This is a genomic window from Hymenobacter seoulensis (genome assembly GCF_054780535.1).
Genome location: NZ_BAAGWD010000007.1, coordinates 1 through 111,616, shown reverse-complemented (window position 1 = coordinate 111,616; position 111,616 = coordinate 1). Strand labels below are relative to the sequence as shown.

The 111,616-nt window shown below is 62.5% G+C and carries 108 protein-coding genes and 1 pseudogene (1 of these 109 cut by a window edge); 39 read left to right on the top strand and 70 right to left on the bottom strand.

Annotation, left to right across the window (positions count from 1 at the left end; translation table 11 throughout):
- The 14 genes from ACYVHC_RS20110 to ACYVHC_RS20045 all read right to left on the bottom strand — a co-directional run.
- Positions 1-398, bottom strand: partial view of a family 1 glycosylhydrolase gene (locus ACYVHC_RS20110; RefSeq protein WP_196956744.1) — the 5' portion only. Its footprint begins 802 nt before the window's first position; only the first 398 of its 1,200 coding nucleotides appear in the window; it begins with the start codon at positions 396-398; its stop codon lies beyond the left edge, outside the window.
- Between the two features lie 43 nt (positions 399-441).
- Positions 442-1,188: an SDR family NAD(P)-dependent oxidoreductase gene (locus ACYVHC_RS20105; protein WP_231403224.1), complete on the bottom strand. Its 747-nt coding sequence runs from the start codon at positions 1,186-1,188 to the stop codon at positions 442-444.
- Positions 1,178-1,468, bottom strand: a complete 291-nt coding sequence (locus ACYVHC_RS20100; RefSeq protein WP_196956745.1) for a hypothetical protein — start codon at positions 1,466-1,468, stop codon at positions 1,178-1,180. The genes ACYVHC_RS20105 and ACYVHC_RS20100 overlap by 11 nt, the downstream gene beginning before the upstream one ends.
- A 24-nt stretch (positions 1,469-1,492) precedes the next feature.
- A complete protein-coding gene (locus ACYVHC_RS20095) occupies positions 1,493-2,323 on the bottom strand; it encodes a ZIP family metal transporter (protein WP_231403225.1) in 831 nt (276 codons plus the stop codon).
- 5 nt (positions 2,324-2,328) lie between these two features.
- On the bottom strand, positions 2,329-3,741 hold the full coding sequence (lpdA, locus tag ACYVHC_RS20090; RefSeq protein ID WP_196956746.1) for a dihydrolipoyl dehydrogenase: 1,413 nt from the start codon (positions 3,739-3,741) through the stop codon (positions 2,329-2,331).
- A gap of 56 nt (positions 3,742-3,797) precedes the next feature.
- The gene (locus ACYVHC_RS20085) at positions 3,798-4,697 is read right to left on the bottom strand and encodes a cation diffusion facilitator family transporter (protein ID WP_196956747.1); all 900 of its coding nucleotides are present in this window, start codon (positions 4,695-4,697) and stop codon (positions 3,798-3,800) included.
- 56 nt (positions 4,698-4,753) lie between these two features.
- A complete protein-coding gene (locus tag ACYVHC_RS20080; protein WP_196956748.1) occupies positions 4,754-5,650 on the bottom strand; it encodes a cation diffusion facilitator family transporter in 897 nt (298 codons plus the stop codon).
- Positions 5,647-7,914 (bottom strand): heavy metal translocating P-type ATPase, encoded by a 2,268-nt coding sequence (locus ACYVHC_RS20075; RefSeq protein WP_196956749.1) that lies wholly within the window; start codon positions 7,912-7,914, stop codon positions 5,647-5,649. Before ACYVHC_RS20075 ends, ACYVHC_RS20080 begins: the two co-directional genes overlap by 4 nt.
- 48 nt (positions 7,915-7,962) lie before the next feature.
- Positions 7,963-8,574 (bottom strand): hypothetical protein, encoded by a 612-nt coding sequence (locus ACYVHC_RS20070; protein WP_196956750.1) that lies wholly within the window; start codon positions 8,572-8,574, stop codon positions 7,963-7,965.
- Positions 8,575-8,583: 9 nt separating this feature from the next.
- On the bottom strand, positions 8,584-8,913 hold the full coding sequence (locus tag ACYVHC_RS20065) for a YnfA family protein (protein ID WP_196956751.1): 330 nt from the start codon (positions 8,911-8,913) through the stop codon (positions 8,584-8,586).
- Positions 8,914-8,950: 37 nt separating this feature from the next.
- Positions 8,951-10,168 carry an efflux RND transporter periplasmic adaptor subunit gene (locus ACYVHC_RS20060; protein ID WP_196956752.1) on the bottom strand — a complete coding sequence of 406 codons (1,218 nt, stop codon included), beginning with the start codon at positions 10,166-10,168 and terminating at the stop codon, positions 8,951-8,953.
- A 34-nt stretch (positions 10,169-10,202) separates the two neighbouring features.
- On the bottom strand, positions 10,203-14,681 hold the full coding sequence (locus ACYVHC_RS20055) for a CusA/CzcA family heavy metal efflux RND transporter (RefSeq protein ID WP_196956753.1): 4,479 nt from the start codon (positions 14,679-14,681) through the stop codon (positions 10,203-10,205).
- 165 nt (positions 14,682-14,846) lie between these two features.
- Positions 14,847-15,170, bottom strand: coding sequence for a DUF6660 family protein (locus ACYVHC_RS20050; RefSeq protein WP_196956754.1), 324 nt, complete (start codon positions 15,168-15,170; stop codon positions 14,847-14,849).
- 70 nt (positions 15,171-15,240) lie between these two features.
- Entirely contained in the window at positions 15,241-15,741 is a 501-nt protein-coding gene (locus ACYVHC_RS20045; protein WP_196956755.1) for a hypothetical protein, read from the bottom strand.
- Positions 15,742-15,878: 137 nt separating this feature from the next.
- Between ACYVHC_RS20045 and lpcA the strand changes: the two genes are divergently transcribed.
- On the top strand, positions 15,879-16,475 hold the full coding sequence (gene lpcA / locus ACYVHC_RS20040) for a D-sedoheptulose 7-phosphate isomerase (protein WP_196956756.1): 597 nt from the start codon (positions 15,879-15,881) through the stop codon (positions 16,473-16,475).
- On the opposite strand, the gene ACYVHC_RS20035 is transcribed toward lpcA, so the two are convergent.
- The 9 genes and pseudogenes from ACYVHC_RS20035 to ACYVHC_RS19995 all read right to left on the bottom strand — a co-directional run bounded on the left by ACYVHC_RS20035 (position 16,415) and on the right by ACYVHC_RS19995 (position 26,739).
- The gene (locus ACYVHC_RS20035; RefSeq protein WP_196956757.1) at positions 16,415-16,924 is read right to left on the bottom strand and encodes a hypothetical protein; all 510 of its coding nucleotides are present in this window, start codon (positions 16,922-16,924) and stop codon (positions 16,415-16,417) included. The two genes, lpcA and ACYVHC_RS20035, sit on opposite strands and share 61 nt — an antisense overlap.
- Before the next feature lie 34 nt (positions 16,925-16,958).
- Positions 16,959-17,843 carry a transporter gene (locus ACYVHC_RS20030; RefSeq protein ID WP_196956758.1) on the bottom strand — a complete coding sequence of 295 codons (885 nt, stop codon included), beginning with the start codon at positions 17,841-17,843 and terminating at the stop codon, positions 16,959-16,961.
- Between the two features lie 82 nt (positions 17,844-17,925).
- Positions 17,926-19,086: pseudogene (locus ACYVHC_RS20025) on the bottom strand (Nramp family divalent metal transporter); the annotation flags it as partial.
- A 278-nt stretch (positions 19,087-19,364) separates the two neighbouring features.
- Positions 19,365-20,294, bottom strand: coding sequence for a replication initiation protein (locus ACYVHC_RS20020; RefSeq protein WP_460615526.1), 930 nt, complete (start codon positions 20,292-20,294; stop codon positions 19,365-19,367).
- Between the two features lie 953 nt (positions 20,295-21,247).
- Positions 21,248-23,053 carry an SAVED domain-containing protein gene (locus ACYVHC_RS20015; protein ID WP_460615525.1) on the bottom strand — a complete coding sequence of 602 codons (1,806 nt, stop codon included), beginning with the start codon at positions 23,051-23,053 and terminating at the stop codon, positions 21,248-21,250.
- Positions 23,054-23,102: 49 nt separating this feature from the next.
- The gene (locus ACYVHC_RS20010; RefSeq protein WP_460615524.1) at positions 23,103-23,375 is read right to left on the bottom strand and encodes a hypothetical protein; all 273 of its coding nucleotides are present in this window, start codon (positions 23,373-23,375) and stop codon (positions 23,103-23,105) included.
- 63 nt (positions 23,376-23,438) lie between these two features.
- Entirely contained in the window at positions 23,439-23,942 is a 504-nt protein-coding gene (locus ACYVHC_RS20005) for an MPN domain-containing protein (protein WP_460615523.1), read from the bottom strand.
- The gene (locus ACYVHC_RS20000) at positions 23,935-25,662 is read right to left on the bottom strand and encodes a ThiF family adenylyltransferase (protein WP_460615522.1); all 1,728 of its coding nucleotides are present in this window, start codon (positions 25,660-25,662) and stop codon (positions 23,935-23,937) included. Before ACYVHC_RS20000 ends, ACYVHC_RS20005 begins: the two co-directional genes overlap by 8 nt.
- A gap of 3 nt (positions 25,663-25,665) precedes the next feature.
- Positions 25,666-26,739, bottom strand: coding sequence for a cyclic GMP-AMP synthase DncV-like nucleotidyltransferase (locus ACYVHC_RS19995; protein ID WP_460615521.1), 1,074 nt, complete (start codon positions 26,737-26,739; stop codon positions 25,666-25,668).
- Between the two features lie 194 nt (positions 26,740-26,933).
- On the opposite strand from ACYVHC_RS19995, the gene ACYVHC_RS19990 reads away from it, so the two are divergent.
- A complete protein-coding gene (locus tag ACYVHC_RS19990) occupies positions 26,934-27,485 on the top strand; it encodes a 2'-5' RNA ligase family protein (protein WP_460615520.1) in 552 nt (183 codons plus the stop codon).
- Here ACYVHC_RS19990 and ACYVHC_RS19985 read toward each other — a convergent pair whose 3' ends face one another.
- Together ACYVHC_RS19985 and ACYVHC_RS19980 are read right to left on the bottom strand one after the other, a co-directional pair.
- A complete protein-coding gene (locus tag ACYVHC_RS19985) occupies positions 27,486-28,445 on the bottom strand; it encodes a site-specific integrase (RefSeq protein WP_460615519.1) in 960 nt (319 codons plus the stop codon).
- 99 nt (positions 28,446-28,544) lie between these two features.
- Positions 28,545-29,225, bottom strand: coding sequence for a hypothetical protein (locus tag ACYVHC_RS19980; RefSeq protein ID WP_187317288.1), 681 nt, complete (start codon positions 29,223-29,225; stop codon positions 28,545-28,547).
- Between the two features lie 154 nt (positions 29,226-29,379).
- On the opposite strand from ACYVHC_RS19980, the gene ACYVHC_RS19975 reads away from it, so the two are divergent.
- Positions 29,380-30,306 carry a toxin-antitoxin system YwqK family antitoxin gene (locus ACYVHC_RS19975; RefSeq protein WP_187317287.1) on the top strand — a complete coding sequence of 309 codons (927 nt, stop codon included), beginning with the start codon at positions 29,380-29,382 and terminating at the stop codon, positions 30,304-30,306.
- Positions 30,307-30,321: 15 nt separating this feature from the next.
- Here ACYVHC_RS19975 and ACYVHC_RS19970 read toward each other — a convergent pair whose 3' ends face one another.
- The 18 genes from ACYVHC_RS19970 to ACYVHC_RS19885 form a co-directional block, all read right to left on the bottom strand.
- A complete protein-coding gene (locus tag ACYVHC_RS19970; RefSeq protein ID WP_187317286.1) occupies positions 30,322-32,757 on the bottom strand; it encodes a multicopper oxidase domain-containing protein in 2,436 nt (811 codons plus the stop codon).
- Positions 32,758-32,763: 6 nt separating this feature from the next.
- Positions 32,764-33,966: a DUF2231 domain-containing protein gene (locus ACYVHC_RS19965; protein ID WP_187317285.1), complete on the bottom strand. Its 1,203-nt coding sequence runs from the start codon at positions 33,964-33,966 to the stop codon at positions 32,764-32,766.
- A 318-nt stretch (positions 33,967-34,284) separates the two neighbouring features.
- Positions 34,285-34,482 (bottom strand): hypothetical protein, encoded by a 198-nt coding sequence (locus ACYVHC_RS19960; RefSeq protein WP_187317284.1) that lies wholly within the window; start codon positions 34,480-34,482, stop codon positions 34,285-34,287.
- A gap of 94 nt (positions 34,483-34,576) precedes the next feature.
- Complete coding sequence (locus ACYVHC_RS19955; RefSeq protein ID WP_187317283.1) at positions 34,577-34,783, bottom strand: heavy-metal-associated domain-containing protein; 207 nt, start codon at positions 34,781-34,783, stop codon at positions 34,577-34,579.
- A 161-nt stretch (positions 34,784-34,944) separates the two neighbouring features.
- Positions 34,945-35,589, bottom strand: a complete 645-nt coding sequence (locus tag ACYVHC_RS19950) for a hypothetical protein (protein WP_222840656.1) — start codon at positions 35,587-35,589, stop codon at positions 34,945-34,947.
- A 160-nt stretch (positions 35,590-35,749) separates the two neighbouring features.
- Positions 35,750-36,085, bottom strand: a complete 336-nt coding sequence (locus ACYVHC_RS19945; RefSeq protein WP_187317282.1) for a four-helix bundle copper-binding protein — start codon at positions 36,083-36,085, stop codon at positions 35,750-35,752.
- 86 nt (positions 36,086-36,171) lie between these two features.
- Positions 36,172-36,801 carry a helix-turn-helix domain-containing protein gene (locus tag ACYVHC_RS19940; protein ID WP_187317281.1) on the bottom strand — a complete coding sequence of 210 codons (630 nt, stop codon included), beginning with the start codon at positions 36,799-36,801 and terminating at the stop codon, positions 36,172-36,174.
- A 12-nt stretch (positions 36,802-36,813) separates the two neighbouring features.
- Positions 36,814-37,125: a DUF6122 family protein gene (locus tag ACYVHC_RS19935; RefSeq protein ID WP_187317280.1), complete on the bottom strand. Its 312-nt coding sequence runs from the start codon at positions 37,123-37,125 to the stop codon at positions 36,814-36,816.
- 3 nt (positions 37,126-37,128) lie between these two features.
- The gene (locus ACYVHC_RS19930; RefSeq protein WP_460615518.1) at positions 37,129-40,350 is read right to left on the bottom strand and encodes an efflux RND transporter permease subunit; all 3,222 of its coding nucleotides are present in this window, start codon (positions 40,348-40,350) and stop codon (positions 37,129-37,131) included.
- Between the two features lie 103 nt (positions 40,351-40,453).
- Positions 40,454-40,963, bottom strand: a complete 510-nt coding sequence (locus ACYVHC_RS19925) for a YybH family protein (protein WP_187317278.1) — start codon at positions 40,961-40,963, stop codon at positions 40,454-40,456.
- 34 nt (positions 40,964-40,997) lie between these two features.
- On the bottom strand, positions 40,998-42,143 hold the full coding sequence (locus ACYVHC_RS19920) for an efflux RND transporter periplasmic adaptor subunit (RefSeq protein WP_187317277.1): 1,146 nt from the start codon (positions 42,141-42,143) through the stop codon (positions 40,998-41,000).
- Between the two features lie 12 nt (positions 42,144-42,155).
- Positions 42,156-42,785, bottom strand: a complete 630-nt coding sequence (locus tag ACYVHC_RS19915; RefSeq protein ID WP_187317276.1) for a hypothetical protein — start codon at positions 42,783-42,785, stop codon at positions 42,156-42,158.
- Positions 42,786-42,797: 12 nt separating this feature from the next.
- Positions 42,798-44,045: a TolC family protein gene (locus ACYVHC_RS19910; protein WP_187317275.1), complete on the bottom strand. Its 1,248-nt coding sequence runs from the start codon at positions 44,043-44,045 to the stop codon at positions 42,798-42,800.
- Positions 44,046-44,149: 104 nt separating this feature from the next.
- Positions 44,150-44,707, bottom strand: a complete 558-nt coding sequence (locus tag ACYVHC_RS19905; protein ID WP_187317343.1) for a heavy metal-binding domain-containing protein — start codon at positions 44,705-44,707, stop codon at positions 44,150-44,152.
- An 88-nt stretch (positions 44,708-44,795) separates the two neighbouring features.
- A complete protein-coding gene (locus ACYVHC_RS19900; protein WP_187317274.1) occupies positions 44,796-45,524 on the bottom strand; it encodes a DUF305 domain-containing protein in 729 nt (242 codons plus the stop codon).
- Positions 45,525-45,587: 63 nt separating this feature from the next.
- Positions 45,588-46,535, bottom strand: a complete 948-nt coding sequence (locus ACYVHC_RS19895) for a heavy metal-binding domain-containing protein (RefSeq protein ID WP_187317273.1) — start codon at positions 46,533-46,535, stop codon at positions 45,588-45,590.
- A 68-nt stretch (positions 46,536-46,603) separates the two neighbouring features.
- Positions 46,604-46,735: a hypothetical protein gene (locus tag ACYVHC_RS19890; protein ID WP_261990102.1), complete on the bottom strand. Its 132-nt coding sequence runs from the start codon at positions 46,733-46,735 to the stop codon at positions 46,604-46,606.
- Positions 46,736-46,867: 132 nt separating this feature from the next.
- Positions 46,868-47,350: a hypothetical protein gene (locus tag ACYVHC_RS19885; RefSeq protein WP_187317272.1), complete on the bottom strand. Its 483-nt coding sequence runs from the start codon at positions 47,348-47,350 to the stop codon at positions 46,868-46,870.
- Between the two features lie 379 nt (positions 47,351-47,729).
- Here ACYVHC_RS19885 and ACYVHC_RS19880 point away from each other — a divergent pair, with 379 nt between their 5' ends.
- The 12 genes from ACYVHC_RS19880 (at position 47,730) to ACYVHC_RS19825 (ending at position 61,737) form a co-directional block, all read left to right on the top strand.
- Positions 47,730-50,003: a heavy metal translocating P-type ATPase gene (locus ACYVHC_RS19880; RefSeq protein WP_187317271.1), complete on the top strand. Its 2,274-nt coding sequence runs from the start codon at positions 47,730-47,732 to the stop codon at positions 50,001-50,003.
- Positions 50,004-50,006: 3 nt separating this feature from the next.
- Entirely contained in the window at positions 50,007-50,384 is a 378-nt protein-coding gene (locus ACYVHC_RS19875) for a cupredoxin domain-containing protein (RefSeq protein WP_187317270.1), read from the top strand.
- Between the two features lie 9 nt (positions 50,385-50,393).
- Positions 50,394-51,017, top strand: a complete 624-nt coding sequence (locus ACYVHC_RS19870; RefSeq protein WP_187317269.1) for a helix-turn-helix domain-containing protein — start codon at positions 50,394-50,396, stop codon at positions 51,015-51,017.
- Positions 51,018-51,116: 99 nt separating this feature from the next.
- On the top strand, positions 51,117-51,731 hold the full coding sequence (locus tag ACYVHC_RS19865; protein ID WP_460615517.1) for a DUF305 domain-containing protein: 615 nt from the start codon (positions 51,117-51,119) through the stop codon (positions 51,729-51,731).
- A gap of 349 nt (positions 51,732-52,080) precedes the next feature.
- Positions 52,081-52,617: a DUF6122 family protein gene (locus ACYVHC_RS19860; RefSeq protein ID WP_315984853.1), complete on the top strand. Its 537-nt coding sequence runs from the start codon at positions 52,081-52,083 to the stop codon at positions 52,615-52,617.
- 362 nt (positions 52,618-52,979) lie between these two features.
- Positions 52,980-54,131: a DUF4856 domain-containing protein gene (locus tag ACYVHC_RS19855; RefSeq protein WP_187317267.1), complete on the top strand. Its 1,152-nt coding sequence runs from the start codon at positions 52,980-52,982 to the stop codon at positions 54,129-54,131.
- A gap of 93 nt (positions 54,132-54,224) precedes the next feature.
- Positions 54,225-55,334 carry an imelysin family protein gene (locus tag ACYVHC_RS19850; RefSeq protein WP_187317266.1) on the top strand — a complete coding sequence of 370 codons (1,110 nt, stop codon included), beginning with the start codon at positions 54,225-54,227 and terminating at the stop codon, positions 55,332-55,334.
- Positions 55,334-56,701 (top strand): HTTM domain-containing protein, encoded by a 1,368-nt coding sequence (locus ACYVHC_RS19845; protein ID WP_187317265.1) that lies wholly within the window; start codon positions 55,334-55,336, stop codon positions 56,699-56,701. Before ACYVHC_RS19850 ends, ACYVHC_RS19845 begins: the two co-directional genes overlap by 1 nt.
- Complete coding sequence (locus tag ACYVHC_RS19840; protein WP_187317264.1) at positions 56,682-59,159, top strand: TonB-dependent receptor domain-containing protein; 2,478 nt, start codon at positions 56,682-56,684, stop codon at positions 59,157-59,159. The genes ACYVHC_RS19845 and ACYVHC_RS19840 overlap by 20 nt, the downstream gene beginning before the upstream one ends.
- Before the next feature lie 22 nt (positions 59,160-59,181).
- On the top strand, positions 59,182-59,922 hold the full coding sequence (locus tag ACYVHC_RS19835) for a DUF6577 family protein (protein ID WP_187317263.1): 741 nt from the start codon (positions 59,182-59,184) through the stop codon (positions 59,920-59,922).
- 123 nt (positions 59,923-60,045) lie between these two features.
- Positions 60,046-60,681, top strand: coding sequence for a DUF305 domain-containing protein (locus tag ACYVHC_RS19830; RefSeq protein WP_261990101.1), 636 nt, complete (start codon positions 60,046-60,048; stop codon positions 60,679-60,681).
- 72 nt (positions 60,682-60,753) lie between these two features.
- Entirely contained in the window at positions 60,754-61,737 is a 984-nt protein-coding gene (locus ACYVHC_RS19825; RefSeq protein WP_187317262.1) for a DUF4396 domain-containing protein, read from the top strand.
- Between the two features lie 86 nt (positions 61,738-61,823).
- On the opposite strand, the gene ACYVHC_RS19820 is transcribed toward ACYVHC_RS19825, so the two are convergent.
- A complete protein-coding gene (locus ACYVHC_RS19820) occupies positions 61,824-62,375 on the bottom strand; it encodes a heavy metal-binding domain-containing protein (protein WP_187317261.1) in 552 nt (183 codons plus the stop codon).
- A 342-nt stretch (positions 62,376-62,717) separates the two neighbouring features.
- On the opposite strand from ACYVHC_RS19820, the gene ACYVHC_RS19815 reads away from it, so the two are divergent.
- Together ACYVHC_RS19815 and ACYVHC_RS19810 are read left to right on the top strand one after the other, a co-directional pair.
- Positions 62,718-63,065: a helix-turn-helix domain-containing protein gene (locus tag ACYVHC_RS19815; RefSeq protein ID WP_187317260.1), complete on the top strand. Its 348-nt coding sequence runs from the start codon at positions 62,718-62,720 to the stop codon at positions 63,063-63,065.
- A complete protein-coding gene (locus ACYVHC_RS19810; RefSeq protein ID WP_187317259.1) occupies positions 63,062-64,399 on the top strand; it encodes a type II toxin-antitoxin system HipA family toxin in 1,338 nt (445 codons plus the stop codon). Before ACYVHC_RS19815 ends, ACYVHC_RS19810 begins: the two co-directional genes overlap by 4 nt.
- A 134-nt stretch (positions 64,400-64,533) precedes the next feature.
- On the opposite strand, the gene ACYVHC_RS19805 is transcribed toward ACYVHC_RS19810, so the two are convergent.
- From ACYVHC_RS19805 to ACYVHC_RS19750, 12 genes are all read right to left on the bottom strand, one after another.
- Positions 64,534-64,920 (bottom strand): hypothetical protein, encoded by a 387-nt coding sequence (locus ACYVHC_RS19805; protein ID WP_187317258.1) that lies wholly within the window; start codon positions 64,918-64,920, stop codon positions 64,534-64,536.
- A gap of 16 nt (positions 64,921-64,936) precedes the next feature.
- On the bottom strand, positions 64,937-65,476 hold the full coding sequence (locus ACYVHC_RS19800) for a hypothetical protein (protein ID WP_460615516.1): 540 nt from the start codon (positions 65,474-65,476) through the stop codon (positions 64,937-64,939).
- Positions 65,477-65,480: 4 nt separating this feature from the next.
- Positions 65,481-66,368 (bottom strand): hypothetical protein, encoded by an 888-nt coding sequence (locus ACYVHC_RS19795; protein WP_196956819.1) that lies wholly within the window; start codon positions 66,366-66,368, stop codon positions 65,481-65,483.
- 27 nt (positions 66,369-66,395) lie between these two features.
- The gene (gene traM, locus ACYVHC_RS19790; protein WP_460615515.1) at positions 66,396-67,811 is read right to left on the bottom strand and encodes a conjugative transposon protein TraM; all 1,416 of its coding nucleotides are present in this window, start codon (positions 67,809-67,811) and stop codon (positions 66,396-66,398) included.
- Between the two features lie 13 nt (positions 67,812-67,824).
- Positions 67,825-68,733 carry a DUF4138 domain-containing protein gene (locus tag ACYVHC_RS19785; RefSeq protein ID WP_187317254.1) on the bottom strand — a complete coding sequence of 303 codons (909 nt, stop codon included), beginning with the start codon at positions 68,731-68,733 and terminating at the stop codon, positions 67,825-67,827.
- Positions 68,734-68,760: 27 nt separating this feature from the next.
- Complete coding sequence (locus tag ACYVHC_RS19780) at positions 68,761-69,525, bottom strand: conjugal transfer protein TraK (protein WP_187317253.1); 765 nt, start codon at positions 69,523-69,525, stop codon at positions 68,761-68,763.
- Positions 69,526-69,590: 65 nt separating this feature from the next.
- Entirely contained in the window at positions 69,591-70,220 is a 630-nt protein-coding gene (locus ACYVHC_RS19775; RefSeq protein ID WP_187317252.1) for a hypothetical protein, read from the bottom strand.
- Positions 70,221-70,237: 17 nt separating this feature from the next.
- Entirely contained in the window at positions 70,238-71,341 is a 1,104-nt protein-coding gene (locus ACYVHC_RS19770) for a hypothetical protein (protein ID WP_460615514.1), read from the bottom strand.
- Entirely contained in the window at positions 71,338-73,953 is a 2,616-nt protein-coding gene (locus ACYVHC_RS19765) for a VirB4 family type IV secretion system protein (RefSeq protein WP_460615513.1), read from the bottom strand. Before ACYVHC_RS19765 ends, ACYVHC_RS19770 begins: the two co-directional genes overlap by 4 nt.
- A complete protein-coding gene (locus tag ACYVHC_RS19760; RefSeq protein ID WP_187317339.1) occupies positions 73,922-74,248 on the bottom strand; it encodes a hypothetical protein in 327 nt (108 codons plus the stop codon). The genes ACYVHC_RS19765 and ACYVHC_RS19760 overlap by 32 nt, the downstream gene beginning before the upstream one ends.
- 9 nt (positions 74,249-74,257) lie before the next feature.
- A complete protein-coding gene (locus tag ACYVHC_RS19755) occupies positions 74,258-74,671 on the bottom strand; it encodes a hypothetical protein (protein ID WP_196956827.1) in 414 nt (137 codons plus the stop codon).
- A gap of 53 nt (positions 74,672-74,724) precedes the next feature.
- On the bottom strand, positions 74,725-75,222 hold the full coding sequence (locus ACYVHC_RS19750) for a hypothetical protein (RefSeq protein ID WP_231403228.1): 498 nt from the start codon (positions 75,220-75,222) through the stop codon (positions 74,725-74,727).
- A gap of 211 nt (positions 75,223-75,433) precedes the next feature.
- Between ACYVHC_RS19750 and ACYVHC_RS19745 the strand changes: the two genes are divergently transcribed.
- The 8 genes from ACYVHC_RS19745 to ACYVHC_RS19710 all read left to right on the top strand — a co-directional run bounded on the left by ACYVHC_RS19745 (position 75,434) and on the right by ACYVHC_RS19710 (position 83,685).
- The gene (locus tag ACYVHC_RS19745; protein WP_196956829.1) at positions 75,434-75,853 is read left to right on the top strand and encodes a hypothetical protein; all 420 of its coding nucleotides are present in this window, start codon (positions 75,434-75,436) and stop codon (positions 75,851-75,853) included.
- Positions 75,854-75,898: 45 nt separating this feature from the next.
- The gene (locus tag ACYVHC_RS19740) at positions 75,899-76,297 is read left to right on the top strand and encodes a hypothetical protein (RefSeq protein WP_196956830.1); all 399 of its coding nucleotides are present in this window, start codon (positions 75,899-75,901) and stop codon (positions 76,295-76,297) included.
- A gap of 99 nt (positions 76,298-76,396) precedes the next feature.
- Positions 76,397-78,676, top strand: coding sequence for a toprim domain-containing protein (locus tag ACYVHC_RS19735; RefSeq protein ID WP_196956831.1), 2,280 nt, complete (start codon positions 76,397-76,399; stop codon positions 78,674-78,676).
- Positions 78,677-79,045: 369 nt separating this feature from the next.
- Positions 79,046-79,306 carry a hypothetical protein gene (locus ACYVHC_RS19730; protein WP_187317333.1) on the top strand — a complete coding sequence of 87 codons (261 nt, stop codon included), beginning with the start codon at positions 79,046-79,048 and terminating at the stop codon, positions 79,304-79,306.
- Positions 79,307-79,604: 298 nt separating this feature from the next.
- Complete coding sequence (locus ACYVHC_RS19725; protein ID WP_460615512.1) at positions 79,605-80,894, top strand: ArdC family protein; 1,290 nt, start codon at positions 79,605-79,607, stop codon at positions 80,892-80,894.
- Between the two features lie 79 nt (positions 80,895-80,973).
- A complete protein-coding gene (locus ACYVHC_RS19720) occupies positions 80,974-81,267 on the top strand; it encodes a hypothetical protein (RefSeq protein WP_196956834.1) in 294 nt (97 codons plus the stop codon).
- A gap of 70 nt (positions 81,268-81,337) precedes the next feature.
- Positions 81,338-82,063 (top strand): DUF6088 family protein, encoded by a 726-nt coding sequence (locus ACYVHC_RS19715; RefSeq protein ID WP_196956835.1) that lies wholly within the window; start codon positions 81,338-81,340, stop codon positions 82,061-82,063.
- Positions 82,064-82,215: 152 nt separating this feature from the next.
- Complete coding sequence (locus ACYVHC_RS19710) at positions 82,216-83,685, top strand: Fic family protein (protein ID WP_460615511.1); 1,470 nt, start codon at positions 82,216-82,218, stop codon at positions 83,683-83,685.
- A gap of 27 nt (positions 83,686-83,712) precedes the next feature.
- Here ACYVHC_RS19710 and ACYVHC_RS19705 read toward each other — a convergent pair whose 3' ends face one another.
- Together ACYVHC_RS19705 and ACYVHC_RS19700 are read right to left on the bottom strand one after the other, a co-directional pair.
- Positions 83,713-84,207, bottom strand: coding sequence for a hypothetical protein (locus tag ACYVHC_RS19705; RefSeq protein WP_196956837.1), 495 nt, complete (start codon positions 84,205-84,207; stop codon positions 83,713-83,715).
- Complete coding sequence (locus tag ACYVHC_RS19700; protein WP_196956838.1) at positions 84,207-84,935, bottom strand: ParA family protein; 729 nt, start codon at positions 84,933-84,935, stop codon at positions 84,207-84,209. The genes ACYVHC_RS19705 and ACYVHC_RS19700 overlap by 1 nt, the downstream gene beginning before the upstream one ends.
- Before the next feature lie 706 nt (positions 84,936-85,641).
- On the opposite strand from ACYVHC_RS19700, the gene ACYVHC_RS19695 reads away from it, so the two are divergent.
- From ACYVHC_RS19695 to ACYVHC_RS19645, 11 genes are all read left to right on the top strand, one after another.
- Positions 85,642-86,130, top strand: coding sequence for a hypothetical protein (locus ACYVHC_RS19695; RefSeq protein ID WP_460615510.1), 489 nt, complete (start codon positions 85,642-85,644; stop codon positions 86,128-86,130).
- A 4-nt stretch (positions 86,131-86,134) separates the two neighbouring features.
- Complete coding sequence (locus tag ACYVHC_RS19690; protein WP_460615509.1) at positions 86,135-87,160, top strand: DUF5712 family protein; 1,026 nt, start codon at positions 86,135-86,137, stop codon at positions 87,158-87,160.
- Positions 87,161-87,200: 40 nt separating this feature from the next.
- Positions 87,201-89,339: a TraM recognition domain-containing protein gene (locus ACYVHC_RS19685; RefSeq protein ID WP_187317327.1), complete on the top strand. Its 2,139-nt coding sequence runs from the start codon at positions 87,201-87,203 to the stop codon at positions 89,337-89,339.
- A 43-nt stretch (positions 89,340-89,382) separates the two neighbouring features.
- Positions 89,383-89,673, top strand: a complete 291-nt coding sequence (locus ACYVHC_RS19680; RefSeq protein ID WP_187317326.1) for a hypothetical protein — start codon at positions 89,383-89,385, stop codon at positions 89,671-89,673.
- 92 nt (positions 89,674-89,765) lie between these two features.
- Entirely contained in the window at positions 89,766-91,106 is a 1,341-nt protein-coding gene (locus ACYVHC_RS19675) for a Fic/DOC family protein (RefSeq protein ID WP_187317325.1), read from the top strand.
- Between the two features lie 38 nt (positions 91,107-91,144).
- Positions 91,145-91,456 (top strand): hypothetical protein, encoded by a 312-nt coding sequence (locus ACYVHC_RS19670; RefSeq protein WP_187317324.1) that lies wholly within the window; start codon positions 91,145-91,147, stop codon positions 91,454-91,456.
- A 38-nt stretch (positions 91,457-91,494) separates the two neighbouring features.
- Complete coding sequence (locus ACYVHC_RS19665) at positions 91,495-91,692, top strand: hypothetical protein (RefSeq protein WP_187317323.1); 198 nt, start codon at positions 91,495-91,497, stop codon at positions 91,690-91,692.
- Positions 91,693-91,744: 52 nt separating this feature from the next.
- Positions 91,745-92,587: a GNAT family N-acetyltransferase gene (locus ACYVHC_RS19660; protein WP_187317322.1), complete on the top strand. Its 843-nt coding sequence runs from the start codon at positions 91,745-91,747 to the stop codon at positions 92,585-92,587.
- A gap of 107 nt (positions 92,588-92,694) precedes the next feature.
- The gene (locus ACYVHC_RS19655; protein ID WP_187317321.1) at positions 92,695-93,072 is read left to right on the top strand and encodes an ArsR/SmtB family transcription factor; all 378 of its coding nucleotides are present in this window, start codon (positions 92,695-92,697) and stop codon (positions 93,070-93,072) included.
- Entirely contained in the window at positions 93,069-93,698 is a 630-nt protein-coding gene (gene merTP / locus ACYVHC_RS19650) for a mercuric transport protein MerTP (RefSeq protein WP_187317320.1), read from the top strand. Before ACYVHC_RS19655 ends, merTP begins: the two co-directional genes overlap by 4 nt.
- Positions 93,699-93,708: 10 nt before the next feature.
- Complete coding sequence (locus ACYVHC_RS19645) at positions 93,709-93,954, top strand: GDCCVxC domain-containing (seleno)protein (protein WP_187317319.1); 246 nt, start codon at positions 93,709-93,711, stop codon at positions 93,952-93,954.
- Between the two features lie 10 nt (positions 93,955-93,964).
- On the opposite strand, the gene ACYVHC_RS19640 is transcribed toward ACYVHC_RS19645, so the two are convergent.
- Both ACYVHC_RS19640 and ACYVHC_RS19635 read right to left on the bottom strand, forming a co-directional pair.
- Positions 93,965-94,411 (bottom strand): DUF5990 family protein, encoded by a 447-nt coding sequence (locus ACYVHC_RS19640; RefSeq protein ID WP_187317318.1) that lies wholly within the window; start codon positions 94,409-94,411, stop codon positions 93,965-93,967.
- Positions 94,412-94,506: 95 nt separating this feature from the next.
- Positions 94,507-94,698 (bottom strand): DUF3703 domain-containing protein, encoded by a 192-nt coding sequence (locus ACYVHC_RS19635; protein ID WP_460615508.1) that lies wholly within the window; start codon positions 94,696-94,698, stop codon positions 94,507-94,509.
- 385 nt (positions 94,699-95,083) lie between these two features.
- Here ACYVHC_RS19635 and ACYVHC_RS19630 point away from each other — a divergent pair, with 385 nt between their 5' ends.
- The gene (locus ACYVHC_RS19630; protein ID WP_460615507.1) at positions 95,084-96,037 is read left to right on the top strand and encodes a cation diffusion facilitator family transporter; all 954 of its coding nucleotides are present in this window, start codon (positions 95,084-95,086) and stop codon (positions 96,035-96,037) included.
- Positions 96,038-96,111: 74 nt separating this feature from the next.
- Here ACYVHC_RS19630 and ACYVHC_RS19625 read toward each other — a convergent pair whose 3' ends face one another.
- The 10 genes from ACYVHC_RS19625 to ACYVHC_RS19580 all read right to left on the bottom strand — a co-directional run bounded on the left by ACYVHC_RS19625 (position 96,112) and on the right by ACYVHC_RS19580 (position 109,152).
- Entirely contained in the window at positions 96,112-97,029 is a 918-nt protein-coding gene (locus ACYVHC_RS19625) for a DUF808 domain-containing protein (RefSeq protein ID WP_460615506.1), read from the bottom strand.
- 924 nt (positions 97,030-97,953) lie between these two features.
- Positions 97,954-99,228 carry a sensor histidine kinase gene (locus ACYVHC_RS19620; protein ID WP_460615505.1) on the bottom strand — a complete coding sequence of 425 codons (1,275 nt, stop codon included), beginning with the start codon at positions 99,226-99,228 and terminating at the stop codon, positions 97,954-97,956.
- Positions 99,229-99,254: 26 nt separating this feature from the next.
- Positions 99,255-99,932 carry a response regulator transcription factor gene (locus ACYVHC_RS19615; protein ID WP_460615504.1) on the bottom strand — a complete coding sequence of 226 codons (678 nt, stop codon included), beginning with the start codon at positions 99,930-99,932 and terminating at the stop codon, positions 99,255-99,257.
- 113 nt (positions 99,933-100,045) lie between these two features.
- The gene (locus tag ACYVHC_RS19610) at positions 100,046-100,462 is read right to left on the bottom strand and encodes an EamA family transporter (RefSeq protein ID WP_460615503.1); all 417 of its coding nucleotides are present in this window, start codon (positions 100,460-100,462) and stop codon (positions 100,046-100,048) included.
- 116 nt (positions 100,463-100,578) lie between these two features.
- Positions 100,579-103,677: an efflux RND transporter permease subunit gene (locus tag ACYVHC_RS19605; protein WP_460615502.1), complete on the bottom strand. Its 3,099-nt coding sequence runs from the start codon at positions 103,675-103,677 to the stop codon at positions 100,579-100,581.
- Positions 103,678-103,791: 114 nt separating this feature from the next.
- On the bottom strand, positions 103,792-105,051 hold the full coding sequence (locus ACYVHC_RS19600; RefSeq protein ID WP_460615501.1) for an efflux RND transporter periplasmic adaptor subunit: 1,260 nt from the start codon (positions 105,049-105,051) through the stop codon (positions 103,792-103,794).
- A gap of 20 nt (positions 105,052-105,071) precedes the next feature.
- Positions 105,072-106,430, bottom strand: a complete 1,359-nt coding sequence (locus ACYVHC_RS19595; protein WP_460615500.1) for a TolC family protein — start codon at positions 106,428-106,430, stop codon at positions 105,072-105,074.
- A gap of 322 nt (positions 106,431-106,752) precedes the next feature.
- Positions 106,753-107,466 carry a phosphatase PAP2 family protein gene (locus ACYVHC_RS19590; RefSeq protein WP_460615499.1) on the bottom strand — a complete coding sequence of 238 codons (714 nt, stop codon included), beginning with the start codon at positions 107,464-107,466 and terminating at the stop codon, positions 106,753-106,755.
- A gap of 72 nt (positions 107,467-107,538) precedes the next feature.
- On the bottom strand, positions 107,539-108,297 hold the full coding sequence (locus ACYVHC_RS19585) for a COG4705 family protein (RefSeq protein WP_460615498.1): 759 nt from the start codon (positions 108,295-108,297) through the stop codon (positions 107,539-107,541).
- Between the two features lie 33 nt (positions 108,298-108,330).
- Positions 108,331-109,152, bottom strand: coding sequence for a phosphatase PAP2 family protein (locus ACYVHC_RS19580; RefSeq protein WP_460615497.1), 822 nt, complete (start codon positions 109,150-109,152; stop codon positions 108,331-108,333).
- Between the two features lie 297 nt (positions 109,153-109,449).
- On the opposite strand from ACYVHC_RS19580, the gene ACYVHC_RS19575 reads away from it, so the two are divergent.
- Both ACYVHC_RS19575 and ACYVHC_RS19570 read left to right on the top strand, forming a co-directional pair.
- Positions 109,450-109,911, top strand: coding sequence for a hypothetical protein (locus ACYVHC_RS19575; protein ID WP_460615496.1), 462 nt, complete (start codon positions 109,450-109,452; stop codon positions 109,909-109,911).
- Between the two features lie 551 nt (positions 109,912-110,462).
- Positions 110,463-111,416 (top strand): phosphatase PAP2 family protein, encoded by a 954-nt coding sequence (locus ACYVHC_RS19570; RefSeq protein ID WP_460615495.1) that lies wholly within the window; start codon positions 110,463-110,465, stop codon positions 111,414-111,416.
- Positions 111,417-111,616: the final 200 nt, after the last annotated feature.

Below are 111,616 nucleotides of genomic sequence, written 5' to 3'. Positions count from 1 at the left end.
GGGGTGTAGAACTGCAGGTCCGGGAAGCGCGCGGCGAAGGCCCCGGCGTAGGCGGCGAAGTGCTCGGGAAACGCGGGGTTCTGAAAATTGCCCAGCCAGTCGGGCAGGCCGAAGTGCAGCAAATCCACGAGCGGCGTGATGCCCAGCTCTTTCAGATGGGCAAACGTCTCGTCGGTAAAGGCCCAGTCGTACTGATTCGGTCCCAGGTGTACGCGGTAGTACTGCGGGCCGTAGCGCAGAAACTCGATGCCCATCTCCTTGACCAGGGCGAAATCTTCGCGCCAGCGCTCGTAGTGCCCGGTCTTGGCCAGCTCGTCCACCCGGTGGGTAGTGCCGTCGGGCAGTTTGATGGTCGGGTAGCTGTTTTCGATGCCGGTGGCAAACATGAACGCACTCATACGCGAAGGATTAAGGAGAAAATCAAGAAGAAAGCGCGGCCCGCTACAGGATGCTGAGCCGTCCGCCGTCCACGACCAGCGTGGTGCCGTTGATGTAGTGCGCGTCGGCCGAGGCCAGGTAGCAGATGGCGCCGGCAATGTCTTCGGGGTGGCCCACCTCGCCCTCAATCTTCTCCTTGCCGCTCTTCACGTTCGGGTTGTTCCAGAGCATGGGCGTGTCCACGGCGCCGGGGGCCACGCAGTTGGTGCGCACCAAGGTGGCGGGGTACTCCTGGCTCATGCCGCGCGTGAAGGCTTCCAGGGCCCCTTTGCTGGCCGCGTAGGGAATCACGTTGGCGGTAGTTTGCTGGCCGTGCACGGAGCTGATGTTTACAATGGCCCCGCCCTGCATGTGCGCCAGGCAGAGCCGGCTGAGCAGAAACACGGCCCGCAGGTTGACGGCCAGCACCAGGTCCCATTCCGCCACCGTCAGCTCGGTGATGGGCTTAAAAGTCATCACGGCCGCGTTGTTTACCAGCACGTCCACCCGCCCGTAGGCGGCCACCACCGTTTGCACCGCGGCCTCAATCTCGGCCACCAAGCCCAAATCGGCCCGCACGGCCAGGGCCCGCCCACCGGCTTGTTCAATCAGGGCCACGGTCTCGGCGGCCGTGGCGGCGTCCCGGTCCAGGACCGCCACGGTGCCGCCCTCGGCGGCAAGCTGCTGGCAGGCGGCCCGCCCGATGCCGGAGCCGCCCCCGGTCACCAGACATATTTTATCGGTGAAGCGCATGGCGTTGCTAGTGAGCATTAGCGGGGTCAATCAGGGTGGTGCGCACGATGTTGCTGTGCCCTTCCAAATCGTCTTGCTGGGTGAAGTGCTGCACCTGGTATTCGAGCGTGGTGCCGGCCGGAAAGGCTTCCGTATCGATGAAAGGGGAGCGGGCGTTGGTCGCCACCTGCTGCCAGGTGTCCCCTTCCGTCCCTACCCGGCGGTAGACGTGCACCTTTTCCAGCATTTCCTTGGAAAAGGCAATGTGCCGGCCCGCCGGCACCAGCGTGAGTTCAATCAGGAGTTTGTGGGAATTCATAGTAAACGATGAAGTAAAGCCGCTCTACACGAGCATGCCCAGGATAAGAAATACCAAGAAGCCCAGGAAGAACGTCGAGGTCAGCCAGGGCGATTCCGGCTCCTCGTGGGCCTCGGTGAGCAATTCCTCGGTCACCAGAAAGAGCAGGGCTGCCAGCCCGAAGGAAAGCACCAGCTCCATGACGTTATCGGAAGCGCCCTGCAGCACCGTGATGCCGACGCCGGCTCCCACTACCAGCAAAGCCGATAGTGCTACCACCACGCCCACGGTCCGGGCCTTGGTCTGGCCTTCCTGCTGCAGCTCGACGGCCGTGGCCAGGCCCAGCGACAGCACCTCGATGGTAAGGGCAATGGCCAGCAGCATCCCTTCCTCGGCACCCGCCGCGAAGCCGATGCCCAGCAGCAGTCCGTCGATGAGAATGTCAATGGCCACGCCCGTGAGCAGGCCCATGGGCAGGGGAGCCCGGCGCTGGTCGGCAGCTTTCTCGGATTCCGACGTCCACATAACGTCCGAGGCGAAGTAGGGAATCGGGTTGGCCTTCTCCTTGTCCGCGGCCTTGCGGGTCAGCGAGCGCAGGGCCAGCATGACCCCTACGCCGAAGGCAAAGCCCAGTCCTACTTCCAGGGGCCGGTGCCGGGCCACGATATCGGGCAGCAGCTCGACGGCCACCACGGAAAACACCACGCCGGCCGCGAAGTGCAGAATGGCGCTGCGAATGGCGGCGCCCGGCGGGCGTAGCACGGCTATTACGGCTCCCACCACCATGATGGCAGCGGGCACCAGGGAATACAGCAGCACTTGCGTCCAAGAGGGGGTTACGTCCGGCGTAACGGCTAGTAATAGGGCTGGTAGCATACTCATTACATGTTCAGCGCCCCGATGCCGGCCGCGTTCAGGCAAGCTTCCTTGAAGGCTTCGGCGTAGGTAGGGTGGGCGTGCGACATCAGGCCCACGTCTTCGGCCGCACCGCGGAAGTGCATGATGCCCACGGCTTCGGCGATGATGTCGGCAATGCGCGCGCCAATCATGTGCACGCCCAGAATCTCGTCGGTTTGCGCGTCGGTGAGCACCTTTACCAGCCCTTCGGTGTCGGCGCCGGCCAGGGCCCGGCCGGAGGCGGAGTAGGGAAAGGAGCCCACCTTGTAGGCCTTGCCCTGCTCTTTGAGTTGCTCTTCGGTGTAGCCCACGCCCGCTACTTCGGGCCAGGTGTATACCACATTGGGAATGAGCAGGTAATTGACTTCCGGGTGCTTGCCGGCAATGAGCTCGGCCACGTACACGCCCTCGTCGGAGGCCTTGTGGGCCAGCATGGCCCCGCGCACCACGTCGCCCAGGGCCCAGATGCCCGGCGCGGTGGTTTGCAGGTCCTCGTTCACCTTCACCCGCCCCTTTTCGTCGAGCTCCACGCCGGCCGCGGCCAGGTTCAGCCCATCGATATAGGGCCGGCGGCCCACCGACACCAGGCAGTAGTCGCCCTCCAGCTGCAGCTCGGCCGACGGCCCGCCCTGGGCAGTGAGCTTGACCGTGTCGCCGGTGCGCTCCACGGCCGTCACTTTGTGGGAGAGGTAGAACTCCAGGCCCTGCTTCTTGAGCGAGCGCAGCAGCTCCTTGCCCAGGGTACGGTCCATGGTCGGGATGATGGCGTCGGTGTATTCCACCACCGACACCTTGCTGCCCAGACGGGCGTACACCGAGCCCAGCTCCAGGCCGATGACGCCGCCGCCCACAATAATGAGGTGCTTGGGCCGCTCGCGGAGGGCCAGCGCCTCGGTGCTGGTGATGACGCGCTCCTTGTCCAGGGTGATGAAGGGCAGGGTGCTGGGCTTGGAGCCGGTGGCGATGATGATGTTTTTGGCCGTCAGCTGCTGCTCTTCCCCACTGCCCCCGTCGCCGGGCTGCACCCGCACGGTGGTGGCATCCACGAAAGAAGCCACGCCGTGGAGAACGTCCACCTTGTTTTTCTTCATCAGGAACACCACCCCGTCGCACACCTTTTTCACCACCTGGTCTTTGCGGTCCATCATGCGGGGCAGGTCGGCGCGCAGGTTGTCGGCCGCGATGCCGTGCTCGGCAAACTGGTGGGTGGCTTTTTGGTAGAGCTCGGTGGATTCAAGTACGGCCTTGCTGGGGATGCAGCCCACGTTGAGGCAGGTGCCGCCCAGGGTGGGGTACTTTTCGATGATGGCCGTTTTCAGGCCCAGCTGCCCGCAGCGCACGGCGGCGATGTAGCCGCCGGGGCCGGAGCCGATAATGATAACATCGTATTTATTCATGAAAGACGGAGAAGAAAATGAAAGGGTGAGGTGAGGCAGGATAGTAAAAGGCCAAGCTATGCGAGGTTGGGCTCGACGTGCACCAGCACGTTGTACACCGCCGGCCGGGCGCGCTTGATGGCCGCTTTCACGGCGCCGGCAATGGCATGGCCCTCGCGCACGCTAATGCCTCCATCGACCAGCACGTGCAGGTCGACAAAAAATTCCAGGCCCATCTTGCGCACAAAGCATTTCTCGGTGGCTACCACGCCGGGCACGGCTTCGGCCAGGGCGCGCACATCCGCTACCCAGGTGCCCGCCGGGGCCTCGTCCATGATTTCGCCGAAGGCCGGCCGGAAAATGTGGTACGCGTTGTACACGATAAAGGCGCAGGCCACGAGCGCTGCCCAGTCGTCGGCACTTTCGTAGCCGGGGCCCCCCAGCAGGGCAATGCCGATGCCCACAAACGCCGTAGCCGAAGTAATGGCGTCGGCGCGGTGGTGCCAGGCATCGGCTTTCACCGCCGCGCTTTCCACTTCCTGGCCCACGCGCAGCACCCGGCGGTAGAGCGTTTCCTTGATGGCAATAATGACAGCCAGCACCGCCAGCGTGAAACGGGCGGGCAGCTGGTGGGGCGTCTGGATACGCAGGATGCTCTCGTAGGCGATGTAGGCCGCAGCCGCCAGCAGCGCCCCCGCCACCAGCATGGCCGCCAGCGGTTCGGCCTTGCCGTGGCCGTATGGGTGATTATCGTCCGGTTCCCGGGCGGCGGTGCGCAGCCCCAGCCACACAATGCCAGAACTGACGATGTCGGTGGCCGACTCAATGGCATCGGCAATCAGGGCGTAGGAGTTGCCCAGCACCCCGGCCGTGCCCTTGCCCAGCACCAAGGCCACGTTGGCCCCGATGCCCCACAGGGTAGAGGCCTGGCCACGCTCGGCCCGCTGGCGATTCGTAGGGGAGTTAACTGACTCCATGAACGATGGTAAGAGTATCAAGCCTTAGCAATTTGCGGGGGTTGCGTGTCGTGCGCTTACAGGTGCGTTTCGTGCTGGGCGAAGTCGCCGCGTTCCACCTGGATGGTGGCGTGCTGAATGGGGTGCTTGGTCGTGAGGTAGTCGTGGGTGCGGGTGAGCACGTCCTCGTGGCGGGCTTCGTCGGTCAGCACCACGTGGAGGCTCAGCGCGTTGACGCCCGAGGTGAGCACCCAGGCGTGCAGGTCGTGCACGGCCGCCACGCCGGGCACCTGCAGCAGCCCCTGGCGCATGGCTTCCAGGTTCACGTCGGCCGGGGTGCCCTCCAGCAGCACGTTCACCGACTCCTTGAGCAGGGCCCAGGTGCGGGGCAGGATGAACAGCCCAATGCCGGCCGAGAGCAGCGGGTCGGCGTAGTACCACTTCGTGGTGAGCATGATAGCCCCGGCAATGAGCACGCCCACCGATGTGAGAAGGTCAGACAAGACCTCGAAATAGGCGCCCTTCATGTTCAGGCTCTCGCCCGAGCTTTTGCGCAGCAGGTACACGCCGTATAAGTTGACCAGCATGCCCACGCCGGCCACCCACATCATGGTGGTGCTCTCCACCTTGGGCGGGTTGAGAAAGCGGAAATACGCCTCGTAGAGGATGTAAATCGAAATCAGAATCAGCACCACCGCGTTGGTGAGGGCGGCCAGAATCTCGAAGCGGTAGTAGCCGAAGGTGCGCTCGGGCGTGGCGGGCTTCTCGCCGAAGCGGATGGCCAGCAGCGCCAGCCCGACGCCGGCTACGTCGGTGAGCATATGGCCCGCGTCGGCCAGCAGGGCCAGGCTGCCGGTCCACCAGCCGCCGATAACCTCGGCCACCAGGTAAGTAAGCGTCGTGAAAAAGACGATGGTCAGGGCGCGCTTGTTGCGCGAGGCGGCGCTGCCGCTCATGCCGTGGGCGCCGCTCATGCTGATTGACCGTTGTGGTGGTGGGGGCCTTCGCGCAGTTCGCGGGGCATGGGCTCGACAACCGACAGGTTTTCTGCTTTCGGCGGTACAATGGGAGCGGGGGGCGGCGTGCCGCCCGTGCCGGGCGTGGCGTAGTCCATGCGCTGAATGCGCACGGCGTTGAGGATGGCCAGCAGGGCCACGCCCACGTCGGCAAACACGGCCTCCCACATGGTGGCCAGGCCGCCGGCGCCGAGGGCCAGCACGACGCCCTTCACCACGAAGGCCAGCCAGATGTTCTGCCACACCACGCGGTGGGTGGCGCGGGCAATGCGCCGGGCGGTGGCAATCTTGCTGGGGTGGTCGGTCTGAATCACCACGTCGGCGGTTTCGATGGTGGCGTCCGAGCCCAGCCCGCCCATGGCGATGCCTACGTCGGCCAGGGCCACTACCGGGGCGTCGTTCACCCCATCGCCCACGAAGGCCAGCTTGCGGCCCGCGTCCTTGTACTCCTGCACGTGGCGCACCTTGTCTTCGGGCAGCAGCCCGCCGTAGGCCTCGTCAAGGCCCAGCTCCTTCGCTACCCGCTGGACGATGCTGTCCTTGTCGCCGGAGAGCATCACGATTTTGGTGATGCCGTCGGCGCGCAGCTCCTGCACGGTGCGGGCCGCGTCCTCCTTGGGCGAGTCGGCCACGGTTAGGTAGCCGGCGTATTTACCGTCCACGGCGGCTACGACGATGCTGTCGAACACCTGGTCGACTTCGGCGGGGTAGGCCACGTTGAACTTGGTGAGCAGCTTGGTGTTGCCGGCCAGCACGTCGCGGCCGTCTACTTTGCCGCGCAGGCCGTGGCCGCTGATTTCTTCCACATTATCCACCGAAACGCCCTGCGCGGCTGCGTCTGCGTGCAGCACGACGGCCTTGGCGATGGGGTGGGTGGACTTGGTTTCCAGCGCGCCCACCAGCCGCAGCAGCTGTGGGGCATCGAAACCCGCGGCGGGCTGCACCTGCTGCACGGCGAAGATGCCCTGGGTGAGCGTGCCGGTTTTGTCCATGACCACCGTGTCGAGCTCGCGCATCAAATCCAGGAAGTTGGAGCCCTTAAACAGGATGCCGGCCTTGGACGCCGCCCCGATGCCGCCGAAGTAGCCCAGCGGGATGCTGATGACCAGCGCGCAGGGGCAGGAGATGACCAGGAACACCAGCGCCCGGTAGAGCCAGGTGCGAAACACGTAGTCATCCACCACAAAGTAGGGCACCACCACGAGCAGCACGGCCAGCAATACCACAATCGGCGTGTAGATTTTGGCGAACTTGGTGATGAACTGCTGGGTCTTGGCCTTGCGGCCCACCGCGTCCTGCACCATGGTCAGGATTTTGGCCAGCTTGGTGTCCTTGTAGTTCGCCGTCACGGCCACCTGAATCAGCGATTCCAGGTTGACCATGCCGGCCAGCACGACCTCGCCGGATTGCTTGGTCTGGGGCACCGACTCGCCGGTAAGGGCGGCCGTGTTGAAGGAGGCCGGACCCTTGGTCAGGGTGCCGTCAAGGGCCACCTTCTCGCCGGGCTTCACCTCGATGGTGTCGCCCACGACGACTTCCTTAGGGTCCAGCACCACGGTCTGCCCGTTGCGGATAACGGTGACTTCGGTGGCCTGAATTTCGAGCAGGGCCCGGATGCTGCGCTTGGCCCGGTTCACGGCCGCGTCCTGAAACAGCTCGCCCACGGTGTAGAACAGCATCACGGCCACGCCCTCCGGGTATTGCTCGATGGCAAACGCGCCGATGGTGGCGATGCTCATGAGCAGAAACTCGTTGAATATGTTGCCGCTGGGAATGCTGAGCACGGCCGCTTTCACCACCTTCCAGCCCACCAGCAGGTAGGCGACGCTGTACCAGCCCAGGCGAACGTAGCCGGTGAACCAGGCCACGTTATAGTAGTCCAGCGCGATGCCGACCAGTAGTAGCACGAAGCTGACGCCGGGCCAGAGGTAGGGGTTGGCACCGGCCGGTCCGTGGTCGTGGTCGTCGCCGGAGCCGTGGTCGTGGCCGGCGTGCTCGTCTTTCGCCTTCTGGCCCAGGTTTACCACCTTTTTGCCCGCCGGGTGGTTGTGGCCCGTGTGGTCGTGTTCGGCGTGGTCGTGGCCGGGCACGTCGTGGCCTTCTGGCGCGGCGGCGGCTTCGGGCGTGAGCTGGTCGCGGCTGAGCGCACCCACGTTTTCGAGCTTGACCTGCTTGGCCGTGTTGAGCTCTTCGTCGGTGTTGGGGGAGGTTGGGTCAGGCATAGGAAAAAAATAGCAGCGGTGAATGAAGAAAGCAGGGGCAACTCAGGGCTACCAGTCTACGAAAAAGCCGGCCACGCCCACCAGTACGAGCACCGCCCCGGTAAAGCGGCGCTCGTAGCGGGCCAGGCCCGTCAGGTTCAGGCGGCGCAGGCCGGTGTACGCCCCGGCGACCAGCACGCTCATGGCCCCCACCGACACCACCAGGTAGGTGGCCATGACCAGGGCCAGTGCCAGCGGACCGCGCGTGCCGGCGGACAGAAAAAACGTTTGAATTTCCAGGCAGGGGGCCAGAAACATCGTCGCCGCCAGGCCCAGCACCACCCGGCCCCGCGGCCGCACGGGCACGGGCTCCGGGTCGGGGTGGGTATGGCCCGGCCCGGAAAAGGCGTAGAGCAGGCCGATGACTACCAGTAGGGCCGGGGCCGCGACGCCGGCAAACTGCGAGAAGGCCGCCGACAGGCGCCAGCCCAGCAGCCCCAGCCCCAGGCCCAGCAGCACCGTGCTCAGCACGTGGGCCAGGCCGGCCACCAGCGTTACGCCCACCGCCCGCCGCAAGGGCCAGCGCTCGGCCCGGGCCACGGCCAGCACCGGCGCCCAGTGGTTGGGAATCGCGGCGTGGAGCAGACTGAGCAGCAGGGCACCGGTGAGTAACTGAAGCATGGGCAGAGATTACGGGCGGGGCCAGAAAAGAACCACGGCAATGCCCAACAGGATAATGGCCCCACCGAACATGTCAAACCGGTCGGGCCGGAAGCCGTCAAAGTAGGCGGCCCAGGCAATGGACATGACAATGAAAACGGCCCCGTACACGGCGTAGGTTTTGCCAAACGAAGTGGGCTGCCAGGTGGCCACCCAGCCGTAGAGAACCAGCAGCAGCGCTCCAATCAGTCCCGTCCACGCCGGTCGCCCGGACTTGAGCCACTGCCACATCAGGTAGCCGCCTCCGATTTCGCAGAGGCCGGCCAGAAAAAATACGGCAAGCGGTTTAATCAAAGGCATATGGATGGGGTTAACGTGGCAGAAGCCCATACGGTGGCTATTCTTCCTCTTCGGCGTTTTTGAGCTTCGCCAGCAGGGAATACGCGCCTTCGGTAACAATGGCGGCATTTGCCGCTGTCAGCCCTGCCGGCAGCGTAACCTGGGTGTAGCCGTTTTCGCTCACGCCGGTTTCCACGGCCACCATGCGGTAGCTGCTTTCGCCCTTGGCCGTGGCCTTGTCGTCGGCCACAAAAATGTAGTCCTTGCCCCCAAACTGCACCAGGGCCTTGTCGGGCAGGGCCGGCACGGTGGCCGAGTTGGTTTCGATAACGGCCCGCACGTAGGTGCCGGGCAGGCGGCTGGCGTCCTCGTGGCGCAGGTGGGCGTACACGCGCACGGTGCGGTCTTCGCCCACCGTGCGGCCGATGAGGTATATTTTAGCCTGGTGGTCGGCCCCGGCCGAGTCATTGGCCAGGGTGTAGCGCACGGTCTGGCCGTTGCGCAGCTGCGGCGCGTCCTTCTCGAACACGTTCAACACCACGTCCAGGTGGCCGGGGTCGATGATTTCAAACAGCACGTCGGTTGCCGTCACGCTCTGGCCGGCGCTGGCGTTCACCGTTTTCAGGAAGCCGCCGCGCGGGGCCTTCACCGGGGCCGTGGTCGTGAGCTTGCCGCCCACCGGCAGGCCGGCCAGGCGCAGGCGGGCGGCCTGGGCCGCCACCTGGGCCTGCAGGGCCCGGTACTCGGCCCGGGCCCGCTGGAAGTTTTTCTGCGGAGCTACTTCCTGCCGGTAGAGCTCTTCCTGCCGGGCGTACTCGGAGCGGGCGTATTCGAGCTGGCTGCTCGTTTCCAGGTACTTCTGCTGCAAGTCAAGGAACTCGGGGTTGCGGATGGTGGCCAGCACCTGACCGGCCCGCACCTGCGAGCCCTGCAGCAGGGTGGTGCGCTCCACGATGCCGCCGAGCAGGGCGCTGACGGTCACCGCGTTTTCGGGCGGCGCGTCCAGCGTGCCGTTCACCTTGAGGCCCCCGCTGAGCACCCGGTCCTGCACCTTGCCCAGGCGAATGCCGGCCGTGCGCTGCTCCTCGGGCGAAAGGGTGGTTTCGGTGGGTTCCGCTTCGGCGGCCTCTTTTGCCCCTTCGGCCGCGGGCTGACCGGCCGCGGTGGCAACGGCAGGCGTTCCGGTGGTGGCCTCGGCGGAAGCGCCTTCTTTTTTATCGGTGCCGCAGCCGGCTAGGGCCAGGCCAAACAGCGCCAAAATTGCAATATTCTTCATGGAGAAAATTCAGGAAATCAAGAAAATAAGAGAGTTACTGGGCCGTGCTGTTGAGCAGGTAGTCCAGCTCGATGACGGTCTGGTTATGGTCCAGTAGTACTTCCAGGTAAGCCGTGCGCAGGTTCAGGGCCCGCTCCAGGTTGAGCAGGTACTCGCTGTAGCCGGTTTCGCCGGCCTTGAAGGCCCGGGTGCTCAGGCGCACAATCACGTCGGCCTGCGGCAGGGCCGTTTGCTGGTAGAAGGTGAGCCGCTGCTGCTGCTCGGCGTGGCGGGCCACCAACTCGTCCTGCCGGCCGGCCAGCTCGGCCAGCTGCCGCCGGTACGAGGCCGTGGCCACCTGCTCCTGGAGGCGGGCAGCCTGCACCCGGCTTTTCTGCGGGCCGCGCAGGATGGGAATGCCCACCGAGCCCTGCACGCCCTGGAACCGGTCGCTGCCCGAGTAGTAGCGGTCATCGCCGCCCACCCCGCCGATGGTCTGCGGGCCAATCAGCGACTGGTTGAAATAGCCGAGCGTAACGTTAGGCAAACCCTGGGCCTGTTCGGCGCGGGTAGCGGCCTGGCGCTGGGCAATGAGCTGGCGCAGGACCTGGGCATCCGGGTTTTGCGCCAGGCGGGCCGTGTCGCCCAGGGCGGGTAGCACCACGGGCTCCAGGGGACGCAGCAGACTGTCGGCCACGTCCACTACCTGCGCCTGTTGCAGCAGGGCCTGTAGCTGGCGCTGGGCCACCTGGTAGCCCGTGCGGGCCTGCCGAATCAGGGCCTGGGTTTCGCCCTGCTGCACCAGGGCCGTGGCCGGTTCGAGCCGGGCCACTTCCCCGGTTTTAAAGCGCAGGTTGGCGGCCCGCAGAAACTCGGTGTAGAGGCTGTCCTGCCCGCGCAGCACCTTGAGGCGGTGCCGGGCGTACACGGCCTGCTCGTAGTTCAGGCGCACCTGCCGGCGCAGGTCGGCCTGCACCTGGGCCAGCTGGAACTGCTGGCCGCCTATCTGCGCATCCAGCAGCCGGGCCTGGCTGCGGTACACGCCCGGCAGCGAGAAGGTCTGGCTGATGTTGAACTGGTTGTCCTTGCGGTAGGTGTTGTACTGCCCGTAAGTCACGCCAATGGTGGTGCGGCCCACGTCGGTGGCCGTGCGGCGCAGTGCCTGCTGGGCTTCGAGCGAGCGTTGGGCCACCTGCACCGTGCCGTTGGCTTGCAGCGCCTGCGTGACGGCCTGCTGGGCCGTGAACGGCGCCCCGCCCACGGAAAGCTGCGGCTGCTGGGCCCGGCCCGTGAAAGGTAGGGCTAGCAGCAACAGGGCAAGGGCTCCCGCAACCACGGGGGAAGTTGGCGTCGTGCCCGGTACGCCCGTGGGGACGTCATCGTGCATTTCCTCCTCGTCATCGGCCGGCTTCTTCGCCCGGCTTTCCACCAGGGCGTAGAGGATGGGCAGCACCAGCAGGGTCAGCAGCGTGGCCGTCACCAGGCCGCCGATGACGACGGTGGCCAGGGGGCGCTGCACTTCGGCGCCCGCCGAGGTGGCCAGGGCCATGGGCAAAAAGCCGAGCGAGGCCACCGTGGCCGTCATCAGCACGGGGCGTAGCCGGGTGGCCGTGCCCTGCAGAATCCGTTCTGTTAAGTCCGTCACGCCTTCTTTTTTGAGTTGGTTGAAATAGCCGATGAGCACCACGCCGTTGAGCACGGCCACGCCAAACAGGGCAATGAAGCCCACCCCGGCCGAGATGCTGAAGGGCATGTCGCGCAGCCAGAGCGAGAGCACCCCGCCGATGGCCGAGAGCGGGATGGCCGTGAAAATCATCGTGGCCTGCAGCAGGGAGCGGAAAGTGAAGAAAAGCAGGGCGAAAATCAGCAGCAGGGCCACCGGCACGGCGATGCTCAGGCGCTGCGAGGCCTCGCGCAGGTTCTCGAACTGCCCGCCGTAGGTGGTGTAGTAGCCGGGAGCCAGCTTAAGCTGCTGGTCCACTTTGCCCTGCAATTCCTCTACTACGCTTTCCACGTCGCGGCCGCGCACGTTAAAGGCCACGGTGATGCGGCGCTTGGCGTCGTCGCGCTGAATCTGGTTAGGGCCTTCCACGAGGCTCACATCCGCGAGCTGCTCCAGGGGAATCTGCTCGCCGCGCGGGGTGGCAATGAAGAGTTGGCGCACGCTGGTGATGTCCTTGCGCAGGGCCGGGGGCAGGCGCAGCACGAGGTCGAAGCGGCGCTCCTGCTCGAACACCTGTCCGGCGGCCTGGCCGGCAAAGGCCGTTTGCACGGTGCGGTTCACGTCCTCCACGTTCAGGCCAAACTGGGCCAGTTTGTTGCGGTCAATCTTGACCACAATCTGCGGCAGGCCGGTCACCTGCTCCACGTAGATGTCCTCAGCGCCCTGCACCTGCCGCACGAGCGCAGCGGTGCGGGCGGCGTAGTCGGCCAGCTGGTCGAGGTCTTCGCCGTAAATCTTGAGCACCACATCTTGTTTGGCCCCGGAGATGAGCTCGTTGAAGCGCATCTGAATGGGCTGCTGAAAACCGAACGTGACGCCGGGAATCACGCTCAGGGCTTCGGCCATCTTCTCGGCCAGCTCCGGCTGCGTCTTGGCCGACGTCCACTCCTTGGGGTCTTTCAGGGTCACCATCACGTCGGCCGCTTCCACGGGCATGGGGTCGGTGGGAATCTCGGCCGAGCCAATCTTGGCCACCACTTCCTTTACTTCGGGGAATTGCTTTTTGAGAATTTCACCCACCTGCCCGGTTTTTTCGATGGTGTAGCTCAGCGACGAGCCCGTCAGCGTGCGCATCTCAATGGCAAAGTCGCCTTCCGACAACTGCGGGATGAACTCCCCGCCCAGGGTGCGGAACAAAAGCACCGTACCCACCAGCAGGGCCACCGAGGTGGTTAGCACCACGGCCTTGCGGCGCAGCGCCCAGCTAATCATGGGCCGGTAGCGGGCTTCGAGCCAGCTCATCATCTTATCGGAGAAGGTGCGCTTGGGGGTGGTGTTGCGGCTCAGCCCCAGGGCGGCCATCATCGGCACGTAAGTCAGCGACAGTATCAGGGCCCCGATGATGGCGAAGGCCACGGTCTGGGCCATGGGCTTGAACATCTTGCCCTCAATGCCGGCCAGGGCCAGCAGCGGCAGGTACACAATCAGGATGATGACTTCGGGGAAGCCGGCCGAGTCGCGGATGCCGGCGGCGGCGTGGTAAGTTTCGTCGTCCATCTGCCGCTGCGTGAGCAGGCCGTTCTTGCCGTGGGCCTTGGTGTGGCCGGAATGGATGCGGTGAATGATGCCCTCGACGATAATCACGGCCCCGTCCACGACCAGGCCGAAGTCAATGGCCCCGAGCGAGAGCAGGTTGCCCGACACGCCAAAGAGCTGCATCATGGCAATGGCGAAGAGCATGGCCAGCGGAATGACCGAGGCCACCACGAGGCCCGCGCGCAGGTTGCCCAAAAACAGCACCAGCACGAAAATCACAATCAGCGCGCCCTCAATCAGGTTCTTGGTAACGGTGTGAATGGCCCGGCCCACGAGGTCGGAGCGGTCCAGGTACACGTCCACGGCCACGCCTTCGGGCAGGGATTTTTCCACCGTCTTCATGCGCTCCTTCACGGCCTTGATGACTTCGTTGGCGTTGGCCCCTTTGAGCATGAGCACGATGCCGCCGGTCACTTCGCCCTCGTTGTTGCGGGTCATGGCCCCGTAGCGCACGGCCGAGCCCAGGCGGATGTTGGCCACGTCGCGCACCAGGATGGGCAGGCCGCTTTCGGTGCTGCGCACTACGATGTTGCCGATGTCCTGCGGGTTGGTCACCAGGCCCTCGGTACGGATGGCGTAGGCCGTGGGGTTTTTATCGAGGTAGGCCCCGCCGGTGTTCTGGTTATTGCGCGAGACGGCCTGGTAGACCTCGTCCACGGTGATGTTGAGGGAGCGCAGCCGCTCGGGGTCCAGCGACACTTCGTATTGCTTGAGCAGGCCACCGAAGGATGAAACGTCGGCCACGCCGGGCGTGCCCAGCAGCTGCCGGCGTACTATCCAGTCCTGAATCGTGCGCAGCTCGCGGGCATCGTACTTCTTCTCGTAGCCGGGCTTGGCGCGCACCAGGTACTGGTAGATTTCGCCCAGTCCGGTGGACACCGGCGACATTTCCGGCCGGCCCACGCCGTCTGGTATCTGGCTTTCGGCTTCGCGGAGCCGCTCGGCTACCTGCTGGCGGGCCCAGTAAATGTCGATGCCGTCCTCGAAAATGATGGTGACCACCGAGAGGCCGAAGCGCGAAAACGAGCGCACCTCTTCCTCGCCCGGAATGGTGGCCACGCTCTGCTCGATGGGAAAGGACACCAGCCGCTCGATGTCGTTGGCGGCCAGCGAAGGGGCCACGGTGTACACTACGACCTGGTTGTTGGTGATATCGGGCACCGCGTCGATGGGGAGGCGGTAGAGCGAGTAGCCGCCCCAGGCAATGAGCGCCAGGGTCAGCAGCCCGATGATGAGCTTGTTGTGTATGGAAAAATAGATCAGCTTATTCAGCATGATGACTGGGGGGTAAGACTAGAAATCCTGGGAAGGGGGCGGCCGGAGCCCAGCGGGGCTCGACGGCGGCGGGGTCCGGGCGAGGCCACGGAACGTGCGCATGCGTCAACGGGACCGGACCCCGCACCGGGGCCCGGTCCCGTAGGGGACCCGAAAAACAGGAAACTAGGCTTGGGGGGGCTGCCAGATGCTGCCCGGCATCTGCCGGGCGGCCGGGGGCTGCAGGCGCGAGTACCGGCCCGAGGCGTAAAATACCTTGGGGGGCGCCGTCAACGCCAAGCGCAGCGCCGTGGGCAGCGACGTGCCGGCGCAGCAGTGGCACTGGCATAGCGGCGTGCACCAATCACCCGCCAGATGGGAAGCCGCCTCGTGGGAAGTTGCGCTGACAAACGTCTGCGTGCTGTTCGCGCGCACCGGCTCCCGGTCTACGCAGGGCAGACAGGCGAGCAGGGCCAGGTAACAAGCAAAGAAGACGGAGAATAAACGCATTCCAGGGGGTAGGATGGTGCAAACCTACGGATTTCGCGCCGATAAGGATACACCCTTGGGCAAAGTGGGCCTATTCTGCCGGCGCCCGACACAGGGTATGGCTGCTGATAAGCCACTGGTCGTGCTGGCGAACAACGACCGAAATAGCCGTGTAGCCCTGACCAGGCAAACGGCGCCTACGGGTGGAAACAGGAGTATCCCGGTAATAAGTTTCCACGACGACTGCCGTGTCAGGCCCCGGCAGGAGGCTCACCCGGTACTGCCTTAGCGGGGAAGCGGGGCGGCACCAGCCGCGGCAGCCGGCCAGGTGAACGAAACGGTGCTTCGGTAAAGGCTCCGTTTGGTCCAGGAGCCAGGCCGCACGGGTAAAGAGCGCCACGGCGGCGGCGGAATCTCCGACGGCAACGGCGTGGCGAAACGTGCGCATGGTCAGTAAAATTGCCGCTTCCGTGGGGGCATCGCGCCGGCTGAGACCGGCGGCGTGCCCTACCCCGCCGGGCAACCCGGCGGAAGTAAACGACAGCAGCGAGGATGCCAGGAGCAAGTACCCAGCAAGTGAGAGTGGACGCATCGAAAATGCAGGTAGATATTTTCCTTACACGTCGAAAAGGTCATTGGGTTGACGTAAGGGGAGGTAAACAGCGGTCCAGCAACCATGGGAGGAGCATCCCGTTAGCTGGGCCAAACCCGACGCTATACCTATTTGCCATGCTTGCTGCCCTCATCCACGCTGAACTTACGGAAGCCCGTGCCGTGCTTGACCGGTTTCTGGCCGACGCCGAAAATCTTGTCCGCATCGAGCAGGCTGCCCGCCTGATGAGCACTTGCCTGGCAGGCCGGGGGAAAATCCTGAGCTGCGGCAACGGCGGCTCCCTGTGCGATGCCCAGCATTTTGCCGAGGAACTCACTGGTCGCTACCGCCAGGACCGCCCCGCCCTGGCGGCCATTGCCCTCACCGAAGCCGCCCACCTGAGCTGCGTGGCCAACGACTACGGCTACGAGCAGGTGTTCAGCCGCTACGTGCAGGCCCTGGGCCGCCCCGGCGACGTGCTACTGGCCATCAGCACCAGCGGCCACTCACCCAACGTGCTGCGCGCGGCCGAGGCCGCCCGCGAAGCCGGAATGCAGGTCGTGGCCCTGACGGGCAAAGACGGCGGACCCTTGGCGGCGCTGGCCCACGTGGAAATCCGGGTGCCCCACTCCGGTTATGCCGACCGCATCCAGGAAATGCACGTGAAAGTCATTCACATCCTGCTGCGCCTGATTGAGGCACTGCTGGACAAGCCGGCAGGTAGTGCCTCCTGAGCCTTTCGCTTATGCGAAGCTTCCCACCCTTGCCGAAAGGCACTCACGGCCGTGGCCCAGTCCGGGGTGCCGTGGGCCCGCAGCACGGGCAGCAGGTCGGCCGTCAGGGCAAAATGCAGCAGGGGACTGGTTGGGCAGAGCGCGGGGTTGTCGGGGTTGCGCAGCACCAGGCCCGCTGCTACCAGCGGCAGCAGCACCTGGTCCCGCATAAGCAGAAACGTGCGCTCCGTCGACGCGTCAGCCCAGCCGTAGACGGAGCGCATGAAACTGCGGATGCCCCGCGCCATGCCCTTGCGCTCATTGGTGGCCTGGACCCAGGGCGTATCTGGCCCTACCCCAGCCAGGGCCAGCAGGGTCAGCCCGGCCAGTTTGGTGGTTAGCGGCCCCGGCAGCGCCAGCGCTGCCAGTATCTGTTGGGCCTCACTCACGCGGGGGTGGTAAAATTCCATGGCAGGGAGCTTAACAGAGGCTGTTTTGAAGTTGCTAGCGCCGGAAGCTCAAACCCAGAAAATAAGTGGTTTGGGTGTCCTTGGTCAGGGCCAGGTTGATGCCCGTATCCAGTTGCAGGTTGTCGCCCAGCCGCAGGGTGGGGCCGCCGTTGAGCGTGGCCGTCCAGCCCGGATTCCGGGTGTCCCAGGCGGTGGCAAGCTCCACAAAGCCGCCCAGGGTTTTATACAGGTCGTGGCCCACGGTGAGGGTGGGGGCCAGCTCCAGGTAATGCTCTTTGACTTCGCTGTCGCGGTTGAGCGTGGCCTGCAGCTGGGTGCCCAAGGTAAAGTCGTGGGGCAATTGGACGGAGAAAGGCGTAACAATGCCGCCCTCCCAGGCCCCGTTGCCGCAGCTGCGGCCCGTAGGCAGCTTCACAAAGGGCATCAGGGCAAAGCCCGTAGGCCCGCCGTCGTTGCCCCACAGGTTGCGCTTAAGGCGCACGGTGACGTCGCCAAAGCCTGCGCGCCGCGTGCTCGTCTCGCCGACCCCCTCGGTCTGAATGGTGTAGGATTCCACCACCACCTGCAGGTCCACATTATGGGTGAGGCCCATTTTCAGGTTGGCGTGATTGAGGCCCAATTCTTCCGCGGCGGTCTGCTCGTCCAGGCGCGAGCGGCCCAGGCGCAGCAGGTCGGTTTCGATTTGGAAGTGACCCGCGTCGACGGAATAGGCGCTTTCCGTAGCGTCAGGACGGTCGGTGCTCAGGGGCCGCATCAGCGCGGTGGGTACCGGCTTGAATAGGGTGTAGACGTGCTTGCGAGCCCGTAGGGTATCCACTCCCCCGGGGGCGGGAGCCGGCAAGCCGGTAGGCACCTGGGACAGCGCGGGCGCGGCACTGCCCAAGGCAATGAGGACGGAGAGGAGGCAGTGTGCGCGCATAGAACGAGAGGAATTAAGAAGCAAGGCGGGGGCAATCCAGGCCATGAGGCTGGGGAAATTCAATTTGGGAGGAGCCGTTTGCTTAGCTGAAAAAGGTCTGAAACAGCAGGTAGGCGTTCAGCGCGATGATGATGCCCGATACCGTCCAGGCCAAAATCTGCACCACGGGGCCGTTGGTAAACACGCCCATCTTGGCGCGGCTGCTGGTAAAGAGCACCAGCGGCACCACCGCGAAGCTGAGCTGCAGCGAGAGAATGACCTGGCTGAGCACCAGCAGCTGGCCAGTGCCCTTCTCGCCGTAGATGAGGGTTACAATCAGGGCCGGTACCACGGCAATGCTGCGGGTGACCAAGCGGCGCAGCCAGGGCTTTAGCCGGATGTTGAGAAAGCCTTCCATCACAATCTGCCCGGCCAGCGTGCCGGTGAGCGTGGAGTTCTGGCCGGCGGCCAGCAGGGCCACGGCGAAGAGCATGCTGGCCGCGCCCGCGCCCAGCACCGGCGTGAGCAGCTGGTGGGCGTCGTTGATGTCGGCCACGTTGTACATGCCCGTTTTGTGGAAGGTCGCGGCGGCCGTGACCAGGATGGCCGCGTTCACGAAAAAGGCCAGAAACAAGGCCACTGTGGAGTCGATGGTGGCGAACTTGATGGCCATGCGCTTGCCGGGCTCGGTCTGCTCAATCTGGCGGGTCTGCACGATGCTGGAGTGCAGGTACAGGTTGTGCGGCATCACGGTGGCGCCCAGAATGCCGATGGCGATGTAGAGCATCTGGGGGTTGGTTACCACTTCGGGCCGGGGCACGAGGCCGCCGAGCATAGCGTAGTAGTCCGGGTTCGAGACGATGATTTCGTACACGAAGCAGCCGAAGATGATGACGATGAGGCCGGCCACGATGCTCTCAATCACGCGGAAGCCTTTGTTCTGGAAGTAGAGCACCACCAGCACGTCGAGCACCGTGAGCACCACGCCCCAGCTCAGGGGCAGGCCGAAGAGCAGGTTCAGGGCAATGGCCGAGCCGATGACTTCGGCCAGGTCGCAGGCGGCAATGGCCACTTCGCATAGTACCCACAGTACCATGGCCACCGGCTTGGAGTAGTGGTCGCGGCAGGCCTGGGCCAGGTCGCGACCCGTCACGATGCCCAGCTTGGCCGCCAAGTGCTGCAGCAGCATGGCGAACAGGTTGGAAATCAAAATCACGGACAGCAGCGTGTAGCCGTAGCGCGAGCCGCCGGCCAGGTCGGTGGCCGCCTGGGCCGTGCCGCTGCCCTGTTTGGCCTAGGCTTCGGGCTTGGACTTGCGCGAAGAAATGAGGGCAATTTCCGACATGGAAAACACGCCGTTGGACTTCATCAGCAAGAGAATAATGAGTAGTGCCATAGAGTGTGGGTATACCACAAGTACGCTAGCCAGCCAGCTAAAGCCACACGCTACATTTTAACTCCCCCGAAAGTGTAAAGGCCTTGTTTACCAGCAAGTAGCTGTTAGTTTCTCTAGCCATTCCTTCTAAGCTTGCAGTTGAGCTCTTAGCGTAACCCCTGCATTTTAAGAAACAAGCCACCCGGGTTTTTGGTAGCCTTGATTTTATCGGTCTTGAGCTTGTAGATGAAGGCAAACAGCGCGTCCACGTGCTTGGGGGACTGCAGAATGTCCTGCACCAGCTTGGGCTCGGCAATGCCCAGCGTCTCCAGGTGCTTGCGGGCCAGCTGCACCTTGGCGTCATCCGCTTCCAGCTCGAAGGGAATGGGCAGCTGCTGGGGCACCTGGGTGTTGACGTAAAACTTGATGCTCTGGAAGGAACGGCCCTTTTTCAGGAGCTCATACTTGATGCGCAGGTCGGTGTGCTCGTTGATTTGGGTGGTGGCCACGTCGAGCACGTACTTCTGCAGCGAAGAAATCTGGGCGTATTGCTCGGGCTCTTTGCCCGCCGGGTCCTTGAGCTTGAGCATGCCCTTAAACTCATCCAGGGAGTAAGTCTTGGTTTCCCCGATGTCCTTCCACTGCGAAGCCAGCTGGTAGATGCGCTTGGCGTACTTGCTCGACAGGCTGAAGGCCGCTTGCAGCCGATAGGACGTGAAGTTGCTCTTCAGGTCAATTAGGAAGGGGCGCATGCGCTCGGATATCTCCAGCTCGATGGTGCCTTCGCCCTTGCGGTAGAGCGCCGAGGCCAGCAGACTCACCTGCAGCAGGGTCTTGCCGGTCTCGATGTGGTAGACCCGGCTGTTAAGGTTCTCGGTAGACTCAAGCAGCTGCTTGTAGTTCCAGGTGCGGCCGGTCAGCTCCATCAGCTCCTGCACCCGGATTTCATAGATGGTGCCGGACTTGTCCTGCTTGGTGAGCTTGGAGAGCAGCGAGAAGACGATGTCCATCTCGCAGGCACTCATCTCGTAGCGGGCCGTCGTCAGCGCGTTGTGCTGCCGAATTTCTATCGGGACGGTGGATTCGGGCGCGGCCATACGCAGCGAGTGTGGTGATACAAAGCAAACATACGGCTTAAATCGGAAACTAATAGAGCCAAATCCTGAATCTATGAGTAAGCAGGAAGGCGTCAGCTTGGCCGGCTTATAAAAGCTATTAGTTAGACTTATGAAACCTATTAGTTAGCCCAACGCGAGTTTTTGACGAGGCTTATAAAAGCTATTAGTTAGACTTATAAAAGCTATTAGTTGACAGCCACCCAGCAGGGAGTCCCAGAAGCCATGAACCACCCGGGACTTATAAAATCTATTAGTTCGCGGGGAGCAGACCATATCATAGCCCCAAGATTTGACTCTATTAGTTAGCTTATCAAAGCTATTAGTTTGGCTTATGAAAGCTATTAGTCAGCTTATAAAAGCTATTACCCCACTTATGAGACCTATTAGTTGGCTTATAAAACCTATTACTAAAGCCGCTTAAGATACTGAGGTACAAAAAGTTGCGAGCCCTGCAAATACCTTAAATACTTAAAATACTCACAAGCTTGTTGAAGCTGGAGTACAAAAGCTTATAAAGTGGTGGTTTAGGCCGATACCCGAACGAAAACAACAAAAAAGGAGTCTAAACAAGCACAAAATGGGATTGCACTTTTTAAAGATTTTTTTACCTTTTTCTGCTATTTAGAACATCCCCGTATACCCCAAAGGTAACTTAAAAACTACGCTCATAGCTCACAGATGGCTCATTAATAGATTTTATAAGTGTAGTAAGAGACTCCATCTGGCTTCTTCAGCTACACCCGAAACAGCCAATAGAAGCCACCTGAGCATAACAACAGTGCCATTAGCGCCATCTGGACTTATAAAACCTATTTTTTAGCAGGCTTGACGGCCTACAGTTCAGCTGAGCAGGTAAGTGAACTAATAGATTTTATAAGCCAAAATGCAGGGTAGCGCCACGTAATCGCGGATTATGGAAGAACTAAATGTTGTCAATCAGGCTTTGGCAGCGCTCCACCAAACTGAAGCGCATCTTCATAAACACCTTCGAAGAAAATCTTGATGGCACGGTGGTCGTGCGTCCGAAACGCGACCAGCAGCTCCTTGATGTTGCTACTTACAGAGTCCGTAACGCGCAATAGTCGTTCGTCCTCTGTCACCAAGCCAAGAGAAAGGTCGGTGGAAGGGTCCAGCTTGTTAAGTACCATGATTTCACGGCGGCCCTCAATCTGCAGCCGGCAGCCAGCAAGTTCCACAGTGGGCGGGCTGGCCAGCAGGGCCAGGACCGTTTTTAAATCGGTAGCCCGCTCTACCTGCACCCGGCGCCAGTACCAGTTCAGATAGCGGCGCACACGCCGGATTTGAGGACGGTTAAACTCGCCCGCGGGCTCAAAGGCCCAAATCGAGCGTATCATCAGGTCAATGGTGTCGACGAGAAATTGCCGGGCCTTGTCGTCAGTGTCAACTTCATCGCGGTTGTAAATCTGGGCATAATCCCATTCGTGGAGCAATGCGTAGAGGTCGGCTGCGTAATCAATGCGTTCTAGGCAGTTTGGGAATCGGCCCACCTCTGCGGCGTTGTACTTGGTCAGCGCGTGGTAGTCATGCAGATACTCGTGGTATAGAAACAGACGCACCAGCTTGCGTAGCTCCTCGTCCGAGCCAGCTGTGGCCCGCGAGAGGCCCACCAGCAGACCGTCGTTAAGCCGCCACAGGTTGGTGCTTTTGTCGTGGCCGAATTCGCCAGCATAGGGCTCGGCATCCACTTTGTCCTTGTCGTTAGCCACTGCCCACAGGGCCGGCAGGGTGGGGAACGGGCGAACGGCTTCAAACAGTGCCTTTTGCGCAAACGTACCGTACCACACCTTGGTGGTCGCCTGGCTACGCTCCTTCACGGCCGCAGCGTAGTTAAGCACGTCGCGAAGGGCCTTGGGCCACACCTTCGCCCTTATGTGGGCGCTGCGAAGCAACTCATCGTCCGTCAGTGCTGCTTCCACTGCGGCTGCGTCTCCGGCTGTGAGCAGCAGTGCTTCCTGGTATTTCACATCTTCCTGGGCCCGGTAACGGTAGGTCTGCACGGGCGGGTTGTTTCGCAGGCGCAGTTCCTGTCCCAGCAAAAAGCACACGGGCGCGGGTGCGGCCACAAACAGGTGAATACTTTCGGTGCCAGGCCGGTACTCGTTGACGGCGGCCAGCACCTGCCGCAGGGCGAGGCGCACGGCTTGCGCATCCGCCGCCGAGCGCACGGTTTTCACCATCGGCAACTGCTCGCCTTCGAGACGGATGCGAATGTCGGAAAACACGTCGGTGCCCAGCACGGCCTGGACGTCAGCGTCCTGAATTGAGGAAGATATTTCCACCCGAATGGCCACCCGCCCGGTACTGGGGATGCGCTCGGTGGGAAGGCGCTCGGTGCGCAGTCGCAGGGTTTCTTCCTGACTAGACCAGCCCCAAGCGTTGCGGTCGCGGTCAAAGTCATATACCTGCACGTGGCGCTCGTCGCCGATGAAGGCACCCAGTGCTACCATGTGCGGAACCTGCGCCAAGCCGTAATACTTAATTTCAGTGTCGCCCTGCTCATCTGCTACCCGCCGAATTTCACTAGCCTGCTCGACTAGGTATTGCTCGGAAGAGTGCCAATTGCCATCCTCCAGGTCGGCCTCGAACAGTCGGGTGTCGATGTGCAGCACCTCGCGGGGCACGCGCACTTCCTCGGCGCTGAGCTCATCGAGTACTTCTTTTTCGGTCACTTCGCGCAAGCCAGAGTGTAGCAGCAGGAGAATGTTAGTAAGGGGCATAGGAGCAGGGAGTTAAAGCAAGAGGTAAAAGTGGGTAGGCGCAAGCCGATTAGAAAACAGCGGTTTTAAAAACTACTTCGGTTTGAGCGGCCGGATGCGGGTCGATGTGGATGGCGCGAAAGGCTTCCCAAGAGCCGTAAATCACCAAGCTGCTATGGCCGGGTTTTTCGGGGCGCAAGTCGGAGCGCCAGCATACCACCACCTGGCCGGTATGAAACACCACCCCGTCCAGTACCCGGCCCGTGCCGCTGACGCCGGTTTCATCGGCGTGGCGAACAAGGGTAAACACTTGAGGGTCGGTACTGGGTTGGGGTGCGTTCATGGGTAAAAGGGATGGGCGTTGGCAAATGGGGTAAGAGGAAAAAAGTCCGCTGTTGAGGTCCGGCTACAGACTGGAAGCAAGTAAGGCCAACGGGTGTGACCCCAGGTATTCGCCCTTCCCCGACCAGATGCGGATGATGGCGGTGCCCACGATGACAAAGAACAGCTCGTCGTCGTATTTATCGGTCCACAGCCGGCGGCGCCAGTCGTGGGTGTCGATGCCGGAGGGGGTAGGGTCGGCTTCCGGGTGGGTGTGCCACTCACCCAAGTAGGTGCACGTGCCACCACTGGTTTTCCAGGCGGCATCCAGCACGGCCTGATGCCGGGTTTTGTCGCGGTAGAACGAGTAGCGGCTGCGCCGGTCGCCCCGCATGGGCTCGGTGGCGGCGTCTACGACCACGTCGTCACTGCCCTGCAGATAGCGCCCCATCATCACCCCGCCCGCTTCGGTGTCCTTTGGGCCGTGCTGCGCATACGCGCGCAGGAGCTGCAGCACCGGCGCCGTGATTTTTACCCGTCCGCCATTGGGCCGGCAAAACACCAGGAAAGTTTCGGGGGCGTCAGGCATTCGTTGAGGTGGCGTCGCTGCCACAAACCGGGCAGTGGGGATTGATATAAGAGGTTGCTTCCTTTCGCAAGGCTTCGTCCGCGAGCTTATAGCGCGCCCCGGTTTTAAACCCGGCGGCTTTGAATTCGCGTTTGTCGCCCTTCCACGACCAGAGTGGGCTGTTTTTTTCGCGGCCGGTAAGCGCTTGGACTGCCAGCCGGGCTGCCAGGGTGGCCGTCTCAGAGGCATCGAAGGATGCATAGGGGGTATGCAAAGAACTACAGCCCGACAAGGCTATGCTGAACCGTTGGCCAGGTGCAGCAAACAGTGCCCGGTTAGCCAACGGGGCCGCAGGGTCGTCGGACGTGTAGAGGCACTGCAGGCAGCCGGGACGGCCGGACCTCGTGAGAAGGGCGTGTCCACCCAACCCATAGGGTTCTAGCCAAGTGTATAGTGCCGGCGGGGCATTGGGCTGGGCCCGCACTTGTTCGTTCAGGAACAATTCCAGCGTGGCCACGCCAGTCGCCGCAATCACCAAATCAAACGAGTCCAAGAGGATATCGCCCGCTGCCAAGGCCTGCTCCAGCGTCTTGTTAACGGCCTTGATTTCGGCGTACAGGTATTTCTGCTGCAAATCGTCGCGCAGGGCGAAAACCTTGTGTTTTCCCTCCCCGGCCATGCCCAATGCGTGCCGGTGCATGTTTTCCATCGACAAGGTATCGTGGTCCACCAAAGTCAGCCACTGCACGCCCGCCCGCACCAGCTCGTGCGCCAAGTGACCGCCAATGGCCCCGCAGCCGACCAGTAGCACCCGTTTGCTCATCAAATCGACCTGGCCGCCGCCCCGCGGTACCAAATAGGTTCGTTCCCAGCGCGGCAGTTGCACGGGGCGCAGCTCGAAGTTGGTGCCGCGCCCATCAAATGGGTGAAATCCGTTTGGGCTGGTGTAGTCGATGCCAATCAACGAATACCGGTGTTGTTCGGCCAGCGGCACAGCCAGCACTAGCAGCCCTTGCCAGCAGCCTGTCTTTTTAAACAACTGTCGCCGGCGCTTGGGTCCTAGCCCAGCCAACGCGGGCTCCACCAACGCCCGCAACTGGTCGATGGTCCAAAATGGGCCATCTGGGTGAGGCGGCGTAAAGGTGGTGCCGGTGGGCAGTGGCAAGTAAGTGGCCATGTGCTGGGTCACCGACGCCCCGGACTGCGGGCGGAAGGCTCGGGGTATCTGCTCAGCTTCGCGGGCCAACAAGCGGGCTTTGCCCATGCCAAAAACCACGGCCGAGCTAACGGCCACCGGTGGGTCCATGAAGTTGTAGACGGCATCCCCACTTAGGTAGCCCCAGTACACTTCCAGTTCCCGCATGAATTCGGCGGCCGCTTCTTCGCTAAGGCCCCCCGCCAGCACGTCGCGGGTGTGCTCCACCGACCAGGTCAGCACTGCATCCGGCCGTTGCCGGTTCAGGAGCAGGCCTTCCGAGTCGGAGAAGCACACCACGCCGTTGCTGGGCAGCACGTGCGGCAGGTAGCCCAGGGCATCAGGCTCCCGAAGCTGCACCAGGGGCAGGTTAACGGGGAAGTTGGCGCCCATGGTGATGAAGACCCCGACGGAATCGCCTAGGACCGCGACCGAGGTCGCCACCCGGATTTGCCCGGAATCCTCGACGCACACTATGCCCGGCGATTGGAGCAACCCGCTCGCCACGGCTTGGTCCAGCCACATCACCACTTCTTCCCGCGTCACGGCTTAGCCCGAAATACCGGAGGAAGCCACGCCCGCCGAAGCCACCCGCGCCGTAGCCGACTTGGCCGGAACGGGGAAATCTGGGCCGAAAACCTTTTGTAAACGCTCACAGGCTTTTTCGGGCTCCACTTCCGTGTGCGCAAAGTCCAGAGCCGCCTTCAGTTCTTTGAGGCGGGTTTCGAACGTGCCCATCTGCACGTTAGTCATGTCCTCGTACACGTCGCTGTAGGGCTCCACGGGCAAGAGGGCCGTCTTGCGGCGCATCCATTCGTTGCGGTCCGCGTCCCAAACCGGCGAAAACTGGTTGAGCATGTGCTGCACCAGGTCGCGCAAGGCCTGCAGGTCGTTGAGCTTACGGGTAGTATAATCGGAGTAGGAAGGCTGGAAGCCGTAATGAACATCCAGAGTCAGGCCAATGCCGCGAGGAGCGGCGTTGCCGTCGCTGGAGAAATTAAAGTCTTTCCACCGTTTTAAGGAGCGAATCATGCGGCGAAACTGCTGCCGCCCGGAGGCGTCGCCTTTGAAGCGGCTGAACAGGGAGTGCTGCAAACCCTTAGGGTCCGACAGTTTCCACTCCTGGTCGCTGGCTGGCGAGCCCGCACGGCCTGTAGCCAAGTAGTCCTTGCCATCTTCGTTGCTGGCCCGGGAAGAGTAGATGGCCAAATCCACGTGAAAGGCCCCTTCTTCACCCTTTTGTTTGTAATACACCGTCACGCAGGGCCGGCGGATGCGTATGTCATCGGTCAGGTTGTTCAGCGCTTCTTCGACCCGCTTTTTCAGCGTCAGCGGTGTCTTATAGATGCCGTCAGAGGGAGTGTCGAAATACACACCTTGGTCGATATCATAACCGCTGCCGCCGGGTAGGGGCTTGATGCCGGTGTTCATTTTGTAGCTGCCCTGGTCCTTAAAGGTAGGAACCAAGTTGGACTCACCATACTTTGCGAACACGCCAGGCAAGTTGGCTAGTAAGCGGCGCCGGATGACGTCGCGCTTGTCGCGCAGCTGTTGCTCGGTTTTGAAGCGGCCCAGCCGGATAGTGGCATTAAAGGTGTCAAATTGGGGTTGTACGTTTGCCATAAAAGCAGTTGTTGAGGTTGAAAAATTGCTTCGCCCAAACAACTGCCATGTGCACCTACACAGTAATCGGGGTTTCGCTTGACGCGTCACAAGGCGTGCCAATCTAATTAGCAAGATTAACGCGACAGTAAAAAGTTTCGTTTCGCGCCATTCTAACTTAAAATGAGCTGCATACTGACATTGCACCCGACTTAATGCACACAATTGCTAACGACATGCGGTACTTCCTTGCTCTTCTGCCCCCACCACCACTTGGGGCGGAGGTGCTTGCCTTTAGAGCGCAGTGGGCAGTGCTGGACACCCCGCCCCACATCACCGTCAAAGCCCCTTGTGGCCTGGGAACCGCAGACACTTGGCTTCCCACTGTTCGGCAAATCTGTCAGGTTACTTCCCCAATCTCGGTACGCGTCGAGGGGGTTAGTTCCTTTGGGCAAACCGTACTGACGCTCCGTGTAGCCTCTCCCGAAATGGTGGCGCTACACCTTCGCCTTATTAACGCTCTGACAATTTCGGCAGTTGACCAAGCCACTTGCTTTGAGGGAGCCCGGTACTCGCCGCACCTTACCCTGCTCTATGCCCAATCCCTGCGCGAGCATACTTTTTCAGCGGTGAGCCAAGCCGCACACGAGCGGTTTGCTACCCCACAATCCTTCCGGGCCGAAAAATTGGCCGTCTATCGGAAGGGTCCCGGAGAGCCGTATAGTCACCACCTCGACCTGCCGTTATTGGGCTCATTCGCATCGTAGCTACAGCCCGAGCTTCTGCGCCGCATTGTGCTGGCGCACATTGTCGAGGCGGGTGTAGCGACGAATCATCTCGCTCGTCTTGTGCTTCGTCTGGTTCATCACCTCGCTGTCGTCGGCGCCGTTGAGCTTGGCCACCGTTACGAACGACGCGCGCAGCGAGTGCGCGGTAAACTTCGGGCCCAGGTGCCGCTGCACGATTTTGTTGAGGTGGACGTCGGTGAGCCGCCGCTGGGTGAGCCTATTTCCTTTGCGGAACGAAACCAGAATAGGTCCTGATGGACGCTCCAACAGCCTTAGCCAAGCCTGCAGTGTACGAATGGGGCACAAGGCGGGGTCCGGCGAGTAGAAAATGGCCTTTTCTTCCGCTTCTCCCAGCTGGTTAGTCTTGCTGCGCTTCAGGTTGATGGTGAGCCCATCCTCGGAAAACGTCAAGTCGTCTAGGTCCAGCGCCGACAGCTCTGACCGCCTAAACGCCCCAGTAAAGCCCAAGAGCAGAATCACCTTGTCGCGCAGCCCCGCCGGCGTTGTGGCATCGAGGTACTTGAGGGTGCGCTTGAAGCTGGCCAGCGAAAACGCGGGGGCTTGCTTTTGCCGAACGCCTTTCAACCGGCTGATGCCGTCCATGAGCACCTTGAATTTCTTATCGTCCGTGGGCGAGGCCAGGTCGCGCAGCGCGTGGGCTTTGCTGATGGCCGCGCAGCTGCGCTGAATGGTCGACACCTTTTTGCCGGCTTCGGCCAAGTGGGTCACAAAGCCCGCGAGCGCATCCACCGAAGCGGGCAACGCCACCTGCCCGTGGGCGGTGCACCACTCGGTGAAGCGGCGCCAGTCCCCGGCGTAGGCCCGGGCCGTGTTGGGGGCGCCCTGCAAGCCGGCCTCGACGTAGCGAGTAGTGTGCTCGGTCAGGTGAGCCAAGCCCGTGGAGTTGGACAATGAAGGAACGACGGGGACGGTGCTCACGGTAGCCTATTATAAGGAGTGAAAACCCGAAATATGGTCGGTTCCCAAAAGTAATGAATAAGGTATGATAACTAAGACTTATCATACCTTATTGATGGCCTATGCCGAGCGGCCTGGTTCACCTAGAATAGTCTTGAGCTGTCGCAGGTCTGCTTTGATGCGTGGGCCAATACTTTTGCCGTGACAGTTTCTGTAGCGGTCAGGTCCTTTGCACAGACAATGCTTCTTGGGCGTACCGCCCATGTAAATGAATCCCTGCAAGACATTTTTCAACGCGTCGTAGTATTGGTGAAGCTCCATGGCAGCGTCAGGAAGTTGCATGTACATGTCATCTGCTCGCGTACCGTAGGCGTGAATCCTGGAAAGCGTTTCGTTAACTCGAATGAAATCGTCTACCACTGGGTTGCCGGTGATGTTGATTCGCACATTGTCCGTGTCTTGGCCGGTATACTCGAACCCTTCGTGGTCTGAAACGAAAAGCGTGTGTTCGGCCTGCACTTCAGTTGGGGTGATGTCCGTGAGCTCTTCCTGCTCATCTTCCCAGACCGCATGCCTTTCCGCTTCGCACAGGATAGTTGTTTTGTGGATAGCCCATCCGTAGTGAATTCGCCCGCCATCCCACTTCACCTTTTCCATAACATTGGCAAAGCAGTTTAGCGATTTGGCATAAGGCTCCGGCCGTATAGGTACCAACTCGGGTTCGAACTCAGCCTTCAACTTATCAAGTAGCTTGGTAACGAAAGCATCATTCTTGTCTGGAGGGGTAGTAGCGTGTAGCATGAGCGCAAGTAAAGGGTAATAGGGGGTGGAATTAGCCTACCAAAATACGTGGCCAGCTACTGACCATTTTATTGGGCGGCATTAATTAGTGTAAAAGCATCTAGTTAGTACTTTTACCGACCGCCCTTCCGCTTATTCTACTAGCAAAGTCTCTATGGCAAAACTTTACATTCTTCAATTTCTACTTCTGATTGTCAGCATTCCCACGCTCGCCCAGCGACCCAAGCCCGCCGCGGTTTCGCTGCCGCCCGCCGATACAGTCTACTTCGACCGGGACTGGGAACGCACCGAAACGTTGGAAGAAGTCAGCTACGCCCGCATTGCCCGGCACGACGACGCTGGCAAAACCATTGGCACGGTGCGGGACTACTTTTATCCGTCCTGGAAAAAGCAGTGGGAAGGCAAGATGGCCAGCGAATCCCCCGACAAGCCCACCGGACTGTGTTGCGGCTGGCACGAAAACGGCCAGGTTAGCTTTAAGGGCACGTACGTCAACGGCGTGCAGCAATCCGACTTTCGCAGCTGGCGCGACGATGGACGGGAAATCAAGTGCAAGTCGGTCATGCAGGAGGCGTTGCCGCTGAGTACCGCCTCCATTCACTGCAGCAACTGCATGCACATCAGCCGCAAGGTCTTCACCGTGGATATTCCCGAAGGCACGGTGGGCATCGTCTACAAGCTGGATGTGCGCGACGAAGGCCAGCCCCCGGTGTCGTGGTCCACGGCCCTGGCCCTGGCGGGCGTCGTCGGGACGGGCGGCATGTCCGCGCCCGCCTTACTGACTACGGCGGCTACGGCCCTCACGAAGCAGGGCAACAATGCGCCGCCCACCGTGAGCACCAAGTGCCACTGGTACATCACGCCCGACGAAGCGTCGGCGCAGCAGTTTCTGGACACGAAAGGTTACATCAAGGACGTGAAGAACTGCCTGCGCGTGGCGTCCAACACCCCCCAGGAAACCCTGCCCATCAGCCTGCCGCCCGGCATCCGCCGGCTCTACGTGTGCGTGAACAACGATAACTACACCACGGACGCCACGGCGACGTTGAGCGTGACGGCGCTGGTGCAAACCTGCAAGTAGGGAGCCGGCTGCCCGTTAATAGTGCAGGGTCAGGCCAGCGCCCCACTTGTAGTCGCTGTCGTAGTTGGTGCTCAGCGACACGTACTTGCTGACCATGTAGCGGAAGGCCACGTTGTATTCCCGGTCGGTGTTCACCAGCAGGTCGGCGAAGAAGTTGTTGCTCAGGGGCAGGTCCGTGCGCTCCAGCTGCAGGCGCACCTTGCCGTTGCTGTCCAGGCGCAGCTCCGAGCGCACGAGCAGCGGCAGCAGGTAGTACAGGCCCACGTCGAACACCCGCCGGTTGTTTTTGGTGTTCCGCTCCCCTTCCGCCAGCAGCGTGCGGTTGTTGCGGTAATCAAAGCCGACGAAGGCAGCGAGAAACTGCCGGTTGTCGAGGTAGCGCAGCAGGTGGGTTTCGGTTTCGAAGTTGCCCTGGTAGTTTACCCGGCCCTCGAATTCGAGCGCGTTGCGGTTGTTGGAGAGCGTGCTTTCCAGAAAAGCGCCCTGCGAGTGCGCCATCAGGTCGGCCCAGAGGTAGGGCCGGTTATCTTCCTTCTTTAGCTCCTTGTAGTCGGTGCGGGCGTACTGGTTCTGCGGGGTACCCTCGTAGCTCACGATGCGGGCCATGCCGGCCATCATGTGGTAGAGGATGTGGCAGTGGAAAAACCAGTCCTGCTCCTCGTTGGCGTCGAATTCGATGGTGACCTTGCCCATGGACTGAATGTCGAAGGTGTGCTTCATGGGCGAGTAGGCACCCTGGGCGTTGACGAGCCGGAAAAAGTGCCCGTGCAGGTGCAAGGGGTGGCGCATCATGGTGGTGTTGGTGAAGGTCATGCGCACGTTCTCTCCCTTGCGGATGGGAATCTTGTCGGCCTCGGACAGGGTCTTGTTGTCGAATGACCACACGTAGCGCAGCATGTTGCCGGTCAGGGTCAGGTTGATTTCCCGCCACTGCTTGGTCGAGTCGAGGGTGGTGGGATTAAGGGCCCGCAGCTGGTTGTAGTTGAAATCGCCCGCGCTGCCGCCCATGCCAGCCATCCCGCTCATGCCCCCCATGTCCATGCCCGCCATGCTGCCCATGTCCTGCATGCTGCCCATGCTCTTGCCGGCTTTCTCCTGGGCGTTCTGGGGGCGGTTCTGCGGCGAAGGCGCCGTGGCGGCGGGCGCGGCCCCGTGCTGCATGTCCATGCCCGGCATCGCCGAGCCTGCCGCCGGGCTGGCCGGCTTCTGCCCGTGGCTGCCCGACATGTCCATCCCTTTCATATTCATGCCTTTCATCTCCCCACTGCTCTGCTCTTTGGTCATGCCGGCGCCGCCCATGTCCATGCCGCTCATGCCCTCCATGCTGTTCATCTCGCGCATCATCTGGAAGTAGTTGATGCGGGGCAGGTCGGGCGCTTTCATCGGCTCGCCCGCCCCGATGTAGGTGGAGGTGTAGCCCGTAATGTCGTTGGCCGTGGCCCGGAATTCGGCCGCGCCCATGGCGGGCACGGTCACCAGCAGGTCGTAGGTTTCGGCCGTGGCTATTTCGAGCTTGGTAACCGGGAAGGGCTCCACGTTGATGCCGTCGGCGGCGATGACCTGCATGGGGCCGCCGGCGTACTGCAGGAAAAAGTACGACGAGGCGCTGCCGTTGATGACGCGCAGGCGCACCACTTCCCCGGGCTTGGCATCCTTGAAGTAGCCCTTTTCCTGCCCGTTAGTGAGGAATTTGTTGTAGTAGATGTCGGTCAGGTCCATGGCCGGCATGCGGCCCCACTCCTGCTTGAGCTTGTCTTTGAAGTAGCCGGCGGCCAGGGCCTCGCCGTAGCTCTGGGTGGCCCCCTTCTGCACCGCAAACCACTCGCCGGTGCGCTTGAGGTAGCGCAGCACTTCCTTGGATTTGTGGTCGGTCCAGTCGGAGAGCACCAGCACGTACTCCTTCATCTCGTAGGGTATGCGCTTGGGGTGAATGACGATGGAGCCGTACACCCCGTCCTGTTCCTGCAGCATGGTGTGGGAGTGGTACCAGTAGGTGCCGCTCTGAATCAGGGGAAACGTAAACGTGTGGGTGCCGCCGGGCTCGACCGGGGCCGTGTTGAGGTAGGGTACGCCGTCGTATTCGTTGGGCAGCAGGATGCCGTGCCAGTGGATGGAAGTTTCCATGTGCATCTGGTTGTGCACCCGAATTACGGCCGTGTCGCCCTCGTTGAAGGTGAGCGTGGGGGCCGGAATCTGGCCGTTAATGCCGATGGCGCGACGGGTACGGCCGGTGAAGTTGACCAGGCGCTCGTCGACGTATAAGTCGTATTCTACCCGCTTGCCTACGTAGCTCGTGCGGGGCGTCACGACTTTGCCTTGCAGCTCGGCGGCCGGGGGCGCGGACTGGGTCAGGTGGGGCTCGGTGCCCTTGCCCATGCGCATGCCCGGCATGCTCTGCGCCCAGGCGGGCAGGTTGGCCAGCAGCGCAGCCAGTAGAAAGAGTACTCGCATCGTCACTTAGTTATTGCTTTTGGGTTGGGTGCGCGCCGGGTTGTTGTCCTCGAAGCGGTACTTGTCCATCGGGCTGGGCATGGCCATGCCGGGCATGGTTCCGGCGCCTTTCATGTCCATGCCTTTCCCATCCTTGCTTTTCATGTCCATCCCCTTCATATCGCCCATTCCGGGCATGGACTCGCCCTTTTTCATGCCTGGCATTCCCGAAATGTCGTTCGGTTGTTGGCGAGTTGCGCCGGGCTTTTGACCGCCGGCGGGCTGCATTCCAGGCATGTTTTCCATGCCCTTCATCGGGCCCATATTGCCCGTGGCAGGCTGATTCCGGGACGTGTTTTTCGGGCGGGTGGGCCCCATGTCCATGCTCGGCATGTTGCCCATGTCCATTGGCGCGGGCTGCGCTTTGCGGCCGGGCGTTTGAGCAGAGGAGCGCGGCGTGCCCATGCCGGGCATGTCCATCCCCGGCATATCCGCCATGGTTTCCGGCCGGGCGGCCCTACGGGCCGGCTGCGATTGGCCGCCCCGCGGCTGGTTGGGCATATTCATGCCTTCCATCTGACCAATAGGTCGGCTGCGCTGGCCTGGCTGGGCGGGCTTGGGGTCCATGTTCATGCCCTCCATTCCGGCTTGGGCGTTGTCCGGCATCGTGGCCGATGGTTGGTGAGTACCGTCGGTCGTGCTGGGCTCCTCATTATGAGCATCCGCATCGGAAGTAGGCATGTCCATGCCGGGCATCTCTTCTTCCCCGCCGTGGCCGTGGCTTTTGTCGAGCAGGTTGCCCTTAGGCCCCACGCCCTCCACGTACACCAGCTGCGCGCCCCGGTGCCCGGCCACGGAAAGCGCGCCGGCCGCCGCCACCGCCGCCACCAGCACCAGCACCTCGTAGGCCCGGCGCTGCACCTTAAAGTAAAATCCGATGCCGGCCAGCAGCAGCGTGATGCCCGAGAGCCAGGTGGTGTAGCTGGCAAACTTTTCGTGGGATGCGAATACCGCCGCTGCCCGGGGTGACAAGCCCAGGGGCATGGCATGAAACACCGTGCTGGCCGCCACCGCCCCGGCGAAGCCCCCGGCCATTACGGCCAGCGCAATCCAGCGCACCTGGGGCCAGTCCTTGAATACCAGCAGGGCCTGCAATGCCGCGGCCAGCATAATAAGGACGATGGGTAGGTGCACCACCAGGGGGTGCAGATTGGGAAAATCTGAAAACATAGAGCCGAATTGAATAAGGCCGGTACACGGAAAAACCCCGGCTCACCGCAAGCAGCAGCGCCAGGGCAAATCCTAATGGGTAATGGAGAGGCCGCGCCAACCACTGGTCCTAGCCAAGTGGTCAATGCTTTCCCTGTTGGGTACCATACGGAGTCAAACCGCGACAATGTTTATACGCAAAGGGCCACCCAGTTGCATAATTTCAAGCACCACGGTAGCTGAGTAGGTGCCTCAGTCCTGGCTGCAGGCCGCTCAAGGGGTGCCTAAACAAAAACGCCCGGCCACAGGGCCAGGCGTTTTATAGCAGCATCGGGTAGCTTACTTAGCGGCGCAGCAGCTAGGAGCTCCCGCCGTGCAGGCCGGAGTGCCGGCCTGGGCACAGTTTTGCACCAGCGGGCAATCGGGGGTTCCCTTCAGTGGGCAGTCAGCCGCGGTGGCTGTGGGGCTGGTGAAGCCAAACAGGGCGCCGCCGGAGAGCAGCGCCGCGGCGCCGAACATCATCATCTTGCGTTTCATCGGTTCTACTGGTTAAGATGGGCCCGCCGGTACGGCCGCGGGGTCGTTCAAGAAGCCACGGTCCGTACGTCGTGGGTAGCACTCAAAAGAGAAGTTAGGCCTTGGTAGCCTTGAAGCCGGCATCCTCCACCAGGGCTAACACCTGCTCTTCGGTCACGTCGCCGGTCACGGTCAGCACTTTGTTGGGGTTGGCCGTGTCGACCTGCCAGGAAGTGATGCCCTTCTCGCCATTGAGGGTGGGCGTTACGGCTTTGATGCAGCCGCCGCAGTTAATGTTGGTGTTGAAATGGAGCGTTTTCATGGGAGTAAATGCGTGGCGCCCTAGGTGGGCGGGTTCGGGATTAAAACACCCAAAAGTAGCGGCACGTGCCCGGGAAGGGGTACAGAATTAGGCTTCAGGCTTGCATGATTTGTAGCTGCTATTCCACCGACAGCCCTCGTTGCAACGGCGCAGGCCGCGCTTTAATGGTGACCCATGCCCCCGTTTAACAGGTGTTTGCCTACGACAAAGAGCAGCAACAGTACCAGCCCGGCGACGAGCAAATAGCGGCCCCAAGGCATCGGCAGCGCAGTTGCGTGGCCCGCGGCCACAGCCTGGGCGTGAGCCTGCTGTTGCTGCCGCCACTTGCCAATGCGCCCCCAGGGCTTGTACACTGAAATGGCCGTAGCCGCCAGCAGGACCACCAGCGCGGCAGCTGCATCGGCCAGTAGCTGCAGGCGCAGCCTCCGCAGGTCGTTTGCCGAGAGGTTGGTTTTCGCGGCTACCTCGGCCAGGTAGGTAACGGGCTGCATGTGCAGCAGCAACAGCAGCGTGGCGCCCACCGTGAGCACCAGCTTGACCAAGACCCAGTAGTGCTTGAACAAGCCCCAGGGTGTGCCCAATGCCTGCACCACGCCGGTGGCCAATGAGCCCAGGCTGGAGGGCACGATGACAAACCAGCCGCTCAGCCCCATGGCCAGGTAAGCCGTGCGCACCAGCAGCGCGTCGGAACTGGTCAGGCCGGTGATGGCCAGGGCCAGAAACACGGCCACCGCACCCAGCCAGCCCACCGAAAAGGTGATGTGGGCGGTGAGCATGAATTTGCGCAGGGCGGGAGCCATCGTCATCAGCAGGGCGGTTGAGGGGGTAAACGACCCCGTAAAAGTAGGGGCGTCGCTCAGGACAGGCGTACAGAATTAGGCCGCGAAACAGCATAATTTCCCGCCGTTGCCCACGAAAAAGCCAGCCCGTACGTGACGGGCTGGCTTCACATGGTTTCCGGAATAATTAAGCGGCAATGCCCTGACGGCAGGCCTGCTCGCAGCGGCGGCACGCCTCAGCGCACTCGCGGCAGTGCTCGGAGTGAGCACCGTGCTTCTCGCACTCGTCGGCGCAGGCTTTGCAGATTTCAGCGCACTCGCGCAGCAGATGGGCGGCGTGCTCCGAGCCGCGGGCAGTGAAGCGGGCCGTGAGGGCGCAGATGTCGGCGCAGTCGCGGTCCAACAGCACGCAGCGGGCCATCATCTTCACGTTGTCTTCCTGCAGGCAGGCCGTGGCGCAATGCTCACAGGCGGCGATACAGGCATTGAGGGCGTCGAGCAGGCTTTGGTTTTGGGTATGCATGGGAAAGGGGTGTAGGTGAACGAACGAGGCAACCCAACCGGGTCGCTGCCTAAGTATACCTGCTCTGTGGCCTACGGTTTTACATATTACTCTCCTTCCCTTGCATGATTTGGGGCCGCCTCGCTGACTACTGGAATCATTTCGGCCCGCAGCAGGCGGCGATACGCGGAAGGCGAGCAGCGGGCCAAACGCCGGAACTGGCCGGAGAAATGTGCCAGGCTGGCATAGCCCAGGCGCCGGGCAATGAGGCCCACGCTCAGAGAAGAGGAAAGCAGCAGCTCCTGGGCATAGGCCAGGCGTTGACTAAGAATGTAGGCCGCCAGCGTCTTGTCGCCCACTAGGCGGGCAAAGGCGGCGCTGAGCTGCCCGTAGGTCAGGCCCAGCTCCCGGGCCACGGCCGCCCCAAAGGCCCGGTGCCGCAGGCTTTCGCCGGGCTCGCGCAGCAGGCGGTTCACGGCCACGGTCACGCGTTCCACCAAGGTCTGGTGGAAGGTTTCAAGCAGCGCAAACCGGGCCGCTTCCAGCGTGGCCCGCAGGCGGGGCCAGTCGAGCTCTTCGGCCGTGCCCGCTACCGTGGCCGCGCCCAGGCGCACGTCGAGTACCTGCAATCCGATTCCCTCCAGCTCCTGCCGCACTACCCGAATACCGCGCGCGCACACCATGTGCTTGATGTAAAGCACGGTGGTGGGCAAAGCAGAATCGGGGCTATTGGGCATTAGCAAGAAAGATTAAGGCAGGTAAATGCCGCGCTGCCAGCATTCGGTGTAGTCCAGCACCATGTGCAGCAGAAAGCCCACGGCCCAGATGCGCGTGCGGGCGGGCAGCAAGAGCAGCGCGTAGCCGCCGATGGCCCAGTAGGTGTGAAAGGTGTGGAAGTTGATGCTGCAGCGGTTCGGGTCATAGAAGGGCGTGGCCCATAAGTGGTCCAGGTCCAGCAGCAGGGCAGCGGCCAGCACCGCCCAAATCCGCCGCCAGTGGGGGCGGTGAAAGGCCAGGGCATACAGCCCCGGCACCGTGATGTGCAGAAAAGCGTGCAGCATCGCCTAGCGGATGGGCAGCACCGGATTCAAATCCGAGGGTGGGGTGAGCGGCTGCGCGTCAAGCTCCTGCGGGTGGTCATCCAAACCCGTTTCCTGGTGGGAGGCGAAGTATTGCGCCAGGGCCTTCTCCCCTACCAGCCAGAACACTACCGGCGTCACAATGATGTCGAGGAAGGTGGAGCTGAGCAGGCCACCGAGGATGACGGTGGCTACCGGGTAGAGGATTTCCTTGCCCGGCGCGTCCTTGGCCAGCGTGAGCGGCACCAGGGCCAGGGCCGCTACCAGGGCCGTCATCAGCACGGGCACCAGCCGCTCCAAGGAGCCGCGGATAATCATCGGGATGCCGAACTTCTCCCCTTCGTGCTCCACGAGGTGGATGTAGTGCGAAATCATCATGATGCCGTTGCGCGAGGCAATACCAGTGAGCGTGATGAAACCCACCAGTGAGGCAATGCTGAACGTGCCGCCGGTGAGCAGCACCGCCACCACCGAGCCGATGAGGGCCAGCGGAATGTTGAGCATAATCTGTCCCACCATGTAGCTGGACTTGAAGTGCGAGAACAGCACCAGGAAAATGCCGGCCAGCGAAAACAAGCTCAGCCAGAGAATCTTCTGCGAGGCCGACTGCTGGCTTTCGAACTGCCCGCCGTAGGTGAGGTAGTAGCCCGGCGGCAGCTTCACCTGCGAATTCACCTTAGCCTGAATTTCCTTGACCGTGGAGCCCAGGTCGCGCTCGGCCACGTTCAGCGAGATGGTAATCCGGCGTTGGGTGTTTTCGTGGTTGACGGTGTTCGGGCCCGGTTCGTAGACGATGTCGGCCACCTGGCTCACGGGAATCATGGCGCCGCTGGGCGTTTCGATGCGCGTCTGGCCGATGGCGGCAATGTCGTTGCGCTGGGCTTCGGGCAGCTTCACCACCAGGTCGAAGCGCTTCTGCCCGTCGAGCATCTGCGACACTACCGCCCCCTGAAACAGGGTTTCCAGGTCGCGTACCACTTCGCCGCGCGCCATGCCGTAGGCGCGCAGGGCGTCGTCCTTGGGCCGGATGAGCAGCTGGGGAATCTGCACCTGCTTTTCCACCTGCAGGTCCACCACGCCGGGCACCGTGCTGGCGGCAGTGCGCACCTCGTTGGCATAGCGGCGCAGCTCCAGCAAGTCGTTGCCGAACACCTTGATGGCCACCTGGGCCCGCACGCCCGAGAGCAGGTGGTCGAGGCGGTGGGAAATGGGCTGACCAATGTTCACGTTCACGCCGGTAATCAGGCTGAGCTTTTCGCGCATATCAGCCAGGATTTCGTCCCGGCTGCGCATGGTCTTGCCCTCCTTTTTCAGCTCCTCCTCGGTTTTGAAAGCCACTTCAATTTCCGAGTTGTTGACCGACTCGGCATGCTCGTCCAGCTCGGCCCGACCGGTGCGGCGGGCGGTGTAGGCCACCTCCGGTATCTTGAGCATCTGCGCTTCGCCCAGGCTACCCAGGCGGTTGGATTCCGTCAAGGAGGTGCCGGCGGGGGCCGAGAAGTTGACCGTCAATGACCCTTCATTGAAAGGTGGTAGGAACTCCGTGCCAAAGAAGGGAATCAGCGCCATAGCCGCCACGAACATCACCCCGGTCACCCCAAGTACGGCTTTAGGGTGCTTGAGCCCCCAGCCCAGCAGGCGGGTGTCCTTTTTCTTCAGCCAGCGCACCAATCCCCCATCCGTTTCGGGGTGGTCCATCTGCTTCATCTTGGGCAGCAGGTAGTAGCACAGTACCGGGGTCACGGTCAGCGAGACGAACAGCGAGGCCACAATGCTGGTGATGTAGGCAATGCCCAGCGGCGCGAAAATGCGGCCCTCCATGCCTTCCAGCGCAAACAGCGGCAGGAACACCAGCACCACGATGATGGTGGCGTACACAATGGAGTTGCGCACCTCGGAGCTGGCCGAGTAAATGACTTTCAGAACCGGCTGTGGGTTCGCCCTCTGCTTATTTTCGCGCAGGCGGCGGTACACATTTTCCACGTCCACAATGGCGTCGTCCACCAGCTCGCCGATGGCAATGGCCAGGCCGCCGAGCGTCATGGTGTTGATGCTAATGCCGGCAAAGCGAAACACCAGCGCCGTGACCAGCAAGGACAGCGGAATGGCCACCAGCGAGATGAACGTAGTGCGCACGTTCAGCAGAAAGGCAAACAGCACGATGACGACCAGAATGGCGCCGTCGCGCAGGGCTTCCTCCACGTTGGTAATCGAGGACTCGATAAACTCGGACTGCTTGAACAAGCGGGTATTGACCTGCACGTCCTTGGGCAGCGAGGGCTTCAGCTCGACCAGGGCTTTTTCTACCGCTTCGGTCAAACCCACGGTGGCCGCGCCCGGCTGCTTTTCGATACTCAGAATCACGGCCGGCTTGCCGTTCACGCTGCCGTCGCCGCGCTTGAAGCGGGCCCCGAATTCCACCTTAGCAATGTCTGCTACCCGGATAGGGGACTGCTCGCGGTAGCCGACGATGATATTTTCAATGTCGGCCACCGAGCGCAGCCGGCCTAGGTTGCGAATCAGCACTTCCGAGCCGTTGCGGTCGAAGAAGTTGCCAGTGGTGTTCAGGTTGGACTGGCGCAGGGCTTCTTCCACCTGGTTCACGGTCAAGCCGGTGGCGTTCAGGCGGGGCATATCCAGCAGCACTTGGTACTGCAGGTTGTCGCCGCCGATGGGAATGACCTGGGCCACGCCGGGGATGCTGAGCAGGCGCTGGCGTACGGTGTAGTTGGCCAGCGTGCGCAGGTCGGCCGCGTTCGTCTCCTTCCCACCCGACAGCCCGACCAGCATTATTTGCCCCATGACCGAGGAAATGGGGCCCAGCACCGGCGTAACGCCCTGGGGCAGTTGCTCGCCTGTGGTTTGCAGCTTCTCGCTAACTATCTGGCGGGCGGTGAAGATGTCGGTGCCGTAGTCGAACTCGACGAACACCATCCCGAGGCCAATGGCTGAGTTGGAGCGCACCGCCGACACGCCGGTGGCGCCGTTCAGGGCGGTTTCCACGGGCAGTGTCACCAGGGCTTCCACTTCTTCGGGGGCCATGCCGGGCGCTTCCAGAAACACCGTTACGCGGGGCCGGTCCAGGTCGGGCAGTACGTCCACGGGTAGTTGATTTGCGGTGTAGCTACCCGCAATGAGCAGTCCCACGGCAAAAGCCAGCATGAGCAGGCGGTTCTGCAGGGCAAAGCGAATTATCTTGTCTAGCATCGGTGGTTAGCGCAAAGAGGAAGAAGCGAGAGCGGCCGGGTGGGGCCCCTCTCCTCCCGGAATAGGCAGCGAACCGGGCAGTCGCCCAAGCCTGCCGAACAGCTTATTTTTTGACGCGGGGAGTGCGGGCCGAGGTATGAGTGCTCATGATTTGCCACTGACCGGCGGCGTTTTTGCGCAGCACGGACGTGGCCACCCCGCGGCGCACGATGGGCGCCTTGGCCTCTTTCTCCTTGGGGTCTTTCTTGAGGTTGATGGTGTAGGTGTAGGTTTCCGTCGCGAAGGCGTAGGGACCGTCTACCTGCACAGCGGCTTTGTAATCGCTGAAGGTGAAAGCACTGAACTCGCTCAGCTCCGGGGCCAGGTGGTGCTCGGCGTAGTGCCGGTAGGTGCCTTCCACCCCACCCGACTCGAACACCTGGGAGTTGGCCGTGAACAGGCGGGCGGTGCCCGTGGTATCGAGCTTTTGCACGGCCTGCTGGTACTTGGTCAGCACCGCTTTCACGGCGGCCTCGTCGGCGGAGCTGGCGGCCGGGGCCGTCTGAGCTTGCACGCTGGCAGTGGCAAGTGAAAGCGTGGCGGTCAGCACCACGGGAGCAAAGAGGTTTTTCATGGGGAAGGAGGAAGCAGTCACCGCGGAGCGGTACCTATTGATTGAGGTAAATGGATTTGAGCTGGTAGGTGCCGGTGGTCACCACCCGGTCGTTTTCGTTGACTTGGCCCTGCACCAGCACCGTTTGCTGGCCGTTGACGGCCCCGGGCTGCACGAAGCGAATCTTGAAGCGCTCGGGCTCGGTGTGCACGAACACCACGGGCTTGCCATTCAAATCGGTAATGGCCGAAGTGGGCACCACCAGCTGCGGGGTACCGCCGCCGGTCTGGCCCACCACCTGCACGTTCACGGCCTGACCGGCGCGGTAGGCGCTGCCTTCGGCGGCATCGAGCTCCAGCACCAGCTGTCGGGCCTGGTTCACCGGATTCACCACGTTCGAGAATACCACGAGACTGGCGGGTACACCGGACTGGCCCTGCAGGCCTTCGACCCGAAACCGGGCGCCGGGCGTGACCTTAGCCAAATCCTGGGCAAACACCTGAGCTTCCACCCGCAGCTTGCCGGGGTTGATGACGCGGAACAACTCGTCGCCCTGGTTGACTTGCTGGCCCACGGCCAGGTTAAACACGTCCACGGTACCACTCACCGGCGAGGTGATGGACACGCGGCGCTGGCCGGCCTGGCCGTTCTGGATGCTGGCGTTCTGGCGGGCCTGGCGCAGGCGCAGCTCGGCGGCCACCACGTCTTTGCGGGCGGCGATGTCGGCGATGCTTTGCAGGCGGGCGTAGTCCTGCTGGGCCGCTCTCAGCTCGGCCTGAGCGTTGGCCCGCTCGGTGCTGAGCCCGATTTGCTGGGTGGCGTCCAGGGTTTGCTCGATAACGGCCAGCGTCTGCCCGGCGCGCACCGTCTTACCAACCTGAGCAGCGAGACTCACGATGCGCCCCGTCTGGGGCACCACCACGCGGCCTTCGCCACCAGCCGCGGCCGATACCGTGCCGTAGAGCGTAGCCCGGCTGTAAGTAGTCGAGAAGGCAGCTAGGCTGGTGCGGACCTCGAACAGGAACTGGCTTTCCTTGGGCAGCAGCACCTCGTCGGTGGACGCTACGCCGGTGCTGGCCTTGGCCGTGCCGCCGTGGTCTTCGCCCCCGTGCGCCTGTACCAGGCCGGGGGGAGGGAGCAGTACCGTCAGTACCAGTCCCGCGGCGGCCGTGGCCGCCAGGAATTTATGCTTGGTTTTCATATCGGGGTAGCATTAAGGAAAGGGGGTGCGGCGGCTGGCCGTCAACGCCTGCTCCGAGGTTTGCAGCGCGGGCTCCGGGGGCTGGCGCCGGCGCCGCATGAGCAGGGCCGTGAGGCCGATGCCCAGCACAAAGGCGCCGACCAACGCCAGGATGGTTTTCCAGGACGAGAAAAGCGACGTGGCCGCGACGGGGGCGGCGGCCGCCACGGGCAGCTTCTCGCCGACCTTGATGCCTTCGAGCAGCAGCAGGTCGGCCGTCTCGCCGGCCACGACGTTGAGGGCGAAGCTGTAGGCCTTGTTGGCCGGAAACTGGCCTTCCACGAGGTACACGCCCGGCTCCTGCTCGGTCACCGCCCACTTCAGGTTGGCATCTTCCGGGGTGGTAAGCGTGAGCTTGGCGCCTTTGATGGGGGCGTTGGTGGCGTAGTCGGACAGGAACAGGCGCAAATCGGCGGGCTTACCCCCTTCCAGGGGCTCGTAGCGCAGCAGCGCCTCGAACTGCTCGGAGAGCGCGGCCACCGAAAACGACGTCGCGCCCGCGGCCGTGCCCGCTTTGGGTCCGTCGCCGTGGTCCTCGCCCCCGTGGGCGTAGGCTGTGCCGCACAGCAGCAGGCCCAGCAGCAAAATCAGGAGTTGTTTCATGATGGTTGACGGTTATTCGCCCCGCAGGTAGTTAAGCTCGACCAAAGCCTGGCGGTAGTCGCGGATGGTGGTCAGGTAGGTGTTCTGGATGGCAAAAGCCTGGTTCAAGCTCAAAATGAGCTGCAGGTAGCTCACTTCCCCGGCCCGGAACAGGCGCTGGGACTGGCTGATGATGGCCCGCGACTGCGGCAGGCCGGTTTGCTCGTAGTAGCCCAGCGAAGCGGAGAATTTGCGCGTATCGGCCAGGGCCTGCTGGTACTGGCTGCTGAGCTCCAGGCGCTGGGCCTGCAGCTGGTAGCTGGCCGCCTGAGAGCGGGCGGTAGCCGCCTGCAGCTGGGAGCGGTAGGTCCAGAACCAGATGGGCACGGACACGCCAAACTGGAAGCGGTACTTGATGGCGGAGTTCTCAAAGGCCTGGTTCTGATAGCCCACCGTTAACGCCGGGGTGCGCCGGGCACGTACCAAGCTGATGCCCGACTGGCTCAAGGCTACGTTCTGGGCCGCGGCCGCTAGCGTAGGACTGCGCACCAAGGCGCTGCTGTCTTCGGCAGGCAGACCCGCGAGTAGCGCGGTGCCCGTTTGGGCCAGCTCCGCGCCGGTGCGGCCCAGGTCAGTGCTGGTGGCCAGCGCTTCGTTGGGCCGCCCCAGCAATAAGCCCAGGCGGCGCTGGGCGGCCTGCCGGTCGGCGGTGGCTTGCTGCAGCTGCACGGTCACCTGCCGGGCTTCGGCGTCGGTGCTGATGCGCTGCAGCGAGGTGACTTCACCGGCCTTGAACAGGCGCTCGGTAGCCAGGCTCAATACCCGGAACAAGCTATCCTGGTAGGTGAGCTGCCGCACCTGCGCCTCCGCGAACTGGAGGCTTAAGTACGCCAGGCGGGTGTCGCGCAGCACGCTGGCCCGGCTCACGTCGCGGTTGCGCTCGGCCAGGGTAATGCCGGCCTGCGCCACCTTAGACTGCTGCCGGTAAACGTTGGGCAGGTCGATAGTCTGGACCACGCCCGGGGCCCACATCTCGCCCGTGGGGGCCGAGAACAAAAAGTCCGGGTTGGCGGGCGCAAACGAGCCCCGCTTGAGGGCACGCTGCTCCTCGATTTCCCGGTCCGACTGCCGCAGCCGCGGGTGCCGGCGCAGGGTCTGGGCTTCGGCGCTGTCCAGGCTCACGACCGTTTGCGCGCGCACCTCGTCCGGGCTCAGCCCGAGCAGCACCAGGGCCAGCACCAGCAGCCAACGCCCGCCATTTGTCATTTTCAGATACTTCATATAATCAGGTTAATGCCAGTCAGAGGGCCGCCCGCCGTTGCAGCAGCAGACGACCCAAGACGGAGAAGGGCCCGGACGCACTGCGTCCGAAAAACAGGCTCCGTCTATGCCTTTTTGACCAGGGCCATGCCGCACTTCGGGCAGCTGCCCGGCTTGTCGCTGGCCGAGCCTTCGCAGTTCATGGGGCAGGTGTAGGCAGCCGACACCGACTTGCCGGCTTTGACCGCCGTGTCCAGCTTGTCGAAGCGCACGTTCAGCGCCTGCTCGCCGTTTTTCAGGCTCACGATGGCGGTGCGGGCTTTGGCACCGGCGGGCAGCTTGGCCACCACGTAGTCGGTGCCGCCGGCCGTCAGTGGCACGGTCGTCGTCTTGTTGTCGGTGGTCTGTACCATCACCGAGCCCGTCAGGGTCTTGTTCGGCACGGCCGCCATCTTGTCGCCCAGCAGGTAGATGCGCAGCTCAGTGGGCTGCTGCACGAGCTCCATGTGGTAGGGCTTGGCCGAGCGCACCATGCCGCCGTGCGGCGAGGCGTGGGCGTGGGTTTCGCCGGGGGCGATGTGCTTGTCTGCGGCACCCGCGCCGTGGGCGTGCTGGGCCTGCGAGGCCAGGGGAGCGAGGGCGAAAAGCGCGGCAGCAACGAACGAAATCTTTACAATCTTCATGGGAAACGGGATAGCTGTTATGGTGGGGATGGGTGAGGATGGCAGCCGGTGGCACCCGCCACGCGGCGGCGCCACCGGCTGCCGGGAATTACATCTTGTCGGTGTTCTGGTCGTGCCAGGCCTTGAAATCAGCGATTTCCTTCTCCTGGGCGGTAATCATCATCTGGGCCATCTCCTTGAGCTTGGTGTCCTTGCCGTGCGCCAGCTCGGCTTTGGCCATGTCCACGGCGCTTTGGTGGTGCACCGTCATGAGCATGTTGAAGTTCATGTCCGGGTTAGCCACGGGCTTGGGCATGTTCTGCATCATGCCGTCCATCGAGGCCTTCATCTTGCTGGTGAAGGGGTCGGCGGGGTCGTTGGGCTTGTAGTTGGTGGGGGCGCTGTCGAGGCGGGTGGCCACGGCTTCGAGCTCGGTGATTTCCTTGAGCTGGTCAGCTTTGATTTTCTCGGCCATCTGGCGCATGGTGGCGTCCTTGCCGTCGCGCAGCTCAATGTCGGCCATGGCCACGGCGCCCTTGTGGTGCTCTAGCATGTGGTGTGCAAAGTCGTGGTCAGTATTGCCCTTGGGCTTGCTGGCCTCCATCTTCTGCATCATCTCATTCATCGAGGCCATCAGGGGGGAGTCTCCGCCCGCGGCGGCGCTGCCCGCGGCCCCGGCCGAGTGGTCCATACCGGCCATATCACCGGAGGCGACGCCTTCGGTGGTGGTCGTTTCGGTGGTCGTGGCCGTTGAATCGGCAGCTTTGTCGTTGCTGCAGCTGGCCACCAGCAGGGAGCCCGAGCAGAGGGCGGCGAGGAAAAAAGCGGACTTTTTCATGGGTTTGGTTGGGGTAAGTGGAAAAATGAAGTGGGAAAGCAGGGATGGGGCCAAGCCCGCACGCTAGGCCTTCACGTTGACGGTGAAGTCGCCGGTGTGAATCTTGCCCGCGTGGTTGAACTGCAGGAAGACGCGGTAGAGGCCGGGCTTTTCGAAATTGGTGTTGAAGCCGATGTTGGGGCCCTTGTCGGCCTGGTCGTTGGGGTGCACGTGCAGGTACTGCTCGGTGTCTTCGCTGATGACCACCACGTGGCCCAGCGCGCCGAGGTAGTTAGCCAGGTCGGTTACCGGCTGGCCATCCTTGCTGATGTTGATTTTCATGCCCAGCAGCTGGCCCACCTTCAAATCCTTATCAAAGGCAAGCGTGGCCTTGTAGCCGTCCTTTTCCCACTGCATGTCGTCATTTTTAAACCTGACCGGGGCATAGGCCGCGCCCTTTACCGTGAGGGGCTGGCGCCCCAGCTGGTGGCCCGCGCCGGTGGGCGTATAGTCCTGAAACAGCACGTACTCGCCGCCCTTGGGGAAGGTGTACTGCACCTTGTAGTCGCCGTCGGCGGTGTATTCGGGGTGCTCGTGGTAGAACTGGCCGAGGTCTTTGCTGACGATGATGAGGTGAATCTTCTTCTCGTGCACCACGTCCAGCGGCACAGGGGCTGAGCCCTTGCCCGTTTCCACGGGGGTGAAGGCCAGGGTGGTGGGCTGCCCGGCCGTCACCTGCGTGGGCGTGGGCACGAGCTTCATCTCGTAGGTTTTGCCGTTGGCCACCTTGTCGTTGTGCTCCAGGTTCATGCCGCACTTGGGGCACTTTTCGCCCTCCTTGGTGCTGGTCACCTCGGGGTGCATGGGGCAGGCGTAGGTGTGCCCGCCGCCGTGCTCGGCGGTGCCTTCGGCCGGGCCGTTGGTGGGCGTGGTGACGGTGTCGGTGGTTTTGCTGGACTCCGATTCGGACGAGCAGCTGGTGACGGTAAGGATGCTGGCCAAGGCCAGCAGGGAAAGCGGTATGCGGTACATAAAAAGGGAATAGGGTTGAACAGGTAAGGGCGCTGGAATCAGCTGGCCCGGGGGCTCTCGGCGCGGCGTTAGGCCTGCCACTGCTGCCAGAGCACGAAGCCCAGCACGGCGGCGACCACGGCGTAGAGCAGGTAGGAAAGCAGGCGGCGAACCGGTCCTTTGCGAGCGGGGGCGCCGGCTTCTTCGCAACAACTCTTCATTGTTGGGCGGGGTAAAACCAGGAAGATGAGGGAGGGGGGCGCAACCGGGCGCCGGGCGGACACGACAACGCAAAGGCCCGCCCCGGACATAGCAGCGCTATGCCAGGGCGAGCCTTGGGCACGTCAAATCAATCAGACCGTCAGGGACTGAATAAAGATTCGGATGTCGGGTATTTTGGGGGGCAGGTGCTCGCGGAGCACCAGAACGACCGAGTGCGTGCGGTCCCACTCGCCGGCCGCGGGCCGGAAAAAGAAGTCACTGCTGGCCGGCAGCAGGGCCGGCGCGGACGCCAGCAGCTGCTTTTCGCTAGGCGTGGCGAGCGACTTAAGAATAGCGGCCGAGTTGTCCTTGCAGCAGTCATCCTGGCCCGCAGGCTTGGAGTTGTGCTTGGCATGGTCATGCTTGGCCTTTGTGGGCTGCTGCTGGGCCGGGCCTTTGCCGTGACCGTGGCAGCCGGGATGCGAAGGCTTCTGCGGCGGGGTGACCTTAGCCAGCGGGGCCGCTTGCACCGGGTTCAGGGTTGCGCAGTAGCACTGGCCCACGAACACGTTGACGAAGACGAGCAGGAAGCTCGTCGCCAGCAAACGGCGGAAAGGGAACAGGCTACGGAACATGAGAGGCGCTAAGCAACCGCAAAAGTAGACTTCTCCACGAAAAGGCGGTACCGCCTATTTACCCCATTTCTAAATAAAGAGTTTCCGGGCCGTCCCGGCGGGTGGCCGCTTAACCTGAAAAAAAGGGCCGCAAAGGGCCACCAGGGTGTTTTAAGTGGCGATTAGCCGAAACGGTCCCATTCGGCCAGCGCAAAATTATGCAAGCCTGCGGCCGGATTATGTAAATCCATTACCGGCCCGCCACGTGCAAATTATGCAAGTTTCAAGTGAGATTCCGTACCAACCCCGCCGCGGGAGCGCCGTTCCTTTGTACTGTGCTTTCTAACCCGGACAACAGCGCGTTGCCCGGCCCACTGCAGCACCACAGCTGCTTATTTCTATGGAACCAACTACCAAAACCGAAACCCTGGACATCGAAGGCATGACCTGCGCCTCTTGCGCGTCCTTCGTCGAGAAGTCCCTTTCCCGCACGCCCGGCGTGCAGCGGGCCATGGTGAACTTCGCCACCGAAAAAGCCACCATCGACTACCTGCCGACGCAGGCCTCTCCAGCAACTTTAAAAGAGGCCGTGGTCAAGGCCGGCTACGGCGTCACCGAGCGGGCCCCCGATACGTCAGCCGCGGACCGGCAAGCGGAAATCGACCAACAAAAGGCTCTAGCCTATGTCAAGCTCAAGCGTCGTTTCTGGGTAGCCACGGTGCTGGCCATCGTCATCATGCCCTTGAGCATGCTCATGCTCTGGCCCGCCATGATGGCCCGCGTCAACATGCAGTGGTTGAATTATGGGCTGCTGGTGCTGACGCTGCCGGTGCTGTTTTACAGCGGGCGCGAATTTTTCACCTCGGCCTGGAACGGCTTTAAGCACCGGGCCGCCAACATGGACACGCTCATTGCCGTGGGCACCGGCGCGGCGTTTCTCTACAGCCTCGCGGCTACGGTGGTGCCGGGCTGGTTTATGCGCCGGGGCATCATGCCCGAAGTGTATTACGACACCACGGCCACCATCATTGCCCTGATTTTGCTGGGCAAGGTGCTGGAGCTACGCGCCAAAACCCAGACCTCCGCCGCCATCAAGGCCTTGATGGGTTTGCAGGCGAAGACGGCCCGGGTGGTGCGCCCCGACGGCCAGGAAGTGGACGTACCCATCGAGCAGGTGCAGCTCAATGACCTCATCATAGTGCGTCCCGGTGAGAAGGTGGCTACTGATGGAATCATCGAGGAAGGCCAGTCGGCCGTGGACGAGGCCATGCTCACGGGCGAGAGCCTGCCGGTGGAGAAGAAAACCGGCGACCCGGTGTTTGGCGCTACTTTGAATAAAACCGGTTCTTTTCGCTTCCGGGTGACAAAAGTGGGGGCCGACACCATGCTCGCGCAGATTGTGAAGCTGGTGGAGGACGCCCAAGGCAGCCGGGCTCCGATTCAGCGGCTGGCCGACAAGGTCAGCGCCATCTTCGTGCCCACGGTGGTGGTCATTGCCATCCTGACGTTCGTGTTGTGGTTTGATTTGGCGCCCGTGGAGGCCCGCCTGCCGCTGGCCCTGGTCAACTTCGTGGCCGTGCTCATCATTGCCTGTCCCTGCGCGCTGGGGCTGGCCACGCCCACGGCCATCATGGTCAGCACCGGCAAGGGCGCCGAGCACGGCGTGCTCATCCGCAACGCCGAGGCGCTGGAAAAGGCCCACCAGGTAAACACCGTGCTGCTCGACAAAACCGGCACCATCACCCGCGGTGAGCCAGCCGTGACGGACTTCGTGCCCGCCGAGGGACAGGATGCGGGCCAGCTGCTGCAGGTTGTGGCGGCCGTGGAACGGCAGAGCGAGCACCCACTGGCCGAAGCCGTGGTGCGCTACGCCGATGCCCAGCAGGCCATGGCGATTTCCGCCACCGGTTTTCAGGCCATCGAAGGCAAGGGGGCGCAGGCGTCCGTGAATGGGCAGGCAGTGCTCATCGGCAACTTCCGCCTGCTCGATGAGGCCGGCATCACCCTTTCTGCCGCCGTGCGCCGGCAGGCCGACGAGCTGCTAGGCCAGGCCAAGACCGTGCTGTACGTCGCTGTCAATAAGCAGGCCGTGGGCCTCATCGGCGTAGCTGATACCGTGCGCGACACCTCCGCCGCGGCCATTAAACGGCTGCAGGCCATGGGCCTGGAGGTCGTGATGATGACCGGTGACAACCCCCAGACGGCGGCGCAGGTGGCCGGGCAAGTGGGCATCAAGCGCTACTTCGCCGAGGTGCTGCCCAGCGGCAAAGCGGGTAAGGTGAAAGAGCTGCAGGCCGAGGGCCGCATCGTGGCCATGGTGGGCGACGGCATCAACGACGCGCCGGCCCTGGCCCAGGCCGACATTGGCCTGGCCATGGGCGGCGGCACCGACGTGGCTATGGAAGCGGCCGGCATCACGCTCATGCGCTCGGATTTGCAAGGCGTGGTCACGGCCATTGAGCTCTCGCGCCAAACCATTCGCACCATCAAGCAGAACCTGTTTTTTGCCTTCATCTACAACACGCTGGGCATCCCCATCGCGGCCGGACTTCTGTACCCCTTCTTCGGGCTACTGCTGTCGCCCATGCTCGCGGCCGGGGCCATGGCCCTGAGCTCGGTGTCGGTGCTTACCAACTCGCTGCGCCTGCGCAGCTTCTCCCCCGCTAAAAACTAAGTTATGGACAGCTCTGAAATCATCGTGACCTTGACGGGGCTGGCCTTGTCGGCCTTCGTCATCTGGTACTTCTTCTTTTCCGCCCGCCAGACGGCTGCGGCCGTTTCCACGTCAAGCGGCGTACAGGAAGTGGACATCACCGTCAAGGGGGGCTACTCGCCCGACGTGATTGAGGTGGAACGGGGCAAGCCCGTGCAGCTGAGCTTCTACCGGGACGAGGAAAACTCTTGCTCGGAGGAATTGCTGATGCCTGACTTCAGCATCCGCCGCGACCTGCCGGCTTTCAAGACCACGCTGGTGGAGCTGCTGCCCCAGCAGGCCGGTACCTTTACGTTCACCTGCGGCATGGGCATGCTGCGCGGTAGCTTAGTCGTAAAATAGATGCCGCTCATGAACTCCCAACTCCGCTCCGGCTTCACCCTGCCTGCCCCCGGCACCCACCGGCTGCTGATTAAAAACATGGTGTGCCCCCAGTGCATCCGGGTGGTGACGGAAGACCTAACCGCCCTGGGCCTGAAGGTGCACCGCGTGGTGCTGGGCGAAGCCGACGTGAGCACCGCCGACGGCCAGGAGCCGGACCTGGAGCCCGTGCGAACTAGCCTGCAGGCGGCGGGCTTTGCCCTGCTCGAAGACCTCCGGGCCCAGCTCGTGGAGCAGATTAAGACCCTGCTGGTGACGCTCATTCATTATCCCGAGCCCGGCCCGCGCCTGCTGACCTACTCGGATTACCTGGTCCAGCATTTGGGGCGCGACTATCACTACCTGTCGCACCTGTTTTCGTCGGAGGAAGGCCTGACCATCGAGAAGTTCATCATCCGCCAGAAGGTGGAGCGGGCCAAGGAGCTCATCGGCTACGGCGAGTTGAGCATTGCCCAGGTGGCCGGGCAGCTGGGCTATAGCTCCCCGGCCCACCTCTCGCGGCAGTTCGGGCAGGTCACGGGCCTGACGCCCTCGGAATTTCAGCGGCTTGGGCCTGCCAGCCACGCCCGACGCAGCCTGGACTCGCTGCTGTAGCCTCCGAAATTATGCAAGGAAAAAGGCCAACGGTGTAAAAACCGGGCGTGTAGGCGGGGCGTTTATAATGCTCACCATCAGACCCCACCGACCGTGCGCATGAACCGCTTATTCCGTTTGCCTATTTTGTCCCTGCTTGTGCTTGTTTCCCTGTTTTCGGCCTGCAAAATGGACCACGACATGGACGACATGAAGCACGACACTCCGCTGATGAAAATCATGATGGACATGATGACGCAGATGGACGCGCAGGCCAAGACCCAGGACCCCGACCACGACTTTGCCGCCCAGATGGTGCTGCACCACGACGCGGCCATCAGGATGAGTGAGGAAGAGCTTCGCGCGGGCAGCAACCAGGAGATGAAAACCATCGCCCAGGACGTCATTACCAAGCAACGCGCCGAAATCACGCAATTCAACACGTTCCTGGGTGGGCACCAGCCCATGCAGCCGCTGGTGCCGCAGTTCAACCAAATCCAGAAAACCAACATGGACCGCATGATGGCCGCGAGCAACGCCCGCACCATGACCATGCGCACCGACGTGGACTACGCAGCAATGATGATAGACCACCACCAGGCGGCCATCGACAACTCGGAGGCGCTGCTCCAGCACGGCCGCAACGCCACAATGCGCCAGCTAGCGCAGGCCATCATCACCGACCAGCGCCAGGAGATTGCCACGCTGCAAAACTGGCTGACGCGCAACCGGTAACAATAGGCTTTGCCCTCTCCCCAAAGGCAGCTCTTCCCGGGCTGCCTTTTTTGCTTTTAATGAGTGGTGGGCAGCCCAGGGGCACTCACCGGCTCGTTTCATGAAAAGGTTCACGATGCCCCCACTGCCTGTTTTCCGCCTTGTCGTATCCGTGGCTGTTGGCCTGGGGCTTGCCGGTTGCCGGACCGCTGTTGTCCCGGCGTTCCCTGCTTCCGCCGGGTACCGCCACCCGCGACCGGCACCGCGCGTTGACTCGGCCACGGTCCTCACGGCCCCTGCGCGCCCCGTCACCCCGCCGCGGCGGACAGAGGTAGCTGTGCAGCCTCCAGTCATAAGTTCGCAAGTCCCTGTGCCTCGAGTCGAAAGGGCGCCGGCTGCCGAGCCGGGCCGGGAGAGTGCCAAAGCAGCGCCCGGGGACACTGTGCGCCGCGCTACCCAGCCAACGCCACCACGCGGGCTGCGCCGGCAATTCCCGACCAAACTGTTCAGCGCCCAGACACTGGTGCATTACAGCCTGCACTTTCTTTTTCCGGCGGTGCTGGCGCTGGTGTTTTTCCCCGCGATGTGGCAGGCCGCCTACCTGATGATGTTGGCCACGATGCTCATGGACCTGGACCACCTGCTGGCCAAGCCCATCTTCGACCCGCTGCGCTGCAGCGTGGGGTATCATCCGCTGCACTCGTTTTACGCCTTCCCGGTGTATGCGCTGCTCCTGCTGCTGCCGGCCTTGCAACCGGTCGCCGTGGGCTTGCTTTTCCACCTGTTCACCGATACGGTGGACTGCCTGTGGAACTTCAGCCACTGCAACGAGTGCTACCTCAGCTCCCGGATTTACGCCTTGCGCAACTGGGTGAAAAAGATACTGGGCCGTGAGGTAGTCGAGTAAGGTGAGGCAGTTGAGCGTAGTAAAACCTTGCTGCTTGAAATTATGCAAGCGAAGGTTAACTCACCTTCCAAATTAGGCGAATTACCTCTGTCCCTTTGTGTCAAACAAAGAACTCAATCTGGGATTAGCAGTGCTTAAAGCATTGAAAAATGGCGTTTGAGCCTCATGAAAGCATTATGATAGGGAACGGGAGCTGGGGGGATGGTCAGCATAAAAGCTACTAAAACATGGTGTGAAGCAGTTGCCGTTGATGACGAAGGGTGGTTGTTTAAAATCTGTCTAAGTAAAAAACTCTGCCACTATCTGTAATCATTCCAAATAAGAAATTACCTTTGCCCTGTCATCACTCTAACCCCCGTTTCATGTCCTTTAAATACGCTTCGCTCGCGCTGGTTGCCCTTGCCTTTGGTTTCTCTTCCTGTGACAAGAACGACAACGAAACAGCCCCAGCCCTGCGCACCAAGATGGATGCCAGCACGCTGACGGCTACTTCGCGCTACACCGAGTCGTTTAAAGATGCCAGCGGCCAGAGCACCGTTGACTTGGTGACTTCGAACCAGCGGCTGGACATGTTCACCGAGTTTAACACCTACATGTCCCTGGTAGCCGTTGCGCCGCCGGCTGCACCGCAGACGCTGGATGTAGCCAAATTGCGGGGTATGTACGCCAACACGGGCAGCTACTTCACCGGGGCCGGCCTGAACGCTTCGGGCTTGTCGCTGCGCGCCACCACGGCTGCGTCAATGAGCGGCACGCAGGCCGAAGCTGTTCGTACCTACATGGACCAGCAGATTACCAAGCTGGCCACCGCCAGCCAGTCGGTCAACCAAGTTGCTGCCCCCGGCGTTGCCGGTCGCATTGGCCGCTACCTGGTCGACGAGAAAGGTGTCGAAGTGAATCAAGTGATTCAGAAGGCCCTGCTCGGCGCGCTGCTGCTCGACCAGATTGGCAACGTAATGCTGACCGACAACGCCCTGAAAGCCAACAACAGCAAAGTGGTGGACGGCAAGGCTTACTCGGAGCTGGAGCACAACTGGGACCTGGCTTACGGCTACCTGACCAGCAACGCCATCATGACCACCGACATCAACCTGACGCCCCGCGAGCGGTTCCTGGCCGGCTACCTGAATGAGAAGAACGGCCCGGCGTCGCCCGGCGTGTACATGGCTTTCCTGAAAGGCCGCGCCGCCATCGTTAACAACGACGCCGCCGGCGTGCAGGCCCAGGCCGCCATCATCCGCACCGAGCTGGAAAAGACCATTGCCCTCTCGGCCGTGTCGTACCTGAGCAACTGGAAGGCCGCCTCCGACCCGGCCGTGAAGGCCCACGCTTTGGGCGAAGGCCTCGGCTTCATCTACTCGCTGCGCTTCTGCACCAAGTACGGCGCCGACGCGGCCTTCTCCGATGGGGTTCTCAATCCCCTGACCGCCGGCACCAACGGGGCCTGGAGCCTGACCAATGCCCAGGCCGACGTGGCCATTAACGCCATCAAGACCAAGTTTAACCTGCAGTAATCCGGAACCGCCTACCCGGCGAAACCGTTAGGCCAACCCGTTTGTCAGCGCTGCTGCCAGGCGGGTTGGCCTTCGCTACGAAATCAGCTTTCCATGAAAAAGTCCCTGCTGTTTGCCCTCACGCTGCTGTTGCTGGCCGTTGGTATCATTAGCTGCCAGAAAGACCCCGGCGCTACGCCCGAGCCCAGCACGGGCCCGGACCGCAAGGCCCTGCTCACGCACTGGGCTGACAGCCTGGTGAAGCCCGGCTACCAGCGCTTCAACGAGAAGCTGGTGGCGCTGAAGGCCAAGACCTCCGCCTTCACGGCGGCGCCTACCACGGCAACGCTGGTCGACGTGCGCCAGGCCTGGCAGGCGGCGTACGTGGAGTGGCAGAAGGTGGAACTCTACGAGTTTGGTCCCGCCGAGCAGGTCAGCCTGCGCAACCACTTCAACATCTACCCGGCCGACGTGACGGGTATCAACCGCAACATCAGCACGGGCACCTACGACTTTGAGTTGTCGACGGCCATTCCCCAGCAGGGCTTCCCCACGCTGGATTACCTGCTCAACGGCGTGGCCACCGGCGACGCGGCCATCGCGCAGCAGTACGCTTCCTCGGCCAGCCACCGCCGCTACCTGACTGACGTGGTGGCCAAGATGGAGCAAACCTTCGGCACGGTGTACGCGCAGTGGAACGGCTCCTACCGGGATACCTTCATCAACAACACCGGCACTGACGCCAGCTCGTCCCTGTCGCGGGTCATCAACGCCTACTCCCTGTACTTTGAGCGCTACCTGCGCGCGGGCAAAATAGGTATTCCGGCCGGCGCCATGACCGGGGCGCCGCTGCCCGCCAAAATCGAAGCCTACTACCAGCGCGGCGCCCTGCCCCTGCAGCTAGCCACCACGGCCCACGCCGCGGTGCAGCAGTTCTTTAACGGCCGTACAGGCCAGCCCTCGCTGAAAAGCTATTTGGATGCGGTTGGCGCCAAGGACAGCCGCACGGGCCAGAGTTTGACCAGCATCATCAACACCCAGTTCGGCATCTCGGCGCAGCAGTTGGCCGCGCTGGGCCCTGACTTGCACGCCACCATCACGGCCCGCAACGCCGACGCCGTGGCCTCTTACAACGAGATGCAAAAAGCGGTGCGCCTGCTCAAGGTGGACATGACCTCGGCCCTGAGCGTCACGGTAACCTACGTGGACAACGACGGCGACTAATGCAGACCAGCCGGCTGCAACGCTACCTCCACGCCTACACCCCAGCCGCCCCGCTGGCTACGTTCCGGATGGCCTTTGGCCTGCTGGTACTGGCCAGCGTGGTGCGTTTTTGGGCCAAGGGCTGGATAGCCGAGCTATACCTGCAGCCCAAGTTCTTTTTCCCCTACTACGGCTTTGAGTGGGTGCGCCCGTTGGGCGTCTACACCTACGGGCTGTTTGCCTTCTGCGGGCTGTGCGCCCTGCTCATGGCCGTGGGCTACTGGTACCGCACGGCCGCGCTGGGGGTGTTTCTGAGCTTCACCTACATCGAGCTCATGGACAAAAGCACCTACCTGAACCACTACTACTTCGTGAGTTTGGCGGCGCTGCTGCTGGCCTTGTTGCCGGCCGGGCGCTACTTCGCCCTCGACACCCACCTGAATCCAGCCCGTTGGCGCAGCGAGGTGCCGCGCTGGACGGTGGACGCGCTGCGCCTGCTCATGGGCATCGTCTACGTGTACGCGGGTTTGGCCAAGCTCAACTCCGACTGGCTCCTGGAAGCCATGCCGCTGCGCATCTGGCTGCCGGCCAAAAACGACTTGCCCCTGATTGGCCCGCTGCTGGGGCAGGTGTGGGTGGCCTACGCCTTTAGCTGGTTTGGCGCGTTCTACGATTTGACGGTGCCGTTCTTCCTGCTCAACCGGCGCACCCGGCCCTGGGCCTACGCCACCGTGGTCGTGTTTCACGTGCTGACGGCCGTGCTATTTCCCATCGGCATGTTTCCCTACGTGATGATGGTGGCCGCCCTGGTTTTCTTTCCGGCCGACTGGCACGAGCGGGTGCTGCAGCGCATGCGCGGGCTGTTGCGCTTCTCCCCCACAGCCCCCTTGCCCCCCACGCCGCTGCGCTACGGCCCGGCCCGCCGGCAGCTGCTGCTGCTGACCCTGGGCGTGTTCTTCGTGGTGCAACTGGTCTTGCCCTTTCGCTACCTGCTCTACCCCCACGAGCTGTTCTGGACCGAAGAAGGGTACCGGTTTTCCTGGCGGGTAATGCTGATGGAGAAAATGGGCTACGTGCAGTTCAAGGTCGTGGATGGCGTGACGGGCCGCATCCGGCAGGTGGACAACCGCGCCCACCTGAGCGTGCTGCAGGAAAAGATGATGAGCACCCAGCCCGACATGCTGGTGCAGTTTGCCCACTACCTGCGCGACTACTACGCCGGCCAGGGAGTGCAGAACCCCAAAGTATACGCCGATGCCTACGTGAGCCTGAACGGGCGGCTGGGCAAAAGCTTTATCGACCCCACCGTGGATTTGGCCCGCGTCGCAGACGACCTGCGGCCCAAGCCCTGGATTTTACCTTTCGACGATGAGATTACCGGTTTATAGCGCCGTGGTGGCCGTAGGTGTGCTTTCCGGCTTTACGGCCGTTGCCCAGCAGGTGAGCCTGCAGGGCCGGGTGCGTGAAGCGGGCACGGACCGCCCCGTGGTGGGCTGCGAGGTGTACGTGCGCGGCTCCCGCCAGATTGCCCGCACCGACTCGGTCGGCCTGTTTACGCTGGCGAAGCTGGCCCCCGGCCGGCAGCAGCTGCAATTCTCCTCCATCGGCCACGAGCCCTTCAAAGCCGTGGTAGAAGTGCCTGCGGACGGCAGCGTACAGGAATTCACGCTGATTCGCCGCGAGCGGCAGCTCCAGGAAGTAGTGGTGGCCGCACCCCAGTCGCGCTTCGGGCAGCAGCGCCTGCGCGAGGTGGAGGGCACAGCCATCTTCGCGGCCAAGAAAACCGAGGTCATCGTGCCCGACAACCTGGTGGCCAACCTGGCCACTAATAACGCCCGGCAGGTGTATTCGAGGGTGGCGGGGCTCAACATCTGGGAAAGCGACCAGGGTGGCCTGCAGCTTAGCATCGGGGGGCGCGGCCTCGACCCCAACCGCACCAGCAACTTCAACGTGCGGCAGAACGGCTACGACATCTCAGCCGACGCGCTGGGCTACCCCGAAAGCTACTACACCCCGCCCGTGGAGGCCGTCAAGCGCATCCAGCTCGTGCGTGGGGCCGCCTCGCTGCAGTACGGCACCCAGTTCGGCGGCCTGCTCAACTTCGAGCTGCGCGCACCCGAGCCCGACAAGACCGTATCGGTGGTGTCGCGGCAAACGGCGGGCTCGTTCGGCTTTTTCAACTCCTTTAACAGCGTCAGCGGCACGGTTAAGAAGTTGAGCTACTATGCCTTTGCCCAGTACAAGCGCGGCGACGGGTGGCGGCCCAACTCGAATTTCGACAGCAAAACCGCCTACGCCGATGTACGCTACCAGTTCACGGAGAACTTCAAGGTCGGTGCCCAGGTCACCCACATGGACTACCTGGCCCAGCAGCCGGGCGGGCTCAGCGACCGGCAGTTTGCCGACGACCCCCGGCAGAGTAACCGGGCCCGCAACTGGTTTGAAGTGGATTGGAACCTGTTTAACCTCTCGGCCGACTGGAAGCTGAGCCCCCGGTCCAACCTGAATGTGACGACGTTCGGGCTGCTGGCTTCGCGCAATGCCCTGGGCTTTCGCACCAACTTCGTCGAGCGGCCTGACGCCGACACCCAGCAGCGCGAGCTCATCACTGGCGACTTCCGCAACGTGGGCGCCGAAGCCCGCTACCTGACTCGCTACGACCTAGGCGAAACCAAAAGTGGGGTCTTGCTGGTGGGCACGCGCCTTTATCGGGGCTACAACCACAGCATCCAGGGCGCCGGCCCGGCCGGCCGCCGGGCGGAATTCCGATTTGAGGAGCCGGCGGCGGGCCTCAACGCTCCATCGGCCTCGTCGGATTACCGCTTCCCGAATTACAACGCGGCCGTCTTTGCGGAGAACATCTTCTACTTCGGTGAGCATTTCTCGCTCACGCCCGGCGCGCGTGTGGAGTACATCCGCACCCGCGCCGACGGCTCCTACCAGACGGTGTCACGGGATTTGGCCGGCAACATCACGGATGTTCGAACCACCGACGAGCAGCGTATCAGCCCCCGCTCCTTTGTCATTGGCGGGCTGGGGGCCTCCTACAAGCCGGTGGAGCAGCGTGAGTTCTACGCCAACGTGTCGCAGAACTACCGCTCCATCACCTTTGGCGATATGCAGATTGTCAACAGCGCGCTGGTCATCAACCCGGACTTGGAGGATGAGCAGGGCTATTCCGCCGACCTGGGACTGCGCGGCGAACAAGGCCAGTGGCTGACCTACGACTTGAGCTTGTTTGCGCTTTTTTATAACAACCGCATCGGTGAGGTGGGCACCTCCGACCGTTTTGACCGCCCCTATCGCTACCGCGACAACATCGGCCGGGCTCTGATTCTAGGGGTCGAGTCCTACGCCGAAGCCGACATGCTGCGGGTGCTGCGTCCGAGCGCCGAGCCCGGCCGCTGGCGCTGGTCCACCTTCGGCAACGTGTCAGTGATTCGCAGCCGCTACACCCAAAGTCAGAACCGGGAGGTAGTGGGCAAGCAAGTAGAGTTTGTTCCCAACGTCAACTTAAAGGCCGGCATGCAGGGCGGCTTTGGCCCCGTGAAGGCTTCGGTGCAGTTTACCTACCTCTCCGACCAGTTTTCGGAAGCCACCAACGCCCCCAATAGTCCGAACGATGCCCGCCCGGACCCCAGCTTGGCAGTCGTTGGCTTGGTACCGGCCTACCAACTACTCGACGCTTCCGTATCGTGGGAGCGGCGCTGGCTGAAGCTGGAAGGCAGCGTAAATAACCTGACCGATACCCGCTACTTTACGCGCCGCGCCACGGGCTACCCTGGCCCAGGTATCCTGCCTTCGGATGGCCGTAGCTATTTTCTGACGGTGGCGGTCAAATGGTAGTGACGGTTTAGCCTTAAACGCCATGCAAACCAAACAATCCCTTCCCCAATACGAACAGTTGCTTCGGGCCTGGCCGCAGCTGCGGGGCCATTTCCTGGGCCGTGCACAGGTTGCGGAAGCCGAGCTGCAGGCCTTCTTTGACCGGGCCCTGCCCGCACTAACGCCCGAGGTGTGGCCTACTATCCGTCAGGGGCTGGTTCGCAGCCAGTTGCTGCACCCGGTAGCACCCGGCTTGGTGGCGTTTGGCGGTGCCCAGGCCCCGGCCGCTTTCAAGCCCGAGGTGGCGCCGCAACATGTTGCGTTGTGGCAACTGCTGCAAGAGCGGTTAGTCCTGCCGCTCGGCAGTCTCTGGTCCACGCAGTGGCTGCGGCCGGCGATGCCTGAGATTCCGGCGCGTCTAGTAGTGGAGGTCAACTGGGCCGAGGTGCAGTGGGCCACGCGGCTTATCCGTGATTCCGCCGAATTTCAGCTAACCGATGAAAGTAGCCCAGTAGATTCCGATGGCCGGGAATTTGTGCTGCTGCGGCCCGTGCAACGGGCCTCACTCGTGCGCCGGGTGGGCGGCGTGACGACGGCGCGCCTGGAAAAAATGCTCGTAGACGTCGCCGAAACGCCCGGCTTGGTGCCTTCGGATGAAGCGCTGGCCCGGGCCGTTGCCGTGCTAGGCATTCGCTACCACCTGCACACCGAGCAATTGTTGCAATACGCCACGCGCCGCAACACAGGCCCGCGGTGGCAAGCCCTGCTGGCCACGGCCGCGTGAGTTAAGTGGGTTCTGGCCCGCGTGAGCCGCCAAATTATGCAAGCCGGGGCAGGATTGTCGTAAATCTACGCTTATGCTTTGCCGTTTTTAAGGGTAGCTGCTTTTCACCAACAACCGCTACCCATGAACAAGATATTTCGAATGCCCCTGCTCGCACTGTGCCTGCTCGGGGCCACCCTTTCTTTCACCAGCTGCGACAAGGACGACGATAACGGCCTGGAGCTTATCGGCCACGATGAGAGCGTGTTTATGCGCAACATGCACGAGGGGATGGCCATGATGGAGTCCATGCCCAAAACGCAGGACCCGGACAACGACTACTCCACCATGATGATTATGCACCACCAGATAGCCATCAAAAACAGCCAGGAGGAGATTAAAAGCGGCAAAAGCGCCGAGATGAAGGCCATGGCTCAGTCGATTATCGACAAGCAGCAGGCCGAAATCGCCCAGTTCAACGCCTTCCTGGCCGGCCACCCGGCGCACGCCCCGGCTGTGCCCGAGTTCAACGCCCTGCAGATGATGAACATGATGCAGATGATGAAGGCTGTGGATTTGCGCCCCCTCACCGGCGACCCGGACTTCGACTTTGCTCAGCTGATGATTGACCACCACCAAGCTGCCATTGAGAATTCGGACGCTCTGCTCAAGTTCGGCCGCGACAACGCCACCAGGGTGCTGGCCCAGCAAATCATCACCGACCAGAAGATGGAAATCAAGATGCTGCAGGACTTTCTGCTAGCCAACAAAAAATACTAGCGCTTCCCTCGCTCGTATCCCTAAGCAGCGGACCTTCCGGTTCGCTGCTTTTTTACTTCAACCCCCGCCCCTATGGAAATGCATGCTACCCCCTGGGCCCCGGATTGGGCGCTCTGGCTCTGGTTTGGCCTGACGCTGTTCTCGGTGCTCTACGTGGCCTGGGACTTGTTCACCCGCACCCCGGAGATGAAGGTCATGAAGTGGGGCTGGGTGCTGGTCACGCTTTACACCGGCCCGGTGGGCCTGCTCATCTACTGGTTTTCCTGCCGCGAACCTTCGCCGGGTACCCACGAGGCCTTTATAGCGCCGCTGTGGAAGCAGGCCGTGGGCTCGACGATTCACTGCGCGGCGGGTGATGCGACGGGTATCATCGTGGCCGCCGCCATTACCGGCTACTTTGGGCTGAGCATGGGCGTGGACATCTGGATAGAGTACGCCGCCGGTTTTGGCTTCGGCCTGTTCATCTTCCAGGCCCTGTTCATGAAGGACATGATGGGCCTGAGCTACTGGGAGGCCCTGCGCCAATCCTTTCTGCCGGAGTGGATGTCGATGAACGCCATGATGGCCGGCATGCTGCCCACCATGGTCGTGCTGATGACCCGCGACATGCGAGCCATGGAAGCCACTTCGCCCTGGTTCTGGGCGGCCATGTCGGCGGCGACGCTCGTGGGCGTGCTGGTCTCCTACCCCGTTAATTATTGGCTGGTTAAGAATCAGCTCAAGCACGGCATGGGCACCGAGCGCGCATTAGGCAAAGGCGGCGCAGCACGGGAAGAAGTCAGCGCTTCGGCGCACGCTGGTCACTCCATGGCCAGCATGCCACACACTGCGTCCCCCGCCACTGCGCACGCCGGGCACGCCATGGCCGCGATGCCTATGAGCATGGAAGGTGGAGTCCACGTATCGGGCTTGCGCAAAGCGGTGGTCACCTTGATAACGCTGGTGATGCTGGCGGTCGGCTACTGGCTGGCGGCGCGCTACGGCGATTTGTCCATGCGCCCCGGCGAGCCGATGGAAGCCATGCCCGGCATGGACATGCCGGGCCACCGAATGTAAATAGCCAGCGCTGCCCCAAACGAGTTATGGGGCCGCGCTGGCTAAAACAAGCGGCAGGACGTTGGCTTGCAGCAGTTAAGCAGCTTTTAGGCTTTTTTCACGAGAGCCATGCCGCACTTGGGGCAGCTGCCGGGCTTGTCGCTTGCGCTGCCTTCGCACTTCATGGGGCACTCGTAAGCCGTGCCTATCATCTTGCCGGCTTTGGCGGCTGCGTCTAGCTTTTCAAACCGGGCGCTGAGCGAGCTGCCGTTGGCTTTCACGCTCACGATGGCCGTGCGCAGCATCGAGCCGGCGGGCAGGGCGGCCACTAAATGGTCGCCGGCGGGCGTGAGCTTTACCGTGCTGGTTTTACCCGTCGTGCTGAGCAGCATGACGGAGCCGGTGGTGCGGTTAACGTCCAGTGAATTCTCCTTGCTGTCGAGCAGGTACACGTGCACCTCGTTGGCGTGCTGCACCAGCTCGATGTGGTACTTACCAGCTGTGCGCACGGTGCCGCCGTGGGGAGACTTGTGGGCGTGAGTCTCGCCGGCGGCCTTATGGCCGTGGGCGGCCGCGCCGGGCTTGTGGCTGTGCTGAGCCGAAAGAGAAAGCGGGGCGGCGAGCAACGTAGCTGCCAGCAGAAAGTGCGAGATTTTCATGAAGTAAAGGTGGGGTGGATTCTAGGAGCCGGCAGGGCGAGCATTAGCCCATGGGGAGAGTACGGCCGGTATGATGCCGGTTAATCGGTTATTAATCATCATTTGTGCCAATTTCCTCAAAGAAGTGGCAGTGGGAGTAGATAGCTCCGCGACCAGTCTTATCGGCGGAGCACAACCATCGCCCTTTTCTGGTTGTTGGATTAATGCATTCTTCGCGTATCATTAGATGCCAAAAATGTCAGTAATGCAAGCTGAACGTATCATTACTAGCGTACTCACCTGCTTGTATTTTGCCCCATTATTGCTATCTTCACGTAGCATTAACGCGTGAAATGGTAGTTAATGCTGCTTAAACGCATCATTATGGACTGGTACGCTTTGTCAGACGTGGCCGCAGTACAAGAAATCGGCCGCAACCTGCAGCTTATTCGGCTGAATCAGGACATCACCCAGCAGGAGTTGGCGGTGCAAACGGGCCTGAGCCGGCTGACCATCAGCCAGGTCGAAAACGGCCGGCCCGCTTCCACGTTGACACTGGTGCAGCTGCTGCGCGCGTTGGGGCGGCTCGATGTGCTGGAAGTGCTGGAAGAGTCGGCCACCATCAGCCCCTTGCAGGCCGTGCGCCTGGCACGCCAGCAGCGGCAGCGGGCCAGCCGCCGCGACGACAACTCTTCAACCACGGGAGTATGAGTGCGCTGATAACGGCCACGGTATCTATCTGGGGCCAATCTGTTGGGGCCGTACTGTGGGACGAAAAACGCCGCCTGGGCGTGTTTGAATACGAGCCTGCTTTTATCCGGAGCGGCCTGGAGCTGGCACCGGTTACCATGCCGCTGCCCAAGGGGCGCCGGCCGCCGCCTTTTCAATTTCCCGTCCTCAACCGCGACACTTTCCAGGGGCTGCCCGGGCTGCTGGCCGACAGCCTGCCCGACCGGTACGGGCGCCAGCTTATCGACGCCTGGCTGGCCTCCAAGGGACGGGACGCGGCTTCCTTTACCCCGGTGGAGCACCTGTGCTACCTCGGCCACCGGGGCATGGGCGCGCTGGTGTACGAACCGGCCTCGCAGCCCGCGCTGGAAAAGGGCGCCTCGCTGGAAGTGGGCGAGCTGGTGAAATTTGCCCGGCAGGTGCTCACCAACCGGGAGGGCCTGCACACGTCGCTGGCTGCCAACGCCGCCGAGGGGCTGGCCGAAATCATCAGCGTGGGCACTTCCGCCGGCGGCGCCCGGGCCAAGGCTGTTATTGCCTATAATTCCGTCACCAAGGAAGTACGCTCCGGGCAGGTCGATGCCCCCGAAGGCTTTGAACACTGGCTGCTCAAGCTCGATGGGGTGACCAATGCCAGCCTGGGCGACCCGGCCGGGTATGGCCGCATCGAGTACGCCTACCACCTGATGGCCCGGCAGGCGGGGATAGAGATGACCGACTGCCGACTGGAAGAAGAGAATGGCCGGGCGCACTTCATGACGCGGCGATTCGACCGGGCAGGCGGCAACCAGCGGCTGCACATGCAAACGCTCTGCGGGCTGGCGCACTTCGACTACAACCGGGCCGGGGAGTACACTTACGAGCAGGCTTTTCAGGTCTTGCGGAAGCTTCAGTTGCCGCACCCGGCCATAGAGGAACTCTACCGGCGCTTGGTGTTCAACGTGGTGGCGCGCAACCAGGACGACCACACCAAGAACATCTCCTTCCTGATGAACCCGGCGGGCAAGTGGAGCTTGTCCCCAGCCTACGACGTGACGCATTCCTACAACCCAACGGGGCAATGGTCCAGCCAGCACCAGATGAGGCTGGCGGACAAGGTCGACGATTTTACGGAAGAAGATTTTCTGCACCTGGCCAAGAGCGTGCAGGTGAAAAAGGCCCGGGAGATAATTCAGCAGGTAGTCGACGCAGTAGCTGGTTGGCCCAGGTTTGCGGCCGAAGCTGGCGTGCCGAAGAAACAGCAACAGGATATTGCCAAAACGCACCGCCTGCAGCTCTTCAAAGGCCTTAATCAACTGAGCCCTTCGGCATCCTAGCAGTATCGATACCGCTGGGACGCCGAAGGGCTCAATGGGAATTCTTTGAGGCTGCTGCATGCCCCTTGCCTCGCGCACATAGTGCCAAAGAAGCGGGATTTTTCAAGGAAGCGAGTAGCGGAAAATGACCTCCCCTACTGCCCAATGACATACACGGGAACGGCCTGCGCGTCGACGCCCCGCCCCGTTTCCTTTTTCACCTCTTTGCCATCCAGCAAAATGGCGCAGGTGATTTCGGATGCCGCCGTGCCCCCGTCGATACTGGCCAGGATGGTCAGGTTGTCGCCCCGTTTCATGGTGCGCTTAAACCGGTAGCTGGCCGGCAGGGGCGTGTTGTTAAGCGTCGTGTTGCCGCCGCTTTCATTGGTGTAGCTCAGGTAGTCCGATACCGGGGCGTTCGAGGTGACCTTGTACTCTACCTGGTATTCTTTTGGCCCGGAGGGAGTAGCGTCATCTTTTGAGCAGCCGGAGGCCGCACTCAGGGCTGCGCAGCTCAGCAGCAGATAGGCAAGTCGTTTCATAGGTCAGAAAGGAAAGTTAGCGGAAGTGATAGCGCAGGCCGCCGCTGGCCATACCTGGCCAGCGGTCAATGAGCGGGTTATTGAAGAGGTAGCCTTTGGTGCTGGTGGCTACCAGGGACAGGCGATTGCCCAGGAAGACATCGGCTTCGAGGCCGGCTTGCGGGCCGTAGGTGACGCGCTGGGGCTCAGCCGACCCGGCAGCCAGCTCCCCACTGCCGTTTTGGTTGGTCCACTCGTAGCCGGCGCCCGCGCCCAGCAGCAGGTGGAAGTAAACCACCTCCCCGAGGCGGAACAGTTGGGGGGAGAGCAGCACGCGGCCCTGGAAACCCGAATATTCTCCGCGTGCCGGCAGCGTACCGTGTTCGTAGCCGCCGCTCAGGCGCAGGGCCAGGCGGTTGGTGAGCATGGGCGTGTAGCTCAGCTCGTAGTAGTCGCCCTTTGCAGAGCGGCCGACGTGGGCGCCCCAGGAGGCGAGGTGTTTAACGTGGCGCTGCGCGGAGGCCGGCAAGATGCCAGCCCCTGCGGTCAACAGCACCAGCAAAAGAAGCTTTTTCATAGGGCTAGCGCGGCCGGTTACGGTCCATTTTAATGAGCGCATTCCGGCTCAGGGTCGAGGCGTACACGGCTTCGGCGGCCTGATGGGCCGGCCCCGCCTGCGAGGCTTCCATGAACAATCGGTCCCCCTGCTCGCGCAGCTGCATGGCCTTAATCATGTTGTCGTTGGAGGAATTGAGGGCGGCCATCCGCTCCCCTTCCGTCATGGCGTAGCGGCCCGGGTTTTTGAGCGTAGCCTGCATTTCCACGCTTTGCGCGGTCATCTCGTCGGCAATCTTGTAGTAGTTAACAGCCATGGCCAGCTTGCGCTTGGCCATCATCTCTTCGGCCGCGAACAGCGAAACGGTCGACTCCTCGCGCTTGGCCTGGTACTGGTCGCTGGTCAGGTTGCCATTGGGGTCGGTGGAGCTGCTGCCGAAGCGCGAGAACACGTCGTACATGGTGTTCACGTCCTGCGCGGGGTTAGTCAGTTGCAGGGCCTGCCGCAGGCGCTGGGCCTTGGCATAGACTGGCATCATCTGATTCGTTTGGCTCCGGCCCGACATGGCCAGGGCCCGCGCAAACAGCTCCTGCGGGTTGGAGAGCCGCAAATCCTGGATGCTTTGCACCTTGCGCAGGTCCGCCTGCACCTGCTTCTGCAAGTCCAGGGCTTCCTGCGTCAGGCTGCGGACTTCGCTGGTGATGTCCTTGGTTACGCCGGCAATCTGGCGGGCATCCTTCACGACCTGGTAGTTTTTGACCGTTTCGGTCCACTGCGCGAGACGCTTGGCGAAGTCGCCGATGTGCACGCCCATGTGCACCGGGTCGTTAACGACCATCTGCGCCCGGGCCTGACCGGCCGGGACAAGTATCAACGCGACAGCCACCAGGGCCGGAAAAAGAGTCTTTTTCATGGTTGTAGAATTGGTGAATGGAAAGGGTTAGCGTCCCGACGCCGTGGCCGGTCCCAGCTGGCCGGCGGCGGCCGTGGTAATCAGGATGGGGTAGCCATCGGGCAGCAGCACCTCCCGCAGCTTGGTGCGGGTTTTCGGGCGGCTGAGCACGTTCATGGCCACGCGCCCGCCCACGCCCACCACCGAGTTGGCGGCCGAGGCCGAGCGGTCGATGGCGGTACTCACTTCCTGCATAGACTGCTGCTGCAGGTCCTGGCCGGCGAGGCTGGCATCCTTGGCGACCCGCTTGACCGGGTCAATCATGATGCCCGGTAGGTAGTTGTAGTCGTATATGCTGGCCGCGACCCGGGTGGGACCGAGGCGGTTGACTTCCAGCATCACGTTGTTGGTGCCCACGGAGGCAATGCCAGCGAAGACGGAATTCTTGGGGAAAGTCACGCCCGACACCACGGCGTCTTCCTGCAGCCGCAGCAAAACCACCGAGCCGGTGCGCACCTTCTGCTCGCCGTTGATGACGCACTTGAAGAACACATCCGGTGTGAGCTCGGCCTGGCTGCCCTGGGCCATCATCCGGGCGGAGTTTCCCACCTTGACGGTGTTGAAGCCATCCCTGCCGGAAGCGTTGGCGCGGTTGGCCAGAGTCTGCGCAGCCGCTTTGGGGTCACGGAAGCGCTTGCCGGTCATGCGCTCGTAGGCAGCGCGGGTTTCGGGCGGCGAGGAGCCCAGCATGGCCAGCACGTCCGGGTCCGTTTCAAAGGGCGTGCCGTCGGTATCGGTCGCGGGCAGCAGCCCGGTCCGCAAGCCCCGGCCAGCCCGGTAGCTAACCCGACGGGCCGTCGAGCCTATTACCTGGCCAGGTCGACGCCGGGGCACCACCAGCGTTTGCGCGTGGTAAGAACCCGTGGTAGGGTCTTGTAGAGTCGTTTCAATTGTGTCCACGTCGGCCGCGGCCAAGCGGGCTTCCTCCTGCCGGCGACGGGCAGCCAGGGTAGCCGCCGCGGCCCGCCTCTTCCGGCGCAGGGCCTGGCCCAGGGTATCGGCCACAAAGGCTTCCACGACCTCGTCGGTGTTGGGGCGAACCGGCGTGCTCTGAGCTTCCTGCTCCAGCCGCCGCTGCTGCTCGATTTGCGCCGAGGGCGAAACGGGGGCGGTTGGCTCCGTGGGAGCAGCCTTAATCTCCGGCTCGATGTTTTCCGAAGCCGCCGCCACGACTTCCTTCTGCTGCTGGGCGGCCTGCGTGGCCGAGCGCAGCCAGAGGAACAGGCCCCCGGCGACCAGCAGGACTAGCAGGCCAGTCAGGGGTATCCAGTTGTTGCGCAGCACCTCCAGCGGAGTTGCTTTTGCCTTGTCAGCAGTGGGCCGGTCCGCTCCCAGGCGTTCGTGGTCGTTGTGCTCGGCCGAGCCCGTGGAATGAGATTGAGTATGGGGGTTTGCAGGTTCCATAAAGAAGGCAGGATTAGATGGTGGAGGCCCGATTGATGACCCGCGACGGCACCGGCAGCACCAGTACCCGGGCCCCGTTCAACTCGCGCAGCGTCACCTCCAGGTAACCCCGGTCGGTCGCCGCGTAGAGCGGAATGGCGTAGGTCAGGTAGCCGGTGGTGCGGCCCGACACGACCTGGTTGGTCCCGCCACCCGAGGGGGCCAGTGGGCGGCGCGCTTCGTTCTTTTTCTTGGCCAGAAACTTCTTCTGGGCGTTTTCCACCAGCTGGAAGTCGGTGAAATCGACGTTGTAGTCGATGGCCGAGTGGTTGATGACTTTGAAGCGCAGATAGGTAAAGTCCCGGTCGTTGCGCACGTTGGCCAACGAGAGCACCAGGTCGTTGTCGACCACGGCCACCGCCTGGTGCTCCTCCTTGGACTTGCGCAGCGCGGAGAGCTTGCCTTCCACCGCGGCTTTCTTTTCCCGCTCCTTGTCTAAGGCCAACTCATTCTCCGGCGCCGAGCCCGCCACGGAGCCTGCGCCGCTGCCCAGGCCCAAGGCCCCGTCTTTTTGGAAGTCGTAGAGCTGCAGAACGGGCCGGTTCACGTACACCAGCCGCCCCATCCAGTACTTGCTGCCGAAGCGGATGAGCATGGGGGTGGGCGGCGCTGACTTGCGGCGGGCGCGCACAAACACGGCGTTGGCTTCAATCTTGACCAGGTAGTTACCTGCCATGCCCACGTCGACCAGCGACACGGGGCCGCTGAACACGAGGTAGGTGGTGGAACTGTCCGACACAGCCACGTCCAGCAAGGTTGGAGCGCCGTGTGCCGCAGAGGAGGCCGGCCGCAGCAGGGCCGACGTAGCAGAAGTGGTTTGGGCTGAGCTGGCCGAAGCCAGCAGCACCGGCAGGCCCAGGGCCAGCAGAAGTTTAGACAACATGGGAATACGCTTTAGGAAGGGAGAGACTTATTTGCCGGGCGATACCGGGGAGGCCTGACCAGGGGCCACAGGCGAGACCGGAGCGAGGCCGGCGTCGGGAGCCATTGCCCCCGCGCTGCGCTGGGCTTCCTGCAGGGCCCGCTGCCGGTCGGCTTCCTGCTCTTTCAGGGCTTGCAGCTCCTCGCGCGACACCTGCGGGTTGTAGGGGATGTAATCGAAGTTGGTAATCAGCAGGCCGTAGGGGTTGGCGTCCGAGCGGTTGGTTTCGGCTAGGTTGAACTTGGCGGCCAGCGGCAGGGGCTCTTTCTGCTCGCCCCCGATGAAAATACGCTGCTTGATGTACACCCGTCCCGACCAGGGCCGGTGGTTCATGTCCACGCTCACGCTGTCCACCGTCACCACGTTGCGGGCGGCGTAGCGCTCGTAGTTCTGCAGCACCTGCCCGCGGGTGAACCCGTCGTAGATGCGCCGGCCCCCGCGGCCTTCGATGAGCGGCAGGGCGGCATCCAGGTTGGTTTTGTAGGTGTACTGGTCGTGCCCGAACATGGTCAGCATGAAGTTGCGCACCAGGTTGCGGGCCTCGTAGGCAGTGTGCGTTTCGGTGGTGGGCGCCGACAGCGCGGCCACCGAGCCGGTCTGGCCGACCACGTACACGCGGCGGCCGCTGTTCTCGTAGGCGCGGTACACCAGAAAGCCGGCGGCGAGGGCCACGAGCAGCAGGGCCAGCACGCTCCCCATGGCGAGGTTGCGCATGGTGGAAAAAGAGGTACTTAGGTTTTTGGCAGAATCCATTGCAAATGCGGGTTAAGTCATCAAGAGGGGATGTAGGAAGCCGGGATTTTCATCCCCACGGCCCCTTATTTGGCCAGGGGCAGGGAGATTTGTAGCCCGCGGTAGGGGTAGGTTAGTAGGCCGGCGTCTTTACCGCCATCCGGGCTGGCATAGGCATAGAGCACCCCCTGAACCGTGACGCGCTGCGCGGGCCGCATCGGCACCACTTGGCCGCCCCGGTCGATGTCGCTGATAAAAAAGCCGCGCAGCGAATCCCGGGCAGAAGGCAGTTGCAGCTTGCCGATGCCGGGCTTGCTCTTGCCAAAGCCCATGGGCTTCCAGCGCAGCACGGCCGCAAAGGGGATGCGGTAGCCCGGCCCTACTTTGGGGTAGCCCCGCTGGGCGCTGCGCAAGCCGGCGGGCAGGGCGAGGATGGCCGCAATCGGGACCTGGCTGGTGACCGAAACCAGCTCCAGATAGCCTTCTTCGGGCAGCATCTGGGCTACCCCGGGCTCCACGTTCACTGCCGACGCCGGCAGGGCCGGAGGCAGGGTAGTGGCGGCTTTCCAGGCGTCCGCTTTGGCTTGCTCAGCGGGGCTGCTGGCGCTGGTTTGCAGCGCGTCGACAAGTTGCGCGGCCGCCTTTTCCTCCTGGGATTGGCAGGCGCTGGCCAGGCCCAGGGCGAGCAGGGCCAGGTAACGGGTTGAATGGTTCATCGGAAAAGAAGGATTGGTTAAACCGTCCACAGCCCGGAGGGGCGTTGCCGGTAGGAAGGGTTCAGCGCGTCCGACATGGTGATGGTGGGCAGGCCCGCTGAAGCCGAGCTGCCGCCACTTGGAGCCGGTGTTCCGCCGCCAGAGCTGCCACCACCATCACCGCCGCCGCCCGCCGCTTTGCTGCCGCCGCCCATGGCCCGGCCGATGGCGCCGGATACGCCGTGGCCGCCGCCGTTCATGCCGGCCGAGACGCCGGCGCCCGCCGCGGCCGCCGAAGCGGCCATGCCCACCACCGAGCCCACGAAGCTTTGTGCGGCCGAGGAGCCGATGATGAGGCTGGTCAGGTAGGGCACCATGAGGTACAGCATGATGAAGGCGACCGACACCACCAGTTGCTTGGTGTCTTGCTCGACGGCTGCCGGCCCCGCGAACACCCCGCCGAACGTGGTATTGGAGGACGTGTAGTAGGTGTAGAGCAGGTCCAGCAGGGCAAACGACAGCCCCCAGAACTGCACGGCCAGGAAGTTTTGCAGCCACTTCATCGCCAGCTGGCCGAACGAAGGAATGACCGACAGGCAAATGGAAATGGGGCCGCAGACAAACAGGAACCCGAGGATGAACTGCTGGATGAACTGCATGATTTGCCGAATCAACAGCACCACCTCTCCGGTCACCAGCTGCAGCAGAATGTTGGTTAAGCTGAACGAGGTGATGGTTTTGAGCAGGTTGCTGATTTCGTCCACCCCTTGCTCGACCACCGTTTTCTGCGAGAGGGTGTCGGCGCTGCTGATGGTGGCGCCCAGCGCCGAGGCAGCCGTCGAGCCGTCCGGGGTAGCAAAGAGCCGGGTGAAATTGGCGACGCCCGAACTGAGCGTGTCAATCAGCTCCTGGTAGAAAAAGAGCAGGAAAAATATCCACACGGCCTTGAGGATGGGACCCCAGTCCATGGAGAGCCCGTGGCCCGAGAGGAAGCCCCGCCCGACCGTGTAGAGCAGGGCGATGAGCATGAAGGTGGGCGTGATGAAGCGGCAGGCGCGCAGCACGATTTGCAGGGTCTGGTCACAGGCGCTCAGAAACGTCGGGTCGGCCCCGTAGGCGACCATCAGGTAGAGGCCGCTCATTTGGCCAGCACGCCCGTACGGGCCTGTTTATCTTCCACAAACTGGTCCACCGCGTAGTCCAGGCGCTGCACCTTGACGGGCTCGTACTGCGGGTTGCCCTCGGCGTCCAGCTGCAGCCGGCCGCTCTTGTCGAGCACCGGCTTGCGGTTGGTTTGCTGGTAGAACTTCACCAGCTTGTTGAGGTAGTTGCGCTCCACGGGCTTGGAGGTGAGAATGGCATCGAGCTGGGGCGAGGCTTCCACCCCGAATATCTTGCCCTTGGCGCCCTGCTTGATGAAGATTTCGCGCAGCGCGTCCGTGGAGCGCACCGACTTAATCAAATCCATCTCGTGGCCGGTGAGGCCGAGCGGGGCTTGCAGCTGGGCCAGCGAGTCGGGGTTGACGTGGCGCAGGATAATCTTGGTGGCCGAGTTGTTGATGATGGCCGGGCCAATCTTGCTGCTGGTAATCTCGGTGATGCCCTGGGTGATGATGGTCACCGAGCCGTTGGTTTTGCGGATAGTGCGGTACATCGACTCGATGAATTCGGAGAGCACCCCCGAGAGCATGGTCCAGGCCTCGTCCAGGGCGATGTACTTGATGTCGTCGGGGAACTTGCGGAACAAGTCCAGTGAGAGCTCGGTGATGAGCATGGCCACCACGGGGTACAAATCCGGGTCGGCCTGCACCTTCGCCAGGTCAAAGCAGATAAGCCGGTACTCGCTCAAGTCCACGTCGCGCTTGGCGTTGAGCACCCGCTCGTAGCGGCCGCCGGTGATGTACTGGCCCAGCACCAGGAAGAACTGGTGCATGTCGATGTACTTCAGGTTTTTCTGGTACTGCCGGCGGGCGCCGTCCAGCGGGTCGGGCTCCACCCCCTCGCCGGGCTGGGCCACGGGCTTCTGCATTTCGTGGTCAAACTGCTCGACGAACTTATAAAAGCTTTCCATTCCCGGATACTCCTCGTCCTTCTGATTGAGCCGGTCACTCTCATTGAGGCAGGTGTAGTACTCAATCAGAAAGCGGCTCAGAATGGTCCGTTCCGACTTATCGAGGCCGGTATCCTTGCCGCCCTTCCAGAGCGCGGCCAGCAAAGCCAGATGGAAGTTGGTTTTCTCGTCGTTGTAGAGCCACTTGCCCGACGCGTCGCGGGGCACGATGAAGGGGTTGAACTCGATGGGCCGCTGCGGGTCGTACTCGAAGTAGGTGTTGTCGAAGTCCTCTCCGTTGAGCGACTGCAGCACGTTGCGGTAAGTGCCGCCCACATCCATAATAATCTGGCGGGCGCCCTTTTCGAAGCGCTGCACAATCAGGTTGCCGAAGGTGTAGCTCTTGCCCGAGCCCGAGGGGCCGATGACAATGGCGTTCTGGTTGTCCAGGGCCGTGTTGAACAGGTTTACCTGCACCAGGTTGCGGAACCGGTCGGTCAGGTACTCCCCCACCGGGTCGGTTCGGTAGGTGGCCGTCCAGTGGGTGTAGCAGGCGCCCCGGTCGGCAGTACTGGTGAGCCAGCGGTCCGGTACCTGGTAAGCGTTACCCGGCAGCAGCCCGAAGAACACGGGCAAAGCCAGGTAGCTTTCCACCACGCTTTCCGTGCCGAACATGTATCGAAACGCCGCTGTGGCCTTTTCGATGTTTTCGCGCCGGCTGTTGTCGTTGGTATCCCACAGCAGTAGGGAAAGGTGCAGACCCACAATCTGCTTGTTCTCGGCCCGCACCTCGGCCGTGAACTCCTCGACTTCGGCGGCCCGCAGCGCATTGTCCTGGGTGGAGAGAAACGAGAGCGAGGCATTGAGCTTGCGGTCGGTATCGAGCGAGCTTAATTCAGAGCGTGTGTCCTGCACGAGCAGGCCCTGGGTGAGCACGTGGGGGCACTGCAAAACGTGGGTGAGCGGGTAGAGCATGGGCGCGGTGACCCCGTAGCTGTTTTTGACCGCCGCGTGGGCCTCGCTGCCCTGCCCCACCATGGAGAGGATGTTGACCTTTTGCTCGCCGACGCTGAGCGTGCCCAGGTCGTTGCCGATTTCGCGCTCCTGCCGGGTGGGCTGGCCGTCGAAGTTCAGGTTGAAGTACTGCAGGTAGAGTTGGTGCATCTCGCGGCTGCTCATGCGCTCAAACGCCACGCCACCCAGGTTTTTGAGGCCCTGGGTAAATTCCACGGCGCCAGCTTCGGCTACCTCCAGCGTGTGCACAAGCTGCGCGAAAGGATTCTTGATGATGGCTTCCCCGGCCCGGGCTACCAGCGCATTGACGGCATTGGTCCGGGTGGTTTTCACCGCGACCGGGGCGAAGGAGAGGAACAGGTAGGACTTCTGGAACAAGACCAGCCGCTCGAAGAAGTGCTTGTTCATCTTGCCCTCGAAGTAGGTCTGCTGGGTTTTGTCCTCGCGGTAGGGCCGGTCGTAGTAGATGTCGGTTTTCTGCACAATGGTGCCCACCGGCAGGGGCCGCAGCACGCCCACCAGCGCCGTTTGGAAGGCATCGTAGTCTTCGACCGTCCAGCTTTCCATTTCGGCCGGCTCAATCACGAAGCCCACGGCGACGCGCCCATCCTTGAAAACCACCTTGTTTTCTTCAAAGGAATGCACCGGCATCACCGCGTTAAACGCGGTTGTTTTGGGTGTTTTTGCCATGAGCGGGAAGAGGTAATTGCCCCACCGCCAGGCGGCGGGGCTGAATGAAGGTGTAGGAGAGCCACCCCATCAAAAAGCCGGGGGCCTGGGTCCGGGTGAGGTAGCGCAGGCCCAGCAGGAGGCCGATTTCCGACAGGATGACCAGCAGGTAGACCAGGCGCGGGATTTTGACTGCCATGCCCAGAAAGCCCAGCAGCAACACGGAGCCGATGAATAGGCCCACCAGCAGGCCCAGGTCCTGCAGGTTCATGCCCAGCACCTGGGCGGGCCGCTCGATGGATTTGTAGGAGCGCATGGCAGCGGCTTAGTTGGTCAAGCCCCCGCCTTCGCTGCCGCCCACGGCGCTCACCAGGTCGTCCTTGAAGAGCTGGAAGCCGAACCAGAGCAGCACCCCGCCCACGAGCCAGCCCAGGGAGCCCAACGCGTCGGGGGAGCCTTGGATAAACTTCATTACCACCCGAATCAGGCCGATGATGAGGATGATGGCGAAAATGACCTGCACGATGCCAATCACCTTTTCCTTAACCTGCGTGAGGGCCGCTTCGGCGCTTTGGGCCCGGGCCGCACTGGTCGAGAGGGCCAGCACCGTCAGCAGCGCGTAGCCGCGCTGCTCCAGCTTGGAGGGTTGGTAGGTCTGGCCGGCCGCCAGCAGATTCAGGCCGTGGGCGGCGGCAGTAGTCGCGCCGCGGCGCAGGGAGGTGAACAGGGGTGTTTGCATGGAAAAAGTAGGAGGGTGAAAAGGTGAATAGGGTGAGTGTAAAGGCGCGCGCCTCAGGCAGTGGCGGGTGCGGAGCGCTGGTTTTCCAGCGCCTCATTCATCACCAGGCGCATTTTGGCCCGCCGCTCGGCGGCGGTCAGCTCCACGCCGCGGTTGTGCGCGTCGGTCGCCGTGGGCGCCGGGGCCGTGATGTAGTTGTGCTTGGCGCCTTCGGGCAGCAGGCCCGCTTCGGCCGTAGCCGCGGGAGCCTGGTCTTCGGCCTGACTTTCATCTGTGATTGACGCGGCCGCTTCCATCGGGGCGTCCGTTGGGGCTGCTTCCGATTCTGTTTCCGTCACATCGGCCGCCGGGGCTGGTGCGGGAGGTGCTTGCGGCGGCGCATCCTGGAAGTCGGCCAGCCGATAGTGCCGGGTGCGCAGCGAGGCGTGGTTGCCGTCGAGCGCGGGCGGGGCTAGGGCGCTGCCAGCGCCAGCCGGCATAGCGTAGCGCCACCAAAGCCCGCCCAGGGCTACTAGGAGCAGAAAGAGCACCAACCACAGCATGGGTTTCAAGCAACAGGTCGAAGTTTTTTATGAGCAATTGCGGCAACTATACGGAGCACTTCCGTATAAGTTCTGCTTTAGGAGAAGTTTTGAAGCAGCTACGCCGAAGCTTTATGGGTGTTCTCGCCCCGGAGCCGACGTGGTTAAATGCCCGCAGCAAGTGCGGTAGTGCAGACGGCCGGCTGGTTTGCTACCTTGCGCGCCCTCCAATTGCTGCTGCATGAACACTTCTATTCCCACTCCCCCGGCTACCACCCCAGTAGAGCCGGTCAATGCGGGCTTTCCTGACCCCGCGCTCATCGTTTCCTATGCCACCGTTCTGCGCTACATCCGCCACCGCCTCAACACGCTATTGCACGGGCAGCTCAAGCCCTGGGCCCAGCAGCACAAGTTCAACTACGCCCGGCTGATTGAAATCAAAAAGCTGGAGGAGGAAACCCAGGCCGTGCTCTTGCAGCGGCTGATGACTCACTTCCAGTTTCCCACTGAGCTGCTGCGCATCATCGTGCACCAGTCGCGCCGCCACTTTTTCCTGTTCACCTCGCCCGACAGCCTGACCCGCTTCAAGGCCGAACTCAACCTCTTCGACAACCCACCCTTCGACGCCCCGGCGCCACCTACCACTTCATCCCCTAACTAGCGGAAAGGCCCTGGAGCCTAACCGCTCCACGTTGCTCTTTTCCCTATGCCTGCTTCCGTTGCTTCCCGCCGCCCGGCCAGCAAACCTGCGACTACCCCGGCCGCTCTGGGCCCCCAGCTGCCTAATCCGGCCCTGGCCATAGCCTATGACGAGGCCCGGCGCTACGTGCAGCTGCGACTGCGCAGCCTGCCCCACGGGGGCCTGCGGTCCACCTGCACCGCCTTTGGCTTTCCCTACACAACCAGCGTGGGCCTGAAAACCGGCAGCCTGCAGCGCGAAGAGTACCGTCTGGTGCAGAAGCACCTGCGCGTGTTCGGCTTCGAGACCGAGCTGGTGCGCCTGTACGTGAACGGCCAGCTCTGCGAGCACTACCTCTTTGCTGACGCCGCCCTGCTCGCGACCCTGCGCGAGCAGCTGGCCGCCCACGAGCAGCTAGTCAGCTAGCCGCCCCTCCCCTGTTGCCTTCCGGCCAGTCTTCTGGCTCTTATTCCCGCCCCGGACTCCGGCGGCGCGGCTGGTTTGTACCCCTTCCTTTCCCTTTCTATGCCCGCAACTCCTCCCCCGCGCGACAACGACCCCCAGGAGCTCGACCGCTTCAAGCAATCCATCGACTTGGTAGACTACGCCACCCGGCGCCACGGCTACGACGTGAAAAAGGCTGGCCCCCGCGGCCACTGGCACCAGCTGGAAAAGGACGGCGAGATGCTCATCGTTTCCCGCAAGGGCGACCACCAGGTGTACCTGAACCCCGGCGACGACCGGGATTCGGGCTCCATTATCGACTTCGTAAAAACCCGCGAAAACCAGACGCTGGGCCAGGTACGCCAAACCCTGCGCCAGTACCTGGGCGAGCCCGAGCAAGGCTGGCAGGCGGCCACTTCTCCCCCACTGCCCACCCCGGTGGCGTATGCGCCCACGCACACCGGACCGGCCGAGATGGAATCGGAGGCCGAGCGCCGGGCCCGCCTCGTCGCGGCGGTGATGGGCACCCATGCGTCGCTGACGGACCGCAGCTACCTGCACCAGCGGCATTTATCGGACGAGACCATCGACAGCCCCGCCTTTCAAGGGCGGGTGTTCACCAGTCAGCAGGGCAATTTCCGCAACACGGCTTTTCCGCTCTACAACGAGCACGGCATTGCCACCGTGGAGCAGCGCAACAACGAGTACAAGCACCTGCTGCAGCTGCCCAAAACCGGGGTGTGGGTGTCGCATCCCACCGAGGGCAAAGACACGCCGGTGCAGCGGCTGGTGGTGTCGGAGAGCCCCGTGGATGCCATGAGCTACCACCAGCTGCACCACCGCGGCGCCCAAGGGCAGCCCAACACGCTGTACGTGGCCACCAGCGGCACCGTCACCGAGCGGCAGGTGGAGCTGATTCAAAAGCTCATCGACAAGCAGGAGCCCCGGGAAGTGGTGCTGGCCAACGATAACGACGCCGCCGGCCGGCGCTTCAACATCAATTACCTCAACGAGCTGCAGGTGCCGCGGCGGGCCCGCGAAGTAGCCGACGGCCAGGTGGCCTACGACGAGGCCCCGCGCCCGGTGGAGTGGCACGCCACGGCCGCCGGCAAGTACCACACCGCCCTGCGCGTGGAGTATCACCACGCCAGCCGCGCCGAGGGCACCGAGCAGTTGAGCCAGCTCACCGCGCAGGTACAGCAGCTACGGCCGGCGGCGGACGATGCCGTGGCCCTGGAAGTGCAGCGGGCCACCCGGCAGGAAACCGTCGTGCGCCTGGTCGTGCCCAACGCCGACAGCCACGCCCTCGAAGACCTGGTCCGTACCCTGCACGCCCAGCGCGAAACGCAGCGCGAGCAGCTGGAGCGTCAGCCCCAGGAGCCCGGCCGGCAGCCCGAGAACTTCCTTCGCACCGAGTACGCCATCAGCAAGGACTTTAACCGTGACCTGGAGCTGTTAAGCCAGGGCCTCAGCCAGGAGCAGATTGCCCAGCAGGCCCGCGCCGACGAGCTGGCCAAGGAGCAGCAGCGCCAGGAAAAAGCCCGTCAGGAGCAGGAGCAGCGCCAGCAGGCCCAGCAGCGGGAAACGGAGCGTGAGCTGGCCGCTCAATCTCCCGAAGCCCAGCGCCGAGAGGCCGAGCAGCAGCGCCAGGCCGCTGGGCTCGTAGTCGGCGCGGCCACCGGCGACCCAGCCTTGCAGCGGGCCGTGCAGCTGACGGTGAACGAACCCACCCCGGCAGACGAGGCCACGCCCAGCCAGGCCCAGCAGATGCGGGAGCTGCTGCGCAAAGCCGGGGCGCAAGTGGAGTTGCGCGCGGAAACGGACCCCGCCAGTGGCCAGCTGCGCAGTGAGCTCGACGTCCGCTACCATCCCCATGGTACCCCCGGCGGCCTGCGTCAACTCAGCCAGACACTCGATGCGCTGGATAAGTCGCCGCTCGTAGCGCTCCAGGAACCCGTACAAGAGCAGGCCGAGCGCCGCCAACTGGCCGCGGCGCTCCCGGAGCAGCAATCGGTAACGAAAACGGCCATCATTCGCATCGACGAGCCCGAGCCGCGGCCGGGGGCAACCGGTCAGGCCGAAGCCGTAGCAGAGCAGCTGCGCGCCGCGGGCCTGAACACCGGCTCGCTGCGCAGCGCTACCGACACGGCCACTCACCAGCGCCACAGCGAAATCGAGGTCAGCTACCGGCTCGACCAGCCGAACCTGGCGCGGGTAAGTGCCGCGCTCGATGACGTGGCCCGCCAGCCCGGCGCCCATCTGCACGAGCACGCGGCTGACCGAGCCGAGCGGCAGCGCCTGGCACCGAGCGGCGTTACGGCCAGCAACCTGACCGAGCGCAACGCCGGTCCCGAGCGGTAAAAGCCGGCTGATTCCAAGGCCAGGCGCCCGAACATGTGCGTTGATTCTTTAGTTTTGCAGGAATAGCAAGCTGCCCACCATGCTGGCAAAAACAGGCCCCACTTCTTTCCATGCTCCGTTTGGCCTGCTCTTAGCAGACCAGACCCTGGCACCCGCTGCTCTGCGGCCGCTGCCTATTTCCGAGCGTCCGGCCCTGTTTGTGGGTCCACATCGAGGCTAATCCAACTTCCTGGTAAACGCCCCACCGCAACTCTGCGGCTGCCCGCGGCTTGCTTATAGCCGGCGGATGGGGCTGTTTTTTTCGGCCCCCGCTAGTGCGGGCGAGCCGGGACCCTCTTTGTATTCCCTTCCACGCTAGTACCCTCCGTTATGATATCTACCGGTCACCGGCCATTTTCCAACTTCTGCCCGGCCATGAAAGGCCTGATTTTACAGCTTATCCGGGACGAATACCAACCCCTGCTGCAACTACCATCGACCCTGTCGGCCGAGGCCTGGTCCGAGGCCGTTACCAAGGCCAACCCCATCCTGTTTTACCTTAACGACGGCGCCCCCCTGATTCAAATTGGGGAAGCTTCCCGCCAAAGCCTGCTCAAATTTCTCAAGCAGCAATTTGGCCCCGCGCAGTAGGTCGCGGCTCGGCTCGCTGAAACGCCCGGTTGGTTATCCAATCGGGCGTTTTCGTTTTAAACCCTAACCGCCGGTCTCCTAAGCAAACGCTCGGGGAAGCGCCATTCCACCGTCCCCAGGTTACAGATGCGACCACTACCCAGGGTAGTTCAGACGCCAAGGGGCAGTGGGGGAGAAATGTTTTACGAAGGGCAAATAAATCAATAATTGTTGTTAAAAAAGCAACAAATGACGCTAAAAATGCGTTTAATAAGTAAGGAAACGGTTTTAGAAACAGTCACTTAGCCCTTACTCAGCGATGAAAAAGCAAGCCCGCCCCGCCGTTCAAAACACTGCCCGCCCCGATGTGTACCAGCTTGTAACCGACCGGGTAATTGAGGCCCTCGAAGCCGGTCAGATTGCCTGGCGCAAGCCCTGGCACGCGGCCTACGGTCTGCCCCGCAACTACGTGAGCGGCCGGGCTTACACCGGCATCAATGCCTTTCTGCTGCACCTGGTCGGCGGCACGCCGTTCTTTCTCACATTCCGGCAGGCCAAGGAGCTGGGCGGCAACATCCGCAAGGGTGCCAAGGGCATGCCCGTGATTTACTACAACGTCACGACCCGCACCGACAAGCAAACCGGCGAAGAAGAGAAAATGCCCTTTATCAAGTACTTCACGGTGTTCTCAGTGGACGACGTGGAAGGTGTGGACATCGTCCTGCCCGAGCAGCCCCAGGACCGGGCGCACGAGCCCCTGGCCGCGGCCGAAGCCTTGGTAGCCGGTTGGGCGACGTGTCCTCGCATCGAGCACGGCGGCGCGCAGGCCTCTTATACTCCCGGTCCCGACTTGGTGCAAGTGCCCCGCCCGGAAACCTTCACCAGTGGGGAGGCTTACTATTCAACCCTGTTTCACGAGCTGACCCACGCCACCGGCCACGCCAGCCGTTTGGACCGTTCTGACTTAGCCGAAGCATTGCGTCCGAGTGGCCGCGCCGGCTACGCCCGCGAGGAGCTGACCGCCGAGATGGGTGCCGCTTTTCTGTGTGGCCATGCAGGTCTAGACCCCAGCGCGACGCTGGAGAACACGGCCGCTTATCTGCAGTTTTGGCTGGAGCAGCTGCGCGGGGATAAAAAGCTGGTGGTGCAAGCTGCCAGCCGGGCCCAACGCGCCGCCGAGTTTATCCTCGGTACCACGGGCGCAGACGATGCTGAGCCCGACCCGCAGCCGACCCCTGCCAGCCCCGCCGCGTCGGTAGAACTGGCAACCAGCGAGGAGGATGCCCGCCCTTTGAATGCCGGCCCGGTGCCGCCCCGCCCGGCCCTCCCTTCGTTGCCGCTGGTGGTGTTGGGGCAGGAAACGCTGCCCTCCCTGACCACGGTCGTCGTGGCCACGCAGCGCATCGAGCTGACCCGGCTGCTGGAGCACCCCGCCTTTACCGATGAGCAGCGCCGCACGGCTACCGGCCGGATTCTGGCCGAAACCAACCCCGCCCGCCTGGGCCGCTGGCTGACCAATATCATGCAGTGCGTGGCCGCGTGGGAAGACCACACGCTGGCCGAGGAGGCGCGCCAGCATGCGCACCCCTGCTCGCCCGATGAGTGCTGATTCCATCGGCAGGGCCGGGGGCAGTGGGGTACCGCCGCCCTGTTCCCGTCTTTCCGTCCCAACGCTACCCTACCGTTTTATGCCCTCCTCCCCTCCCCCACAGCCCGCCCCAACTCAAGTGCCGCCCCGCAGTTTCCGCGACCTGCTGCGGCACGGGCGCTACACCTTCACCGAGCGCGAGCTGATGGAACACCTGCGCATGACCTACCGCACCATCAAGCAGCGCGAGGCCGACCCCTCCACCCTCACCATTGCCGAGCTGCTGCGCGTGGCCGACTTGCTCAATGAGCCCGTGCAGGATATTATCGCCGTGGTCCTAGCCGAGGTGCAGGCCCCTGCGGCGGGCCTACCTGCCGGAACCAGCCGGACGTGAAAAGTGTCAAGTTTTTACATGTAAAAACTTGACACTTTTGCGTACTTTTGCCTTTGTTATTCCTGCTGCCATGACCGGTTCCATTATGCAGCGCGTCCGCCAGCAAGTCCAGGCTTTTGAGCCGGGCGAGCTGCTGACGTATACGGATTTGAGTCCTGACCCGGCTACTTTCGGGGCCGTCGCGGCGGCGCTGAGTCGCCTGAGTCGGGAAGGCGTGGTCAGGCGCTATGCCAAGGGCCAGTACTACCGGCCCAAGACCAGCCGGTTTGGCGCGCTGCAGCCGTCCGAAGGGGCCGTACTGCGGACGCTAACCGCCGGAGAAGGCGTTGTTTCGGCTTATCCGGTGGGCGCCGCCCTCTACAACCAGCTTGGCCTGACCACCCAGGTGCCGGCCGAAGTGGTGGTTGCCTCTCCCAAGCTGCGGCGCAACCGGCCCCCGCGCGTGGCCTTTGTTGTGCGCCCGGCGCCGGAGCAGGCCAGCGACGTGCCGCTGCTGCAGTGGCTGGAAGTGCTGCGCGATTTGCGCCGCATTCCCGATGCCCGGCCCGACGAGGTGTTGGCCCGCGTGCAGCGCTTTGTGAAAGGCCTCTCTCCTGCCCGGCGGCGCCGCCTCGTGGAACTGGCCCTCCGCCAGGCCCCGCCCCGTGCCCGCGCCATACTGGGGGCTGTGCTAGAGCAGCAGGCTGACCCAAAAGGTGCCGCCCGGCTGCGCGCCACGCTTAATCCCCTGACTACTTACCAGCTCGGTCTGAGCGCCGCCGCTTTGCCCAACTGCGCCGCATGGAATATCCGATAAATCCTGGCTGGTATCCAAGGGCACATGCGTGGCGCAGCTTGCCTAAGTGTCTGCCAAGTTCTCGTGCCAAATATTCGTTAATCAAAAATAAAAGCCGAAATTGTCGCTTTAACAGCAAATAATTAACACCATCAGCCTGCGGCAGCTCCTTAATGGAAAAAAATGTACAGTGGCCGTTACTGGTATTTGGCACGTCGGACCCGGCGCTAAACCGCCGGATTCGGCAGGCGCGTCAGCGGGAAGAGCTGCGCGAAGTAGCGCCGCGTATCTACTCGCCGGATTTGAGCACGCCCCCGGCCGTATTGGTGCGCAAGAACTGGCTGCCGATTGTCCAGCATCTTTTTCCGGGGGCCATTATTAGCCACCGCTCCCAGCTCGAAGGCCAGCCCTCCAGCGAGGGACACCTGTTTCTAACGTATAAATACACGCGCAATGTTGAACTGCCTGGCCTGACGGTGCACCTGCTCGAAGGGCCCGGGCCCCAGCCCGGCGACGCCCCCTTTGGGGGAGGCGACATCCTTTTCGCGTCGGAAGCCCGGGGGTTGCTGGAGAACCTGCAGCCGGCCCGCGTCCGCAAGGGGGGCGTCAGCAAGGCCCTGCCCATCGAGACGGTGGAAGAGCGGCTGGAGATGGTGCTGCGCGTGCGGGGCGAAGCCGGGTTGAATGCCCTGCGCGACCAGGCCCGCGACGTGGCCACGGCCCTGAACTGGCCCGATGAGCTGGCCGCGCTGCAGCGCATTGTGGGCGCCCTGCTCACCACCCACTCGATTAAAGTGCTTTCCTCGCCGGTTGCGCGGGCCCGGGCCATGGGGCTGCCCTTCGATGCCGGCCGGGTGGCCTTGTTTACCACGCTCGCGGGGGCGCTGCGCACCACGGCCCTGCCGGAACGCGTAGACCCGGCTCCTGGGGCCCCGGCGTATTACACGGTGGCGTTTTTCGAGGCGTACTTCTCCAACTTCATTGAGGGCACGGTCTTCCAGGTGGACGAGGCGCACCGGATGGTGGAAACGGGCCAGGCCGTGGGCGGGCGGCACGCCGATTCGCACGACGTGCTGAGCACGTACCAGCTCTGCAGCAACCCGGCCGAGATGCGCGTCGTGCCCCGCTCGGCGGAAGAGCTGCTGGCCCTGCTGCAGCGGCGCCACGGCCAGCTCATGCAGGCGCGGCCCGACAAGCGGCCCGGTCAGTGGAAGGAATACGCCAACCAGGCCGGCCTGACCAACTTCGTGGAGCCCGAGCTGGTGCGCGGCACCCTACACGAGGGCTTTGCCCTGTACCAGGGCCTGACGGACCCGTTGGCCCGGGCCATGTTCATGATGTTTTTAATCAGCGAGGTGCACCCCTTCGACGACGGCAACGGCCGCCTGGCCCGTCTGATGATGAACGCCGAGCTGGTCAGCGCCGGCCAGTGCCGGATTATCGTCACCACCCGGGCCCGGGAAGCCTACCTGGATGCGCTGCGCCGCCTGAGCCGGCAATCGGACTCAAGCCTGTACATCCGCATGCTTAGCGGCGCCCAGCAGTTTGTGGCTGCCCTGCGGGTAGGCACGTACGAAGAGGTAAAGGAGCAGCTGGAAGCGCAGGACGCCTTCACCGAAGTGAGCTCGCAGCTGCGCTGGTAGCTGGCCGCTTGATGGTTCACTCTTCCCCTACCGGCCTTTGGCGGGCGGACCGTGCTGCAGGTAATAGTTAACCGCTTCGTCGACCAGCTCTTTCAAATACACCCGTCGGCTGTGATGCATCAGTTCCTCATGGATGTAAGCAAGGGCCGCCCGTTGGGTTTCCCCTTCCAGGCGAATCAGGGAGGGCTGCAGCCCCGAGGAGCTGCCTTCCACCGGGGCCGTTGCCTGCACCTTCGGCGGGCGGCCCCTCCCCTTCTTGGGTGCCGGGGTTACCGCGACTAGCTGTGGCCGGTCGGCTGGCTGAAGTGCTGGCGTCGGTGCCGCGGGAACTTCAGCTCCGGCGGCTACCGGTGGAACAACTACTGGTGCTGGTGCCGCCACGGGTGCTGGTGCCGCCACGGGTGCTGGGGCTGCGGCCGTGGGCTCCAGGGTAGCTGGGGCGGCCGGCATGTGGCCGGGCTGCCCGCGCAGCATGGACATCTTCTCGTCCGTGGAGATTTTCAGGCGTTGAATCTTGGCCATTACGCTACGAGTTCAGAGGTGAGTTGAGCGCGGGCAATGAGTTCGTCGCACAGGGCGCGTACTTCCGCTTCCACGGAAGCATCGGCCCCCACCGCCCGGCGGTAGGCGGGGTTGAGGTAGCTGTAGCGGGTGGACAGGCGCTTGTAGCAGCCGAGCTGGCGCAGCGACGCCAGCAGGCGTGGGAGGCCCAGGGCGTCGGTGAATTCGTCCATGTCCTTTTCCTCTTTCAGGTTGGTACGATGCGAGTGCACGCCGAAGAACTGGAAGTCCAGCCCCTGCTCCCGCGAGAGCCGGGAAATCTCCTGCAACAGCTGCATGAAAGATATGGTGGCCAGGCGCTCGGCGTCCGAGGCGCCTACGGGCACGAGCACTACGTTGGCGCCGCTGAGCACATCAATCATGGCCGTGTCATCCGAGCGGCCGGGCACGTCGATGAACACCACGTCGTAGTCGTCGCTGACTTCGTCGAGCCGGTCATACACCTGGCCCATGCCCACGGACTCCAGCGCGTAGGGAAAGGCTGGCTCGGCGAGCGTGCCGGCTAGGCGTTCCTGCTCTACGCTGGGCTGGTCGTTGGTCAGGCGCACCCCGGCCAGGGTTTGCTGGGAGTCGGCATCGACCACGAGCACGCGGTAGCCATAGTCGGCCGAGAGCGCGCCGGCCAGCACGGTGATGAGGGTACTCTTACCAATGCCACCCTTCTGGTTGGCAACGCAGATGATTTTCATAAAACGAGGGAACTAACGGGTAAAGCCGCAACGGGCGCAGGCAGGTTGCAAAATAAGCAGCTTATTTCTCAGTTTTCAAACTTACTTGTAAACTTGTTTTTTTGTTTCCTGAAAAATAAAGCAGAAATTTTACTGGTAAATAAAATGCTCAACTTCTTAACTTACTTATTTTCCAGAAAACATGAAAATAAGAAAACAAAAAACATTGTTTACCAACTTCTCAGTAAACATTTATCAAAAGCTCTTAAGAAACTTATTTCCTAAAATCCTAAGAAACAAACCCGCATACGGGGCGTAAAGCGACAGGGATGCAAGGTTGGAGTTCCTATTTTCCTTGTTTCCTAGGAAATAATAAAAAGGCGTCATCACCTTCTAACTGCACATCACCGGTGCGGCAGGGCATATCGAACAAGCAGCAGACTTAATCTCTCACCAGCAGAACAGCATGCTCCAACCTAAAGAAGAATCACCACGGCCTACCGTGGGAGGCCGCAATAGCAAAAACAGGCCTAGTCAGCTGGCACCTAGCCTAGCAACTGCTAATGAGAAAGGTAGCCGGAGAGTTAGCGGGTAGTTAGCAAGAAGACTACCCTTTAATTGCGCTAACGCGCTGATTAAGGGGTAGTTATTTATCAACAGAGTTGATAAAGCATAAAATGAAGCTCTAAAGTCTTAACAGACAGTAGCTACCGGTTAAAAATTAGCTATGCAGGACCAAAAATCACCATCGTTGTCAGCGGCAAGCACTGGCCCGGCCGTGAAGCACCTCACGGTCAGCGGCCCGGCGCACCGGCTGGTAGGAGCGGAGTCAGCCCGGCTGGGCCTGACCCGCACGGAATACGCCGACGCGGCCATTCGCTACTTCGCAGAAAGGAGCCTGAACCCGGTGGAAGCCCAGGCCCGGGAAGGGCAGCTCATCATGGCGGAAGTGAAGCGATTAGGCGACCGGGTATTCTCTTACCTACAGGAGCAGGAGCGGGGCTTGCTGCTGGAAATGGTGCGTTCCCAGCTGCGACAACAGGCCGTGCAGGAGCAAACGCTGCGAGTTGTGGAGAATTTGTTGGCCCCGGAAGGAGGGGAGGCTTTGCATAAAATCCAGCGCAAAAATCAGGAACGTATTGCGGAGGCTACTGCCGCCGGGATGGCGGCCTTGAACATTAAGTCGCTGAATAAACAGCCTGGTAACGGGAAATAATGCCATGCACGCCAAGCTAATTAACCCCAAAGCCAGCGGCAAGAAAGCCTATAATAACCAAGGCAGTGCGGCGCAGGCCTTGAATTACCTGACCCACGAGGCCCGGCAAAACGGCCAGGAAGCGCAGTTCTTTGACGGGCAGCGGGAGGCACTGGACCGGGAATCCGTACTGGCGGCGCTCGATAACAACGTGAAGGGGCTGCGGGCCAACGAGGCCAAGTTCTATTCCCTAGTGTTGAGTCCCAGCCCGGAAGAGCTGGCGCACATCGGGGGCGGTGATGAGGCGAAGCTGCGCGCCTACACCCGGGAGGTGATGGCGGCCTACGCGGCGGGCTTTCGTCTGAAAGACGGCGGGGCGGTGGGGAAGGACGAACTGGTATGGGGCGCCATCATTCACCAGGAGCGCACCCACCGTGGCACCGACCCGGCCGTGAAGGAAGGGGATGCCAGAGCGGGGCAGCCGCGCCCCGGCCTGCAGGCGCATATCCACGTGGTGGTCTCGGCCCGGGACCGAAATCGGCGCATCACGCTCAACCCCGGCGGGCGCGTAAGCCGGTTCAGTCTGCGCGATTGGCAGGAGGAGGCCCGGGTGCAATTCGAGCGCCAGTTTCAGTACCAGGGCCCGGCCCCAAAACGAAAGCAGGCCCCCACCGTTTCTGCGCTTAACCCGAAACGCAACGCGCGGATTGCGGAGCGCGTCGAGCAAATAAACCGGCAGGCGGACCCGAGCCAGCGCTTGGAGGCGGAGCGGGTGCAGCGCATCGCGCAGGCCCGGGGCTACGACCCCATTTTCTACGACCGGCTGCGCCGGCTGGAAGACCGGGCCCGGCAGGGGCAGCCGCTGGACAACGCCTACCACCTGCTGGCCACGGGGCGTGAGGAGCCGGCCCGCGCCAATACCGGGCACCAGGTGCGGCAGGCCCTGCACAGCCTGCAGCAAGTCCTGCGCGCCAACAGAGGCCCCGAGCACGTGATAACCGAGGACATTGGCGAGCCGCGTCGGCGCGGACAGTGGGAAGCCGAACTGTGATTCAATCAAACCCTACTCTTTAGCTAAACTCTGCATGAGCATGATGAGCGCCCCCCGGCAGCCGGGCAACCAACGCCTGACCGGCTTTTACGTCGGCCTGACCTTTCTCCTGATGGTGCTGGCCGGCGGCGAGTACTACTTTCTGACCCACCCGGACCTAGTGGCGGGGGCCACGTCCGCTGCGGGCCCGAAAGCGGGCTTAGGCACCTCAATTACCACCCGTCTGCTGGGCGGGCTGGGGAGCTTCTACCGGCGCTACGGCCTTCTGGTTCGCGGTGCGGTGCTGGTAGGAGGGGGGCTGCTGGCCTTGCTGCTGAAAATGCCCCCCGCCCGGCCCGGGCAGCGGCGCTGGCAGCCCACACAGCTGCAGCTGCGGCGCGTGCAGCTGGCGGCTGCGGGGGTGGGCTCACTCAGTGGGACGCTGCTGCTGGCCCTGGCCCCGTTTTCGGCGGGCATCATTGCCTGGCTCTATCCCACGGCCGCCGGGCTGGTTCTGGGCGCGGGCCTGGTTGCGGGTGTGGTGCGGGCCCTGCACAAGACCGAGCGGTTTGGGCTGCGCACCGAGCGCCAGCAGCAGCAGTCGGAGCACGGCTTTAGCTTGGCCACGACCGATGGGGGCTGGATTAACATTCCCAACCCGTTTCGGGGCACGCTGGTGCTGGGCGGCGCCGGGGCAGGTAAGTCGTATTCCATCGGGGAACCTTTGATTGAGCAGTTCACGCAGAAGGGCTTTGCCGGCCTCATCTACGACTTTAAGTTTCCGGTGCTGGCCGAAGCCGCGCAGAAGGCTTTTGTGCTGGCCGATGCCAAAGCCAGGGCGGCAGGGAAGGAGCCCGCTCAAGTGCAGCTGCACATCATCAACTTTAAAGACCTGGAACGCAGCGAGCGAGTGAACCCGCTACGGGCCGACAAGATGCCGGTGGTGGCTTATGCCAACGAGTACGCCCGCGCCATCATGGCCAACCTGAACCCGGAGAGCATCAAAAAGATGGACTTCTTTGACACCAGCGCCAACGCCTTCCTGACGGCCATCATCTGGTTTTACAAGAAGAACTTTCCCACGTTCTGCACCCTGCCCCACGTGGTGAACACGGCCCTGCACCCGGACTTTACCCACGTGCTGAGCATGCTCGACTCGGACCCCGAGTGCGGGGACATGGTGCGCTCCATCACCACGGCCGTCAAGCAGCGGGCCGAGAAGCAGGTGGCCGGCGTCATTGCCTCGCTGCAGATTGTGCTCACCCGCATTAACTCACCGGAAATTGCCTGGGTGCTCACGCCGGACGAGGCGAGAGGGGAGGGGTTCAGCCTGGAGCTGAACGACAAGAAAGCCCCCAAGGTACTAGTGGTAGGCAACGACCCCACACTCAAGGAAACCTTCTCGCCGGTCATCAGCTGCATCGTAGCAGTGGCCCTGAAGCTAATGAACCAGCAGCACAAGCACCCGAGCTACGTGTTCCTCGACGAGGCCGCTACCATCTACGTGCCCAACCTGGAGGTGATACCGGCCACGGCGCGCAGCAACAAGGTGGCCATGATTTACATGACCCAGGACCTGAGCCAGATGATTGACGCTTATGGCCGGGAGAAGATGCAGGTGATGGTGAGCAACCTTAACAATCAGTTTTTCGGCAAGGTCAATTCGCTAGAGACAGCCAAGTTCGTGTCTGAGCTTGTGGGCAAGGAAGACCGGGAGATGGTATCGGCCAGCCTGGGCCGCAGCCAGAGCGGCGGCGCCCGCGGCGCGGGCAGCAGCAGCAACCAGAGCGTGAGTTGGCAGGAACGCAACCTCGTGCGCCTGCAGGACACCATTACCCTGGAGACGGGAGAATTTATCGGGCAGACCGTGGAAACGGAGCAGCCCTTTTTCCAGGGGAAAGTGGCGCGTCAGGCCACGCCAGGCAATTACCCGCTGCACCCCTTGGCCACGTTCGAGGGCGGGCCGGCGCCGGTACTGGAAGCGTCGCCGGCAGGGAAGGAGCCCAGCCAGGACTGGCTGAGCCAGCGCCGGGCGGCGCGGCAGGCCGGGAGCCAGCCCGCAGCCGAGGCGGTCGGCGCCCTGCAGGCCGTCATTCAGGCCAACTTTGCCCTGATACGCGAGGACGTGGCCGGCATCGTCGGGCAGTACGCCAACACCCTCAAGCCGGGCCAGATGCCGGACAATGAGCCCATGCTTTAGGCGGTATTTGAGGCACCTTCAGGGCCGGTTTTTTGTTAATTAAATGCCTCTAGTTCCTCCCATTTACGTATTTTGCATGATGGAAACGCCCGCCTATCCGACCCCGCAGTTTGGCCCCCGCGAGCAGACCCGCGAGCAGCGGCAGTTCATCATTAGCCAGTCGCTGGGCATCACCCGCAGCCAGGGTCCCTATGAAGTGCCGGAGTGGCAGGCCGCGCTCCACGAGCAGTATATAGATGGGCTGGTTGACTTGGATTACGTGGGGGCGCGCCACGACGAATACCGCGCTCAGCTCATCGCGAGCCAGGCGCCTGCCGCCGCGGCAAGCAAGTAATTCTCTTTCGCAACACCTCAGCCCGGCCACCAGCGCCGCGCGGTTTTGCCCCCGGCGTTATTCGGTTACCGAGCGCCGGGTACTGCACGTTTATGACTGACCGCTTCACCAATCCGGAAACCGGCGTTTTCCACAACCGGCTCGGCCTCACCGATGCTGACGAGCTGGACCGGGAAACCAAGCGCCTTTCCCTGCGCCGGCTCGCGGAGTTGGCCGCCGGCCGCGGCCCGCAAGGCGACAGCTTTGATGCCGCGCGGCTGCGCGCGACGCACCAGTACCTTTTCCAGGACACATTTGAGTGGGCCGGCCAGACCCGCCGGGAGGGTACTTTTCAAGGAGTCAAGGCGGCCGACCTGCCGGGTATCGAGCGGCCCATGCACTTCGCGCCTTATGAGCGTATTGACGAGCGTTTGAACGCGCTGGGTGAGCAACTCAAGCAGGAAAACAACCTCAAGGGCTTGCCCACCCCGGCCGCGTTTGCCGAGCGGGCGGCCTACTACTTTGACCACTACAACCACGTGCACGCCTTCCGCGAGGGCAACGGGCGCACGCTTCAGGCCGCATTCAGTGAGCTGGCGCAGCAGGCGGGCTACCGGGTTGACTTTGCCCAGGAGCACGAAAAACTTAACCCAGCCCGGGACCAGGGTATTGTGAGTATGCACGGGGCGCTTCACCGCGAGAAGGACTTGCAGGCCCTACGTGACTTGTTTGCCCGCAACACCACGCCCCTGCCCGGGCCGGAAGCCGAGTTGGCCCGCCACTCCAGTCAGGTCCGCCCCCTGCCCGACGGACCGACCCCCGCGGTCCGGCAGATAGAGCAGCTGCGCGAACTGGTGGCCGCCACCCCGGCCCTGCAGCAGCTGGTGGCCGGCGTGGACTACCGGCGCAACCAGCGCGCGGACGCCTTGCTGAGCCAGGTGCTCGACATCGACCGCAACCCGCAGGCCGGCGTGGTCCAGCACGGAGCCGGCCTGCAACAACTGCTACAGGAGGTAGTGCAGGATAAACGCTTTCAGGACCCGGAGTCCAAACGCGAGGCTGCCCGTTTTGGGGCTGCGCTGGCAGTTATGCAGCCCCCGGTGCCAAGTAAGGAAGTTGCTTCCACGCCGGCTTTACCGGTTACCAGCTCAGCGCCCGCGGGAACAGCCGCTTTTGTGCAGGCCGCCAAACAGTTGGTGGAAGGGTTGGAAGAACAGGGCTACCCCGGGCCGGCGGATTCCTTGTCGCGGGCCGCCAAGGCCGTGGAGAAATCATCTTACCTGGGCGGGGCTAACCTACAGGCAGTGGCCGAGGCATTGACCAGAGCCGAAAAGATACCGGCATTGGCCGACGATGCCGCCACCCTGCGGGGGGCTGGGCGCAGTTTGCAGGAAGCACAGCGCATCGCCTCGCTACCGCCGCCCGGCCGTGAACATGAAGGCCCGGAACGGTAAGCACCCGCCATCTCCGCACGTAATCCCAAACCAGACCCATGGATTTATACATAGAAGCCGAGTACGAAGCGGCCAGCTGGGAGCTGGAACAATTGCTGGACCAGTGGCCCCAGCAAGCGGAGCGCACGCTTACGCTGCTGGCAGCAATCGAAGAATTCTTTCGGCAGGGCGCTTGCCATTGGCCCGAGCCAGTACCCGCGCGCCTGCCCGAAGGGCCGGTTGAGAAAGCACGTCGGGCCCGGGCATGGGCCCACCGGGAAAATCCTGCGCTGGCCCGGCAGTACCTTTTCAACTTAGCCCAGGCCAAAGAGGCCTTAACCATCCGGGAAAGCCAAGCGAAGAGCGGATAAGCCACAATTGACTGCGGCCAACTGCTACCTTGCCACTGATGAAGGACGATGAACTTGAGTTTTTGCAGGAACAGCTGGAGGCAACCGAGTTGCTGCCCTGTGCCACTTGCCGGCAGGAAACGCTACACGCCCATGTAGAGGTGCTGGAGCGCTATGCTCACGCCACGGAGTTGCTGATGGAATGCACCGCCTGTGGCACTCGCCGTACCTGGATGCAGCTCGAAACGCCAGAGTAGCATTCAGGCCGGCAGCAACGCGTGCTGGCCCAAAACACCCATACTCTTTCAAATGGCAAAGCTTTTAACGTTTACGCACTTTCAAGACTTCCTGGACCATAACCAAAAGCATCTGGAAGCGCACTTTTACGTCTACTTCCACGTGTTTAAGCTGCTACCCCGGCTGCGAAGCAAGGAATCAGGCGTTTTCAACGCTTACAACATCGTGGACGAAGACGGCCACCAAATAATAGCCCTGCACGTCACGGGTAGTTATTATCTGTTCAGCTTTGGGTGGACGGCCCCGATGCTGGACTTATTGGCTGCGCAGGTAGATGTTGGCAACTGCAAGCAGGACTTTCAGTTTCTAGGGCAGCGCGACTTGATTGTTGAGCTACTGCAAAGGCACGACTGCCAGTGGCGGGTGTTCAAGGAACGGCTCGTCTACCAATGTGATGAAGTGTTGGGCAAAAGCCATGTACCTAATGCCAGCGTTGAAAATGGCAGCTTGGAGGACGTGCATGCGCTGACTGAAATGACGCTAGCGTTTGATGCGGACGAATATCCCGACAAGCCTTCCCGGGATGAGGACAAGGCGTTTGGGCAGGTGCTGTACGGAATTGAGAATAATGGCTTGTTCGTGGTCAAAAGTCAAGGCGAGGTCTGCTGCATGCTGCAGGTGATGGAAACCGAGGAGTTTAATAACCCCCTGCTGGGCAGCTTGTACACGCTGCCGGAACACCGGAATAAAGGGTATGCTTCCTTGCTGCTGAGGACAGTGACCAACGGGCTGTTGCAGCACAGGGCTGAGGTTTGCGGTTTGCTCTCAGATATCACCAATCCCGCTTCCAATAAAGCTTTTATAAACGTGGGGTACCGTCCCATCTACCATTGGGTTAATGTCATAATGGGCTGAACCAGTCGATAGATTAACCGGCATAAACTTATTGGCGGGACGATAAGGGAGACGTATTTTAGCGTTTGCTTAAATAAGAAAACACTACCTTTGTTGAAATTCAGGTTATGACCTCACCTACTTGCATTCGGGTTTTTGCTGATACTGCCCACATTGAACAGAGCAAACACCGCTTGGCCGCCGCCGAGCCGGAGCTGCAGTCACTGGCAGCCGTGTTGGCACTGGCCGGCAACGAGGTACGCCTGAAAATGCTGTTTCTGCTGCTGGACAAGCAGCAGCTGTGCGTGTGTGACTTAGCCGACGTGCTGCAGATGAACGTGTCGGCCATCTCCCAGCACCTGCGCAAGCTCAAGGACGGGGGGGTGATACAGGCCCGCAAAGTAGGGCAAACGGTATTTTACTCGCTGTCGGCGGCGCATTTGTCCGTGCTGCAGCCGCTGCTGACTCCGGCATCCACCTCTGCTTCCCTCACACCTGCCCGATGAATTCCACACCCGCTACTCCCACCAAGTCCCTGGCCGGCACGGGCCTGCTGGCCGCCCTCGCCGCTTCGCTGTGCTGCATTACCCCGCTGCTGGCCATTGTGGGCGGGCTGGGCGGCGTGGCCAGCACGTTTGCCTGGCTGGAACCGTTGCGCCCCTATCTCATTGCCCTGACCGTTGGCGTGCTGGGCTTCGCTTGGTTTCAGCACCTGCGACCCGCGCCCACGGCAGCCGATGACTGCGGCTGCCCCGTGCCGGCCAAGCCTTCGCTGATGCAGTCGCGAGGCTTTCTGGCTACAATCACCGTGCTGGCCGCGCTGCTGCTGGCCTTTCCCTACTACGGAGCGCGGTTCTACCCATCGGCAGCTCCCCAGCCCGTGGTGGCCACCAGCGCGGCCCCGGTGCTGCAAACCAGTTCCTACCGCATCGGCGGCATGACCTGCGAGGCCTGCGCCCGCCACGTCGAGCACGACGTGCAGCAGCTGCCGGGAGTGCAAAGTGTGCAAGTGTCCTACGAGCAGGGCACTGCCCAGGTCCGCTTCAATGCGGCCGTAACCCCGGCAGCCAAGGTCGAGAAAACCATCAACGGCACGGGTTATTCGGTGCTGAATCCTTCCGCCACCCGTTAAGCGCCTTTCCATGATTCCAATAACGCCTTCTACCCCCGCGCCCACCGTGACGCTGACTTCGGTGCTGACTTGCCCGGTGTGCCAGCACGCGCAGGCCGAGCAGATGCCGACCGACGCCTGCCAGTGGTTTTACGAATGCACCAGCTGCCACACGGTGCTTAAGCCCCTGGCCGGCGACTGCTGCGTGTACTGCTCCTACGGCACCGTGCCCTGCCCGCCCATCCAAACCGCCGGCCCGAAAGGCTGCTGCGGTTAAGCGGCCCGGACTAGCGGGCAAACGCCGGCGCAAGAACCCAGCCGTTGCCCAGCAATCGCACGCTGGCGCACGCCGGGCCGCCATCCCGGGCTTGTCCGTGGATGGAAGCCTGCAGGACAAGTCCGGGGCTGCTCAAGGTTTGCTCCAGCATCTCGGGCGTGAGCGTAGGCAACGGAACTTTCGCCCGGCGCGTCCAGCACGAATTGACCTGACCAGCGGAGGTGCCCGCATTCACGTAAAGAAACCGTCCGCTTACCGGGCCTTGCACCCCCGGTCCGGTGAGCCGGGGCTGCACTTCGCCCTTAGGAAAGCTAACCGTCAACGAAACCTCGAAGACGAGCCGCTCCGGGGTCCACACCACCGGCAAAATCAGTTCTCCATTCCCCTGCTGCACGGCCATCTGCACACCCACGGGCGCATCAAGTACCTGCAGCTGAAAAAGTAGGAGTTGCTTCATGTCAGCAAGGTAGAGCTTTCATGGACTACCATTCGCCCCTTGATTAGATGGGGCACAAACCGCAAGGGGCTTTTGCGCTAACGCATGCCTTTAGGCTAAGTGTATTGGGTCAACAGATGCTGCAGGTCGGCCGGAACGGGCATGGGCTGCTCGGCTTTGACGTTGGCACCCCCGGTATTGCCCGTAGGCACTTGCCCGACTAGCGAGCCCAGAAAGCCAAACACGATGCGGGGCAATTGCCCTATGATTTCGCGCAGGTTTCGGGTGCGCAGGCCGTGCAGCAGCATAAGGGGTGTTGTTAAACAGCTAGGGGAAAACCTCCGACCTGGGCGCGCAACGGCTTTATTTTTATGCTTAGCGCCTTGGCTTACAAAGTATTATCTGGCGCGTAGGCAAAACGATAGCCTTAATGTTCGTTTTTGCCATTCTATTGCGATGGCTTTAAGGGGCGTGTAAAACTACCAGCAATCGCTACTCTTACGATGCACTTGAGCCTTATCAGCAACACTAAAGCGGCTTGGCTCCCGAGTCGGAGGTTTTCCCCTAGCTGTTTAACAACACCCTAAAGGGCTGCCCGTACAAACCTGTCCAGCTGCCTCGTGGCCGTTAACCTGCGGGGGCATCTGTTGTATGAGCCTTCCGTTTACTGGTTTGTTTGCATAGGTTCGTTCCATGGCCCATCTTCCTCCTAACGACAACCTGCCCATTCCCATGTACCGTGACCCTGACCACCGGCCGCCTAGGCACCAGCACGGTCTTGGAGCGGATAGTCCCCGGGATTTCATCCTGAGCTTGGGCTTACTCCTTCACGTATTATTGGTCGTAGCCGAAGTGGCCACGGGCTTCGGGGGAAATTCGGCGGCCCTGCTCGCTGATGGCGGCCGCAACCTCGGCAGCGGGCTGTGTCTGGGCTTAGCCTGGTGGTGCGGGCACCCGACCCCGCGTTCAGGCCAGGGAAACTATCCGTATGGCTTCAGCCGCCTCCCGCTGCAAGCCTCCGTCTTTACGGCGTTGGGGCTGTGTGCCCTGCTGGGCTTCCTGCTCTTGGCAACCGTTGACCGCTGGCGCCACCCCGAGCCGGTGAACGGCCTGCTGGTCGGGCTCCTGGCCGGTGTGGGCGTGCTTCTCCATGCCGGAACGGCCGGGCTGCTGATGCGCGGGCTGACGGACCGGGGGCACGGGCGCCGCGGCTACCGGTACCTGTTCACGGATGCCCTCGTCTCGTTGGGGGTGGCGGGGGGCGGAGCCCTCGTTTACTTCACCGGCTGGCCGTGGGTGGACCCTTTCCTGGCCTTGGGGCTGCTGGGAGTTATCGCCTACGGCTGCTGGGGCCTGCTCACCCCGAGCCGGCTGCTGCGTGCCAACGCGCTGGACATTGATGAGGAAGAGGTGCGTGCCTTTTTATTGGGGCAGCCCGGCGTGCGGGAGGTGAACAAACTGCGTATCTGGGCCCTCAATCCGGTCGACACCGCCCTGAGCGTGCACCTGGTGCGGCCCCGCGGGGACGACCACGCCTTTGTGGAATACCTGCAAGAGGCGCTGCACCAAGACTTCAACATTCGGCAGGCCACGGTGCAGCTCGAACACGAAACGTCGGATTCAGACGCTTCCGGCCCGGGGTATTGACCGGGGCGACGGCCTTGAGCCAGCGGAAGAAGGAGGCTGCGCTTGGAATGGAACAAACCGAGCCGGTAGTTTCCTTAGGGCCTCCGGAATACCTTCACGAACAGTAACACTATTTTCTCGACCACAAAACCAATCAGTAACCCGCCCACCGCACAGGCCGAGGCCTTGGCCAGCCAGGCCACCGCCGGCAGATGGGCCAAAGACTTTTGCAGATTGTCCAGCAAGTGACTGGTAAACGGGATGCCATGGGCAATGATTTCCGCCCCCACCCACAGCATGGCGGCGGTGCCCACATAACTCAAAATAGTGAGGAAGTGGGGCATGAATTTCACGATGCCGCGCCCCAGTTTTTGCGCCGCAGGGTGGTACTTATCCTGGGCCAGGTGCACGCCGATGTCGTCGGCTTTCACAATCAGGCCCACGAAGCCGTACACGGCCACGGTGATAAAAACCGCCACGGCCAGCATGACGGCAATCTGGTTGACTATGGGCTGGCCGGTGACCTGGCTGTAGGCAATGGCCATGATTTCGGCCGACAGGATAATATCCGTGCGCACAGCCCCCGCCACACGCTGCTCCTCCAGCTCCTCCGGCGTAATCTCGACATGCTCGCATTCCGCATTCTCCTCGTGGGGTTTGCTGAACAGGGAGTGCACCTTTTCGTAGCCCTCGAAGCACAAGTACGCCCCGCCCAACATCAAAATGGGCGTAATGGCCCAGGGCGCAAAATACCCGAGCAGCAAGGCCGCCGGACTCAGGATGAACACTTTGTTGATGAGGGACTTTTTCGCTATTCGGTAAATGATGGAAAGCTCCCGGGAAGGGTCGAGGCCCACCACGTACTTGGGCGTCACGGCCGTGTCGTCGATGACAATGCCGGACACTTTGCCGGTCGTTTTGGCCACCTGTGCCGGCACATCATCCAGGCTGGCCGCGCTGGCTTTTACCAGCGCGGAAACGTCATCGAGCAGCGCAAAAAAACCTGAAGCCATGTGCAGTATGTTGGTATATTACTGTTTGTTTGCCAAAAAATAGGCGCTTTGCCCGTCCCATTGGCAGCAAATTATGGCAGCCGGGCATGGCAGCCGCGAGGATGCAATCCGCTTTACGGGTACGGGAAGCTGAGCGTAAGGCCCCCTGCCGTTTCAGCGGCTGCTGTGGCCCAGGCCGACTGCCCGACGAGGGCTTACGTGCTTTGCAGGTCAAGGGCTGACTTTATAGCCAGGGGCAGAAGCTTGCACATCTTGGACCCGGGCGGGAACGGAACCCATCTGGTTGAGCCAATTTTGCGCCGACAGGCGTATCCCTGGGCCGCCTTAGGGGTCAACAAGTGCTGTAATGCTGGGCACTCTTTAGCCAACAGTACTTTTTCCTAGCCTCCCTGACACAAGCGCAGGCCCGCAATACAACAGCTTGGTGCGCAATTAATTATTGGTTGAAGGTGCTCACGCGGGCCTGGTCGAGAAGTCAAGCAGAGCGACTAAAGCGAGTCGCTGATTACCAGGCGCAGGCTGATGAACACCTGACTTCCTTCTAATCAGGGCCTGATACGCGTTACCTGGGCCGCCAGGTGAAACTGAAGCCTGCCCCGCCCGCCGGCGAATAGGCCGGCACCAGCCCTATTTCGCCCACGCCGCGACCAATGGGCTTGCGGCCCCAGCGGTGGCGGTGGCTGAGGTAGGCTAAATGGGGGTAGCACTAGAGTAGGAACAGAAATTCCCGCTAAGAGCACAGGCAACACCCACTTGGGGGATGTTGCCCGTCAGAAGACACACCTTATATGGCTGACAGCAGCGCCTGGGTTGTCCTTCCTGCCCGTTGTGATGGGGTTGTTGCCACTAGCCCAGGGCTTGCTGGACCCACCCAGGAGCCCAAGCAACCCACCGGAATCTGCTGAGCGCGCTACGACCGGCTACTCAGCAAAACTGTACGCGCAGGGTGTGGCGGGTGCCGGCTTGCGCGTAGGCGTACTCGATACTAAAGCCGTAATACGAGCAGATGTGCTGGGCGATGCTCAGCCCCAGGCCAGGCGAGTCAGAGGCGGCATTGTGCTTGCGGAACCGCTCGAAAAACTGCGCCGGGTCCACCGATAAGGCTGGGCCCGTATTGCTAATCTCCAACATCCGGCGGTTGAGCAGCACGTCTACCCGGCCACCGGGGCGATTGTGCTTGATGGCGTTGTGCAGCAGGTTCTGCAGCAACGAATCGGCCAGGCCCGGGTGCAGGGTGAGCGGCGGCAGCGGCAGGTCCGCGTGCAGGGTGAGCGTCAGCTGGCGGGCTTCGAGCAGCGGCTCCAGCAGCGCCACCCGGTCGCGTAAGACCTGATCCAGGTACACCGGCACGGCCTGGGCGGGAGCGAACTGGTGGTTTTCGAGGCGCGTGAGCAAGGTCAGCGACTGATGCAGGCGTGAGAGGCGCTGGGTACCGCCCAACGCGTCGCCGAGCAGGGTGGCCAGCTGCTCATCATCCTGCAGCGCCGGGGCCTGCAGCAGCTGTTCCAGCTTGGCCTGAATGATGGCCAGCGGCGTCTGGGTTTCATGGGCTGCGTTTTCGGTGAACTGGCGCAGGCTTTCATAGTCACTCACCAGTCGCTCGCTCAGCGTGTTCAGGGCCTGGTTCAGCTCGCCGAACTCATCAATGATTGGCGTGGGCAGGGCCAGAGGCTGGTGGCGCTGCAAATCGTAGCCGCGTAGTGCGGCCAGGGTTGCCTGGAAGGGAGCCCAGAGGCGGCGGGCCAGCCAGTGGTTGAGGGCTACCACCCCGCCCAGCAGCAGGGCCAGCACCCCCACCAGAACGCCCACCACCACGACCAGCACGTCCTCGGTTTCGACGAGCGACTTGCGCAGCGTCACCCACTCCGGCGCGCTGGCCGCCCTAGCCGGTTGCAGCCGGAAGGTGAGCTGGCGGTAGGGGACCATCTCGTCCTCTACCGGGTCCAGCAACAGGGTATCGGAGAAGCCCAGCGGTCGGGGCCGAAGGCTGCGGTCCAGGTTGTCGGCGAAAGGAGCCGCCGGCAGCGCCAGGCCGCTGGCCACCTGCTTTTCGAGGTGCAGCTGGCGGTTATAGAGTAGTTCCTCTACCTCGTGGCGTAGGGCCCAGTCGAAGCCCAGGTACAGCAGTACGCTGGCCAGCACGAACAGGCCCACCGTGAGGCCCAGATAATAACGGGTGGTGGCAGCGAGAAGCTTCATGCAGGAGGATAGAGGCCGCAGCCGTGTTATTCAACGTTGAGCTTGTAGCCGACGCCGTACAGGGTGCGGATGTAGCCGTCGGCCCCCTTTTCCTGCAGCTTCTTGCGCAGGTTTTTCATGTGGGTGTAAATGAAGTCGAATGAGTCGGCCGCGTCTACCTGGTCGCCGCACAGGTGCTCGGCCACGGCTTCCTTGGTGAGCAGGCGCCCGGGATTGGCCAGAAAATACAGCAGCAGGTCGTATTCCTTGCGGGTGAGCGTGAGCTGCTCGCCCTTTACGAATACTTCGGCCAGCTCAGGCCACACCAGCAGGTCGCGGAATACGATGTGGTGCTGGCCCTGAAACTGCCGCCGCCGCAGCAGGGCCCGCAGCCGGGCATTGAGCTCGGAGAGGTGAAAGGGCTTGACCAGGTAGTCGTCGGCCCCCAGATCCAGGCCTTGCACCCGGTCATCGAGGCCGTCGCGGGCCGTGAGCACCAGCACCCCGGCTGGCGAGCCGTCGGCCTTCAGGGTGCGCACCAGATCCAGCCCGTCGCCGTCGGGCAGGGTCAGGTCTACCAGCACACAGTCGTACTGGTAAAGCTTGATTTTCTCGTAGGCCTGGTGGAAGCTGGCTGCCACCTCGACCACGTAGCCACTTTGCCGCAGCGAGTCCAACAAGGTCAGGCGCAGGGCTTCTTCGTCTTCGACCAGCAGCAGTTTCATGCAGTAAAGTTCAGGGGGTAAATCCTAAAGAAGCTACTGAATTCTGAAGAAATTCTGACGGCAGCTTTCAACAACTTCCCGTCACCTTACCCGGCCATACGCGGGTGGAGGCTTTATTTCCAGATCAGCACCAGCGTGCCCGCCACAATGAGCCCCGCGCCCACGCCGGTCTGCCAGGTTAGCCGCTCACCCAAAAACACCACGGACAAGCCAATAGCCAGCGCCACGCTGAGCTTGTCGACCGGGGCTACCTGCGACACCTTGCCCAGCTGCAGGGCCTTGAAGTAAAATAGCCACGACAAGCCCGTGGCCAGCCCCGACAGCCCCAGAAACAGCAGGTGGGTACGGGTCAGCGTAGCCAGATCGGCCAGTCTGCCCCGCGCGTACACGATGCCCCAGGCCAGCACCAGAATCACGACGGTGCGAATGGCCGTGGCCAGGTGGGAATCAACACCCTTGATGCCGACTTTCGCCAGCACGGCAGTCAGGGCCGCAAACAAAGCAGAAAGCAAGGCATATAGCCACCACATGGTCCGGGAGAATTAAGGTGAACGAAGTGCTTAGCGGGGCATATGCTACCGTGCAACTGAGGGAAATTCTTGGCCTGCTCCCACTACGACAGGTAGTGACGCAACAGCCATCGTGGTTACGAAACAGCCGGTTCCGCCGCTACGGGCTCCGCCCCGGCCTTGCGCCCGAAGGCCCAGTACAGCGCCGGCATGCCTAGTAGGTTGAGCACCGTGGAGGTAACCACGCCGCCGAGAATGACCACCGACATGGGGTGCTCGATTTCCGAGCCCGGCTCGTTGCCGGCCAGGATGATGGGCAGCAGGGCCAGCACCGAGGTCAGGGCGGTCATGATGATGGGTGACACTCGCTCCAGGGAGCCCCGAATAATGAGTTCCTTGCTGAAAGCCATACCCTCCTCTACCTCCAGGTGACGGTAGTGGCTCACGAGCATGATGCTGTTGCGGGCCGCCACGCCCAGAACGGTTATAAAGCCCACAATGGAGCCCAGCGACAATACGCCGCCCGTCAGAAAGGCCGCAAAAAGGCAGCCCGATACGGCGAAGAATAGGCTCAACAAGCCCAATGTGGCCAGTCGGAAGGTGCCGAAGTCGGTGTAGAGCACCAGGAAAATACCGACCAGCGAGAGCAGGACCAAACTGAGCATCCGGTTCTGCGAGGCCTGCCGCTCGGCGTACTCGCCCAGGATTTCGGGGTGGTAGCCGTTGCCGAAGGCCACGCCGTCCACCTGCGCCTGCACGTCGCGGGCGACGCTGCCCAAATCGCGGCCGCGCACGTTCAGCGTCACGTCGATGCGGCGAGAGGAGGCCTCGCGGGTAATTTCGTTTGGTGTGGGCACGATGCGCACGTCGGCCACTTCGCGCAGGGGCACGGCCCCGCCACCGGGCAGGCCGATGAGCAAGTCGCGCACGGCCCCAAAGTCGGCGCGCACGGCGGGCTGCCCCCACACGGCCACGTCGAAAATCTTCTGCTCTTGGTAGATTTCGCCTACCTTGCGGCCCTTCACCAGCGTGCTAATGGCCTGCAGCACGGTGCCGGGGCTCAGGCCGAAGCGGGCCGCGGCTTCGGGCTTCATGTTCACCTGAATCTGGGGCACGAGGGTTTGCTGCTGCACTTTCAGGTCCACCACGCCTTCCACGCCTTCGAGCTTGGCACCCACTTCCTTGGCCTTGGTGTAAAGCTGGTCAAGGTCGGGGCCGAAGATGCGCACGACGATGGTGGCCGAAGTACCGGTCAGCACTTCCTTGATTCGTTCCCGCAAATACGTCAGCAGGTCGCGGTAGAGGCCGGGGTAGCCGTCGACCACAGTCTGGATTTTGGCTACCGTGGCCTCATAGTCCACCTTGGGGTCCACGGAAATCCAAAGCTCGGTGAAGTTGGGGCCAACTACCTCATCGGCCACTTCCGCCCGGCCGATGTGGGCGCCGAAGTTGCGCACGCCGGGAATGGCGCGCAGCTCCTTGCTGGCCCGCACCGTGATGCGCGACATCGCCTGCAGCGAGGTGCCGGGCTTTTCCACCCAGTGCATCAGAAAGTCGTATTCCTTGAAATTGGGCAGAAACTCCTGGCCGAAAAACGGCAGCGTAAGCATTGAAAACACGGCCGCGGCCGTCAACGACCAGGCCACGCGCTTGGGCCGGGCCAGCAGGCCGGGCAGCAGGCGGGCATAGTGGCGCTTGAGCCAGGCCACTGTGGGTGAGTCCTTCGATTCCTTTTCGGCCGCTTTGGGCAGCAGAATCAAGGCCAACGCCGGCGTCAGGGTCAGGGCCACGAACAGCGAAGCCAGGATAGCCAGCACGTAGGCGAAGGCCAGCGGCTGGAAAAACGCCCCCGACAAGCCCGGCAGCAGAAAGATGGGCAGCAGCACCAGCGCCACGATGACCGAGCCGTAAATCACGGCCGAGCGCACTTCCATCGATGCCTCGTAGACCACCGCAAAGGCCGATTTGGGCGAGCCGGCCTCGTGGTTTAGTCGCAGCCGGCGCATGATGTTCTCCACGTCGATAATGGCGTCGTCGACTACTTCCCCGAGGGCAATGATGAGGCCGGCCAGCACCATCGTATCGATGGTTTTGCCGGAATAGCGTAGGGCCAGGGCCGCCGCAATCAGCGAAGTGGGCAGGGCCAGGGCGCTGATGAGGGCCGTGCGCCACTCATAGAGAAAGAACAGCAGCACCAACACTACCAGCACGCAACCGATGAGCAGCGATTTGTTGAGGTTGGCCAGCGACATTTCAATGAAGGTGGCGGGGCGAAAGATGGTCGAGTCAATTTCCAGCCCTTTCAGCCCCGGCCGCATGGCATTCAGGGCCGCCTCCACCTGCTGCGTCACGGCCAGCGTATTGGCGCCGGGCTGCTTTTCCACGATGAGCAGCAGGCCGGGACCGTCGTTAATGACGGCGTCGCCGATGGGGGCCGGAAAGCCCTCCACTACTTGCGCCACCTCGCCCAGCTTTAAGCTCACGCCGTTGCGGAAGGTCACGGGCATCTGCGCCAGGTCGGCGGCCGACTGGATAGCGGAGCTTTGCGACACGGCCAGGCGCTGGTTGGGCGAGTCGATAAAGCCGCCGCCGGCCAGGGTAGTGGCGTCGGCCGCCGCTTTTTCCACCTCGGCCAGCGTCAGGCCCAGGGTGCGCAGCTGCTCAGGATTTACGAGCACCTGTAGCTGCCGGTCGCGCTGGCCCCAGATGGCCACGTTGGCCACGCCGGGCACGGCCATCAACCGCGGCCGAATGCTCCAGCGGGCCAGCGTGGTCATTTCTACTTGGGTCAAGCTATCCGAGGACACGCCAATCTTCAGCACCCGGCTGGTCGACGACAGGGGGGAAAGCATCACCGGCGGCCGGGCCACACCGGGCAGCGTGGGCGCCACCCGGGCCAGCCGCTCCTGCACAGCCTGCCGGGCGTTGTTGATGTCGATGCCCTGCGGGAAGTACAGCACAACCGACGAGAGCCCCAGCACCGACTTGGAGCGGATCTTTTTCACCTCCGGCGTGCCGTTCAACGCGTTTTCCAGCGGCACGCTCACCAAAGCTTCCACCTCGGCCGTGCTCAGGCCGGGCGCTTCAGTCTGTACCTCCACGTAAGGCGGTGCAAATTCGGGGAAGACGTCCAGGGGCGTATTGCGCACTACCTGCAAGCCCGCCACCAACAGCACCCCGAACAGCACCACTACTACCATGCGTAGCCGCAGGGCCGATTCTATTATCCACTTCATATGGTGAGTTTGTGAAATGGTGAGATGGTGAGTTTGATGTTCGGGTGACACAGTTCTGCGCAGCTTGCGCCAGCGGAACCACAACTCACCATCTCACCACTCACCATTTCACCGTTAGTGGCTGCCGCCAAATTCAGTTCCGAACAACTCCGCCGCGCCGTCGGTCACGACCTGCGCGCCGGCTTTCACGCCCCGCGAGATGACGATTTGGTCTCCTACCGCTCGCTGCACTTCCACCCGCTGGCGGGTGTACTGTAAGGGCTTGGTGCGCACGTACACCCACTGCCCGCCCGAGGCGTCGTAGAGCAGCGCGGCGGCCGGGATGGTCAGCGCCGGCGTGCTGGCTGCCGCTCCCGCCGCGCCGTTCGTAGCGCCGCCGGCCGCGTTGCCCAGCGTCACATCCACGGCCACCCGCTCGCCGGGGCGGAACGCCTCGTCGGTGTTGTCTAACTCGTAAAACACGTCGGCGGTACCTGTGCTGGCCGTGCTCGCAGCAGCGGTGCCGGTCCCGCCGGAAGCGCTGAGCAAAGGGGCCTCCACTGCCCGTGCCTGCCGGTCCGCGCCGCCGTTCAAGGGCCGTACGGTTACGGATTGCTCCTTGCCCAGCCGGCGTAAATCACCCACGAACAGCGGCACGCGCACCCATACCTTATTCAAGGAAGCCAATTCCAACAGTACCGTGCTGGCTGTCACCAAGGAGCCCGGCGCTACGGCAATGCGCTGGACCACCCCGCTCAGGGGGGCCTTGATCAGCAGGGCTTGCCCGCCACCGGTGTTGCCGTTCATGGCACCCTGCCGGGCGCGCGCGTCGGCCAACGCCCGCTGGGCCAGGGCCACATCGGCCCGGGCATCGTCGCGGGCCCGTACGCTGCCGGCCCGGTCAGCCAGCAGTTCCTCGGCCCGTTGCAGGCGGGCCTGGGCCACCTGCAGTTGGGTGCGGGCCTGGGCCGTGCCCTGGTCTAGGGTGAGTAGGTCGCGCTCGGCCGGCAGCGGTACCAGGCTATACAGCGTCTGGCCCTGGCGCACGCGCTGGCCGGCCGTGAGAGTGGCCCCGCCCCGTAGCGTCCCCTGCACCGGTGCCACGATGGTGACGGCCTGGCCCGGCACGGCTTGAATCTCGCCGCCCACCTCCCGGGTGGCCTGCACGTTATCGGTCTTGATGGCCACGGTTTTGATGCCCAGCCGCTTTTCCGCGTCGGCGGTGATGGTGACGGTGGTCAGCTCCGACTCCTTCACCGGGTTTTCAACCTGGGAAGGACTAATGGCTGTTGGCTTTTCTGCTTTGCTGCAGGCGGCCGCGCCGGCGAGCAGGCCGGTCAGCGCCAGGCAGCGGGAAGCCGCCAGCAGGAGGGATGTGAACGAGGGGAAGTACATAGCAGGAAGAAGGCTTGGGGTTAGAAGCGGCCGCCCACGGCGTAGCGCAGCCGGGCCAGGGCGCGGCGCTGGTCGGCATGGGCGTCGGCGGCGCGCTGGCGGGCATCGAGCAGCTGGCGGGTGGTTTCGGCCACCTGCACGTAGGGAAAGTCGCCGTTGATGAAGGCGTTGGTGGAGCGGCGCAGTGCATCGGTTAAGCTGGGCAGGTAGCTGCGCTCCCACAGGGCCACGCTCTGGGTGGCCTGCTCATACTGGGCGTAGGCTTCGCGCACGTCTAGGTTCACCGTTTGGCGCAAGGCCAGGTACTGCCAGGAGGCTTGTTCCAACTCCGCCTTCACCCGGGAGATACGGCCCTGGTTGCGGTTGAAGAGGGGCAAGCCAATGGCCGCACCCGGACCCAGGTGCACGGGATTGGGGTCGTTGAGGCGGGCATTCAACGAAAGCACAAATGAAAATACCCGGCTCCGCTCCCACTTCAGCCGCTTGCCGATGCCCTCGATGCCGATGCGTGCCGCCCACAGGTCGGGTCGGGTGGCATATGCCGAATCCAGCAGTGTGTGCAGCGGCGGTACTGTAGTAGCCGAGGAGGGAGCGGCCGTGAAGCGCACGGAGTCGGCATTGACAGAGTCCAGGCCCAGCGTGGCCAGTAGGCGCAGGCGGGCTATCTGGGCATCACGGCGGGCGCGGTAGTAGTCGTCGACGGCGCGCAACGAGTCGGCGCTGGGCGCTACGGTTTCCAGCTCGCTGGCCTCCCCCACCCGGTAGCGGGCCCGCACGATGCGCGCCACTTCAGCCCGCATGACGATGGCCTCGCGGGCGATACGCAGCCGCTCGTCGGCCAACGTAATGTCGGTGTAGCTCACCTGGGCGTCGCGGCTCACCAGCAGGCCGCGGGTGACCAGGCTTTCGGCCACGCGTTGGGTTTCGAGCTGTGCGGCACCCACGCGGCCGGGACGCTGCCAGAGCAGGTCAGTGGCGAAGTTGAGGGCCAGGAACACGGGCGAGGTGCCGTACGCGGTTACCCCTGATAGCACGGGGTTGGTCAGCAGGCCGGCGTCCTGCAAGTCGGCCTGCGCCAGGGCCAGGGCGCTCAGGTCGGCCTGGAAGGCGGGGTTACGGGTCAGGGCCAGCTGCACGGTTTCGTCTTCGCTGAGGCCATCCTGCAGATTGGGCAGCGCCGGGGCTGGGGCGTTGGCCACACGGGCTGGGCCCAGTTCGTAGCCGGCGCGGGCCCGCAGGCGCTGGGCCACGTGCTCGCGGGTGTAGGTGGACTTGGTGCCAGCGCAGCCCGCCAGTAGCAGGGGCAGCCCCAGCAGCCAGATGGGGCACCACCCGGTCACGGCAGAAAAGGCAAAGACGGAGAGCTTTGAAAGGGTCACAGCAACCGGGAGTGAGTGAGACGAGGGTAACGGGGGCGATAAGATTTGGCTAACAAGATTAAAATAGGATTAAAAAAGCTGACAAAGTGCTTTAATCCATTTTTAATGCTTGATAAGTATGACTTATCACATGCATGAAGAATCCTCCGCAACGTTAAAGATGCTTTCTGAAGCAAATCTGCACGGCCAGTATTTCGGTCTCTCGGGGCTGTTTTAGCATACTAAAAAGTCTGCCTCGACTCCCAAGGGGAAGAGACGGAGCAGACTTATTCCATTCCTAAGTATCCCGTGAAGCGGCATCGGCCTGGAAGGCCAGGCTTTGCTACCCGCCCTGTGCTGACCAGTACAGGCGCGTATCGCCCCAGAGCCGGCGCAGGCCCAGGGCATACCGGGTAAAGAGCAGGTGCACGCCGCTTACCCAGCCTACCGAGCCAATCCAGCCGGCCAGCACATCGGAGGGGAAATGCACACCCAGATACATCCGCGACCAGCCCATCAGCAGGGCCCAGGCCAGGCCCAGCGTAGCTGCCAGCCAGCGGCCGCGCGTAGGCCACAGCAGCATGCTCAGCGCCAGGGCCAGCGCCGCGGCACCCATCGCGTGGCCGCTGGGAAAGCTGTAGGAGCTTTCCGGCGCAATGGAAACCCAGAAATCGGGCCGGGTGCGGGCCAGCAGCAGCTTGGCAAATAAGTTCAGGGCCCCGGCGCCACCGACGGCCAGCAGGAAAAACAGCGCAGCCCGCCGTTGCCGTGCCACTAGCAAGCCGAGCAGCACCGCCGCTTCTAACAGGGGCGTCCAGGTGGTGCCGCCGGCCCGGGCCAGCCACACGGCCACGGCATCCTGAGCGGGGCTGCCGTGCGTGTGCAGAAACTGCAGGATGGGTTCGTCCCCGGGGAAACCCTTGTCTTCCCACACTTCCTGGGCCACTTTCAGGAAAATACACCACGGGGCAAGAAAGCCCAGCAGCAGCCCGAACAGAAGCTTGCGGTGCTGTTGCCAGAGCAGGCGGGCATAGCCCAGCAAAGACGACAGGTTCATGCGACAAAAGCTGGAAAACAGAATACGAATGCTAAAGAAAAGGCATCACGCAAGCCAATCCGGGCCCGGGCATTAGTGAGACGCGTTGCTGGTAGCTTCCGGATCCAGGGGCCGCCGGCCAAAGGTTTCGTACAGCACCAGAGCCACCAACAGGCCAAAAAGAATAAGCGACGAGCCCCGGGTGCCAAAGCCCAGGCCATTTTTTTCGGTTGACTTGGTGAGCAGGTCGCCGAACGTGGCCCCGAACGGCCGGGTGAGCACAAAGGCCACCCAGAACAGCAGCACCCGCGAGATACTCGTGGCATAATACGCCAGCACCACCCCGGCCAGCAGCGCGCCGATGAGCAGCGCCCCGCCCCCGAAACCCAGGCCCGAGTCGTCGGCCAGGTAGTCGCCCAGGGCCGTGCCCAGCGTGTTGGAAAACAAAATGGCCGTCCAGTAGAACAGCTCGCCCCGGTGGGTGGTGATGTGGCTGACCGATAAGGAGTTTTCACTTATTCGCCACAGCACGAGGATGGCCACCAGCAGGCCGACGAGAATGGCCGAGCCCGAGGCGTAGCCCAGCCCCAGGGTGCGGTCCATGTAGTCCGACATAGTAGTGCCGGCCGTGCTCGTGGCCAGAATCACGGCCCAGTACAGCGGCGGGATGTAGCGGCTCACGGCCAGCTGCGCTATCAGCAGCACCAGGAATAGGCTAATCAGAATCAGCGAACTGGTGCCATAACCCACGCTCATGGTCTGGGCCAGCTGGTCGCCGGCGGTTTCGCCCAGGGTGGTGGCGCAAATCTTTGTCACCCAGAACAGCAGGGTGATTTCCGGGATTTTCTTCATGGCAGCCAGCGAAAAAACGGGAGCACGCCCCGCTTAATGGGCGCGCCAGCTGATGGTCAGGCCCGGGGTGCCGTTACCGAAATAAGCCGGCGCCATCCCGATATCGCGCCCAATAGATTTGCGGCCCCAGCGGTTGCGGTGGGTGAGGTAGCCCAGGTGAGCCGATAGAATGCCGAAGCCCGCGCCGGCCACCACGTCGCTCTGCCAGTGCTTGCTGTTGATCATGCGCAGGGCGGCCACGCTCGTGGCAATGGTGTAGGCCCCGATGCCGTACCACTGGCTTTTGTCCCGGAACTCGGTGTGCACGATGCTGGCCGCCAAAAACGCCTGCGCCGTGTGGCCCGACGGAAACGAAAGGTTGTCGGAGCCGTCGGGCCGGGTTTCTTGGGATAGGTTCTTGACGGCAAACACCGTGGTGAGCATAATCAGCTCGCTTTTCAGCAGCACCAACCCCATATTGAGGCGGTCGTCGCGGGACTCCACACCGGCGAGCAGCACGGCGCCCAATTCCAGGTAGGGCGCGAAGAGGAGGATGTCGTCGGCGCGGGTGCGGAAGGTAGGGAACACCTTGTGGATGTCTCGGTTGGCCTCCTGATTGGTATAAAAGCCGCCACCGTTGAAGGTGTAGGCCCCGTAGCCGATGAGCAGAGCGGGCACGATGCTGGCCTTGACCAGCTTGCCCCGGTACCAAGGCTTGGGCGCTGGCGGGACCTGCGCGACGGGCTTTTCAAATTTGTGGAGAGAATCGGCCGCAGCCGGCGGCGTTGGGTTTTGTGGAATCTGCGCTTGAGCAGGCAAGGACAACCCAAGAAATACGATGGCGACGTACACGCGGGCAGTAACTAAAAAACGCATACGAACGGGTGGCTGGTGTGGAAGAAATGGCCTGGACAGTACATGTGAACGGCAGGGTAAGGTCCAAACGTAGCAGGCAATTCTGACGGAATTCTGACAAGCCGCCAGTAAAACTGGGGTTGCTCCACCTGCAACAAGCGCGCGCCATGCTGTCCTTCCGGCCACGCAGGCGCATCAAGTCCCGGTGGAAAGCCGCTTACCCGGCTCTCTGAAGCAAGCCAACAGGTTTCCTTCAGAATGGCTATTTACCATTGGGGTTTTACAGCGGTTCAAACACCACTACCCCTTCTTGCTCCTATGAAACAGCTATTCCTCCCCCACTGTCTCGCCTTCTGGCTGGTGAGTACGACCGTCGGGCTAATGGGCTGTGGAACCCATTCTACGCCTTCGGAAGCTCCGTCGGCCGTCCAACAGGCACTCCACCATAAATTCGGCGGGCCGCTCGAGCAGCTAACCTGGCAGCCTAGTGCCAACGGGTGGGTTGCCAGCTTCCAGTGGAAGTCCATCCCGGTACGTTGTCAGATTACGGCCGCTGGCCAGGTAGTGGAAAGCGCTCTGGAACTGCAGGAAGAAGACGTGCCCCAGGGCTTACGCACGGTGCTGCAACAGCGCTACCGGCAGTACCAAGTCCGGCAGAAGGACCTGGTAGAGGCCGGGAATAAGCGTTTCTATCGGTTGGAATTGACAAGCCCGGCAGGGGAAACGCGTTCGTATTCCTTTCAGCGCGACGGACAGTTCATACCTACAAATGCCCACTAGATGCCAGCCAGTGGTGTCTTTTCAAATGGATTCTATCCCGGAGGCAATGAAATTCATGTAAACACAGCGGAAGTGGAACAAACAGCTCGGGTTGGCCACTTTATGACGCCCGGTTTATGCCCAAACCTAGCGGGGGAATCTGGATTCTAGTACCCGCTCGTAATTTCCAGATCCTAGTAGTTGCTGGAAGACACAGGCTGAAATAAGTGCCGTCAAAAACGTAACGGGCCATTTGCCGGCCAATGGCCCGTGTCGGGCTTGGGTCGGGTAGCTCTGCGCCCTTTGTAGGGCCCTCGCTTCCTATATCAGCTCTCTTTTATGCTCCGAAGTGTCGCGTTCGACAAGACATGAAGCCATTTTTAAGTAGTACATCCACGGCATCAAACCGTCCGTTGGCAATTCACATGAGAAGAAGCGTTGTTGCCCTTTCCAGTCTGAACAGAATATTCCTCCTGCTCTTGAGCCTATCCTTCGGGCTACCCCTATCAAGTGTTGCAGCCGCACCTACCGGTGTTGTTCTGTCGCCTGGTGAGCTACAGTTACCAGATTCGTTGCGTCCCCGCACAAGTCTGTATCAGGTGGCACCCGGGGTAAGCTACCAGTACGAGCGGCCCCGGCAGCTGCGTTGGCTGACGCATATTCCGCGGGATTTAGGGCAATTCCCCCAGTTTGCCTTCCGCTCCGAAAACGAGCTGCCCATTGCGGGCATTCTGGCGGGGTCGGGCGTGCTGTGGCTGGTTGACGAGCCCATTCTGCATGGGGCACAGGATGTGGGCCGGCAACTCGGGCTCAACGCGCGAAGCACGCAAAAGACCCTGGTACATATTCCGTTCAGTTTGGGAGCGGTAAACCTGCCGTTTGAATTTAATGTGCCGGATAACCTAAACAGCACCTTCTATTACATCGGAGATGGATGGACCCATCTAAGCGTGGCCACCAGTTTCTGGGTGTACGGCTTGGTGAAGCGGGATAATCGGGCCGCTCAGACGGCTTCGCAACTGGGCACGGCTATCTTAAGTACGGGCCTGATGGTGCAAAGCCTCAAGCGCCTGACCGGCCGCCAGAGCCCCTTTGTGACGACGAAAGCCCGTGGCGAGTGGCACTTGTTTCCCTCGTATACCCGCTACCAAAGCCGGGTGCCTAACTTCGATGCGTTTCCCACCGGGCACCTGGCCACGGCCATGGTCACGGTCACGGTTATCGCCAATAATTACCCGGAGAAGCATTTCGTGCGCCCGCTGGGCTACGGGCTGATGGGGTTGCTGGGCTACGCCATGCTCAATAACGGTGTGCATTGGGCCTCCGATTACCCGGTGGGTATTGCCTTGGGCTACGCGATGGCCAAAATTGCGGTGCGCAACGGCCGCACCCGCGTAGAGGAAAGCGCACCAGCAGGTACAGGTTTTCACGCTTTGCCCCGGCCCCAGCCCTGGTATCGCCAAGCACACCTTTCTCCCTACAGCCAGGGGCCGTTTACAGGATTAAGTGCCACCTGGCAATTGTAGCGCAACGACAACGCGTGCGTACAAAGCACTCCATCACTGCTCAAAATCAGTGGATGAGCCGCTACCGCCGGCTGCCCCTTATGGGCTAGTAGCGGCGGTCGGCAATGGGACGCCAACTCAACGTCAGGCCCGGCGTGCCGCCACCGAAGTAAGCCGGAGCAACGTTCAGGCCCACCAGTAAGGGCTTGCGTCCCCAACGG

Bases quoted from the DNA above. Each gene is read 5' to 3' on its own strand.
- ACYVHC_RS20085 (WP_196956747.1), bottom strand. From the start codon at position 4,697: ATGGAGTCAGTTAACTCCCCTACGAATCGCCAGCGGGCCGAGCGTGGC.
- ACYVHC_RS20005 (WP_460615523.1), bottom strand. From the start codon at position 23,942: ATGCCTGACGCCCCCGAAACTTTCCTGGTGTTTTGCCGGCCCAATGGC.
- ACYVHC_RS19630 (WP_460615507.1), top strand. From the start codon at position 95,084: ATGGCCCATCTTCCTCCTAACGACAACCTGCCCATTCCCATGTACCGT.
- ACYVHC_RS19645 (WP_187317319.1), top strand. From the start codon at position 93,709: ATGATTCCAATAACGCCTTCTACCCCCGCGCCCACCGTGACGCTGACT.
- ACYVHC_RS19905 (WP_187317343.1), bottom strand. From the start codon at position 44,707: ATGAAGATTGTAAAGATTTCGTTCGTTGCTGCCGCGCTTTTCGCCCTC.
- ACYVHC_RS19575 (WP_460615496.1), top strand. From the start codon at position 109,450: ATGAAACAGCTATTCCTCCCCCACTGTCTCGCCTTCTGGCTGGTGAGT.
- ACYVHC_RS19995 (WP_460615521.1), bottom strand. From the start codon at position 26,739: ATGGCAAACGTACAACCCCAATTTGACACCTTTAATGCCACTATCCGG.
- ACYVHC_RS19590 (WP_460615499.1), bottom strand. From the start codon at position 107,466: ATGAACCTGTCGTCTTTGCTGGGCTATGCCCGCCTGCTCTGGCAACAG.
- ACYVHC_RS20010 (WP_460615524.1), bottom strand. From the start codon at position 23,375: ATGAACGCACCCCAACCCAGTACCGACCCTCAAGTGTTTACCCTTGTT.
- ACYVHC_RS20080 (WP_196956748.1), bottom strand. From the start codon at position 5,650: ATGAGCGGCGCCCACGGCATGAGCGGCAGCGCCGCCTCGCGCAACAAG.
- ACYVHC_RS20035 (WP_196956757.1), bottom strand. From the start codon at position 16,924: ATGGAATTTTACCACCCCCGCGTGAGTGAGGCCCAACAGATACTGGCA.
- ACYVHC_RS19825 (WP_187317262.1), top strand. From the start codon at position 60,754: ATGGAAATGCATGCTACCCCCTGGGCCCCGGATTGGGCGCTCTGGCTC.
- ACYVHC_RS19910 (WP_187317275.1), bottom strand. From the start codon at position 44,045: ATGAAGTATCTGAAAATGACAAATGGCGGGCGTTGGCTGCTGGTGCTG.
- ACYVHC_RS19660 (WP_187317322.1), top strand. From the start codon at position 91,745: ATGGCAAAGCTTTTAACGTTTACGCACTTTCAAGACTTCCTGGACCAT.
- ACYVHC_RS19930 (WP_460615518.1), bottom strand. From the start codon at position 40,350: ATGCTAGACAAGATAATTCGCTTTGCCCTGCAGAACCGCCTGCTCATG.
- ACYVHC_RS19900 (WP_187317274.1), bottom strand. From the start codon at position 45,524: ATGAAAAAGTCCGCTTTTTTCCTCGCCGCCCTCTGCTCGGGCTCCCTG.
- ACYVHC_RS19735 (WP_196956831.1), top strand. From the start codon at position 76,397: ATGCCCGCAACTCCTCCCCCGCGCGACAACGACCCCCAGGAGCTCGAC.
- ACYVHC_RS19890 (WP_261990102.1), bottom strand. From the start codon at position 46,735: ATGAAGAGTTGTTGCGAAGAAGCCGGCGCCCCCGCTCGCAAAGGACCG.
- ACYVHC_RS19805 (WP_187317258.1), bottom strand. From the start codon at position 64,920: ATGAAACGACTTGCCTATCTGCTGCTGAGCTGCGCAGCCCTGAGTGCG.
- ACYVHC_RS19725 (WP_460615512.1), top strand. From the start codon at position 79,605: ATGAAAAAGCAAGCCCGCCCCGCCGTTCAAAACACTGCCCGCCCCGAT.
- ACYVHC_RS19810 (WP_187317259.1), top strand. From the start codon at position 63,062: ATGAGTGCGCTGATAACGGCCACGGTATCTATCTGGGGCCAATCTGTT.
- ACYVHC_RS20075 (WP_196956749.1), bottom strand. From the start codon at position 7,914: ATGCCTGACCCAACCTCCCCCAACACCGACGAAGAGCTCAACACGGCC.
- ACYVHC_RS19970 (WP_187317286.1), bottom strand. From the start codon at position 32,757: ATGCGAGTACTCTTTCTACTGGCTGCGCTGCTGGCCAACCTGCCCGCC.
- ACYVHC_RS19895 (WP_187317273.1), bottom strand. From the start codon at position 46,535: ATGTACCGCATACCGCTTTCCCTGCTGGCCTTGGCCAGCATCCTTACC.
- ACYVHC_RS19915 (WP_187317276.1), bottom strand. From the start codon at position 42,785: ATGAAACAACTCCTGATTTTGCTGCTGGGCCTGCTGCTGTGCGGCACA.
- ACYVHC_RS19690 (WP_460615509.1), top strand. From the start codon at position 86,135: ATGCACGCCAAGCTAATTAACCCCAAAGCCAGCGGCAAGAAAGCCTAT.
- ACYVHC_RS19635 (WP_460615508.1), bottom strand. From the start codon at position 94,698: ATGCTGCTGCACGGCCTGCGCACCCGAAACCTGCGCGAAATCATAGGG.
- ACYVHC_RS19740 (WP_196956830.1), top strand. From the start codon at position 75,899: ATGCCTGCTTCCGTTGCTTCCCGCCGCCCGGCCAGCAAACCTGCGACT.
- ACYVHC_RS20060 (WP_196956752.1), bottom strand. From the start codon at position 10,168: ATGAAGAATATTGCAATTTTGGCGCTGTTTGGCCTGGCCCTAGCCGGC.
- ACYVHC_RS19620 (WP_460615505.1), bottom strand. From the start codon at position 99,228: ATGAAGCTTCTCGCTGCCACCACCCGTTATTATCTGGGCCTCACGGTG.
- ACYVHC_RS19700 (WP_196956838.1), bottom strand. From the start codon at position 84,935: ATGAAAATCATCTGCGTTGCCAACCAGAAGGGTGGCATTGGTAAGAGT.
- ACYVHC_RS19665 (WP_187317323.1), top strand. From the start codon at position 91,495: ATGAAGGACGATGAACTTGAGTTTTTGCAGGAACAGCTGGAGGCAACC.
- ACYVHC_RS19990 (WP_460615520.1), top strand. From the start codon at position 26,934: ATGCACACAATTGCTAACGACATGCGGTACTTCCTTGCTCTTCTGCCC.
- ACYVHC_RS19685 (WP_187317327.1), top strand. From the start codon at position 87,201: ATGATGAGCGCCCCCCGGCAGCCGGGCAACCAACGCCTGACCGGCTTT.
- ACYVHC_RS19615 (WP_460615504.1), bottom strand. From the start codon at position 99,932: ATGAAACTGCTGCTGGTCGAAGACGAAGAAGCCCTGCGCCTGACCTTG.
- ACYVHC_RS19980 (WP_187317288.1), bottom strand. From the start codon at position 29,225: ATGCTACACGCTACTACCCCTCCAGACAAGAATGATGCTTTCGTTACC.
- ACYVHC_RS19975 (WP_187317287.1), top strand. From the start codon at position 29,380: ATGGCAAAACTTTACATTCTTCAATTTCTACTTCTGATTGTCAGCATT.
- ACYVHC_RS19765 (WP_460615513.1), bottom strand. From the start codon at position 73,953: ATGGCAAAAACACCCAAAACAACCGCGTTTAACGCGGTGATGCCGGTG.
- ACYVHC_RS19640 (WP_187317318.1), bottom strand. From the start codon at position 94,411: ATGAAGCAACTCCTACTTTTTCAGCTGCAGGTACTTGATGCGCCCGTG.
- lpdA (WP_196956746.1), bottom strand. From the start codon at position 3,741: ATGAATAAATACGATGTTATCATTATCGGCTCCGGCCCCGGCGGCTAC.
- ACYVHC_RS19815 (WP_187317260.1), top strand. From the start codon at position 62,718: ATGCTGCTTAAACGCATCATTATGGACTGGTACGCTTTGTCAGACGTG.
- ACYVHC_RS19940 (WP_187317281.1), bottom strand. From the start codon at position 36,801: ATGCCCAATAGCCCCGATTCTGCTTTGCCCACCACCGTGCTTTACATC.
- ACYVHC_RS19850 (WP_187317266.1), top strand. From the start codon at position 54,225: ATGAAAAAGTCCCTGCTGTTTGCCCTCACGCTGCTGTTGCTGGCCGTT.
- ACYVHC_RS19945 (WP_187317282.1), bottom strand. From the start codon at position 36,085: ATGCATACCCAAAACCAAAGCCTGCTCGACGCCCTCAATGCCTGTATC.
- ACYVHC_RS19925 (WP_187317278.1), bottom strand. From the start codon at position 40,963: ATGAAAAACCTCTTTGCTCCCGTGGTGCTGACCGCCACGCTTTCACTT.
- ACYVHC_RS20095 (WP_231403225.1), bottom strand. From the start codon at position 2,323: ATGCTACCAGCCCTATTACTAGCCGTTACGCCGGACGTAACCCCCTCT.
- ACYVHC_RS19830 (WP_261990101.1), top strand. From the start codon at position 60,046: ATGAACAAGATATTTCGAATGCCCCTGCTCGCACTGTGCCTGCTCGGG.
- ACYVHC_RS19920 (WP_187317277.1), bottom strand. From the start codon at position 42,143: ATGAAAACCAAGCATAAATTCCTGGCGGCCACGGCCGCCGCGGGACTG.
- ACYVHC_RS19865 (WP_460615517.1), top strand. From the start codon at position 51,117: ATGAACCGCTTATTCCGTTTGCCTATTTTGTCCCTGCTTGTGCTTGTT.
- ACYVHC_RS19715 (WP_196956835.1), top strand. From the start codon at position 81,338: ATGACCGGTTCCATTATGCAGCGCGTCCGCCAGCAAGTCCAGGCTTTT.
- ACYVHC_RS19935 (WP_187317280.1), bottom strand. From the start codon at position 37,125: ATGCTGCACGCTTTTCTGCACATCACGGTGCCGGGGCTGTATGCCCTG.
- ACYVHC_RS19720 (WP_196956834.1), top strand. From the start codon at position 80,974: ATGCCCTCCTCCCCTCCCCCACAGCCCGCCCCAACTCAAGTGCCGCCC.
- ACYVHC_RS19760 (WP_187317339.1), bottom strand. From the start codon at position 74,248: ATGCGCTCCTACAAATCCATCGAGCGGCCCGCCCAGGTGCTGGGCATG.
- ACYVHC_RS19885 (WP_187317272.1), bottom strand. From the start codon at position 47,350: ATGTTCCGTAGCCTGTTCCCTTTCCGCCGTTTGCTGGCGACGAGCTTC.
- ACYVHC_RS20070 (WP_196956750.1), bottom strand. From the start codon at position 8,574: ATGCTTCAGTTACTCACCGGTGCCCTGCTGCTCAGTCTGCTCCACGCC.
- ACYVHC_RS20030 (WP_196956758.1), bottom strand. From the start codon at position 17,843: ATGCGCGCACACTGCCTCCTCTCCGTCCTCATTGCCTTGGGCAGTGCC.
- merTP (WP_187317320.1), top strand. From the start codon at position 93,069: ATGAATTCCACACCCGCTACTCCCACCAAGTCCCTGGCCGGCACGGGC.
- ACYVHC_RS19960 (WP_187317284.1), bottom strand. From the start codon at position 34,482: ATGAAACGCAAGATGATGATGTTCGGCGCCGCGGCGCTGCTCTCCGGC.
- ACYVHC_RS19675 (WP_187317325.1), top strand. From the start codon at position 89,766: ATGACTGACCGCTTCACCAATCCGGAAACCGGCGTTTTCCACAACCGG.
- ACYVHC_RS20100 (WP_196956745.1), bottom strand. From the start codon at position 1,468: ATGAATTCCCACAAACTCCTGATTGAACTCACGCTGGTGCCGGCGGGC.
- ACYVHC_RS19780 (WP_187317253.1), bottom strand. From the start codon at position 69,525: ATGGATTCTGCCAAAAACCTAAGTACCTCTTTTTCCACCATGCGCAAC.
- lpcA (WP_196956756.1), top strand. From the start codon at position 15,879: ATGCTTGCTGCCCTCATCCACGCTGAACTTACGGAAGCCCGTGCCGTG.
- ACYVHC_RS20055 (WP_196956753.1), bottom strand. From the start codon at position 14,681: ATGCTGAATAAGCTGATCTATTTTTCCATACACAACAAGCTCATCATC.
- ACYVHC_RS19955 (WP_187317283.1), bottom strand. From the start codon at position 34,783: ATGAAAACGCTCCATTTCAACACCAACATTAACTGCGGCGGCTGCATC.
- ACYVHC_RS19695 (WP_460615510.1), top strand. From the start codon at position 85,642: ATGCAGGACCAAAAATCACCATCGTTGTCAGCGGCAAGCACTGGCCCG.
- ACYVHC_RS19610 (WP_460615503.1), bottom strand. From the start codon at position 100,462: ATGTGGTGGCTATATGCCTTGCTTTCTGCTTTGTTTGCGGCCCTGACT.
- ACYVHC_RS19795 (WP_196956819.1), bottom strand. From the start codon at position 66,368: ATGAAAAAGACTCTTTTTCCGGCCCTGGTGGCTGTCGCGTTGATACTT.
- ACYVHC_RS19870 (WP_187317269.1), top strand. From the start codon at position 50,394: ATGAACTCCCAACTCCGCTCCGGCTTCACCCTGCCTGCCCCCGGCACC.
- ACYVHC_RS19820 (WP_187317261.1), bottom strand. From the start codon at position 62,375: ATGAAAATCTCGCACTTTCTGCTGGCAGCTACGTTGCTCGCCGCCCCG.
- ACYVHC_RS20020 (WP_460615526.1), bottom strand. From the start codon at position 20,294: ATGGCCGCGCCCGAATCCACCGTCCCGATAGAAATTCGGCAGCACAAC.
- ACYVHC_RS20015 (WP_460615525.1), bottom strand. From the start codon at position 23,053: ATGCCCCTTACTAACATTCTCCTGCTGCTACACTCTGGCTTGCGCGAA.
- ACYVHC_RS19800 (WP_460615516.1), bottom strand. From the start codon at position 65,476: ATGAAAAAGCTTCTTTTGCTGGTGCTGTTGACCGCAGGGGCTGGCATC.
- ACYVHC_RS19625 (WP_460615506.1), bottom strand. From the start codon at position 97,029: ATGGCTTCAGGTTTTTTTGCGCTGCTCGATGACGTTTCCGCGCTGGTA.
- ACYVHC_RS19785 (WP_187317254.1), bottom strand. From the start codon at position 68,733: ATGTTGTCTAAACTTCTGCTGGCCCTGGGCCTGCCGGTGCTGCTGGCT.
- ACYVHC_RS19730 (WP_187317333.1), top strand. From the start codon at position 79,046: ATGATATCTACCGGTCACCGGCCATTTTCCAACTTCTGCCCGGCCATG.
- ACYVHC_RS19710 (WP_460615511.1), top strand. From the start codon at position 82,216: ATGGAAAAAAATGTACAGTGGCCGTTACTGGTATTTGGCACGTCGGAC.
- ACYVHC_RS19755 (WP_196956827.1), bottom strand. From the start codon at position 74,671: ATGCAAACACCCCTGTTCACCTCCCTGCGCCGCGGCGCGACTACTGCC.
- ACYVHC_RS19680 (WP_187317326.1), top strand. From the start codon at position 89,383: ATGCCTCTAGTTCCTCCCATTTACGTATTTTGCATGATGGAAACGCCC.
- ACYVHC_RS19950 (WP_222840656.1), bottom strand. From the start codon at position 35,589: ATGACGATGGCTCCCGCCCTGCGCAAATTCATGCTCACCGCCCACATC.
- ACYVHC_RS20065 (WP_196956751.1), bottom strand. From the start codon at position 8,913: ATGCCTTTGATTAAACCGCTTGCCGTATTTTTTCTGGCCGGCCTCTGC.
- ACYVHC_RS19835 (WP_187317263.1), top strand. From the start codon at position 59,182: ATGCAAACCAAACAATCCCTTCCCCAATACGAACAGTTGCTTCGGGCC.
- ACYVHC_RS19880 (WP_187317271.1), top strand. From the start codon at position 47,730: ATGGAACCAACTACCAAAACCGAAACCCTGGACATCGAAGGCATGACC.
- ACYVHC_RS19600 (WP_460615501.1), bottom strand. From the start codon at position 105,051: ATGTACTTCCCCTCGTTCACATCCCTCCTGCTGGCGGCTTCCCGCTGC.
- ACYVHC_RS20050 (WP_196956754.1), bottom strand. From the start codon at position 15,170: ATGCGTTTATTCTCCGTCTTCTTTGCTTGTTACCTGGCCCTGCTCGCC.
- ACYVHC_RS19580 (WP_460615497.1), bottom strand. From the start codon at position 109,152: ATGCGTTTTTTAGTTACTGCCCGCGTGTACGTCGCCATCGTATTTCTT.
- ACYVHC_RS19605 (WP_460615502.1), bottom strand. From the start codon at position 103,677: ATGAAGTGGATAATAGAATCGGCCCTGCGGCTACGCATGGTAGTAGTG.
- ACYVHC_RS19585 (WP_460615498.1), bottom strand. From the start codon at position 108,297: ATGAAGAAAATCCCGGAAATCACCCTGCTGTTCTGGGTGACAAAGATT.
- ACYVHC_RS19855 (WP_187317267.1), top strand. From the start codon at position 52,980: ATGTCCTTTAAATACGCTTCGCTCGCGCTGGTTGCCCTTGCCTTTGGT.
- ACYVHC_RS19965 (WP_187317285.1), bottom strand. From the start codon at position 33,966: ATGTTTTCAGATTTTCCCAATCTGCACCCCCTGGTGGTGCACCTACCC.
- ACYVHC_RS19840 (WP_187317264.1), top strand. From the start codon at position 56,682: ATGAGATTACCGGTTTATAGCGCCGTGGTGGCCGTAGGTGTGCTTTCC.
- ACYVHC_RS19745 (WP_196956829.1), top strand. From the start codon at position 75,434: ATGAACACTTCTATTCCCACTCCCCCGGCTACCACCCCAGTAGAGCCG.
- traM (WP_460615515.1), bottom strand. From the start codon at position 67,811: ATGGAACCTGCAAACCCCCATACTCAATCTCATTCCACGGGCTCGGCC.
- ACYVHC_RS19845 (WP_187317265.1), top strand. From the start codon at position 55,334: ATGCAGACCAGCCGGCTGCAACGCTACCTCCACGCCTACACCCCAGCC.
- ACYVHC_RS20105 (WP_231403224.1), bottom strand. From the start codon at position 1,188: ATGCTCACTAGCAACGCCATGCGCTTCACCGATAAAATATGTCTGGTG.
- ACYVHC_RS19770 (WP_460615514.1), bottom strand. From the start codon at position 71,341: ATGAGCGGCCTCTACCTGATGGTCGCCTACGGGGCCGACCCGACGTTT.
- ACYVHC_RS19670 (WP_187317324.1), top strand. From the start codon at position 91,145: ATGGATTTATACATAGAAGCCGAGTACGAAGCGGCCAGCTGGGAGCTG.
- ACYVHC_RS19875 (WP_187317270.1), top strand. From the start codon at position 50,007: ATGGACAGCTCTGAAATCATCGTGACCTTGACGGGGCTGGCCTTGTCG.
- ACYVHC_RS19705 (WP_196956837.1), bottom strand. From the start codon at position 84,207: ATGGCCAAGATTCAACGCCTGAAAATCTCCACGGACGAGAAGATGTCC.
- ACYVHC_RS19775 (WP_187317252.1), bottom strand. From the start codon at position 70,220: ATGAACCATTCAACCCGTTACCTGGCCCTGCTCGCCCTGGGCCTGGCC.
- ACYVHC_RS19655 (WP_187317321.1), top strand. From the start codon at position 92,695: ATGACCTCACCTACTTGCATTCGGGTTTTTGCTGATACTGCCCACATT.
- ACYVHC_RS20045 (WP_196956755.1), bottom strand. From the start codon at position 15,741: ATGCGTCCACTCTCACTTGCTGGGTACTTGCTCCTGGCATCCTCGCTG.